This window comes from Bradyrhizobium huanghuaihaiense, assembly GCF_007830635.1.
In the GTDB taxonomy this organism is placed as follows: Bacteria; Pseudomonadota; Alphaproteobacteria; order Rhizobiales; family Xanthobacteraceae; genus Bradyrhizobium; species Bradyrhizobium huanghuaihaiense.
In genome coordinates this window covers 95868-211210 of sequence record NZ_VLLA01000001.1, presented here as the reverse complement: position 1 = coordinate 211210, position 115343 = coordinate 95868, and the positions used below count along the sequence as shown (strand labels likewise).

Here is a 115343-nt window from a genome sequence, read left to right as displayed (position 1 = left end):
GGGCGCGCAACCTCGGCAATCTCATGATGAGCCCCTTGAAGCCCATCGAGTTTCTGCTGTCGCTGACGGTCATGAGCCTGATCCGGCTCGCCATCGGCATCGTCCCGATGACGCTGCTCGCGCTGTTCCTGTTTCACTTCAACGTTTATGCGCTCGGCCTGCCGCTGATCGCCTTCTTCTGCAATCTGATCTTCACCAGCTGGTCGGTCGGCATCTTCGTCTCGGGGCTGGTGCTGCGGCACGGCCTGGGTGCCGAGAGCATCGTCTGGACCTTGATGTTCGCGATCATGCCGCTCGCCTGCATCTACTATCCCGTCAGCGTGCTGCCGGTCTGGCTGCAGTATGTCGCCTGGGCGCTGCCGCCGACCTATGTGTTCGAGGGGATGCGCGCGCTGCTGATCGAGAACACCTTCAGGATCGATCTGATGCTGGAGGCGTTGGTCATCAATGCTGTACTTCTGGTTGCTTCTTTTGGGGCATTCCTTGCCCTTTTGCGCAGCGCCAAAAAGCACGGCTCGCTGCTCTCGGGCGGTGAATAACGTCACTTTCTCGTGGATTCAGGCTGATTTAGCCGTCTGCGCTCCGTAGATGTACGGAACCATGCATTGACGCAATATTACGCATTCGGCAGTATGCTGCGATGCGAAGAGGATAATAGCGATGCCTATTGGTGAGTTTGGCGGCGCCCCGCCCCTGGCTGCAGAAGGCAGTCCGGTCCTGACGACGCCGATGTACTGGATGTACGAGATGGCCCACGCCTCTCTCAATCCGGCCCGTGCAGTCACCGACGCGACCAAGCTGCTGTTTCAGAATCCCCTCAATCCCTGGGCCCGTACCGAGGTCGGCAAGTCGGTCGCCGCGGCCTGCGAATTGTTCGAGCGCACCACGCGCCGCTACGGCAAGCCGGAATGGGGCCTCGACGACACCGAGGTCAACGGCATCCGCGTCCCCGTCGAGATCCGTTCGGTCTGGGAAAAGCCGTTCTGCCGACTGCTCTACTTCGATCGCAAGTTCACCCGCCCGCTGCGCAGCCCGCAGCCGCGCGTGCTGATCGTGGCGCCGATGTCCGGCCATTATGCGACGCTGCTGCGCGGCACGGTCGAAGCCTTCCTGCCGGCGCATGAGGTCTACATCACCGACTGGGCCGATGCCCGCATGGTGCCGCTCAGCGAAGGGCGCTTCGATCTCGACGACTACATCGACTACATCATCGAGATGCTGCACGTCCTCGGCGGCAACACCCATGTCATGGCGGTGTGCCAGCCCTCAGTGCCCGTCGTCGCCGCCGTCTCGATCATGGAAGCCCGCCGCGATCCGTTCGTGCCGACCTCGATGACGCTGATGGGCGGCCCGATCGATACGCGCCGTAATCCGACCGGGGTGAACGACCTGGCCCAGCAGCGCGGCATCGACTGGTTCCGCAACCACGTCATCACCAAGGTGCCGTTCCCGCATCCGGGCATGATGCGCGACGTCTATCCGGGATTCCTGCAGCTCAACGGCTTCATCAGCATGAATCTCGACCGGCACATGGACGCTCACAAGCAGCTGTTCGCCAATCTGGTGAAGGGCGACGGCGACCTCGTCGACAAGCATCGCGACTTCTACGACGAATATCTCGCGGTGATGGACCTCTCGGCCGAATATTACCTGCAGACGGTCGACACCGTGTTCGTGAAGCACTCGCTGCCGAAGGGCGAGATGACCCATCGCGGAACTCTTGTCGATCCCTCCAAGGTCACGCGCGTGGCGTTGATGACGGTCGAAGGCGAGAACGACGACATCTCAGGTCTCGGTCAGACCGAAGCGACGCACGGTCTGTGCAGCTCGATCCCCGATCATCGCCGCGTTCATTACGTCCAAAAGGGCGTCGGACATTACGGCGTGTTCAACGGATCGCGTTTCAAGTCGGAGATCGTGCCGCGGATTCACGACTTCATGGTCTCCGCTGCGAATCCGAGCTCGTTGCAGGCTCTCGCGGCCGAATAATCCTGAATTTCGGCTTTCCCGTCGAAATTTCCGTCCCTGCCGGAGCCTCCGGCAGGGGTAAGTTCCCTCCAGATTCGCGGTATTTAGGTAGCGTCATAGGAGTGAGTCACCCCTCACCCCTTGGGGATGTCGCATGCGTCCAGCGGGGGCGAAAAAAGCCGGTTCCAACCCCAGTCTGTAGGGTCTCCCGGACTGAAGAACCCCTGTATATTGGGCAAATGATTTGTTTTTGCGCCGAGCGCTTTCCCTGGCGGTGGTTATGGCAGAATCCGGGCGAACTCCTGCCCCCCGGACTCACAGACATGGCCACTCGCGCACTCCTCTATCGGCGGCCCCACGAACCGAAGACCCTCGTCATCACCCATGGATCGCAGTTTTTTGCGATCCGGCTGCGCCGGCACAGACGCGCGCGCCGCTACACGCTCAGAATTCATCCGAGTGATCGCGAAGCCATCCTCACCATGCCGCCGCGCGGCACGCTGGCCGAAGCAAAAGACTTCGCGACGCGTCACGGCGCGTGGATCGCGGCACGTCTCGGCCGTCTGCCGAAGGCTGCACCGTTCCAGCCTGGCACAGTGATACCGCTTCGCGGCACGCCCCATCGCATCGTTCATCGCGCAGGCACCCGTGGCACGGTGTGGACCGAGACGCGCGACAGCGGTGAAAAGATTCTCTGCGTGGCCGGCGGTCTCGAACATGCCGACCGTCGCGTCCATGACTTCCTCAAGCGCGAGGCGCGCCGCGATCTTCAGCGCTCGGCGGAGGCCTATGCCGCCGAGCTCGGTGTCAGGGTCAAGCGGCTCTCGATCCGCGATCAGTCCAGCCGCTGGGGTTCCTGCACCTCGGCGGGCTCGCTGTCATTCTCCTGGCGCCTGATCCTCGCGCCACCCTTCGTGCTCGACTATCTCGCCGCCCACGAGGTCGCCCATCTCGTCGAGATGAACCACTCGGCGCGGTTCTGGCGCGTGTGCGGAAAAGTCTGCCCGTCGATGGAGCGCGCCAAGAAGTGGCTCGACACGCACGGCAATGACCTGCACCGGTACGGGGTCGAGGATTAGGGCGCGCTTCTGACCACCCACGGTGTCGTCCCGGCGAAAGCCGGGACCCATACCGCGTGATCTATCGGTCGCAGAAGGACGCAGTACCGAACGACGAGTCTTCGCCAAACTTCTCCCTATGGCTATGGGTCCCGGCGTTCGCCGGGACGACACCGTAGGTGGAGCAAGAGATCGTCTCTTCACTCACGCACTGAGATCCGCACTCGTCCCCGCCTGCGCGCGTGACGCCAGATAGCGCGCTTGCTGCTGCGCGGTCGCCCTTTGCCCCTCCGCCAGCATCGCCTGGAACGCCGCGTCGAGTTGCTCGCGGCTATAGGTCGTGGACCTGCCCTCACGCGGTGTCCATTGCGATTGGGTGATCGCGGTCGGTGCCTTCTCGACGGTGCCGCCAAGCCGCTCGGCGTATTGGTCGGCCCGCCACTGCGCCAGATCCGGTCCGCTCAGGCCGGGAGGATCCTCGAGCTTGCCGATCTCTGAGGCCGCTGCGTTGGTCATGGTCGAGGAGCCGCCATTGTACAGCGTCGCCACCACCTTGCCGTCAACTTTCACCTGGGCGTAAATGTTTTCGGGTGCGTCGTCCGAGACGCCGGGTTGAGCTGCACCCGTGTCGTGGGCCATCAGCCAGTGCATCGCCATCAAGTCGTGCAGGAAGGGATCATCCGCAGCCGATATCAGCTTGGCGCCTGTCAGCGGCTTGACCTGGGAGCCGTCAATCCGGAAGCCGCCGGTCGCAGCTTGGGTCGTATCCTCAACGACCGGCTGGAGACCCGATGTCGCATTTGAAGTGGACGTTGATGCGGGCCGCAGATGAGGCAACACCGCGCTGGATACACCCGAAATCATGGAACGCTCTCCGGTTATTCACTCAACCTATGGGAGCAAATCCCGGGCCGCTGACGGAAGCCTGAAGAGATTGATGTTTTTACGCCCAGCGAGCCGCCGGCCCCGGTCGATCTTGCCGCGCTAGGCAGGACTTGCCGAAGCGGTGGCGGGAGTTGCGCGGGTGACCCAGTCCAGCAAATGCTGTCATCGCCCGCGCAGGCGGGCGATCCAGTATTCCAGAGGCAGCAGTTATAGAGCCGAGAGGCCGCGGCGTACTGGATTCCCCGCTTTCGCGGGGAATGACAGCGGAGGACGAGGCAACATCGGCGCGTCTCGCGCGATTCTCGCCACGCTTCGCGACGATTGCGCCGATCGCCTGATTAACCCCGCCGCATCAAACGCTTCGAACGATCCACCCAGCGTCACGCCGGATGTCACGTTCTACTGTGCATGGGGTTGTTTTCGCAGTTTTTGTTTTGAGGCCATTGCGGCCCCAGCCCGCAGCTAGCGATTGCCGCCGAACAGCCGGTCCATCAGCCAGCCATCGAGCCCGGCCGCGGCTTCCGGCCGCACATTGGCGCGCGTGGGCGGCGGCGGGCGATAGCCGCCGGCGCTCGCCGGTGCCGGTCCCGGCGCGGCTGCCGTCGGCGGCGACACTTGCGAGGCCGCCTGCGCGAGGTTCGACAGGCCCCAGCCGCCTGGTGAGCTCGGCAAGTTCGCGACGGGCACGCCCTCGTGCGCCGTCTTCATGAAGCGCGACCAGACCTCGACGGGCAGGCCGCCGCCGGTGGCCTTCTTGGTCGGCGAGTTGTCGTCATTGCCGAGCCAGACGCCGGTGACGAGGTTGGCGGTGTAGCCAATGAACCAGGCGTCGCGATAATCCTGGCTGGTGCCGGTCTTGCCGGCCGCGGGCCAGCCGGGAATCTCCGCCTTCTTGGCAGTGCCTGATATCAGCGTCTCGCGCATCATCGCATTCATCATGCCGACATTGCGGGGATCTATCACCTGGTTCCGCTCGTCGGGCTGGCGCATGTAGAGCAGCTTGCCGCTGAGCGTCCTGATTCTCGTGACGACATGCGGCGCCACCGCGAAGCCGCCATTGGCGAAGGGCGCGTAGGCGCCGACCAGCTCGACCACCGAAACCTCGGAGGTGCCGAGGGCGATCGAGGCATTGGGCTCGAGTTTTGACGAGATGCCGAGCCGGTGCGCGGTGCGCACCACGTTCTTCGGCCCGACCTCGAGGCCGAGGCGGATGGCGACGGTGTTGAGCGACATCGCCAGCGCCTGCGTCAGCGTCACCGCGCCGAAATATTCGTGGGTGTAGTTCTCGGGCTTCCAGCCCTTGACCTCGATCGGCGCGTCCTGGCGCACGGTATCCGGCGTCAGCCCCTGCTCGAGCGCGGTCAGGTACACGAACGGCTTGAACGAGGAGCCTGGCTGACGCCTGGCGGTGACCGCGCGGTTGTACTGGCTCTCGGAATAGTTCCGCCCGCCGACCATGGCGCGTACGGCGCCATCAGGCGTCATCGCCACCAGCGCGCCCTGGCTGACATTGAACTTCACGCTCTTGGCCGCGAGCTCGTCGATGATGGCGGCTTCCGCCACGCTCTGCAGCTTCGGGTCGATCGTGGTCTCGACCTTGATGCTCTCATCGATCTGGCCGACCAGATCGTCCAGCACTTCGCCGATCCAGTCGGCGACGTAATTGACCGTGCCGGCGCCGGCCGGCTTCACATTGTAGGAAGGATGGCCGATCGTGGCCTGCGCCTGTGCCTCGGTGATGAATTTCGCATCCGCCATCGCCGTGAGCACGATCTGCGCGCGCGCTTCGGCGCCTTCGGGGTTGCGGTTCGGGGCAAGGCGCGACGGCGATTTGACCAGGCCGGCCAGCATCGCGGCTTCGGCGACGGTGACGTTCCTCGCCGACTTGCCAAAATACTTCTGCGCGGCGGCTTCGACGCCGTAGGCGCCGGAGCCGAAATAGACGCGGTTGAGATAGAGCTCCAGAATCTCGTCCTTGGAGTGCTTGCGCTCGAGCCAGATCGCCAGCTCCGCCTCCTGCAGCTTGCGCTGCATGGTGCGCTCCTGGGTCAGGAACAGGTTTTTGGCAAGCTGCTGCGTCAAGGTCGAGCCGCCCTGCGACACGCCGCGATGGAGCACGTTGGTGACGAGCGCGCGCAGGATGCCGATGGGGTCGATGCCGAAATGCGAATAGTAGCGGCGGTCCTCGATGGCGATGAAAGCCTTCGGCAAGTAAGGGGGCAGGTCCTTCAGCGCGACATTGGCCCCGGCCATCTCGCCGCGCTGCGCCAGCATGCTGCCGTCGATGCCGACGATCTGGATCGTCGGCGGACGCTTGGGGATTTCCAGCGACTGGATCGGCGGCAGATGGGCGCCGACATAGATCACGACGCCGATCACGGCGATGACGCCCCACAGGCTCAGCACCGCGCCCCAATAGACCAGGCGGCCGAGGCCGGCACCGAACCGCGACTTCGATCGGCGCTTGGCACCGCTGCGGCTGGCCGGTGCCTTGCGCTCGCGCGGCGGCTCGTCGCCGGCATCCTCGCTCTTGCGCTTGGCGGATGATTTCGCTGATTTCTTCGGCTTGTCCTCGCCGCCGGGAATGCGGTCCGCAGCCGTCAGGCGCAGATCGGCGAGCGCCGCGGGCAAGCCGAACAGCGGCTCCTTCCGCCCACCCTTTTTCTTTCCCCACGCCATACGCAAATACGCCCGGTCAGCCCGCCCCGCCGCACGCTAGCGGTCGCTGTTTAAGGCCGGGTTACCCCGGCGTTAACGCGCGATTAGGAGGTGCGGCATTCGCCCGCCGCAGTTCCGCTTCCAGGGCGGCAAGGCTAGGATTGCCGCCTTAAAACAAACGAAGGGAGCAAGCATGGGCCACATCGATCCGACCAAGGAGATCTTCGCGCAATTCCGGGAGAACGATCGCCCGGGCCCGATCCACATGCTCAACCTGGTGCGCTTGCGGAAAGAAGCGGCCTACCCCGACGGCCGCAAGGCCAGCGGCGCGGAAGCCTACGCCGCCTATGGCCGCGAGAGCGGCCCGGTGTTCGAACGCCTCGGCGGCCGCATCGTCTGGCAAGGCAGGTTCGAGCTGATGCTGATCGGCCCGCAAGAGGAACGCTGGGACCGTTGCTTCATCGCCGAATACCCGAGCGTTGCCGCCTTCGTCGAGATGATCCGCGATCCCGTCTATCGCGAGGCGGTGAAGCATCGCCAGGCGGCGGTGGAGGATTCGCGGTTGATCCGGCACGCTGTGCTGCCGGTGGGGAAGAACTTTGGGGAGATACCAGCGTAGGCGCAATCGGCGATCTCTCCCCGTCATCCTGAGGCGCGAGTGGCGCGATGCAAAGCATCGCGCCGGGAGCCTCGAAGGATGCACGGCCCCGATGCTTCCGCGCCGCCACCAGCGGGGCCGTCGCCCTTCGAGGGTCGCCGAAGAGGCGGCCGCCTCAGGGTGACGGTGGTAGATCGGGCGAAGCCCCCCAAAAAAATCGGCGGCCAGATGGCCGCCGATCGCCGTTCAGAGTTGAACAACCACTAACCCGCCGGACCCGCATCCTCCAGGATCGGGCCGAACAGTTCCCAGCGCTCGCCGTTGAACTTCATCATCTGAAGCTGCTTGTTGACGCGATAGTCGGTCGCCGAGGTGTTGGCCTTGATGCCGGGCAGGGCGATGTCGTTGGTGACGTCCTTCAGCGATGCCGCCTGCTTCATGACGTTCTCGCGCGTCAGATCGTCACCGCACTGCTTCAGCACGTGGACCAGGAGCTGGGCGGTGCCGTAGCCATAGGTGTTGAAGTTCGAGTCCTTGTCGCCGTCCGGATAGTACTTCGCCATGAAGTCGAAATACTTCTTCAGGCCGGCGTCGTCCTTCCAGGTCGGATCGAGCGGTTCCTTGCCGTAGTTGACGCTGATCAGGCCCTTGGCAGCCTCAAGGCCTGCCGGCTTCAACACCGCACCGACCGAGGTGGCGTTGATGTCGACGATCTGGACCGGATGCCAGCCCATTTCGGCGATCTTCTTGATCGCCTGCGCGGCCTGCTTCGGGGTTGTCGCGCTGAAGAACAGATCGGTGCCGGCGTCCTTGATCTTGAGGATCTGCGAGTCGACCGTGGGATCGGAGACTTCGTAGGACGCTTCGGTCACGACCATCTTGGCGGCCTTGTCGCCGAGGCCGGCCTTGAGGCCGTTCAGATAGTCCTTGCCGAGGTCGTCGTTCTGATAGAGCACGCCGATCTTGGCGTCCGGATGCGCCTTCAGAATGTATTGGCCGTAGATTCGGCCTTCGACGAAGTAGTTGGGATTGTAGCCCATGGTCCACGGAAAGTTCTTCGGATCGGTGAACCTCGAGGCGCCGGTCGCTGCGAACAGCTGCGGCACCTTCTTGGAATTGAGATATTTCTGCACGGCCGCGTTCACGGGCGTGCCGATGATCTGGAAGGTCAGCAGCACCTCGTCGCTCTCGACCAGCTTGCGGATCTGCTCCACGGCTTTCGGCGGCGAATAGGCGTCGTCATACTGGATCAGATTGATCTTGCGGCCGTTGATGCCGCCCTGGTCGTTGATCATCTTGAAATAGGCGGCCTGGGTCTTGCCGATCGACGAATAAGCCGACGCGGGTCCCGAAAACGGCATGGTCTGTCCGACCTTGATCTCGGTGTCGCTGGCGCCCGGATCATATTTTTTCTGGGCATTGGCCGCAGAGATCGACAGCGCCAGGGTCAGCGCCGTTGCCGTGGCCAGATGCAGCATTCCATTCCTCATTCGCAATTCCCTCAGTTTGTTATTGCAAGTGATCTGACCGGCGCGCGCTTGCGCGTCGGACGTCACCGCTGAGGGCGAGTGTGGAGGAGGCGTTGCTGCGACGCAAGGTGGGAAGAGACACGCAGTTCGTAGGGTGGGTTAGACGGCGTCTGCGCGTAGCGCGGGCGCCGGCGTAACCCACCACTTCTGTCACCGCGGAGATTAGAGAGGTGGGTTACGCTCAGCGGTTTGCGCTTCGCGTAATCCGCTGCGCTAACCCACCCTACGATCCGTTCCCGAAACTAACCCGACGGGCCCGTGTCTTCGATGATCGGCCCGAACAGCTCCCAGCGTTCGCCGTTGAACTTCATCATCTGCATCTGCTTGTTGACGCGGAAGTCGTTCGGCCCGGTGTTGATCTTGATGCCGGGCAGCGCGAGGCTCGGCGTATAGCCCTTGATGTTGGCGACCTGCTTCATGACGTTCTCGCGCGTGAGGTCGTCGCCGCATTGCTTCAGCACCTGCGTCAGCAATTCGGCCACCGAATAGGCATAGGTGTTGACGGTGTTGAGCTTGTCGCCCTCAGGGAAATACTTGTCCATGAAGGCGAAGAAGGCCTTCACGCCCGGATCGTCCTTCCACTGCGGATCGCCCGGCTCCTTGCCGTATTGGGTCGAGATGATGCCCTTGGAGATGTCGAGGCCGGCCGGCTTCAGCGTCGCCGAGATCGGGCTCGCATTGATGTCGAGGATGTGCACCGGCGTCCAGCCGAGGTCGGCGAGCTTCTTGATCGCCTGCGCCGCGAACTTCGGCGTCGAGGCATCGTAGAACACGTCGACGCCCATCGACTTCAGCTTGACCACCTGCGAGTCGACGGTGGGATCGGTGACCTCGTAGGAGACCTCGCCGACGATCATGCTGGCGGCCTTGTCGCCGAGACCGCTCTTGAGGCCCGCGAGATAGTCGCGGCCCATGTCGTCATTCTGGTAGAGCACGCCGATTTTGGCGTTCGGATGCTCCTTGAGAATGTATTTGGCGTAGATGCGCCCCTCGGACACGTAGTTGGGATTATAGGCGATGGTCCAGGGATAGTTCTGCGGATCGTTGAACCGTGCGGCTCCGGTGGAGGCCAGAAGCTGCGGCACCTTCTTGCCGTTGAGATATTTCTGCACGGCGGCGTTGGCCGCGGTGCCGATCAGCTGGAACGTGAACAGCACCTCGTCGCCTTCGACCAACTTGCGCACCTGCTCCACCGTCTTCGGCGGCGAATAGGCGTCGTCATACTGGATCAAATTGATCTTGCGGCCGTTGATGCCGCCCTGATCGTTGATCATCTTGAAGTAGGCGGCCTGCGTCTTGCCGATATTGGCGTAGACGGAGTAGGGCCCCGAGAACGGAACGGTCTGGCCGATCTTGATCTCGGTGTCGCTCGCGCCGGTGTCGTATTTCTTCTGGGCGAGGGCTTGGCTGGCGGAGAATGCGAAGGCGAGCGCTGTCGTGGCAGCTAGGAAAGCTCTGCGATTGGTCATGTTGGGTTGTTCCTCCTGACGGAATTTTCGGCCGATGGTCTTTTTCCGTTGTTGCAACGGTCGCCATCGCTGCCGGAGATTGTGGAGGAAGGGCAGGCGCCGCGCAAGGATCGCGGCGCTGCGCCGAAGCGTCTCAGGCGAGAAACAATGCAACCAGCGCGACCGCCGCCGGCACCGCCTGCACGATCAGGATCCGCGTGCTGACGGTCGCCGCGCCATAGGCGCCGGCCACGATCACGCAGAGCAGGAAGAACACCTTGATCTGGAACGCGAAGGCCGGATTGCCGTGGACGAGGCCCCAGATCAGGCCGGCGACCAGGAAGCCGTTATAGAGCCCCTGATTGGCGGCCAGCACCTTCGTGATTGCGGCCTTCTCCGGCGTGTTGCGAAACACCTTCAGGCCCTGTGGCTTGTCCCACAGGAACATTTCCAGGATCAGGAAGTAGGCGTGCAGTGCGGCGACCAGCGCCACCAGGACATTGGCGATCAAGTTCAAGTTGAGCTCCCCCAAAAGCGTCAGCTTTCGGGTGGACGTTAGCACGGCTGCCATGGCAAGTGCGATGGGTGTGTTTCGATTGCCTGGTGCTGCAATGCCCGTTCGATCAACCAAGACGCCTGAACGTTTCGGCCTCGATCGCATGGCGACGCCGATCGGGATCGCGCTGCTGGTCACCGATGCCGAGGGCAATCTGCGTGCGCTCGACTGGGAAGACTATGAGCACCGCATGCGCGAGCTGTTGCGCCTGCATTACGGCGCGGTGGAGCTGAGTGATCAGCCCGCGCCGACGGCGATGCGCATTGCGCTGTCGGGTTATTTCGACGGCGATCACGATCAGCTCTCAGGGATTGCATGGCGTATCGCAGGGACGCCATTCCAGCAAAAGGTCTGGACCGCGCTTGCCAAAATCCCTGTTGGCACCACGCTGAGCTACGGCGCGCTCGCGGCAAGGATCGATACGCCAAAAGCCATTCGCGCCGTCGGCCATGCCAACGGCTCCAACCCGATCAGCGTCGTGCTGCCCTGCCATCGCTTGATCGGCGCGGATGGCTCGCTGGTGAAATACGGCGGCGGCCTCGAGCGCAAGCGCTGGCTGCTGCGGCACGAGGGGGTGGAGGTTTGAAGGCGCCGTCGTTCCGGGGCGATGCGAAGCATCGAACCCGGAACCTCGAGATTCTCAGGTGCGCGATTGCGCACCATAGCTCGCCGCTTGCGCGGCGCCCGGGAATGACAAGGGAGGATCACGCCGCCGGCTGAACCGCCTTGTCGCCGGCCATCACATGGGTCAGCGCGCTCTTGATCGCGGACTGCCGCGTCGGCGCGTTGATCTGCGCGCCCAGCAGGTCGGTGACGTAGAACACGTCGCGGGCACGCTCGCCGAAGGTCGCGACATGGGCCGAGGCGATGTTGAGGTTGAGCTTCGAGATCGCGGTGGTCAGCTCGTAGAGCAGGCCGGGGCGGTCGAGGCCGGACACCTCGATCACGGTGTAGCGGTCGGACCATTGGTTGTTGATGGTCACTTCCGGCTCGATCACGAAGGGCTTTGCTTTGCTGCGCACGGTGCGCCGCGCCACCACTTCGGGCAGGCGCAGCTTGCCTTCGAGCACGTCCTCGATCATCTCGCCGATGCGTGTGGCTCGGCGGCCCTCGTCCTCGTCGCGGTCGTATTCCCTGGAGATCGAGATGGTGTCGAGCGCACGGCCGTCGGTCGTGGTGTAGATCTGCGCGTCGACGATGTTGGCGCCGGCCGAGGCGCAGGCGCCGGCGATGATCGACAGCAGCCAGGGATGGTCGGCGGCGAAGATCGTGAGCTCAGTGACCCCGCGCACCTCGTCGAAGCCGACATTGATCGCGAGCTTGTGGCCGGCCTGCTCGCTTGAACGCACGAAGCGGGCGTGGCGGATCTTGCGCGGCAGTTCGACCTTGAGCCAGTAGGCCGGATAGTGCCGGCCGATATAGGCATCGAGCTCGTCCTTCGGCCATTCGGCGAAGGCCATGCGGAACTCGGCATGCGCGGCCGCGAGGCGCTTGCCGCGGTCGACTTCCGAGAAACCGCCGGTAAGCACCGGCTCGGTCTCGTAGTACAGCGAGCGCAAGAGCTGCGCCTTCCAGCCGTTCCACACGCCGGGACCGACGCCGCGGATGTCGGCGGTGGTGAGGATCGTCAGCAGCTTCATCTGCTCGACCGATTGCACCACGGCGGCAAAGTTCTCGATGGTCTTGCGATCGGAGAGGTCGCGCGACTGCGCGACCGTGGACATCGTCAGATGTTCCTCGATCAGCCAGGCCACGAGTTCGGTATCAGCCGGGCTGAAGCCGAGCCGCGGGCAGAGCCGCCGTGCCACCTTGGCGCCGGCGATGGAGTGGTCTTCCGGCCGGCCCTTGGCGACGTCGTGCAGGAGCGTTGCGATGTAGATCACCGCGCGGTGCTCGGGTCTCGTTTTGCGCATCAGGTCGCTGGCGAGAGCGAACTCCTCGATGCCGCCGCGCTCGATGTCCTGCAGGAAGCCGATGCAGCGGATCAGATGCTCGTCGACGGTGTAGTGATGATACATGTTGAACTGCATCATCGAGACGATCTTGCCGAAGGCGCGGATGAAATGGCCGAGCACGCCGGTCTCGTTCATCCGCCGCAGCACGATCTCGGCATTATCGGAGGTCAGGATCTCCATGAACAGCCGGTTCGCTTCCGGATTCTCGCGCAGCTGCGCGTTGATCAGGCCGAGCGAGCGCGTCACGTCGCGCATCGCATCCGGATGGAAGGCGAGGTTGTTCTTTTGCGCCAGGCGGAAGATGCGGATCAGATTGACCGGATCGTGCTTGAACACGTCGGGCGCGGCGACGTTGATGCGGTTGTTGTCGACGATGAAGTCGTCGCTGTCAGGGACCCGCCGCTTCACCGCCGTCGGGCGCAGCCGCGCCATCATCCGGCTCAGGACCGGCGCGGGCTTGGCCTGCTGGTCCTCGAGCTTGGCGCAGAGGATGGCGGTGAGGTTGCCGACCTCCTTGGCGACCAGGAAGTAGTGCTTCATGAAGCGCTCGACGTCCTGCATGCCGGGATGCGAGGTGTAGCCGAGCCGGACCGCGATCTCGCGCTGCAGGTCGAAGGACAGGCGCTCCTCGGCGCGGCCAGAGTAGAAATGCAGATTGCAGCGCACCGACCAGAGGAAGTCGGCGCAGCGGCGGAAGCTGCGGTATTCCTGCGCGTCGAATACGCCGCGCTCGACCAGCTCGTCGGTGTCGCGGACGCGGTAGACGTACTTTGCGATCCAGAACAGCGTGTGCAGGTCGCGCAGCGCCCCCTTGCCGTCCTTGACGTTGGGCTCGACCAGATAGCGGGACTGGCCGCCGCGGCGATGCCGTTCCTCGCGCTCGGCGAGCTTGGCCGTGACGAATTCGGATGCGGTGCCCTGCACCACTTCCTTGTCGAAGCGCTCGACCAGCTCGTCGTAGAGCGGCTGGTCGCCGGTGAGGAAGCGCGTTTCCAGGATCGCGGTGCGGATGGTCATGTCGCCGCGCGCCTGCCGGATCGATTCGTCGACCGAGCGCGTGGCGTGACCGACTTTCAGCCCCATGTCCCAGAGGCAATAGAGGATGGCTTCGGCGACCTGCTCGCCCCAGGCGGTCTGCTTGTAGGGCAGGATGAAGAGGAGATCGATGTCGGACTCGGGGGCCATCAGGCCGCGGCCATAGCCGCCGGTCGCGACCACCGCCATGCGCTCGGCGCCGCTCGGGATCGGCGAGCGATAGAGATGGCGGGTCGCGGCCGAATAGAGGATGCGGATGATCTCGTCCTGCACGTGGCACAGCCGCTCGGCGCAGCGGCGGCCGTGACGGTCCTTCAGCAGGATGGCCTGCGCCGCGGCGCGCGCCGCGATCAGCTCGGCCTTGAGCAATTGCGCCATGGCGGTGCGGAACGCGTCCTCGCGTCCCTCGTGCTTCTCGGCAAGCGCATCGACCGCGGCGGTGATCCGCGCGGTGTCGAAGCGATCGTCCACCTGTGGCTTCTGCTCAGTTGCGACGCTGTCCATGTCTCACCGGATATAAGAGGTGACAGGCGCTGTCACCCGTCATTCGCTGGCAATAGTCGTTCCGTGCTGGAAAAGGCTGGCTTCGGGCAAATCTGTTCTCGGCGGGCGCCCTTTCAAGGGTCGGATTTTCTCGTTGACCTCTAGATATAACTCATTGAAAAACAATGAAGTTTTGGAGGAGGCCGGGCATGACTGGGATTACACGACGCATTCTGCTGGCGGGCGCAATGACGCTTGCTTTGATCCCTGCGGCGCAGGCCGCCGATCCACTCAAGGAAATCCGCATCGACTGGGCGACCTACAACCCGGTGTCGATGGTGCTGAAGCAGAAGGGGCTGCTGGAGAAGGAGTTCGCCAAGGACGGCATCACCATCACCTGGGTGCAGTCGGCCGGCTCGAACAAGGCGCTGGAATTCCTCAACGCCGGCTCGATCGATTTCGGCTCGACCGCGGGCTCGGCGGCGCTGGTGGCGAAGATCAACGGCAACCCGATCAGGTCGATCTATGTCTATTCGCGTCCCGAATGGACCGCGCTGGTGACGGGCAAGGACTCCAAGATCGCTGATGTCGCCGACCTCAAGGGCAAGCGCGTCGCGGTGACGCGCGGCACCGATCCGCACATCTTCCTGGTGCGCGCGCTGCTGGGCGCGGGCCTGACTGAAAAGGACATCACGCCGGTGCTGCTCCAGCATGCCGACGGCAAGACCGCTTTGATCCGCGGCGACGTCGATGCCTGGGCCGGTCTCGATCCCATGATGGCGCAGGCCGAGGTCGAGGAGGGCGCAAAGCTGTTCTATCGCAAGGCCGATGCCAACACCTGGGGCATCCTCAATGTACGCGAGCAGTTCTTGAAGGATTATCCGGATGCCGCCCGCCGCGTGCTCGCGGTGTACGAGGAGGCGCGCAAATATTCGCTGGCGAATTACGACGAGCTGAAGAAGACCTTCATCGCGGTGACGAAGCTGCCCGAGGCGGTCGTCGACAAGCAGCTCAAGGAGCGCACCGAGCTCACCCACAGCCGCATCGGCGCGCCGCAGCGCGAGTCGATCCTCGCCGCGGGCCTCGCCCTGCAACAGGCCGGTGTCGTCGATGCCAAGGTCGACGTGAAGGCGACGCTCGATGCCCTGATCGACGACCAGGTCCCGCTGCCGACGAATTAGTCGGCAGGGAAGAGGCAAGCGCACGCACCACACTCCGCCGTCGTCCCGGGGCGCGAAGCGAACCCGGGACGACGGCTGAGGACGCGGCAAGAGTAGTGTTGCATTCCCTCGTCAGACGCGCTTCCTACCGGCCATGATCTCCGACGCGCCAGTGCTGCAACAATCATCGGAACCAGCCGAGAGCGCCGCCGCGGCTTCGCGGCTGTCGCGCTATGCGCGGCCGGTGCTGGGGCTGCTGCTGCCGGTGACGCTCGCACTCGGGTGGGAGCTCGTGGTCTGGTCCGGCTGGTCCAACGGGCGCCTGGTGCCGCCGCCCTCTCGCATCTTCACCACCATCACCGAGCTCGCCCGTTCCGGCGAACTGGTGCGTCACATCACTGCGACGCTGTGGCGTGTCGGCCTCGGCTTCGCCTTCGGCGTGGTTGCGGGGACGCTGCTTGGTGCGATCTCCGGCTACTGGTCGCTGGCGCGCCGGCTGCTCGATCCGACCGTGCAGGCGCTGCGCGCGATCCCGTCGCTTGCCTGGGTGCCGCTGTTCATCCTGTGGCTCGGCATTTTCGAGACCTCGAAGATCGCGCTGATCGCGGTCGGCGTGTTCTTCCCGGTCTATCTCGGGGTGATGGGCGCGATCCTCTCGGTCGATCGCAAGATCGTCGAGGTCGGCCGCACCTTCCGTCTCTCCGGCTTTGCGATGATCCGCCGCATCCTGCTGCCTGCTGTGCTGCCGGCTTACGTCGTGTCGTTGCGCGTCGGTCTTGGCCTCGGCTGGATGTTCGTTGTCGCGGCCGAGCTGATCGGCGCCTCCGAAGGCCTCGGCTATCTCCTGCTCGACGGCCAGCAACTCGGCAAACCCGCGCAGATCCTTGCCGCCATCGTGATCTTCGCCATCCTCGGCAAGCTCACCGACTGGCTGATCGAAGTCGCCTCCGCGCCGTTCCTGCGCTGGCAGGACGCCTTTGGTCGCGCGAAGGGAGCTTGAGGCGATGCTGGCGCTCGACCGGGTCAGCAAGACCTATCCCAACGGCGTCGAGGCGCTGGCGCGCTTCTCCGCCGAGATCAAACAGGGCGAGATCATCGCCATCATCGGCGGCTCCGGCTGCGGCAAGTCGACATTGCTCCGTGCCATCGCCGGCCTCGATCGCGCCAGCTCCGGTACGGTGACGCTCGATGACGAGGCGATCGCTTCGCCGCATGCCAAGATCGGCATCATCTTCCAGGAGCCGCGGCTGCTGCCCTGGCTCAGCGTCGCCGACAATATCGGCTTCGGCCTCGCCGATCTGCCCGCGGCCGAGCGGCGCGCGAAGGTGGCTCGCGCGCTGGAGCGCGTCGGGCTTGGCGACAAGGCACAGGCCTGGCCGCGCGAGCTTTCGGGCGGGCAGGCGCAGCGCGTCGCGATTGCGCGGGCGCTGGTGCCACAGCCCGAGGTGCTGCTGCTCGACGAGCCGTTCTCCGCGCTCGACGCGTTCACGCGCAGGGATCTGCAGGATCATCTGCTCGACCTCTGGGCCGACACCCGCCCGACCTTGATCCTCGTCACACATGACGTCGACGAGGCCGTGGTGCTGGCTGATCGCGTACTGGTGATGCGGCCGCGGCCGGGCCGGCTGTTCGACCAGATCGAGATCAATCTCGGCCGGCCGCGCGACCGCAATTCGCCGCTGTTCGAGAATTTCAAGCGAAGTGTGCTGACCTCACTCGACCGTTCGCTCGACCGCAGCGTGCCCGACCGGGACGCAACCCAGGGTCCCGGCCAGGCCATGTGGTGGTGACAATGTCTCTCTGAGCCGGTACATCGAGGAGCGATTTTTCCGGGAGAGAACAATGGACGCCGCTGAACTGCGCCAGATGCAGGCCCCGATCAAGGAGCGCTACAAGACCGATCCCAAGGCCGCGCTGATCACGTTGAAGGCCAAGGGTTCCACCGACAGCGAAGGTATCGCGTGCAAGGTCGAGACCGGCCGCGCCATCGCGATGGCCGGCCTGCATCCCGCCACCGGCGGCTCCGGCCTCGAGCTCTGCTCCGGCGACATGCTGCTGGAAGCGCTGGTGGCTTGCGCCGGCGTCACGCTGAAATCGGTCGCGACCGCGATCGAGGTGCCGCTCAAGGCCGGCAACGTCTATGCCGAGGGCGATCTCGATTTCCGCGGCACGCTCGGCGTCGACAAGGAGACCCCGGTCGGCTTCGCCGAGATCCGCCTCCGCTTCGAGGTCGATACACCGGCGCCGCAGGACAAGCTCGATCTGCTGCTCAAGCTCACCGAGCGCTATTGCGTCGTCTACCAGACCATCAAGAACGGCCCGAAGGTCTCGGTGTCGATGCAAAGGATGTGAGATGAGGACCGCAGCCTGACAATCGGTGTCGTCCTGGCGAAAGCCAGGACCCATTACCCCAAGCGCCGATTGTCTCGCGGTACCGGCAACTACGACCGTCCAACACAGCGAAGCCTGTGGTTATGGGTCCTGGATCTGCGCTTCGCTTGTCCAGGACGACGAATGAAAAATGCCCCTCGACCTCCACTTCATCCTTTTCCTGCTCCTGCGCATGGCGATCGCGGCGGCGTTCGTGGTGACGGCGTCTGTTATCACCGAGCGCTCGGGGCCGGTGATCGGCGCGTTGATCGCGACCCTGCCGGTGTCGGCAGGTCCGTCCTACGTCTTCCTTGCGATCGATCATGACGCCGCCTTCATCGCGCAGGGCGCGCTGGCGAGCCTGCCGGTGAACGCGGCGACGATCTTCATGTGCCTCACCTATGTCGTGCTGTCGCAGCGGCGCGGCCTCGTTGTGAGTTGCGGAAGCGCCATCGCGGTGTGGATCGTGCTTGCATCGATCATCCGCCAGTTCGAGTGGTCGCTCACCGCGGGCCTTGCCGCCAATCTGATCGCATTCGGTATCTGCATTCCGCTGCTTGCAGGCTATCGCCACGCGAAAATGCCGCTGGTGACGCGCCGCTGGTATGACGTCCCGATGCGGGCTGCGCTGGTCGCGACCCTTGTCGCCATCGTGGTCTCGACCTCCGGCTGGGTCGGTCCCCGCATCAGCGGCATCATCGCGCTGTATCCGGTGGTGTTCTCCAGCATCATGCTGATCCTGCATCCGCGCATCGGCGGTCCGCCGACGGCCGCCGTCCTCGCCAACTCCGCGTGGGGCCTGCTCGGATTCGGTATGGCGATTGCCGTCATGCACGTCGCGGTGGTGCAATTCGGCTCGGCTGTCGGTTTGACTCTCGCACTCGGCACCTGCGTCACCTGGAATCTGACGCTGTGGGGGATCGGCCGGCGCGCGATGCGCAAGGCGCGACAGCAGCCGTGAGACTACGGACAAACACGACATAGCGTCGCGCGAATACGTTATGCCAAGCTCAATTCGCGCCGATGAGATGATGCGGCATCTCCTCAAGCCGTTGAATGAGAAGCCTCATTTCAAGTTCTGCCGTTCTTTCCCGGCCTGAACGCCTCTGTCCATCGCGCGGACATGCCGATCCATCGGCCGCCGAATTCCGACATTTCTATTAGAACTTTGTTCGAGCTTTTCCCGTACGAATCGGATCGCACACCAGCTTCCGATCCCGTCCGCGCAAATTGGCGCGGCTCTCTTTTTCAAGCGAACGGCCCACGGGAGCCGCAGACTGAGATACGGCGACGCTGCCGCGCGGTCACATCCCTGGTTCCGACGGGCGCGTCCCCATCGGTGGTTTTTCGAGATGGAGATTGTTTGATGTTTGGTCGCAAGTCCCGCAGTGATTCGGACGCACAACTCGCCGCCATCGGCCGCTCGCAGGCGATGATCGAATTCAACCTTGATGGGACGATCATCACGGCCAATAAGAATTTTCTCGATGCCCTCGGCTATCGGCTCGACGAAATCCAGGGCAAGCATCACTCCATGTTCGTGCCGGCCGACCAGCGCGACAACGCCGAGTACAAGGCATTCTGGGCCGCACTGAACCGTGGCGAGTATCAGGCGCGCGAGTTCAAGCGGATCGCGAAGGGCGGCCGCGAGGTCTGGATCGAAGCATCCTACAATCCAGTGCTCGACGGCAACGGCAAGGCGGTGATGGTCGCCAAGATTGCGACCGACATCACCCAGAAGAAGATCCGGAGCATGACGGACGCCTCGAAGATCGCCGCCAGCAGCCGTGCCCAGGCCGTGATCGAGTTCAAGCTCGACGGCACCATCGTGACCGCCAACGAGAATTTCTGCAAGGCGCTCGGCTACTCGCTGGCCGAGATCGAGGGCAAGCATCACAGCATGTTCGTCGAGGTCGCCGAGCGTGACGGCGCCGCCTATCGTCAGTTCTGGGCTGCGCTCAACCGCGGCGAATATCAGGCCGGCGAGTTCAAGCGCATCGGCAAGGGGGGCCGCGAGGTCTGGATCCTCGCCTCCTACAATCCGCTGCTCGACGAGAAAGGCAAGCCGTTCGGCGTCGCCAAGTTCGCAACCGAAATCACCGCGGAGAAGCTGAAGAACGCCGATCTCGCCGGTCAGATCGCGGCGATCGACAAAGCCCAGGCCGTGATCGAGTTCAACATGGACGGCACGATCATCACCGCCAATACCAACTTCCTCGCCACGCTCGGCTATTCGCTGGCCGAGATCAAGGGCAGGCATCACAGCATGTTCGTCGAACCCAGCGAGCGCGACGGCGCGGCCTATCGCGAGTTCTGGGCCGCGCTCAACCGCGGCCAGTACCAGGCGGCCGAGTACAAGCGCATCGGCAAGGGCGGCAAGGAGGTCTACATCCAGGCCTCCTACAATCCGATCCTCGATCTCAACGGCAAGCCGTTCAAGGTCGTGAAATATGCCACCGACACCACGCGGCAGGTGCTGGTCCGCATGGGCAACGAGCGCGTCCGCGGCATGATGGAATCGGTCGCCGCCGGCTCCGAGGAGTTGAATGCCTCGGTGCGGGAGATTTCCGAGGCGATGACCAAGTCGCGCGAGACCGCGATGAGCGCGGTGGATCAAGTTGCCGCCGCCGACGCCCAGGCGCAGCGCCTCACCGAGGCCGCGCAGGCGATGAGCGGCATCGTCGAGATGATCAACAACATCACCGGTCAGATCAACCTGCTCGCGCTCAACGCCACGATCGAATCCGCCCGCGCCGGCGAAGCCGGCCGCGGCTTCGCGGTGGTCGCCTCCGAAGTGAAGAGCCTCGCCAACCAGGCCAAGCAGGCGACCGACAAGATCGGCCAGGAGATCGGCAGCCTCAACGGCATCTCCGGCGACGTCGTCAGCGCGCTCGGCTCGATCAAGCAGGCGATCAACAATGTCAGCGAATACGTGACCTCGACCGCCGCCGCCGTCGAGGAGCAGAGCACGGTCACGAACGAGATGTCGACCAGCATGCAGCGCGCCGCCGCGGAAGCCGCGGCGATCGCGGCGCGGGCGTAAGGCTGGAATCGTAGGGTGGGTAAAGGCGCGCGCACTTCGCGCGCCGTGCCCACCATCTTTCTGCGAATTCGTCGTTGCATGGTGGGCACGCTGCGCTTTGCCCACCCTACGGCACTTCCTCTCGGCGCAGAAAGTATCGCGGCCCGCATGAGCGAAGCGACATGCGGGAACAGTCGTCCCGGATGTCGCTGCGCTCATCCGGGCTACGGCACCGCTACTGCTTCGGCAGCTTGGCCTTCAACGCATACAATGCATCGAGCGCCTCGCGCGGGGACATCTCGTCGGGGTGCAGCGCTTTCACCGCGTCCATCAACAACTCGGCTTCGCTCGGCGGCGCGGCTTCGGCGGCAGCGCGCGAGGGCACGGCGAACAGCGGCAGATCGTCTACCAAGGCTCGTGCCGTCTGGCCGCGGTCCTGCGCCTCCAGCTTGGAGAGCACGGATTTGGCGCGCGTGATCACGGCCGGCGGCAGGCCGGCGAGTTTCGCCACCTGGATGCCGTAGGAGCGGTCGGCCGAGCCCGGCAGCACCTCGTGCAGGAATACGACGTTGCCCTGCCATTCCTTCACGCGCACGGTGGCGTTGAACATGCGCGGCAGTTTTGCCGAGAGCGCGGTCAGCTCGTGATAATGCGTCGCGAACAGCGTGCGGCAGCGGTTGCTCTCGTGAAGATGCTCGATCGCGGCCCAGGCGATCGAGAGGCCGTCGAAGGTCGCGGTGCCGCGGCCGATCTCATCCAGGATCACGAGCGAGCGCTCGCCGGCCTGGTTCAGGATCGCCGCGGTCTCGACCATCTCCACCATGAAGGTGGAGCGGCCGCGGGCGAGATCGTCGGCGGCGCCGACGCGCGAGAACAGGCGGTCGATGATGCCGATCCGCGCGCGTGTCGCCGGCACGAAGCTGCCGATCTGCGCCAGCAGTGCAATCAGCGCGTTCTGGCGCAGGAAGGTCGATTTACCGGCCATGTTGGGACCGGTCAGCAGCCAGAGCTGGCCGGATTTTTGCGCTGGGCTCGGCGAGAGATCACAGGCATTGGCGATGAACGGCTCGCCGTTGCGCTTCAGGGCCTGCTCGACCACGGGATGGCGGCCGGCCTCGATCGCGAAGGCGAGGGAGCCGTCGACCTCAGGCCGCACATAGTTCTCGTCGATCGCGAGCTTGGCGAGCGACGTCGCGACGTCGAGCAGCGCAAAGCCTTGCGCCGCCGCGCGCAGATCGTCGCTGATCTCGAGGGCCTTGGCGCAGAGCTTCTCGAAGATTTCGAGCTCGAGGCCGAGCGCGCGGTCGCCGGCATTGGCGATCTTGGCTTCGATCTCGCCGAGCTCGGCAGTGGTGAACCGCACCTGGCCCGCCAGCGTCTGGCGGTGGATGAAGGTCGCATTCAGCGGCGCCGACATCAGCTTGTCGCCGTGCTGCGCGGTCACTTCGACGAAATAGCCGAGCACGTTGTTGTGGCGGATCTTGAGACCCTTGACGGAGGTCGCGTCGGCGTAGCGGGCCTGCATGGAGGCGACCACGAGGCGCGAGGCGTCGCGCAGGTTTCGCGCTTCGTCGAGCGCGGGCTCATAGCCCTGGCGGACGAAGCCGCCATCGCGCTTGATCAGCGGCAGCTGCTCGTCGAGCGCCGTCGCAAACTCGGCAGCGAGCTCGCGCGACGGCCGCTTCAGCGCCGCCATCACGGCTGCGATCTCCTGCGGCGGCTGGTCGAGCTCGGAAAGCCGCGTCAGCACCTGGTCGGCGGCGATGATGCCGTCGCGGATGCCGGCGAGGTCGCGCGGTCCGCCGCGGCCGACCGAGAGACGGGCCAGCGCGCGCGACATGTCGGGCGCGCCGCGCAAAATGCTGCGGATGTCCTCGCGCGCGGCAGAATCGGCAACGAAGGTGCCGACCGCATCGAGCCGCCGCGCGATCGCCGGCGCATCGGTCAGCGGTGCGGCGAGGCGTTGCGCCAGCAGGCGCGAGCCGGCCGAGGTCACGGTGCAGTCGATCGCATCGAGCAGCGAGCCGCGGCGCTCGCCGGCCAGCGTCCGCGTCAGCTCGAGATTGGCGCGCGTCGCCGGATCGATCGCCATGGTCGCGCCGGAAGCTTCGCGCGCGGGCGGTGACAGCGGGGGATGCTTGCCGACCTGGGTGCGGTCGACATAGGTGACGGCAGCCGCCGCAGCCGTGGCTTCCAGACGCGTCAGTTGCGCAAGGCCGTCCATCGTCGCGACCGCAAAATAGTCGCAGAGGCGCTTCTCGGCGGTGGCGCCGTCGAAGACGTCGCGGGTCAGCGGCGTCACCGCCGGCAGCTCGCGCAGGGTCTGGCCGAGCTCGCTGTCGTTGTAGAGCGCGTCGGTGACGATGGCCTCGTTCGGGTTGATGCGCGCCAGCGTCGCGGCGAGCTCGCCGCCCGAAACCTCGGTCACCATGAATTCGGCGGTCGAGATGTCGATCCAGGCGAGGCCGAAGCGGTCGCCGCCGGCGGACGAACGCGCGCGCGCGATCGCCAGCAGATAATTGTTGGCACGCGCATCGAGCAGCGTGTCCTCGGTCAGGGTGCCAGGCGTGACGAGCCGCACCACGCCGCGGCGCACGACGCTCTTGTTGCCGCGCGCTTTCGCCGCCGCAGGATCCTCGGTCTGCTCGCATACCGCGACCCGGTGGCCGGCCGAGATCAGGCGGTGCAGATAATCCTCGGAGCGCTCGACCGGAACGCCGCACATCGGGATGTCGGCGCCCTGATGCTTGCCGCGCTTGGTCAGGACGATGCCGAGCGTCCTGGAGGCGATCTCGGCGTCCTCGAAGAACAGCTCGTAGAAGTCGCCCATCCGATAGAACAGCAAGAGGCCCTGATGGGCTGCCTTGATCTCGAGGTACTGTTCCATCATCGGCGTCACGCGCGCTGTGGCTTCCGCCTGCGGCGCGGGCGCTTCGTCGGGCGGCGGTACGGGTATCGGCTGTTGCATGGTCATGGGCGGCGCAACCTACAAAATTTCGGCACCTGCTCCTATCGGTTTGGCCGGGAAGGAGAGGTTTTCCACGTTGTCCGCACGATGGGATAATGAGCGCAACATATTCCGTCGTCATTCCGGGATGCGCCGGAACGGCGCAGGCCCGGAATCCATAACCCCGGCTCGTGGTTATGGATTCTCAGGTGCGCAATTGCGCACCATAGCTCGCCCTCCGGGCGCCCCGGAATCACGGAGAGTTTGAATACGCCGCACGCGAAACCGTCAATTGACCTGCCGCGGGCGCCCTCCTAAAACTCCGCCGACATTGAAGAATTTGGCCGGATCGCGGCATTCAGGGAGAACAACGATGCGTGACGTCTTTATCTGCGATGCCGTGCGGACCCCGATCGGCCGTTTCGGCGGCTCACTCGCCAAGGTGCGTGCCGACGATCTCGCCGCAGCCCCGATCAAGGCGCTGATGGCCAAGCATCCCAAGCTCGACTGGGCGCAGGTCGACGAGGTCTTCTTCGGCTGCGCCAACCAGGCCGGCGAGGACAACCGCAACGTCGCGCGCATGGCGCTGCTGCTGGCAGGCCTGCCGGATTCGGTTCCCGGCCAGACCCTGAACCGGCTCTGCGCCTCCGGCCTCGACGCGGTCGGCGCCGCGGGCCGTGCCATCCGCTCCGGTGAGATCGAGCTTGCGATTGCCGGCGGCGTCGAATCCATGACCCGCGCACCCTTCGTGATGGGCAAGGCGCAGGAAGCGTTCTCGCGCTCGGCCGAAATCTTCGACACCACCATCGGCTGGCGCTTCATCAATCCGCTGCTCAAGGCGCAGTACGGCGTCGACGCGATGCCGGAGACCGGCGAGAACGTCGCCGAGGAATTCCAGGTCTCGCGCGCCGACCAGGACGCCTTCGCGATCCGCTCGCAGCAGCGTGCGGGCGCTGCGATCGCGGCGGGTTATTTCGCCGAGGAAATCACCCCGATCACCATTCCCGGCGGCAAGGCCGGCCCCATCACGGTCGACAAGGACGAGCATCCGCGCCCTGAGACCACGCTGGAAGGCTTGGCAAAACTGAAGCCGATCGTGCGCAATCCCGGCACGGTCACCGCCGGCAACGCCTCCGGCGTCAATGACGGTGCCGCCGCGATGATCCTCGCGTCCGAAGCGGCCGTGAAGAAGCACGGCCTGACGCCGCGCGCGCGCATCCTCGGCCTCGCCTCGGCCGGCGTGCCGCCGCGCATCATGGGCATCGGCCCGGTGCCGGCAACCCGCAAGCTGATGGAGCGTCTGGGCAAGAAGATCAGCGATTTCGACCTGATCGAGCTCAACGAGGCCTTCGCCTCGCAGGGCATCGCCTGCATGCGCCAGCTCGGCGTCGCCGACGATGCCGATTTCGTCAATCCGCATGGCGGCGCCATCGCGCTCGGCCATCCCCTCGGCATGAGCGGCGCGCGCCTCGTGCTCACCGCCGTGCACGGCATGGAGAAGCGCAGCGGCAAGCTGGCGCTGGCCACCATGTGCGTCGGCGTCGGCCAGGGCGTCGCCGTTGCGATCGAGAAGCTGAACTGACGGTCCACCCAGTGGACCGTCATCCCGGGGCAGCCCGAGAGGGCTGAACCCGGGATCTCGAGATTCCGGGTTCGATGCTTCGCATCGCCCCGGAATGACGGCGTTTGTTGTCGCTTCAGGGACCGTCCCATGATCATCGAGCGCGAGCAGGACGTCACGGCCGCGGCACTGGCGGTGATGGAGCGGACGTCGGATCCGCGGCTGCGCCAGATCATGGTCTCCCTGGTCAAGCACCTGCACGCCTTCGTGCGCGACGTTCGGCTGACCGAGAAGGAATTCCGCGACGCCACTGCGATCGTGGCCGAGCTCGGCAAGCTGACCACCGACACGCACAACGAAGTCGTGCTGATGGCGGGCTCGCTCGGCGTCTCGCCGCTGGTGTGCCTGCTCAACAATGGCGATCAGGGCAACACTGAAACCGACCAGTCGCTGCTCGGGCCGTTCTGGCGGCTGAACTCGCCGCGAGTCGAGAATGGCGGATCGATCGTGCGCTCGGAGACGCCGGGTGCGCCGCTGTTCGTCAGCGGCCGCGTCGTCGACAGGGACGGCCGTCCCGTCGCCGGCGCCGAGGTTGATGTCTGGCACGCCTCTCCGGTTGGTCTTTACGAGAACCAGGATCCTGAGCAGGCCGACATGAACCTGCGCGGCAAGTTCACGACCGACCAGGATGGACGCTTCGCCTTCCGCTCGGTGATGATGGTCGGCTATCCCATTCCGACCGACGGCGTGGTCGGCCGGCTGCTCGAGGCGCAGGGTCGGCACCCCTACCGACCCGCGCATCTGCACGCCCTGATCTTCAAGCCCGGATTCAAGGTCCTGATCTCGCAGGTCTACGACCCCAACGATCCCCATATCGACAGCGACGTGCAGTTCGGCGTGACGCAGGCGCTGATCGGCAAGTTCCAGCGCCACGATACGCCGCATCCGACCGCGCCCGACGTCGCGACGCCCTGGTACTCGCTCGACCACACCTACCGGCTCGAGGCTGGGGAAGCCGTGCTGCCGCGTCCGCCGATCAAATAGCATTGGAGCAGGAGGCTTAAACCCGCTTCCCCAAATTAGTTATATCCTATAATGATTGGCGGAAGCGTTGACCGGCTGGACCTAAAATGGCCGGGGAGGAGTTCGCCAATGACATTCATCTATCCCGTCGATAGCAACAAGGCGCATCCGCTGCCGCTGTCGCCTGACTACAAGAGCTCGATCAAGCGCGCGCCGAACAAGCCCTTGATCCCGATGTGCCACACGCTGTCGGAGCTGACCGGCCCGGTCTACGGCCACGAGACTGTGCGCGAGGGCGACAACGATCTCACCACCCAGCACAGTGGCGAGCCGATCGGCGAGCGCATCATCGTGCACGGCCATGTGCGCGATGAGGACGGCCGCGGCGTGCCGAACTCGCTGGTCGAGATCTGGCAGGCCAATTCCTGCGGCCGCTATGTTCATGTCCGCGACCAGCATCCGGCGCCGCTCGATCCGAATTTCACCGGCGCCGGCCGCACCGTGAGCGATGCCGCCGGCTACTACCGTTTTGTGACGATCAAGCCCGGCGCCTATCCGTGGGGCAATCACCACAACGCCTGGCGCCCGGCGCATATCCATCTCTCGGTGTTCGGCCATTCCTTCGTCACGCGGCTGGTGACGCAGATGTACTTCCCGGCTGACCCGTTGTTTCCGTTCGACCCGATCTTCAACTCGGTGCCGGACGAGAAGGCGCGGGCGCGGATGGTCTCGTCGTTCGACTTGGAGAACACCCAGCCCGAATGGGCGCTGTGCTATCGCTTTGACATCGTGCTGCGCGGCAAGAACGCCACGCCCATGGAGAACCACTAACGTGCAAGATTCTGTGAAGCCTGACGGGATCACCCCATCGCAGACCGTCGGTCCGTTCTTCAAATACGGACTGACGCCGACCGGCGACTATGCGTGGAATGACGCGTTCACCAACTCGACGCTGACGCCCGATGTCACTGGCGACCGTGTCCGCATCGAGGGCCGCGTGTTCGACGGCGACGGCGTCGTCGTGCCGGATTGCATGCTGGAGATCTGGCAGGCGGATGCGCAAGGACGCTTCGCCGACCCGCAGGACAAGCGCGCGCTGCCCAATGCCAGCTTCCGCGGCTTCGCCCGCTGCGGCACCGATAAGGACGGCAATTATTCCTTCGACACCATCAAGCCTGGCGTGGTGCCCGATCCCGACGGCAAGCCGCAGGCGCCGCACATCCTGCTCGCCGTCTTTGGCCGCGGCATGCTCAGGCATCTCTACACCCGCATCTATTTCAGCGACGAGGCCGGCAACGCCGCCGACCCCGTGCTGGCGCTGGTGCCCGCTGAGCGCCGCGCCACGCTGACCGCGGTGCGCGAGGCCGGCAAGCCGGTCTATCGCCTCGACCTGCATTTGCAGGGCGACGCCGAGACGGTGTTCTTCGACGTCTGAGGCAATGCGTCGCGGCGACTCCGGGGCGCCGCGACGCGCTTCTCATTCAGCGCAATTGCAGCCGGTGCTGCACGTTTGAGCGTCAGTCTCACTGACCCAAAACCGATTGACCGATCCCAATCCCGTAGTTCTGCGGAGCTTTTCCGCCTACAACCTGTCCGCGAAGAAAGTCCGTATTTACCGTAACGATCTAGGCTCAGTGCGGATTTGATTCGCGCCTGGATTGCCATATGAAAATTCGTCTGTCGTTGTCTTCCGCGATCATTGCGTTCGGCATCGTGCTTGCCATCGGCTTCACCGCGGTCGTTTCCACCAGCCTCTATGCGCTACGCGAGCTCAAGGTCGGCGGTCCCCTCTATTCCGACATCAAGCTCGGCAATGACCTGATCGCCGACATCCTGCCGCCGCCGGAATACGTCATCGAGGCCTATCTCGAAGCCACGCTCGCGATGCGCGAGCCGGACCAGCTGGCGGCCCATGCCGAGCGCCTGGTCCAGCTTCGCAAGGACTACGACGAGCGAAAGGCTTACTGGGTCGCCTCCAGCCTCTCGGCCGACCTGAAGACCGCCCTGGTGTCGAAATCCGACGCCGAGGTGCAGAAATTCTGGAAGGCGTCCGACCAGCTCCTGCCAGCCCTCAAGGCCAAGGACATGGCTGCCGCCGAGCGCACCTATGCGCAGCTCAAGGACGCCTACACCGCGCATCGCGCCGTCATCGACAGCATCGTCGAGAACGCCAACAAGCAGAATGCCGACATGGAGAAGCTGGCAGCCGACCGCGACAGCTCGATCCTCTATATCCTGCTCGGTGTCTCCGCCGCGGTTCTGGCTTTCATTGCCGCCGGCCTGCTCGGCGTTGCCGTTGGCGTGGTCCGTCCGATCGTGCGCATGACCGGCACGATGCAGAAGCTCGCGACCGGCGATCTCGCCGCCGACATCCCCTTCGCGCATCGGCAGGACGAGATCGGTTCGATGGCGGGCGCCCTCGAGGTGTTCAAGCAGGGCGCGATCGAGAATTCCCGCTTGCGCGAGGAGCAATTGCAGAACGAGCAGGAGGCCACACGCGCCAAGCGTTCCGCCCTGCATCAGATGGCCGAGACGGTGGAGCGCGAAACCGGTCGTTCGGTCGATACCGCGAGCGCCGCGAGCCAGGGCGTGGAACGGGTCGCTTCCAGCCTGTCCGAGATCGCTCGCTCGCTTTCCACGGAATCACAGGCCGTGGCTGCAGCCTCGACGCAGGCGCTGGGCAGCTCGCAGACGGTTTCGGCCGCGGCCGAGGAGCTGAGTGCCTCGATCCGGGAGATCGCGACCCAGGTTGCACGCACCTCGACCGTCACGAAGTCGGCGGTCGCGGGCCGCGAGCAGGCGCGTTCGACCATCCAGGCGCTGGCCGGATCGGTGAAGAAGATTGCCGAAGTCTCCGACCTCATCGGCGGCATCGCCGGTCAGACCAACCTTCTGGCGCTCAACGCCACCATCGAGGCGGCGCGCGCCGGCGAGGCCGGCCGCGGCTTCGCGGTGGTCGCGGCCGAGGTCAAATCCCTGTCCGACCAGACCGCCAAATCCACCGAGGAGATCGGGCGCCTGATCGCCGAGATCCAGGCCTCGACGCAGGCGGCCGTGGACGCCGTCGAGACCATGGGCGGCCACATCGTCGAGATCGACGGCGTTGCGAACTCGGTTGCCGCGGCGATGGAAGAGCAGGACGCGGCGACACGGGAGATTGCGCGATCGATCTCCGAATCGGCGTCCGCCGCCAAGGACGTCTCGGCCAAGATCGGCAATGTCAGCCGCGACGCGGCTTCCGTGAACGAGCGCGCCGCGGAGGTCAGGCAGGCGATCGCGGGAATGGCGGCCAATCTCGAGCAGCTGCGGTCGGTCGTGGTCCGGACCGTGCGGGACTCCACCGCCGCAGCTTGATCCCGCATCAGGTCGGCCGCTGGTGCCCGGGGTCGTGATCGTGCAGTATGGCGCGGGACAGGGGCATCGTGGTTCATGACACCTCCACAATTGCCGGCGGTCGTTGAGCCCGCCCGACTGACGGCTGCGCTGCGCCGGGGCGGCGTGCTTGATGCTGGCGCGGTGCGCGAAGTGAAGGTGCTGCATCAGCGTGACACCGTCGTGTCACATATCGTCAGGCTCGGGCTGCGCTATGTCGGCGAATCCACCGGCGCCCCGCAGTCGCTGATCCTCAAGACTCCCAATTCCGCTTTCGCCGAGAGCCTCGCCAATGGCGGCCGGCGCGAGGTGGACTACTACACGCAGCTCGTGCCGAAGATGCCGCCGGGACTCGTGCCGCGCTGTTTTGACGGGCATTTCGACGAGGGCGGCCCCACCTGGCATCTGTTGCTCGAGGACCTCACCGACAGCCACGACATCGCGATGGCCTGGCCGGTGCCGCCCTCGCGCGAGCAGACGTTCGCCATCGTCACCACGCTCGCACGCTGGCATGCAGCCTGGTGGGACCATCCGAGCCTCGGCGACACAGTCGGCACCTTCGCCAGCATGGAGGACAGCGCGCAACGCATGGAGACGTTTGCCGGCCATTATGACCGCTTCGCCGACCTGCTGGGCAATCGCCTGAGCGAGGAGCGGCGCACCCTCTACCGTCGTCTGATCGACCAGTCGGAACGGCTGTCCCAGCGCTACCATTCGCGCCGTCATCTCAGCATCACGCATGGCGACGCCCATACCTGGAATTTCATGCTGCCGCGCGCGGGCGTCTCTGACACCGTGCGCATCTTCGATTTCGATCTCTGGAGCATCAACGTTCCGACCCACGACCTCGCCTACATGATGGCCATGCATTGGTATCCGGAACGCCGCCAGGCGCTCGAACGCCCGCTGCTCAATCTCTACCACGACACGCTGATCGAGAGCGGCATCACCGGCTACACGCGCGGCGCACTCGATCGTGACTATCGCTGGGCGGTGCTCTGGCAGATCACGCGGCCGGTCTGGCAGTGGAGCATCAACATCCCGCCGCTGATCTGGTGGAACAATCTGGAGCGCGTGATGATCGCGGTCGAGGATTTGGGGTGTGAGGAGTTGTTGGGGTAGGGGCGCGAGGCGCGGTGACGGCTCAACAGATTCGCTGTCGTCCCCGCGAACGCGGGGACCCATAACCACGGAGAGATGTCGTAACGCGAGCCGACAACTCCGAGTCCTCGCAAAACCACTCCCTGTGGTTATGGGTCCCGGATCTGCGCTGCGCTTGTCCGGGACGACAACAACTACTCCATCACCGCATGTTCCGGCCCTGCCGCCTGCTTGCGCAGGGTGGCCTTGGTCGAGCCGATCATCAGCGCGAGCGGGATGGTGCAGAGGATGAAGACCATCACCAGCATGTAGTCGTGGGCGAAGGCGATGATCTGCGCCTGCACGCCGACCATCCGGTCGGCCATGGCGCGGCCGGCGTCGGTGGAGAGGTTGATGATGCCGCGTACGTCCGGCATTTGCAGGGCGTGGTTGAATGGGTTGATGTGCTCGGAGAGGATCGCATAGGTCCGCCGCGTGCCCTGCGTCAGCTCGGCGATGACGACCGAAATGCCGACCGAACTCGCGACATTGCGCATCAGGGTCAGCATCGCGGTGCCGTCGGTGCGCAGATGGTTCGGCAGGGTCAGGAACGCCACCGTCGAGAGCGGCACGAAGACGAGACCGAAGCCAAAGCCCTGGATGATGCTGACGGTCACGATCTCCGGCACCTGGGTGAGGTCGGTCCAGCCGGTCATCTGGAACAGCGAGCCCGCGGTCAGAGTGAGGCCGGCGATGATCAGCGTGCGGGCCTCGAAATAGCGCATCATGCGGCCGACCAGCATCATGGCGAAGAAGGTGCCGAAACCGCGGCTCGCCAGCAGCAGGCCGGCCGTGATGATGGGATATCCGATCACGTTCTGCATGTAGGGTGAGGCCAGCGCCATGGTGGAGAACAGCACGAGGCCCATCACGACCATGAACACGCAGCCGGTGACGAAGTTGCGGTCCCGGAATAGCGCAAAGCGGATGAACGGCGTCGAGGTCGTGAAGGAGTGCGCGAGGAAGAAGTAGAATGCGACCGCCGAGACGATGAACTCCGCGATGATCTCGTTGGATTCCAGCCAGCCGAGCTGCTCGCCGCGGTCGAGCGCGAGCTGGAGCGAGCCGATCGCGATCGCCAGCGCAGCGAAACCGAGCCAGTCGAATTTGAGGCTGAGATCCTTCTTGGTCTCGTCCATGAAGACGATCAGCCCGAGCACGGTGATCGCGCCGAACGGCAAATTGACGAAGAACACCCAGTGCCAGGAATAGGTCTCGGTCAGCCAGGCGCCGAGGGAGGGGCCCATGATCGGGCCCATCATCACGCCCATGCCCCAGATCGACATCGCCTTGGCGCGCTCCTGGAGCGTGTAATAGTCGAGCATGACCGACTGCGACAGCGGCACCAGCGCCGCGCCGAATACCCCTTGCAGCAGGCGGAACAGCACCATCTGGTTGATGTCCTGCGCGAGGCCGCACAGCACCGAGGCGAACGTGAAGCCGGCCGAGCAGATGATGAAGATGCGCTTGCGGCCGAAGCGGTTGGCGATCCAGCCCACCGGCGCGGTCATGATCGCTGCGGCGACGATATAGGAGGTCAGCACCCAGTTGATCTGGTCCTGCGAGGCCGACAGCGTGCCCTGCATGTAGGGCAGCGCGACGTTGGCGATCGTGGTGTCCAGCGCCTGCATGATGGTCGCGGTCATGGCGCAGATCGTCACCATGTTCCGGCGCAGGCCGGGGACCATCAGGCTGGCATTGGGGCCGGACATCGCGTCAGTCCTTGTCTTGATCTTTGAGTCTTACTCTTTGTCCTGGCCCGCGGTCGCCGACAGGCCGAGCAGGCCGGCGAGCGAACGCTTGTGGCCGGTGTCGATGGTGGCATAGACGCTCATGCCGGCCTTCAGCTTCCGGACGTATTTGTCGGTCTCGTCGAAATAGATCCTGACAGGCACGCGCTGCACCACCTTGACGAAATTGCCGGTGGCGTTCTGCGGCGGCAGGATCGCGAACTGCGCACCGGTGCCGGGCGAGAGCGAGCCGATCTTGCCCTTGAAGACGTGGTTGGGAAACGCGTCGACCTCCAGCGTGACCGGCTGACCTTCGGTGACATAGGTGAGGTCGCTCTCCTTCGGATTGGCGTCGACCCAGGGATGGGCGATGTCGACGATGGAGAACACCGCCGTGCCGGCGGCAACGAAGCGCCCGAGCTGGATCTGCTCGACCTGCGTGGCGACGCCGTCCATCGGCGCGCGCAGCACGGTGTGGTCGAGATTGCGCTGGGCGTCGTCGAGCTTTGCCTTGGCCTGCGCATAGGGCGGGAACTGCTCGAGCGGCAGGTTGGAATCGCCGAGCAATTGCGTCTTTGCGTTGGACAGCTGCTGCTTGACGAACTGCGTCTGTGCGCCGGCGGTCACCAGCGCGTTGGCGGCGTTGTCGAGATCGAGCTGGGAGCCGTAATTGTTCTTCACCAGCGCCTGCTTGCGCTCGACGTCGCGCTGCTTCAGGTCGACGCCCTGCTGGGCGAGGTTGAGCATGTCGCCGTAGATCTTGATGTTGGCGACGAGATTGTCGTAGGTCGTGCGGGTCTGGGCGAGCTGTGCCTTGGCTTCATCCACCGCATGGCGGAACGGAACGGGGTCGATCTCGAACAGCTCGTCGCCTTGCTTGACGGACTGCCCTTCTTTCACGAGGACCTTCTGGATCTTGCCGGAGATGTCGGGCGTCACCAGCACCTTCTGCGCGCCGACATAGGCATCGTCGGTGCCGACATAGCGTCCGCCGTTGAGATAGAAGGTGACGCCGCCGATGGCGGCGATCACGGGCAGCACGACCATCAGCAGGAAGCGCCGATAGCGGCGCAGGCCGGCCAGCAGGCGGCGGCGCGGATCGGTGCCGGCCTTCTTGGTGGGCTTGCCGCTGTCGTTCTTCTGCTCGGGCTGGAACTTGAGAACCTGATCAGCCATAGCGCTGCTCCTTACGCACTTGTTCCGCGCCGGATGTCTGGGCCGCGTTACGCACGTTTTCCTTGATAGTTTCGAGTTGGGTGAGGAGACGGTGGGCGTCCGCCGGGCTGATGCCGTCGAGCGCGTTCGCCGTGAGCTCCGACTTCAGGCCGCTCATCCGTCCCAGCAATTGCCGTCCGGCCTTCTTGAGATAGAGGCGCTTGACGCGGCGGTCCGAAGGATCGCTGCGGCGCTCGATCCAGTCATTGTCGCAGAGCTTGTCGATCAGGCGCGTCAGCGTGATCGGCTGCACCTCGAGCAGTTCGGCGAGTTCGGACTGCTTCATGCCCTCGCTGCGCTCGACCTTGGCCAGCACCGCCCATTGTGCGCGGGTGATGCCGAAGCGCGAAGCCTCCTTGTCGGCATAGACGCGGAGCAGGCGGTAAAGCTCGCCGAGCGTAAACAGGAAGTTCTGGTCCACGGACCCGCGGCTCATAAGCTTGGTCTCCAATAAGCTTGGGATAATATAAGCAAGCTTATGATTATTGTGTGGCGGATTATCGGGACGCAGTCCCGCGGGATGAGCATGGCTGGCAGCCGCCGGGCCGGTGATGCTTTGGGTTCCATCGCCGAAATGCTAGAAGGCTGGCCGCATGACCCTCGCAAAGCCGGCCTTTCCCGCGCCTGACCATGATCACGGCCGCTGCACCGCGGACGCGCTGGCGCATGCCGAGGAGGTTTGCGAGCAGCGCGCGCAGAAATTCACGCCGATCCGCCGCCAGGTGCTGGGAGCCTTGCTTTCCAGCCATCGCCCGCTCGGCGCCTATGAGGTGATCGACGAGCTGGCAAAATCGATGGCGCGGCCGGCGCCGATCACGGTCTATCGTGCTCTCGATTTCCTGATGGCCAACGGCCTCGTGCGCCGCATCGAGAGCCGCAACGCCTATCTGGCCTGTGCCGCCCATGACCATGACGCGACCTCGGCGGTGGCGTTCCTGATCTGCGAGCGCTGTGGCCTCGTCGGTGAGATCCAGTCGGGGTCCTTTGCCGGGGATCTCAACGCCGCCGCACGCAGCTCGGGCTTCGCACCAAAGCTGTCTGTGGTGGAGATCACGGGCGTCTGCGCCCATTGTCAGAAAATGTCTTGAAGCAACAACGGCGCAAAGCCGGATCTCAGGAAGAAATGTCCGTAACCCAAGCCAACCCGTCTGCCGGCCGTCCTCTCAGCACCGGTGCCATCGCCCTGATGCTCATGCTGTGCCTGACCTGGGGGTTCAACCAGATCGCGGTGAAGCTGGTGCTGCCGGACATCCCGCCGATGCTCCAGGCGATGATCCGTTCGATGGGCGCGCTGCCGGTGCTGTTCATCATCGGCACCCTGCGCGGCGTGAAATTCTTCGAGCGTGACGGGACATGGAGGGCCGGCCTGATCGCAGGGCTGATGTTCGGCATCGAGTTCGTGCTGATTTTCCAGGGCCTGCGCCTCACCTCCGCCTCTCGCGCGGTCGTGTTCCTCTACACCGCCCCGTTCTTCGTCGCGCTCGGCTCCTACCAGGTACTCGGTGAGCGGCTTGGCGCCTCGCAATGGCTGGGTCTTGCCATCAGCTTTGCCGGTGTCGCGCTTGCGATCGGCGTGCCGCAGCCCAATGTCGATTCGCATGTCCTGCTCGGCGACCTCCTGATCGTTGGCGGCGCCGGGCTCTGGGCGGCAACCACGCTGGTCGCCAAGGGCACACGGCTGCGCTTCGCCGCGCCCGAGAAGGCGCTGGGCTATCAGGTCGCGACCTCGATCCCGATCCTCGGGCTGGCGGCCTGGCTGTTCGGCGAATCCATCACCCACACGCCGGCGCCGCTGTCCCTCGGCCTGATGGCCTTCCAGGCGATCTGGGTGGTGGGAACCACGTTCACGCTTTGGTTCGCGCTGGTGAAGGCCTATTCGGCCAGCAAATTGTCCGCTTTTACCTTCATCACCCCTTTGTTTGGCGTGGTGGGTAGCTATTTCATCATGCACGACACCCTGAGCCTGACATTCGGGGCCGCCGCGGTCCTTGTAATTGCTGGGCTTTTTCTGGTTAACCGTCCCAGCCAAACGGCTGCGGCGCCGCGCGATGCATTGCTGAACGTCACCAAAACCTGATATTTGGACGCCATGAACAAGCTCGAAAACACCATCGATTCCGACATCGCGGGCCCCGCGCCCCGGCATCGCACCACCCAGGTCAAGGTCGGCGACGTCACTGTGGGCGGCGGCGCGCCGATCGTCGTGCAGTCGATGACCAACACCGACACCGCCGATATCGACGGCACCATCGCCCAGGTCGCAGCGCTCGCGCGCGCCGGCTCCGAAATGGTCCGCATCACCGTGGACCGCGAGGAGGCTGCTGCCGCCGTTCCGCACATCCGCGATGGCCTCGCCAAGCGCGGCATCACCACGCCGTTGATCGGCGACTTCCACTATATCGGCCACAAGCTGCTTGCGGCCTATCCGGCCTGCGCCGAGGCGCTCGCCAAGTACCGCATCAATCCCGGCAATGTCGGCTTCAAGGACAAGCGCGACACCCAGTTCGCCGACATCATCGAGATCGCGAACAAGAACAGCAAGCCGGTGCGCATCGGCGCCAATTGGGGCTCGCTCGACCAGGAACTGCTCACCAAGCTGATGGACGAGAACGCCGCCTCGCCGAATCCGCGCGACGTGCGCGCGGTGACGCGCGAGGCCATGGTGCAGTCGGCGCTGCTCTCGGCCGCGCGTGCCGAAGAGCTCGGCATGCCCAAGGACCGCATCATCCTCTCCGCCAAGGTCTCGGCGGTACAGGATCTGATCGCGGTCTATCAGGATCTCGCGTCGCGTTCCGATTACGCCATCCATCTCGGCCTCACTGAGGCCGGCATGGGTTCGAAGGGCATCGTGGCGTCCTCGGCCGCGCTCGGCATTCTCCTGCAGCAGGGCATCGGCGACACCATCCGCATCTCGCTGACGCCGGAGCCCGGTGGCGACCGCACCCGCGAGGTGCAGGTCGGCCAGGAACTGCTGCAGACCATGGGCTTCCGCACCTTCGTGCCGCTGGTTGCGGCCTGCCCCGGCTGCGGCCGCACCACCTCGACCACGTTCCAGGAGCTGGCGCGCTCGATCCAGGATTTCATCCGCGACGAGATGCCGACCTGGAAGACCAAGTATCCCGGCGTCGAAGAGCTGAACGTTGCGGTGATGGGCTGCATCGTCAACGGCCCCGGCGAATCCAAGCACGCCAATATCGGCATCTCGCTCCCGGGGACCGGTGAAGCGCCGGCCGCGCCCGTGTTCGTTGACGGCAAGAAGTTCCGTACGCTGCGCGGCCCGACCATCTCCGCCGACTTCAAGGCGCTGGTGATCGACTACATCGACCAGCGCTACGGCCAGGGCGCCAAGGTGCCGGCGCCTGCGGCGGAGTGATTTAACTCCGCTAGCGCCTCATACTCCGCCGTCGTCCCCGCGAAGGCGGGGACCCATAACCACAGGCCGTGGTTATGGTGCGGGGTCGTAGTTACCAACTTTCGCAAAACTAAATCCTGTGGTTATGGGTCCCGGGCTCGCGCTACGCGCGCCCCGGGACAACGGCTGTGTTTGCGTTGCAGATTGCGTATCTGTCACCGCGCGTTACGATGACTCCCAACCAAGAACGATCGGGAGACGCATCCATGAGCTCACTCGCCGGCAAGCAAGGTCCGCGCTATCGCCACACCGCCGAAGACGGTGCGGCTTACGAGACCATCGCGGTCGAAAAGCTCACCCCCATCATCGGCGCGGAAATCTCCGGCGTCGACATCGGCAAGCTCGTCTCCGATGACGCCCGCTCCAACCGGCAGATGGACGAGATCCACCGCGCGCTCGCCGAGAACCTCGTCATCTTCTTCCGCGACCAGCACATCACGCCGCAGCAGCACCTTGCCTTCGGCCGCAAGTTCGGCGAGCTGCATTTTCATCCGGCCGCGCCGCACGAGGATGAAGACCCGGCCTTGATGAAGATCTACGCCGACAAGAACTCGCCGCGCGCCAATGGCGAGGGCTGGCACTCCGACGTCTCCTGCGACCTCGAGCCGCCGATGGGCTCGATCCTCTACATCAAGCAATGCCCGCCGCGCGGCGGCGACACGCTGTTCGCCAACATGTATGCGGCCTACGAGGCGCTGTCGGACCGCATGAAGGCCTATCTCGACGGGCTCACCGCGCTGCACGACGGCGAACCGATCTATCGCGGTCTCTATGCGAACTATGGCGTCGCCGACAGGCCGAGCTACCCGCACGCGGAGCATCCCGTCGTGCGCACGCATCCGGTCACGGGCAGAAAGGCGCTCTACGTCAACCGCGGCTTCACCCGCCACATCAACGGCATCCCGCGCGACGAGAGCGACGCGATGCTGGCCTATCTCTACCAGCACGCCGAGAACCCGCTGTTCCAGTGCCGCTTCCGCTGGACCGAGAACGCCATCGCCTTCTGGGACAACCGCTGCACCCAGCACCGCGCGATGTGGGATTACTGGCCGCACACGCGCTCCGGCACGCGCGTGACGGTGAAGGGGGAGAGGCCGGTTTAGGCGGCGGTGCCGTAGGGTGGGCAAAGCGGAGCGTGCCCACCATCTCGCCATGATGCAGCCGGACGGTGGGCACGGCGCGCGAAGAGCGCGCCTTTGCCCACCCTACGAGAGCCGTTCTTGCGTTGACGTCTTCCCACGTCCGCGCCAATCTTCCCAAAAAACAAATCGGGAGGATTTCCATGCTCCGCGCAGAGGACAATAAATTCCTGACCGAGTCCGGCTCTGGTACGGGCATGGGCGAATTGTTGCGCCGTTTCTGGATTCCCGTCCTCCTCTCGGAAGAGCTGCCCGAATCCGACGGCGAGCCGAAGAAGATCATCGTCCTCGGCGAGGAGCTGCTCGCCTTCCGTGACACGCGCGGTGTCGTCGGTGTCATCGACCAATACTGCCCGCATCGCGGCACCAATCTCTGGCTTGGGCGCAACGAGGAATGCGGCATCCGCTGCGTCTATCATGGCTGGAAGTTCGATACCGACGGCCGCTGCGTGGACATGCCGACCTCCTATCCCGATCTCAACGCCAAGGATCTCATCCGCATCAAATCCTATCCGGCGCGCGAATGGGGCGAGATCATCTGGGCCTATATGGGGCCGGCGGAGGCGATGCCCGAGCTGCCCGATCTCGAGATGGCGCTGCTGCCGGCCTCGCACCGCTACGTCAGCAAGAAATGGCAGGACTGCAACTGGGTGCAGGCGCTGGAAGGCTCGATCGACACCGCGCATTTCACTTTTGCTCATCTCTCCTTCGACAAGGAGGAGAACGAGATCCTGGACATCAAGAAGCATTTCGTGAATCCGCTGGTGCGCATGAACAACGACCACATGCGCTGGATCGCCGAGGACCCGCGCCCCGTGATCAAGGTCGCCCCGCACGAGGCGGGGCTGACGATCGCCGGCGGCCGCCTCACCGGGAGCGACAACATCTACTGGCGCATCGCGCAGTTCCTGATGCCGTTCCACGCCTATGCGCCGAGTGCGATGCCGGGCGAGAACATCTTTGGCCAGACCTTCGTGCCCGTCACCGACACCAATTGCTGGATCTATACTTACGCCTGGAATCCGGAGCGGCCGCTGACGCAGGCCGAGCGCGACGCCTACGATCGCGGCAATGGCGTGATCGCAGAGGTCGACGACAATTACGTACCGCTGCGCCACAAGGGCAACGACTACCTGATCGATCGCAGGTTTCAGAAGACCCGGAGCTATACTGGCATCAAGGGCGTCTCCGAGCAGGACGCTGCCGTGCAGGACAGCCAGGGCCCGATCGCCGATCGCACCCGCGAGCATCTCGGCCCGACCGATCTCGGCATCATGCATTTCCGCAAAGTCGTCATGGAGCTGGCGCGCGCGCTCCAGCAGGGCGAGCCGCCGCCGCAGGCCGCGCATCAGGACCGCTACGCGGTGCGCTCCGGTGCCTGCGTCACCAGCAAGGCCAAGGACCTGCCCGCGGTGATGCTGGAACGTTTTGGCGATGTCGCCGGCTTCGTCGGCCGTCCCAGGATTGCGGCAGCGGAGTAGCGCGTGAGACAATCGCGCAGCATCATCGCAGCTCTTCTTGCGCCGCTGGTCGCGTCGATCCTGCTGACGTCGTTCGCTGCTGGTCCCGCCGCTGCCACGCGAAAAATTGCGAAATCCAGGCCGCCGCCATCACCGGTCAAATGCGAGATGCCGAAATTCCGGATCGTCGTGGATGTCGGTCACACCCCGGACGCCTACGGCGCCTTGAGTGCGCGCAACGATCCGGAGTTCGGCTTCAACTTCCGGCTCGCAAGTCTCATCACGACGAAGCTCAAGTCCGAGGGCTTTGCCGCAACCCGCCTGCTCGTCACGGACGGCAAGGCGCGGCCGAGCCTGTTCAAGCGCGTCGGTGCCGCCAATGACGGCCGCGCCGATCTCTTCCTGTCGGTTCATCACGATTCGGTGCCGGACAAGCTGCTCGACACCTGGGAATTCGACGGCGCGAAGAGCTATTTCAGCGATCGATTTTCGGGCCACTCGCTGTTCGTCTCCGAGCGCAATCCGCAATTCACCACCAGCCTGAAATTGGCGCGGATGATCGGCCGGCAGTTGAAGGAGCAGGGCCTGCACTATGCGAGCCAATACACCTTGCCGGTGATGGGCCGCTACCGGCGCCAGCTGCTCGACAAGGATGTCGGCGTCTACCGCTATGACGGGCTCATCGTGCTGTCGCGAACGAGAAGCGCCGCCGTGCTGCTCGAAGCCGGCTCCATCATCAACCGCGACGAGGAGATGGAGATGAACTCGGCCGAGCGGCAGGAGCTGATTGCAGGGGCGGTGGCGGCGGCGGTAGGGGAATTTTGCGAGAGGCGGTAGATCGCCTAGGTGTTTCAGCCCGTCATTGCGAGCGCAGCGAAGCAATCCAGAGTCTTTCCGCGGCAGCAGTCTGGATTGCTTCGCTGCGCTCGCAATGACGAGAGGGCTATAGCGGCCCGCCCCGATACTCCCGATTGGCCAAACTCGCCTCCTCCAGATCGAGGTCCCGCTCGATCCGGCGCCTTGTCTCGTCGGTGATCTGGCCGTCGCGCAAGAGGTCGTGGATGAATTTGCGCTCGGCGTCGATCAGGTTGCGGGTCAGTGCGGTGCCAGCGGCGGAGACGTCGTGATGGGCGGGATCGAGTGAATCGGGCAGTTGGTTGACGCGGATCTCGTGGCGGGCGCGCAGCAGCCGCATCACCTCGTCGGAGATTTCCTTTTCCGCCGTCAACGCATCGAGCGACTTCAGCGCGGCGTCGAGCGCCTGGCGTCGCGCCGCGATCTCGGCCTCGTGCTCGCTGACATGCTCATGGCGGCCCGCTTCGGCGACGCCGAGCCAGCGCACCACGGGCGGCAGCGTCAGGCCGACGCCGATCAGCGTCACGAAGATGACGCCGAAGGCGACGAACAGGATCAGGTCGCGATAAGGAAAGGCCTCGCCGCCGGGCAGCGTGAACGGCAGCGCAAGCGCGGCCGCCAGCGACACCGCGCCGCGCACGCCGGTGAAGGCGAGCACGAACGGCCATTGCCATGGCGGCGACGGATCGCGCTCGCGCAGCGATTTGGAGAGGATCCGCGGCAGATAGGTCGCGGGATAGAGCCAGGCGAAGCGCGCGGTCACGATGATCGTCAGAACGACGGCGGTTGCGATCAGGATGTCGTCGAGCGGGAATGCCTTCGACTTCTCGTAGAGCGCGCGCATCTGAAAGCCGGTGAGCAGGAACAGCAGGCCCTCGATCAGGTAGATGATGAGGTCCCAGAAGAAGATGCCCTGCAGGCGCGTCGCGGACGAAATCAGGAGCGGGCCGTTCCAGCTGACATAGAGGCCGCAGGCGACGGTCGCGATCACGCCGGAGCCGCCGACATGCTCGGGCAGCCAGTAGGAGACGTAAGGCGTGATCAGCGACAGCGTCAGCTCGACCTGGGAATCCCTCGACCATTTGCGGAAGCGCAGGGAGAGCCAGCCGACGCCGATACCGAAGGCGATCTCGCTGGCCACGATCAGCAGGAACTCGCCGGCCGCGAGCGGCAGCGAGAAATGTCCGACCATGATGGCGGCGAGCGCGAAGCGATAGAGGATCAGTGCGGTGGCGTCGTTGGCGAGCCCTTCGCCTTCGAGGATGACCAGGAGCCGGCGCGGCATATTGAGGCGGCGCGCGATCGCGAGCGGGGCCACCACGTCGGGCGGCGCGACGATCGCCCCGAGCAGGAAGCCCACGGTCAAGGGCAGGCCGATCAGATAATGCGTGGCGGCCGCCACCAGCGCCGCGGTGAAGATCACCGCGCCGACCGCGAGCAGCACGATCGGCCGCAGATTGTTCCTGAACTCGCGCCAGCTCATGGCGACGCTCGCCGAATAGATCAGCGGCGGCAGCACCATCAGCAGCACCAGTTCCGGCGGCAGCTCGACCGGCGGCATGCCCGGCACGAAGGCGAGGCCGACGCCGGAGAGCATCAGCAGGATCGCAGGCGCGATGTTGAAACGGCGGGCGACCAGCGCGGTGCCCGCCAGCACCGCGAGCAGGATCAGGAAGGTCTGGAATTTCGCTGCGATCATGGCCTGTCTTGGCCCGGAAGCGGCCAAGAGGTCAATGCGGCGGTCAATGCGGCGGCCTTACGCCAGCCGCTCCGCCACCATGCGTCCGATGCGGGCGAACACGGCCGCGATCTGCGCAGCATTCGGCGTGCCGCCCTGGGTATAGGCCGCGATCAGGATCGGCGCATCCGGCTTGTTGTCGAGCTTGGGCCAGACCACCGCGATATCGCCCGACGCATCCTTGCCGTTGTTGCCGGTCTTGTCGCCGATGGTCCAATCCGCCGGCAGGCCGCCGCGCAGCCGGTTTGCGCCGGTCTTGCAGTTCACCATCCAGTCGGTGAGCTGGGCACGTGACGCCGCTGACAGCGCCTCGCCCGTCACCAGCCGGCGCAAATTGCCCGCCATTGCGGCCGGCGTCGTGGTGTCCTGGGGATTGCCGGGCGGCGAGCGGTTGAGCTCGGGCTCATTGTGGTCGAGCCGCGAGGTGGTGTCGCCGAGCGATCGCCAGAATGCGGTGAGCGTGGCCGGCCCGCCGATGCGCGCCAGCAGCAGATTGGCACAGGTGTTGTCGCTGAGCTCGACGATCGCCTTGCACATCTCGGCGACCGACATCTTGCCGGCCGCGAGATTGTGCTTGGCAACCGGCGCGTAGTCGAGCAGGTCGGCCTGGCTGTAAGCGATCATGGCCGCAAGCTGCTCCTCGCCGCGGTCGACCCGCGCCAGCACGCAGGCCGCAAGCGAAGCCTTGAAGGTCGAGCACATGACGAAGCGCTCGTCGGCCCGCCAGGCGAGCTTCTTGCCGGTTGCGAGATTCTCCGCATAGAGCCCGATCCGCCCGCCGCTGTCGCGCTCATAGGTTTCGAGCTCTGGCGGCGCCTCTGCCGCAAGCGCGGGAGAAGCGGCCATCCAGGCGAGCGAGGCGAGCAGGGAACGGCGGTCGAAAAGCATGGGGGACTTTCAGGTGAGTGGAGGCGGGAAGTTTGGCGGATGATGCATCCGCCTCGTCATTGCGAGCGCAGCGAAGCAATCCAGTCTGTCTCCGCGGAGGGATTCTGGATTGCTTCGCTACGCTCGCAATGACGGAGAATGGGGAGCGAGTGCGCCCGATTTCGGGCAGCGGAAGGCTTTGCCCCTCACTCCCTCAGGTCATACCTGTACGATTTCGACACGATCTGCCAGCCATCTGCGAGCTTCATCGCCACCAGGTAGTCGGTGAAATAGCGCGGCGGCAGCTGGCAGCGGACCTTGATGAAGGCGGTCTTCTCGTCCGAGCGGTCGATGGTGACGATGAAATCCTCGCGCGGCTTGCCTTCGGCCTTGCCGGAGGCGCGCTTGCGCACGCGGTCGAGCCAGTCCGGCACGGTCAGGACCTGAAGCTCGCCCTTCTCGACCCAGCGCAGATCGGCGGAGGGATGGAAGATGGCGCCGAGCTTTTCGGCGTCGCCCTCATAGAGCCCGTCAAAGTAGGATTGCACGACGGCTTCGACGCTCGAACGGTTCTGGCTCATGGGTCATCCCTTTGCATGATGGCTTGGGCGGAACTTAGTCGTACGCATCATAATGCGCTATGGGTGTGTCAGCTATTTGCGCGAAGGCCTCGCCATGACCGGATCAGAAAATTCGAACGCTCGTATCCTGACCGGCGAATGCTATTGCCGCACGGTGCGCTTTGAAGTGGCGGACGCGTTCTCCTATGCGATGAACTGCCATTGTTCGAACTGCCGCCGCACCACCGGTTCGGCCTTCAAGCCGTTCGCCGGCATCGCGCAGGAGAAGCTCCGCATCGTCCAGGGCGGCGACCAGCGGCTCATTTTCGGGGACGACACCACCCATGACGCCCACTGCGCCCGCTGCGGCTCGCTGCTCTATTCCAGGGTACGTGAGGGAAAATGGGTCCTGTCGCTATGGGAACCCTGGTCGATGCCCCCTCGATCCGGCCGAGCGCCCATATTTTCGTAGGCTCGAAGGCGTCCTGGCACGAGATTACGGACGATCTGCCGCAGTATCGGGGACATATCGGGGATTCCTAGGGGAACTGGTCCGCGCCGCGCGTGTCGCCGAACCCCGACCGCGCTGGCGCGACAAACATAGAGGGTCTTTCGGCCTGTCGTCGATGCCGCCTTCGTGACCTCCATCACAAGCGCCGGCGATTGGTCCTGCTAGAGCGATCCCAAAGGGGCCCGGATGGCCCCGAACTTCGGAAGCCGTGTCATGCGCAACCTGCTCAGACTTTGCCCGCTTCTCCTCGTTGCCACGCTGCTGCTCGGCGCCGAGCCCGCCTTTGCCGGAAAGCGCGTGGCGCTGGTGCTCGCCAACTCGGCCTACCAGCACGCCCCCTCGCTGGCCAACCCCGTCAATGACGGTGCGGTAATGGCGAAGACGCTGAAGGAGGCCGGTTTCGACGTGGTCGAGTCCCGGCACGATCTGTCGGCCCAGGACACGCGGCGCGTGCTGCGCGACTTCGCCGACGCGACCCGCACTGCCGACATTGCCGTGGTCTACTATGCCGGTCACGGCATCGAGGTCGAAGGCTCCAACTATCTGATCCCCGTCGATGCCAGGCTCGAGCGTGACACCGACGTCTACGACGAAGCGCTGTCGCTCGACCGCGTCCTGGTCGCGGTCGAGCCCGCCAAGCAGCTCCGCCTGGTGATCCTGGATGCCTGCCGCGACAATCCGTTCGGCAAGACCATGAAGCGCACGATCGCCTCGCGCGGCATCGGCCGCGGTCTCGCCCAGGTCGAGCCGACCAGCCCCAACACGCTGATCGCCTATTCGGCCAAGGCCGGCTTCACGGCGCAGGACGGTGACGGCGCCAACAGCCCGTTTACGGTTGCGCTGTCGAAGCATCTGACGACGCCGGGCCTCGACGTCCGCCGCGCCTTCGGCTTCGTGCGCGACGACGTGCTGAAGTCGACCGGCAACAAGCAGGAGCCGTTCGTCTATGGCTCGCTCGGCGGCGACGATGTCCCGCTGGTGCCGGTCAAGGCGGTGGCTGCAGCGCCTGCGGCGAATCCGCAGGCCGACATGCGCCGCGACTACGAGCTCGCGCTCCAGGTCGGCAACAAGCCGGCGTGGGAAGCCTTCCTGGCCCAGCACCCTGACGGCTTCTATGCGAACCTCGCCAAGCTGCAGATCGACAAGTTCCAGGCCGAGCAGGCCCATGCGGCGGCGATCGAGAAGGCGAAGCAGGCCGAGGCCGAGCGCGATCGTCTTGCCGCTCTCGGCGCGCAGAAGGATGCGCAGGCCAAAGCTGCGGCCGATGCAAAGGCCGCCGAGCAGGCCCAGCTCGCCGCGCAGAAGGCGAAGGAGCAGGCGCAGCAGCAGGCGGCCGCCGCCGAGCAGCAGCGCGTCAATCTCGCCGCCTCGGCGCCGAGCACTGCGCCGGCCAGCACCGCGAGCCCGGCCGGCACCAACGTTGCCTCGCTGACGCCGGCGACCAATCCGGCCGATCTCAGCCGCTCGGTGCAGACCGAGCTCGGCCGGGTCGGCTGCTTCTCCGGTCAGGCCGACGGCAACTGGACCACGTCCTCGCAGCGCTCGCTGTCGCAGTTCAACCGTTACGCCGGCACCAAGCTCGACGTGAAGGTCGCGAGCACTGACGCGCTCGATACGGTCAAGTCGAAGCCGTCACGCGTCTGCCCGCTGGTTTGCGAGCACGGCTTCAAGGCCGACGGCGACAAGTGCATGAAGATCGTTTGCCGCGAAGGCTATGCGGTCAACGACGACAATGAGTGCGCGAAGCAGCGCGCCGCCAAGCCGGCCAAGCCTGCAACCGCCAAGCGCTACGACGGCGACGAGCGTCCGGCACGGCAGCGCCGTCAGGCCGGCGGTGCGGCGGCCGAAGCGGCAGGCGGCTACGGTGCAGCCGCCGGCATCGCTGCCGCCGGCCGTCGTTCGGGTGGCGGCCAGGTCTTCTGCAACAGCAGCGGTTGCCGTCCGGTCAGCCGCGGCTGCCATCTCGAATATCGCGGCGGTGGCGGCCCCGGCAACGATGCCAATGCCGAGGTGTGCAACTGAGTGCAGAATCTCGCAGATCGTCGTCCTGGCGAAAGCCAGGACCCATAACCACCGGCATTCGTTTTGCGAAGACTCGTGGTTGGCGATCGGGCGTTACGACTACTCCCTGGGGTAATGGGTCCTGGCTTTCGCCAGGACGACCCCGGAGAGGCAGATCAGTTTGAAATCGCGCTCGCCGCGATGTTCACCGTCAGCGCCAGCAAGGCCGTGTTGTAGATGAAGGACACGATGCCGTGGGCGGTGGCGGTGCGGCGGATGGTCTTGTCGGTGATGCCGACGTCGGAGACCTGCGCGGTCATGCCGATCACGAACGAGAAGTAGACGAAGTCCCAATAGTCGGCGTGGTCTTCCTTGTCGCCGCTCGGAAACTGCAGGCCGCCCGGCTTGGCGTTCCTGTAGTAATCATGGGCGTAGTGCAGCGCGAAGGTGGTGTGCACGGCGGCCCATGATAGCGCGATCGTGGTGATCGCGATAGTCAGCTCCAGCGCCCCGCGATGCGGCGTGCCGAGCTCGGAAACGATCGCCGCGATGCTGGCGAAGGCGCCGATTGCCGTCACCAGCAGGATGACGAAGCGGCCGTCATCCTGCATCGCGGCGGCGCGGCGGATGTGCTGGTGGTCGTTGCACAGCATCATCGCATAGACCAGCACGAGATAGACGGCGATCAGCGCGTCCCAGCCGAACAGGAGCCGCGTCACCAGCCGGTGCGAGCCCGGCAGCAGCAAGCTGACCAGGATGCCGGCCGCGAGCGCGATGAAGGTCCGCGGCCGTGCATAGATCAGCCGCACCGGCCGCGACATCTTGCGGAAGCGGACGAGGACGGGGTCTTCCTTGTCGGTGGCCATAACGGTGACGGCTCCCTCGCTCAACTCTCGTTGTCGCCGCATCGCAGGTGCGCTCCCTCCCCCGCTTGCGGGGGAGGGGTGGGGAGAGGGTGTCTCCACATTCGAGAACCCCCAAGAGGAGGGAACCCTCACCCGGCGCTTCGCCATAGCCGGCGCTTCGCCTCGGCGTTCTTAAGAACGGCCGCCCGGAGTTGCTAGCTCTTCCGCTCGGCGACGAAGTGCGCGGCGGCCTGCAGCACGGCGGCGCGGTCGCCGAAGATCGAGACGGCGCTGTCGGCGCGCGCGAGCAGGTCGCGCACGCGCTGCTTGGCGCCTGCGATGCCGAGCTGGGTCACGAAGGTGGTCTTGCCGAGCGCGGCATCGGCGCCGGCCGGCTTGCCGAGCGCGGCCACATCGCCTTCGACGTCGAGCAGATCGTCTGCGATCTGGAAGGCTTCGCCGAGCGCACGGCCGTAATCGTCGAGCGCCTGATATTCCTTCTGCGAGGCCTGGCCGAGGATCGCGCCGGCGATGCAGCCGTAGCGCAAGAGCGCACCGGTCTTCATCTGCTGAATGCGGGCGACATCGATCGGTTCGTTGCCGCCGAATCGGCCTTCGCCGGCGAGGTCGAGGATCTGGCCGCCGACCATGCCGCCGATGCCGGCGCAGCGCGCCAGCGCGCGCGTCAGCAAGAGCCGCACATTGGCGTCGCGATGGATCTCGTCGCGGGTGACGATGTCGAAGGCGAGCGTCAAGAGGCCGTCGCCGGCGAGGATCGCAGTGGCGTCGTCGGTCTGCTTGTGCAGGGTGGGGCGGCCGCGGCGCAGGTCGGAATTGTCCATCGCCGGCAGATCGTCATGGATCAGCGAGTAGCAGTGGATGCATTCGAGCGCGGCGCCGACGAGCAGGGCCGCATCGCGCGGCACGCCGAACACCGCGGCGCTCTCGACCACCAGGAACGGCCGCAGGCGCTTGCCGCCGTTCAGGCTCGAATAGCGCATTGCGTCCATCAGTCGCTTGGGCCGGGCGATCTCATCGTGCAGGATGTCGTCCGACAGCAGGCGCCCGAGCAGGGCTTCGGTGTCATCAGCGGTCTTGTCCAGACGTTTGGCGAAATCGGACGGGGACGTGCCGGTCATCAAGAAAGGCTCCAGAACTAAAATTCGGCGGGACAATCCTTTATGCGCCCGCCCCAGTCAATCGTTTGGAAGGCCTAAAAAGTGCTGGAAAAGGCCCGAATTATCACAGACTTAATGGTCCAGCCCGTGGCCGCGGTTCAGTTTGCGCCGGAAAGGTCGATTTGCGCATCGTCAAGATCCTGCTGGTGGTGCTCGCGGTCGTGGTCCTCGCGCCCTATGTGATCGCGCCGTTCTACCGCGCCGGCCACCCCGTTTCGACGCTGATGGCCTGGCGCAGCTTACGCGGCGCGCCGATGCAGCGGGAGTGGATCGATCTGGCTGACATGTCGCCCTATCTGCCGCGCGCGGTGGTGGCAGCCGAGGATGCTCATTTCTGCAAGCATCATGGCATCGACTGGGGCGCGCTGCGCGAGGCGATCGACGATGCGAAGGAGGACGGCACCCCATTCCGGGGCGCCTCCACCATCACCCAGCAGGTCGCAAAAAACCTGTTTCTCTGGCAGGGGCGCGATTTCATCCGCAAGGCGCTGGAATTCCCGCTGGCGTTGTGGATCGACCTGGTGCTACCCAAGGCCCGGATTCTAGAAATTTACCTCAACATCGCCGAGCTTGGCCCCCAGGGCCAGTTTGGGGTGGAGGCGGCCAGTGCCTATGCCTTCGGCAAATCGGCCGAAAACCTCTCGCCCCGGGAGGCCGCGCTTCTGACCTCGATCCTGCCAAATCCGGTCAAACGCAGCGCCCGGACCCCGGGACCGGGCGTCCGGCGGCTGGCGGCCACCTATATGGCGCGGGCCCAGGCGAGCTCACTTGTGACCTGCTGGCGGGAAAATCGCTGATTCCGGGCCCTTTTCGGACGTATTTTCCGGTCCAAAAGCCTAGCTTTACGGCCAGCCTTCCTCTATAAGCCCGGCCTTGATCGGCATTCAGCTCGCCTCGTATTGCGGGTGCTGAGCCGTCCCCTCCCGGACGATGCCCCGATAACACCAATCCCTAGAGGATATTGAAATGGCCGTTCCGAGAAGAAAAACCTCGCCGTCGCGCCGTGGCATGCGCCGCTCGGCAGACGCCATCAAGAAGCCGACCTATGTGGAAGACAAGGACTCCGGCGAGCTCCGTCGTCCGCACCATCTCGACCTCAAGACCGGCATGTACAAGGGCCGTCAGGTCCTGAAGAAGAAAGAGTCCTGAGTTCAGGACCTTATCTTTGGGCAGGATGATTAAGCCTGCCTGATGTCGGCCAACCCATGAGATATGGCAGTGACGGCGGCGGAGCCAATGCTTCGCCGCCGCATTGTCCTGTCTGGATATCTTGATCGAGAAGGCATCTCGCCGATGGTCGGTTTCCCGCTGCTTCTGATTCCGCTCGCGGTCTACAACATCATCGCCTTCCTGATGCCCAGCGTGTCCTTTTCGGACGTGCTGTTCAAGGTGCCGATGATCACCGGCGAGACCTGGCCGGTCACGCTCGCCGATCTCCTGCTCGCGCTCGGCGTGGTGCTGTTGCTGCTCGAGGTGGTCAAGGGCGCGCGGCCCGGCTCGAAATTCCTGATGGATCATCTGCTGTCGCTGATCATATTCGGCGCGGCCGCCGCCGAATTCGTGATGTGGCCCAAATTCGGCAACTCCACCTTTTTCCTGCTGGTGCTGCTCGCGATGGCCGATTTCCTCGGCGGCATCGCCCAGCGCACGCGCCGCCGCGTCACCTATGTCGCCGAGACGACGGTGCCCGCGCCGCGCAAGGCCAAGCGTCGGGCCGAACCGCCGGCCGATGAAGCCGCCGCCGAGCCCAAGTTCGAGCCGGTGCCGGCGCAGCAGCCAGCGCCGGTGGTCCCACCCGCGCCCTCCGCGCAGTCGGTCGCCGAATCCGTGCTGATGGATCATCCCGCGCCGAAGCCGGTGATCCCACCCTCGCCGGAAATCCCCTCGCCGCATCTGCAGCCGGGCAACGGCACGCCGTCCTCGCCCGATACGCCGCGCTGATCAGCCTCAAGCCACCTGCCGCGTGCGCGCGGTGACGCTTCCGAGCGGGCGCTTGGTGCCATAGGCCATCCGCGCGTCCTCGGACGAGGCGCGGCGGAGCCGGCTGGTCTGGGGCAGGTGCTCAGCATTGGCGATCAGCTGGGTGACGAAGCTTGAATCGGGGCGGGGCAGCGGCACCTTGTGGAGCCATTGCACAGTCGGGATCAGCGGCACCAGGGCCGTGCCCATGCTGCCTGCCGCCTCATCCGATCGATCAGTACTCAACATCGCGATCACCGTTGATCCGGCGGACATTGTCGCGTTTCGGGACGCGCGCGCCGGTGCGTGTCAGTACTCGCAAGGCCTATGCCGGACGGGCCGGTTTAGTTCCCCCTTCGCTTCACAACGTGGTTTCCAAATTGTTTATCAACTTTGCCTAGGGTCGAAGCCGAATCTGGCTCTATCCTGTGCCGGCTCAGGACTCCCCGCTGTCCCGAAATGAGGCGATTTTGACCCCCGCATTGCCGCAAGCCTCCGACATCCTGGCCGCCCTCGGCCAGGCCGTGTTCGCCTGGGACATCGCCAGCGACGCCATTGTCTGGGGCGAGCAGGTCGGTGCCGTCTTCCCCGGCATCCCCGCCGAGCGGCTCGCGACCGGCGCCGAATTCGCCAAGCTGATCGAGCCGGCGCAGTCGCTGCGGACCGCCGCGCTGGCGCAGACCTCCCCCGTGCACGGTGCCGACGGCACGCCCTACCGCGTCGAGTATGGCGTGCGCATGAGCGCCTCCGATCCCGTGGTCTGGATCGAGGAGACCGGCCGCTGGTTCGCCGGCCCCGATAGCCGGCCCACGCGCGCGATCGGCTCGGTTCGCATCAACAATGAGCGCCACGCCCGCGACGAGGAATTGTCCAAGCTGGCCCGGCTCGATCCACTGACCGGCGAACTCAACCGCGCCCATCTGATCGCGGCGCTGGCCGAGGCGATCGAGGAGACGACCCGCTTCCGCTCGACCGCTGCCTTCATGCTGGTCGGCATCGATCACCTCGCCCGCGTCAACGATGCGTTCGGCTTCGACGTCGCCGATGCCGTGATCCTCGACATCGCCAAGCGCATCCGCGCGCGCCTGCGCGGCGGCGACGTGCTCGGGCGCTTCTCCGGCAACAAGTTCGGCCTGATCCTGAAGAACTGCACCATCGACGATATGAACGTCGCCGCCGAGCGTTTCCTCGCTGGCATCCGCGACGAGGTGGTGCCGACGAAATCCGGTCCGGTCTCGGTCACCGCCTCGATCGGCGCGGTCAGCCTGCCGCGCTATGCCCGCAACACCGACGAGGCTGTGAACCGCGCCCATGAGACGCTCGACGCCGCCAAGCGCCGGCGGGCCGGCTCGTTTGCGGCGTGGCGTCCGGATGCCACGCGCGATGCGCAGCGCCGCGTCAACATCCGTGTCACCGACGAGATCGTCACGGCGCTGAACGAGCGCCGCATCAAGCTCGCCTATGAGCCGGTGGTCGCAGCCGTCTCGCGCCAGCGCGCATTCCACGAATGCCTGGTGCGGATGGACCAGGGCGACGGCCAGGTCCTGCTCGCGCCCGACATCGTGCCGGTCGCCGAGCGGCTCGGTCTCATCCGCCTGGTCGATCACCGCGTGCTCGAGCTCGTGGTCGCCGAGCTCGCGGCTGCGCCCGATGTCAGTCTCAGCCTCAATATCTCGCCCGACACCACCATGGATCCGGACTGGTGGGCGGGAATCGAGTCGCTGATGCTGGCCCATCCCGGCGTCGCCGAGCGGTTGATCGTCGAGATCACCGAGACGGTCGCGATCCAGGACATCGACGACGTCCGCGGCTTCGTCACGCGGCTGAAGAATTTCGGCAGCCGCATCGCCATCGACGATTTCGGCGCCGGCTACACCTCGTTCCGAAACCTGCGCAAGCTCGGCGTCGACATCGTCAAGATCGACGGCGCCTTCGTGCAGAACATCACGCACTCCGCCGACGACCGCGCCTTCGTGCAGACCCTGATCGACCTCGCCCGCCGCCTCGACATCAAGACCGTCGCCGAATGGGTGCAGGACGAGGAGGCGGCCAACATGCTGCGCGACTGGGGCTGCGACTACATTCAGGGCCGCCTGATCGGCCTCGCCTCAGCCGAGCGCCCGTGGAGTGTGGCGACGGAGAATGCGCTGCCTGCGGCAAGCTGAGATGCCGTAGGGTGGGTTAGCCGAAGGCGTAACCCACCACTGTTCATATCCGCAGAAACAGAAGAGGTGGATGACGCCTTCGGCTAATCCACCCGACGCCAAGCCACGTAGATCTCGTAGGGTGGGCAAAGCGAAGCGTGCCCACGACTTCTGTTGTAGTCGTGGCGAGATGGTGGGCACGGCGCAAGTGCGCCTTTGCCCACCCTACGATAGTGTGCGTGGGGCAACTCTCTTCCCGTCATTGCGAGCGCAGCTACGCCACACAAATCCCCGGGACTGCGACCTTCTGAAACAGATGCGGACTTGCGACGGCCGACGCCGGGTAGTCCGCGATCTTCGCGCGGAACTCCGGATGGGTGAATGCCGCGCGGAAATGCGCATTGGACTCCCAGACCGCGTAGTTGAGATAGGTCGGATTGTCGCCGAGCGCGCGGTGGAGCTGGGTCGAGATGAAACCCGGCTGCCGCTTCATGAAAGCGGCATCGTCCTGCCAGCTCGCCAGGAAGGTCGGTTCATCCGCGGCATCGAGCGTGAACAGGTTGACCAGCACCACGGGGCCGGCCTCGAGCGCGATCTGGCGGTCGATCGGGAAAGTCGGGTCGAGCGGACGCATATGGGGCATGGCATCACTCCGGTTAAGTTGGTATCATCATGTCAATTCGACAGTATGTGACATAGATATTTGACATGATGATGTCAAGATAGGATGATCATTGCAAATGACGAGGACCAAGCGGACCCCGGCGGGCGAGGCCCTGACCGGCTTCATTCTCGAGCTGTTCCGGGCCAACGGCCTGCTCCTGACCGCCGGTGACCGGTTGGTCGCCTCGCTCGGCCTCACCAGCGCGCGCTGGCAGATTTTGGGGGCGATCGTCGATGCCGAGCGTCCGGAGCCCGTGGCCTGGCTGGCGCGCAATCTCGGCGCCAACCGCCAGAACGTGCAGCGGATCGTCAACGATCTCGAGCGCGATGGCCTCGTTGCCTTTGAGACCAATCCGCATCACCGCCGGGCCCAGCTCGTGGTGCTCACCGACAAGGGCAGGCAGGTCTTTGACGCCGCCGGCCGCTTGCAGGCCCCTTGGGTCAACGGCCTGGCGGAAGGTCTGTCAGTGAAGGAGATCGAGACGGCTCATCGCGTGATTGGCGCTCTGCGCGATCGGCTGGAAGGAAGCGGCGAGGGGTGATTGCATCTTGCCTCTTGCGTAGATGCCGTAGGGTGGGCAAAGCGAAGCGTGCCCACCACCTCTCTCCAACTCTGGCAGATCGTGGGCACGGCGCATGCGCGCCTTTGCCCACCCTACGAAGTTTGAGCGGAGCGACGAGGGGCGCGGCGCCTCACGCCCCCTCATCCAGCGCCACCAGCTCGCGCTTCTTGCGCAGCGCGGGCAGCAGCGGCGCGATCAGCAGCACCAGCGCCAGCGTCAGGCACGCCGCCGAGATCGGCCGCTGCACAAAGGTCCAGAGATCGCCCTGCGACAGGATCAGCGACTTGCGCAGATTGTTCTCCAGCATCGGCCCGAGCACGAAGGCCAGCACCAGCGGCGCCGGCTCGTAGCCGAGCTTGCGCATGAAGTAGCCGATGATGCCGAACGCGATCATCACATAGACGTCGAACACGTTGTTGCTCGAGCAGTAGACGCCGAGGATCGTGAACAGGATGATCAGGGGGAACAGGATGTTGTAGGGCAGCTTCAGGAGCTGCACCCACATGCCGATCATCGGCAGGTTGAGGATCAGCAGCATGACGTTGCCGATATACATGCTGGCGACGATGCCCCAGAACAGGCCGGGGTTTTGCGTGATCAGCAGCGGGCCCGGTTGCAGGCCGTGGATGACGAAGGCCCCGAGCAGCAGCGCCATCACCACGTTCGGCGGAATGCCCAAGGTCATCAGCGGAATGAACGCACCGCCGGCCGCCGCGTTGTTCGCAGACTCCGGTCCCGCAACGCCCTCGATTGCGCCATGGCCGAACCGCTCCGGTGATTTCGACAGCCGCTTCTCCAGTGCATAGGACGCAAACGAGGCCACCACCGCGCCGCCGCCGGGCAGGATGCCGAGCAGGAAGCCGAGCAGCGTGCCGCGTGCCACGGGGCCCGCGCTCGCCTGCCAGTCCTCCTTGTTGGGCAGGAGCTGGGTGATCTTGGCGTTGATGATGTCGCGCTTGATCGCCTGCTCGGTGTTGAGCAGCACCTCGGCGACGCCGAACAGGCCCATGACCACGGGCACGAGGCCGATGCCGTCGATCAGCTCCATGCGGCCGAAGGTCAGGCGCGGCTGCGCCGTGATGCTGTCGAGCCCGATCAGGCCGAGCACGACGCCGATGCAGGCCATCAGCAGCGCCTTCGGCATCGAGCCCTGGGTGAGGAAGGTGAGCACGACGAGGCCGAGCACCATCAGGCTGAAATACTCGGCCGGGCCGAACGCGATGGCGATGCTGGCAAGTTTTGGGGCCACCAGCATCAGGGCGACCAGCGCGAACGTGCCGGCGATGAAGGAGCCGAAGGCGGAGATGCCGAGCGCAGGACCGGCGCGGCCCTGCTTCGCCATCTGGTGGCCGTCGATGCAGGTGACGACGGAGGCGGCCTCGCCGGGGATGTTGACCAGGATCGAGGTGGTCGAGCCGCCATACATCGAGCCGTAATAGATGCCGGCCATCATGATGATGCCGGATTCCGGCGTGCCCGACAGCGTCACGGGCAGCAGCAGCGACATCGCCGAGATCGGCCCGATCCCCGGCAGCACCCCGACCAGCGTGCCGATGAAGACGCCGATGAAGCAATAGAGCAGGTTGATCCCGGTCAGCGCGACACCGAACCCATGCGCGACATTGGCGAGCGTGTCCATGCGGTCAACCGATCCCGAACAGGCCAGAGGGCAGCTGGATCAACAGCAGGCGCTTGAGCACCCACCACATCCCTGATGGCGCCAGCACGGCGATCGGGATCGCCAGCGTCCAGCGCACCGGGTCGATCAGCCGCAGCAACAGCAGCATCAGCGGGATCGACGACAGCAAAAATCCCAGCGGCTCGAGCGCGAAGGAGAATGCGATGAGGCAGACGATGACGAGCAGCGGCTTGCTCCAGCGCACGTTCTCCCAGCGCGAGGCCAGCGTCGGCCCGCCCTCGGTGATCGCCGAGACGATGATGGAGCCCGCGAACACGCACATCAGGATGCCCGTGTAGAACAGCACATAGCCGGAGCCGGGATCGTTGATGGTGCCGAGCTTGAGCTTCAGCCCCGACCAGATCACGAAGCCGCCGAGTCCGAGCCCGATCAGCCCGCCCCAGAGCTCGGAGTTGGAGAGACGGAGTTTGACGTTGGTTGGGTCGTTCATATGAAGAACCTTTAGATCACCGTCACCCTGAGGTGGCGGAGCGCAGCGAAGCCCTCGAAGGGCGACGGTGCCCCGATCCATCCTTCGAGGCGAGCCGCAAGTGCGGCTCGCACCTCAGGATGACGCCAGCGTGCGTGGCAGCGCGATGTTACTTCTTCGCGAGCCCAAGCGTGTCGATCACCTTGCGCTCGGACTCCGTGACCTCGACGACGAACTTCTTGTAGTCCTCGGTGTTCTTGTAGTTCGGCACCATGTCATATTTGGCGAGCGTGGCGATCACCGCGGGATCCTCGACCGCCTTCTTGAAGGCGTCGTGCAGCTTGGCGACGATCTCTGGATCCATGCCCTTCGGCCCCGCGATGCCGAACGGGGAGTCATAGACCATGGGATAGCCGAGCTCCTTCAGCGTCGGCACATCAGGATAGTTCGGCGACCGCGCGCCGGTCCACACCATCAGCAGCTTCAGCTTGCCGGCGTCGACCAGCGGCCGCCAGCCCGTCGAATCCGCCTGGAGCATCGTGTGCTGTCCCAGCACGGCCGCGTTGGTCTCGGCGCCGCCCTTGAACGGCACCTGCGTGAGCTTGATGCCGGACATCGCCGCGATCTGCTCCATGCCGATATGCAGCGAGGTTCCGGTGCCCGGCGTCGCATAAGTCACCTTGCCCGGGTTGGCCTTGGCGAAGTCGACCACGTCCTTCCAGGACTTGAACTGCGATTCCGCGCTGGTGGTCACGCCGAACGTGTAGCCGGTGAGGTGGATGATATAGGTGAAGTCCTTCGCCGGATCCCATGACACCTCCTGCATCAGGGGCAGGCGGAACACGGTGATCGGAATCTGCGAGATGGTATAGCCGTCCGGCTTCGCAGCCGCGGCCATGGTCGCCGGGCCCACCGTGCCGCCGCCGCCGGCCTTGTTGTCGATCACGATCGGCTGCCCCAGCACCTTCGAGGCGCTGTCGGCGATGGCGCGCATCGAGATGTCGGTCGAGCCGCCGGCCGGCCACGGCACGATCAGCGTGACCGGCTTGGTGGGATAGTCCTGCGCACTGGCAGCGGTCGCGAGCAATGCGCCCACAACATGCATGGCGGCAAAGGCAATCGTCTTCAGCCCGTATCGCGACATCGAAACACCTCCCTCGCAGCGGTCTCGGTGGACCGCCGTTTCTCATTGTTATGACGGGATTGTCCCCGAAATCATGGGAGAAGAAAAGCGCATTGAGCGGATCGCCCGCATGGGCGTGGCAGTGCCCCCGCGCAAAACGAGACGTGCGACAATTGGTCGTTTGGAAGTGTGCCGAGACGCGGAATTTGAGGGGGCCTGAAGCCCTTACGCCACGCGCCGGACCGCGTTCAGCGTCTCGATGGTGCGGCCGACCTCGGCCGCCGGGCACGGCTTGCCGAAATAATAGCCCTGCACCGCGGTGCAGCCGCATTCGCGCACGAAGTCGAGTTGCTCCGCGGTCTCCACACCCTCTGCCGTGGTCTCGACGCCGAGAACGGAGCCGAGGCTGGCGATGGTGCGGACGATGGCAACGCTCTCCGGGCTTTCACCGAGCGTGCCGACGAAGGAGCGGTCGATCTTGATGCGATCGAACGGAAACTTGCGCAAATAGCTGAGCGAGGAATAGCCGACGCCGAAATCGTCGAGGCTGACGCGCACGCCGAGTGCGCGGAGTTGGTGCAGGATCTCGATCGTTGCCTCGCTGTCGTCGAGCAGCGCCGTCTCGGTGACCTCGAGCTCGAGCCGCTGCGGCGGCAGGCCGGCTTCCGCGAGCGCACTCGTGACCATCGTCGCCAGTCCGCGCGAGCGGAATTGCACCGGTGACAGGTTCACCGCGACGGTGACATCGGGCCAGGACGCTGCAGTGGCACAGGCCGTGCGCAGCACCCATTCGCCGATCGGAACGATCAGCCCGTTCTCCTCAGCGATCGGGATGAACTCGGCGGGCGAGACCAGGCCGCGCGAGGGATGTTTCCAGCGCAGCAGCGCCTCGAAGCCGGTGAGCTCGGTCGAATCCAGCCGCATCTGCGGCTGGAACACCAGATGGAACTGGTTGGACTCCAGCGCGCCGCGCAGATCGTGCTCCAGCGCGTGCCGGCGGCGCGCCTCTTCCTCCATCTCGGGCTCGAACAGCTGGTAGGCGCCGCGCCCCTTGGCCTTGGCCTGGTACAGCGCGAGGTCGGCGCATTTCATCAGCTCGTCGGCGTCCAAGCCGTGATCGGGCGCGATCGCGATGCCGACGGAGACGCCGACATGGATCGCCTGGCTTTCCAGTTGCGGCGGGTGGCCGATGATCTCTACCAGGCGTCGGGCGAGCTGTTCGGCCGATTGTGGCTGCGGGCCGCGCTGGAGCACGGCGAACTCGTCGCCGCCGAGCCGCGCGACCGTGTCGTGCTCGCCGACATTCTCCTTCAGGCGGGCCGCGACCCAGCGCAACAACCGGTCGCCGGCGGCATGGCCGAGACGGTCGTTGACGGTCTTGAAATTATCGAGATCGAAGCACAGCACCGCCATTGCACCGCCGGCAATCGCGACGTGGTTCAAGCCCTCGCCCATCTTCTCGCGGAACAGGGTGCGGTTTGGCAAGTCAGTCAGGGAGTCGTGCCGCGCCATATGCGCCACGCGGGCCTGGGCCTTGTGGCGCTCGGTGACGTCCTCATAGGTGACCACCCAACCGCCGTGCTCCATCCGCTTGTGATTGAGCTTGATGATGCGGCCGTCGCTCAAATGGCGGTGCAGCGTGTGCTCGCCCTCGCGCAGCCGCTCGACATAATCGGCATAGAGCTTGGCGCCGGACATGTTCGGATGAATGCCGAGCGCGCAACTGTGCTCCATGATCTCGCGCATCGAGACGCCCGGCTTCACCATGTCGGGCGCGAGACCGTACATCTCGATATAGCGTCGGTTGCAGACGATCACGCGCAGGCTCGAATCGAGCATGCACAGGCCCTGGCTCATGTTGTTCAGGGCCGCATCAAAGCGCCGATACTGCTCGCTCAGCTCCTCGACCGCGTGCTCGCGCTCGGTGATGTCTTCATAGGTGGCGACGAAGCCGCCTTCGGCCAGCGCGCAATAGCGGACCGAGATCACGGTATCGTTCGACATGCGCCGGCGCGTCGGCGAGGAATCGCGGTTCGCGATCCGCGCGCGGGCGGCTTCCAGGATCTGTTGAGGGGTGTATTCCGAGGCGAACGCGCCGTTCGCCATCGATCGCTCGATCAGCTCGCCGAGATGCGTGCCGGGCCTCGTCTCCTCCGGCGAGAGCAGGTAGATCTTGCGGTAGGTGGTGTTGCAGACGCGCAGGCGCATGTCGCTGTCGTAGAAGGCGAGTCCGTGCGCCATGTTCTCCAGCGCCGCGTCGAGAATGAAGTTCTGCCGCCGCAGCGTCTCCTCGTATTGCAGCCGTTCGGTGACGTCTTCGTGCACCGTCACCCAGCCGCCGTCGGGAAGGAAGCGGGAGACCGCCTGCACCATCCGCCCGTCGTAGCGCATCACCAGCAGGGTCTTCGCCTTCCTGGCGCGCACGTCCTCGAGCCTGGTGTCGTGGAATTCCTCCGCCGCCATGCCCGCCACGTTACCGCGCGCGAGCCAGTGCTCGATGGCCGTGCTGTGTGCGACGCCGGGTTTTACGATGTCGGGGTCGAGATTGTAGAGCTTCAGGAAGCGCTCGTTGCACAGGACGACGCGGCTGTCTGCGCCATACATGATGAGGCCGTGCGACATGTTGGCGAGCGCATGCTGGCTGCGTTCGGTCTGCACGTGCAATTCCGCCTCGAGCCGGGAAAGGCGGCTGACGTCGTCGCAGATCGTCATCCAGCCGCCGCCCGGAAGTGGCTTCAGCTCGAGGGACATGACGAGGCCGCTTGCCAGCCGCTGCTCGGTCCGGAACGGCTTGCCGCCTGCGATCTCTGCGATCCGCGCCGAATACAGCGCGTCGAGCTCAATCTCCGGGAAGTTGCCGCGGCTCGCACTGTGCGCGAGTACCTCGCGGTAGCTCGTACCGATGCGCACGATTTCGGCGGACAGGTCGAAGAGCGAGAGGTAGCGCTGGTTGACCAGCACGATCCTGTTGTCGGCATCGTAAACGCAGACGCCTTGCTCCATGCGATCGAGCGCAAGCTGGCTCAGCGCGACCAGGGCCTCCGGGCCCTGCTCGCGGCGTGCACCAAGCTCGTTGTCGCGGGTCGACGTCATGGGGTCGGCATGATCTCGGCGGGCAATAGACTTAACGCAACGTAATTCCGCTGCCGAGGGTAGCGAAGAGGCGGGAAAATTCCCTTAAGCGCAGTAGTTTACGGAGGGTGACTCGCGATGGAGAGAACTTGTTTGGTCCGCGAGCATGCTGAGGCGCTCGCAAGCCAGAGTCGGCCGAGCGCGCAACAAATTCCGCTGTCGTCCCGGCGAAGGCCGGGACCCATAACCACAGGGAGAAGTTTGGCGAAGACTAGCAGTGAACAGGTCTTCCCGCGGTACCAGCACCCTGCGCTTATCGATAGATCACGCGGTATGGGTCCCGGCCTTCGCCGGGACGACACCGTGCCTACGGCCCGTACAGCACGAGCTCCGTATCCGTGAGGTCGGCGAGCTGCGGCCGGTGCGGGCCTTTGAAATATTTGCGGCCTCGCCGTTCGGTGTAGATGCCGGCGAGACCGGGAATCGGGCCGTTGGCATCGACCGCCACCGAGATCTTGCCGAGCCGCAGCAGCAGCCGGCCGATGCGGCCGGCGCATTCGGCGTACTCGGCGGCGCTGCGGCAGTAGATCAGCTTCATCGCGGGCGGCGCGATGAAGCCGCGGCGGATGCGCACCGGTTGCAGGATGAAGGGGAACGTTCCCTTCGGAGTGCGGCAGACGATGCTGAGGCAACTGTAACGCGCATGCCGTGTCAGGAGCTCGGTCTCGTCCTGGGAAAGCCCGTCGATCGCCTTGGCGTGCTGGGAGATCACCTCGATCTTGCTCCAGCGCGGGGCGCGCGCCAGCGCCGGCACCGAGAAGAAGATGCCGCGGCAGTAATTGCGAAAACCCTGGGCCTCGATGATCGGCCAGGTCCACGGCGCCGGGCTGATGTTGAGATAGGTGACGTCCTTGTGCCGCTGCGCGACCTTGGTCAGGAACGGAGCGTAGTTGCGGTAGGCCGGATCGACATACCAGCTCGACAAATTGCACTGGATGGCGGTCTCTTCGCCGTGCTTTCGCGTCGTGTAGATCAGCAGCAGCACGCCGACGGGCTCGCCGTCGTTGTCGAGCATGTAGCCGAAGCGCGGATAGCCTTCCGGCACGGGCCGGAAGGCTTGCCGGCGCAGGCCCTGCATCCAGTATTCGCGTGAGCGGCCGACGAAGCCGCGCGTCAGCAAGTCCGCGATCTTCTCGACGTCGGACTCGGTGATCTCGCGGCAACGGACCTTGGTATGGATCACGCTCGTCTTGCCCGTGGAAATGGTCGGCCTCGTTTGGTCTATCGTTTCAGCATGATCTTTTCGGGATTATGCTCTAGCGCCAGCCTTCGCCATGAGCTTCTGCCGCGGCTTGCGGCTGCAGGCCCAGCATGCCCCGCACCTTGGCGGGCCAGGCGGAGAGATCGGTGCCGTGGGTGTGGAACATGGCGACGGCCAGGCGGTCCATGCCGAAGGCGACGCAGCCAGTGTGCGCCGGCTCGCCATTGGCGTCCTGGATGCCCCAGGTCGTGCCGAAATGCTCGCGGTGATAGTTGAAGCTCATGCAGGCGGTCGGCTGCTCCTCCGAGCGCAGCGGGATCAGAAGCTCGAACTTGAGCTGCTGCTGCTTCTGGCTCACCGCCTTCATCTGACCGACGCGGCCGAAGAAGGGATCGCTGGCATAGTCGACGCGGAAGGTCAGGCCGAGATCGGTCGCGATTTTCTGCGCGCGCACCATCCAGCGCTCGCGGAAATCGGCGACGTCGTCGGGCGTGCCGATGCAGACATATTCACGCATCCGGAACGATTGCAGCCGGTCGAGATGCTTCGACGGCTCGCGGCGGAAGCAGTCGGCGGCAACGTCGAAGCGCAGGCCGCCCTTCGGCAACTGGCCGCGGCTCGCCGCGATCGGATAGACGGGATAGCAGGCCGCCGGCGACAGCACGAGGTCGGCGGGCGACAGTGACGTGGTCCAGTCGCCGCCGGCATCGAACCGGCTCACCGCCGCGTTGATCTCGCGCTCGGTGCCGTGTAGGCCGCAGACGCAGCCGAGCAGGTTCGGGAAGCTCTTGAGATAGCCGGATTTCTCCAGCTGCGCTCGGCTCATCACCGGCGGGAAGCGCAAGGCTTCGGTGCCGGCCTCGCGATGGCCAGTGATCAGCGCCGCGAGCTTCTCGACAATGCCCTCATAGAGCGCGGTGCGGGCGTAGACGCCGTCCGAGCCCATGCGGTGGAACAGCTTGTCGGCGAGATGATCGAGCGGATCGACGATTTGCGGCGCGGTTTCAGGCGAATTGGGGAGGACGGCAATATTCATGGGTCGATGTCCTGCTATCTCGAAATTGTTCTTGTTGATCTGGTCGGGAAGGCACGTCAGTCATGAAGGCTCGATGGCACGCCGCTCATCAGCGTCGAGGTCGCGGCGTTGGCCAGAATGCGGTCGTTGTTGATCATGATCGGCGACGACAGCACGTCGCGAAGGTGACGGCCCATGGTGAACTCGCCGTCGTTGCGGTAGCCGGACAGGCCCGCGGTGCGCATCGCATGCATCACGGTTTCGACCGCGAGCTCGGAGGCCTGCACCTTCAACAGCGTGATCGAGGACTGGAAATCGAGCGAGCCGAGCGCGCGTTCGTCATGCTCGGCGCGGGAAAAGGTGTCGATGTTGGCCGAAATTAGCGCGCGCAGTTTTGCGAGCGACATCTTTGCGGCGGTGAAATGCGCGGCCGCCGGCGGCATCTGGCCGCCGGACGCGCGGGCCGCCTTGCGGATGAAGGCCTGCGCGCGCGTCACCGCGGCTGCCGCAATGCCGGCCCAGGCCGACGCCCAGCACAGATGCGCAAAGGGCGTCATGGTCTGGGCGTGGATCTTGTCATAGGCTTCAGGGAAGACACGGTCGGCGGGACAATCGACCTTCAGCTCGAAACCGGTCGAGCAGGTGCCGCGCATGCCGAGTGTTTCCCACCCTTGCGTCTGCTTCAGCGAATAATCGTCCTTGGCGAGCGCCAGCAGGACTTGGTCGGAGGCGGCGGCCTCGGTGGCGCGGCGGGCGATGGTGACGAGGCCGTCGGCCTCGGCCCCGTAGGAGATCACGGTGGCGTCGCGCACCAGCGAGACGGTGTCGCCGGCGTGGTCGACGGCGGCGGCGCTGGCGCGGATGTTGCCGCCGTTCTGGCCTTCGGTAGTGGAGGAGGCGAGCAGCCACTGGTCACGCGCGACCCGGCGCATCATGGTTTCCATCCAGGGGATGCCGTGGCCGTGCCTGACGACGCAGGCGACCTTGGTCGTGTGCATCGCGTAGATCATTGCGGTCGAGGCGCAGGAACGCCCGAGCGTGTAGCAAACGTCGGTGACGTCATGGATCGAGGCGCCGTAGCCGCCGAACTCGACCGGGATCATGACGCCGAGCAGCTTCTGCTCGCGCGCGACGTCGAAGGCTTTATGCGGGAAGCGGGCATCGCGATCGACGCCGTCTGCATCGGCCGCGGCCGCCGCGGCGGTCCGGGCGGCGCGCTCGATCAGGGAGGGACCCTGCTCGAGGAAGCTAGCTTCCGTTTCGTCGACAGTGAGAACAGCTTCACGCACGTTCATACTCGTCCGCCTCCGGTTTGCCGTTCAGGATCGCCGGCATCATTCGCGATGCCGTGTAAAGCGATCCTCCGACCATCTTTGCTTGTGAGACGAGGCTACGGATTTAATTCAAATTCGTCGATGAAATAGAGGGTAAACGAACTCCAATTCCGAATGGACAGTTAAGGTCCGGTTTTTCGCATCCCCCGGATTTCCTCGATCGCGTTAGTGAACTGGAAGAGGCATGAATTTCGGACAATCTGAGTCATCGTTTACTAAGAAACGCGAAGTAATGGTGACGCCCATTGCGGGATCGGCCGTCCCTGCCCATCGTACCCGGCAGTCCGGCCCGACCTTTCATAGACAGATGGGAATTTATCGATGCAGGCCTTCGAACCCGAATTGCGCAATCGCATCATCAAGCTGGTGAAGGGCATCCTGGCGCAGAACGCACTGTCCGCCGACGTCGCCCCGTCGGCCAAGCTCGTCGACGTCGGCCTGACCTCGATGGACATGGTCAATCTCATGCTCGGCGTCGAAGCCGAGTTCGACTTCACCATCCCGCAGTCCGAGATCACACCGGAGAATTTCCAGTCGGTCGAGACGCTGGAGCGCATGGTCGCAACGCAGCTGCGGCTCGCGACCGCGGCGTAAGGTAAGGACGCAACTCCGCCCCCGGTGTCGTCCCTGCGAACGCAGGGACCCATACCGCGAAATCTATCGATTGTTGACGGTCGCAGTACCGAACGACTAGCCTTCGCCAAATCGCGGCCTGTGGCTATGGTCCCCGCGTTCGCGGGGACGACGCCGAGTGAGTGGCAAGCGCTCCCAGCCTCTCACGACGCCGCCATCCCCCGCCATCTCCCCACCACCCCCGTTCCAAAACCGCCGCAAAACTGGCATAGCTTTAACCATGTCGCACGTGGCGAACAGGGTGGAGCGGGTATGACGCAGGCGGTATTGGGCATCATCGGTGGCTCCGGCATTTACGATCTGCCGGGTCTCGAGGGCGCGCGCGAAGAGGTGATCGAGAGCCCCTGGGGCGAGCCGTCGGCGCCTTTAAGGCGCGGCTCCATCGCCGGGCTGCCGATCGTGTTCCTGCCGCGGCACGACAAGGGCCACCGGCTGTCGCCCTCCGACATCAATTACCGCGCCAATATCGACGTCCTCAAACGGGCCGGAGTCACCGACCTGATCTCGCTGTCAGCCTGCGGCTCTTTCAAGGAGGAACTGCCGCCCGGCACCTTCGTCCTCATCGACCAGTTCGTCGATCGCACCCACAAGCGCGAGAGCTCGTTCTTCGGCCGCGGCTGTGTCGCGCATGTGTCGATGGCGCACCCGGTCTCGCCGCGGCTGCGCATCCATCTTGCCGCGGCCGCTGAAGCGGAAGGTCTCGCGATTGCGCGCGGCGGCACCTATGTCTGCATGGAAGGGCCGCAATTCTCCACCTATGCGGAGAGCATGACCTACAAGACGCTGGGCTATTCGGTGATCGGCATGACCAACATGCCCGAAGCAAAACTCGCGCGCGAGGCCGAGATTTGCTACGCTACCGTCGCGATGGTGACGGATTTCGACTGCTGGCATCCCGATCATGATGCCGTCACCGTGCAGGACATCATCCGCGTCTTGACCTCGAACGCCGACAAGGCCAAGGCGCTGGTGGCGCGGCTGGCGAAGGATTTCCCGCGCGAGCACGAGCCGTGCCCGATCGGTTCGGACCGCGCGCTCGACACCGCGCTGATCACGGCGCCCGAGGCGCGCGATCCCGAGCTCCTGAAGAAGCTCGATGCGGTGGCCGGGCGCATCCTGCGGGCGTGATACGAAAGGCAGAATGCCATGAAGGTCGACGGCAAGCATTTCCGCAGCATCTGGCGCGAGCGCGACGGCTGGTCGGTCGGCGCGATCGACCAGCGCCGGCTGCCGCATGAATTCGTCATCGCGCGTCTGACGTCGTGCGAGGACGCGGCCGTCGCGATCCGCGACATGCTGGTGCGCGGCGCGCCGCTGATCGGTGCGACCGCGGCCTATGGCATGGCGCTCGCGATGCGCGAGGATGCCTCCGATGCCGGCCTGAAGCGGGCCTACGACACGCTCGTCGTGGCGCGGCCGACCGCGATCAATTTGAAATGGGCGCTGGACGAGATGCGCACGGCGCTCGCGCCGATCGATCCGCTGGAACGGGCAGAGGCCGCCTATGCGCGCGCCGACGAGATCGTCGAGCAGGACGTCGAGATCAACCGCGGCATTGCCGGCAACGGCCTTGCGCTGATCGAAGCGATCGCGGCGAAGAAGCCGGGCGAAGTGGTCAACGTGCTGACCCATTGCAACGCCGGCTGGCTCGCCACCGTCGACTGGGGCACGGCGACGGCACCGATCTATCTCGCGCATGAGCGCGGCATCAAGGTCCATGTCTGGGTCGACGAGACGCGGCCGCGCAACCAGGGCGCCTCGCTCACCGCCTGGGAGCTCGGCCATCACGGCGTGCCGCACACCGTGATCCCCGACAATACCGGCGGGCATCTGATGCAGCACGGCATGGTCGATCTCGCCATCGTCGGCACCGACCGCGTCGCCGCCAACGGCGATGTCTGCAACAAGATCGGTACGTATCTCAAGGCGCTCGCCGCGCACGACAACGGCGTGCCGTTCTACGTCGCGCTGCCGTCGCCGACGATCGATTTTGCCGTGAGTGACGGTATCAGGGACATTCCGATCGAGCAGCGCAGTGGAGCCGAGGTCACCGATATGACCGGCCGCACCGCCGATGGCCGATTGGAAACGGTGCGCATCGTGCCTGAGGGCTCACCGGTCGCGAACTATGCCTTCGACGTGACGCCGGCGCGGCTCGTCACCGGTCTCATCACCGAGCGCGGTGTGCTTAAGCCCGATCGTGCCGCGCTGGCCGCGGCGTTTCCGGAGCGGATCGCGGCTGCGGCGGAGTAGGCTCCCGTAGGGTGGGCAAAGGCGCGGAAGCGCCGTGCCCACCATCTGCTTATGGTGGGCACGCTCCGCTTTGCCCACCCTACGGCATTTGCAAACTAGGTTAGCTTCAATCCAGTCGCCGTCTCAAGCTCGGCAATCGCCTGCGCGCCACTCGTCACCTTGATCGTGGTCATGCCCATTTCGCGCGCGGGCTTCAAATTCACGCCGAGATCATCGAGATACACGCAATTCCTCGGATCGACCTTCAGCGTCTCCACCATCAGCCGATAGATGCGCGGGTCGGGCTTGCGCAGGCCGATCTTGGCGGATTCGATGACGTGGTCGAACAGCACCATCACCTCGGCGATGTAGAGCGAGCGTCCCGTCATGCTGCCGATGGCGTTGGCCGGCAGATTGTTGGTGATGCAGCCCGTCTTGAATTGCGCCTTGATGCGCTTCAAGGCCTCGACCATCTCGGGGCGCAGATCGCCCTGGAGCAGCGGCAGCACGTCGCGGCCGCGGACCTCGGCGCCGAGCGCGAGCGATTCCTCGGCGAACAAACGATCGAAGGTCTCGATATCGACCTCGGCCCGCTCGAATTTGGCCCAAGCATTTTCCAGATGGTTGGCCGCGTTGGTGCGCCGGATGATATCGGCGGGCAGGCCGCGCGCGGTCTCGAATCGCGTGAACGCCTCGAACGGCGAGCTCGTCAGCACGCCGCCAAAATCAAAGATCACCGCCTCGATCGCCACGATCCTACCCTCGTCAATTCCTTTCCAAGAGGGCTAGCATGCGCTATCGGCAAGAGCCAGTCCGAAGCAATCGTCCGCCTTCACCAATGCCGATGCGTGTTCCCATGAAGAAGCTTGCCACGTTCGTCGCAGCCTCGCTGCTGCTCGCAACACCCGCTCACGCCATCGTCGGCGGCGGCACGCCGCAGGCCGATGGCGTCGCGCGCGCGGTCGTCACCATCGTCGGCTCGCGCGGCAATTTCTGCACCGGCACGCTGATTGCCCCGAAGGTCGTGCTGACGGTGGCCCACTGTGTGCAGCCCGGCGCGGACTACAAGATCGTCGATCGCGGTGCCGACGGCGCGCCGCAATTGCTCAACGTCCGTACCGTCGCGATCCATCCGAACTTCAACATGCAGGCGATGCAGGCACATCGCGCCACCGCCGACGTTGCGCTGCTGCAACTGGAAATTCCACTGAAGGGAAAATCGACGGTGCCGGTCGGCATGCCGACTATTCCGATTCAGGTCGGCAGTCGCTTCGTCATCGCCGGTATCGGCGTCACTGTGCGTGGTGACGGCAAGAGCGGCGGCGCGACGCGCGTTGCCGGTCTCGTCGCCACGGGGCAGCCGGGCACGCTGCAGATCCGGCTGGTCGATCCCGTAACCAACGGAGTTCGCGATGGAATTGGCGCCTGCACCGGCGATTCCGGCGGTCCGGTGTTCGAGGACAAGCCGAGTGGCACGATGCTCGTCGGGCTCATCAGCTGGTCGACGGGACCGAACGGCGCCGCCGGCTGCGGCGGCCTGACCGGTGTCACGCCGCTCACGCTCTATCGCGACTGGATTTTGCAGACCGCGCGGAGCTGGGGTGCGGCGTTGTAGTTTGACCGCGACTTGATCTATGTCATTTTGAAGCGGAAGCGCGATGGGCGACCATGCCCGTCGCGGAGGAAACGCGTCGTCCGGTCAAGGACGGCCACAAAAACAAGCAAGGCATAGAAGCAACAATGAATGTCGCTGTTCGCAGTCACGCCACCACCAAGCAGGCCTCAGAGCATTTCGACGTGCTGATTGTCGGTGCCGGCATCTCCGGCATCGGCAGCGCCTACCATATTGAAAAGCAGCTGCCGGGTACGAGCTACGTCATCCTCGAAACGCAGGCGACGTTTGGCGGCACCTGGAGCACGCATCGCTATCCCGGCATCCGCTCGGACAGCGATCTCCACACCTTCGGCTACAGCTTCAAGCCCTGGGTCGGCCCGCCCATCGCGACCGCCGAGGAGATTCTCGCCTACATGAGCGAGGTGATCGACGACAACGATATTGCCCGGCACATCCGCTACAAGCACCAGATCAATTCCGCGAGCTGGTCGAGCGAGCAGAATCTCTGGACCATCGAGGCGACGACCACCGATACGGGCGAGGCTAAGACCTTTACCGCAAACTTCCTTTGGATGTGCCAGGGCTATTACCGCCATTCGGAAGGCTACACGCCGGAATGGAAGGGCATGGACCGCTTCAAGGGCCGCATCGTCCATCCGCAGACCTGGCCGGATGATATCGATCTCGCAGGCAAGAAAGTCGTCGTGATCGGCTCCGGTGCGACCGCAGCGACGCTGGTGCCGAACATCGCGGACAGTTGCGCGCATGTCACCATGCTGCAGCGTTCGCCGACCTATTTCCGTCTCGGCCGCAACGCCATCGAGATCGCCGAGGAGCTGCGCCGGCTTCAAGTCGAGGAGGCCTGGATTCACGAGATCGTCCGCCGCAAGATCCTGTTCGAGCAGGACGCGTTCACAAAACTCTGTCTGGCCAAGCCCGAGCATGTGAAGAAGGAGCTGATCGGCCAGATCAGTGCGGTGCTCGGTCCCGACTACGACGTCGAGACGCATTTCACGCCATCCTATCGGCCGTGGCGGCAGCGCATCGCCTTCGTGCCGGATGCCGACCTGTTCAAGGGCATCGCCAGCGGCAAGGCCTCCGTCGTCACCGACGAGATCGAATGCTTCGTCCAGAACGGCATCCAGCTCAAATCGGGCAAGCTGCTGGAGGCCGATGTTGTCGTCACCGCGACCGGCTTCAATCTCTCGGCACTCGGCGACATCGCCTTCGAGATCGACGGCAAGCCGCTCGCCTTCGGCGACACCGTCACCTATCGCGGCATGATGTTCACGGGCGTGCCGAACCTGGTCTGGGTGTTCGGCTATTTCCGCGCCAGCTGGACGCTGCGCGTCGATCTCGTCGCCGATTTCGTCTGTCGCCTGCTCGGCCACATGAAGGCCAAGGGCAAGAAGAAGGTCGAGGTGAGCTTGCGGCCCGAAGACCACAACATGCCGATCCTGCCCTGGATTGATCCGGAGAACTTCAATCCGGGCTACATCATGCGCAACATGAATCTGTTGCCCAAGCGCGGCGACAAGCCGGAATGGCAGCACAGCCAGGACTACTGGACCGAGAAGGACGAGATCCCGAGGACGGATCTGGATGACAAGGCGTTTGTTTATGGGTGAGGGGTGGTAAGCGTCACCACATACTCAGTGTCGTCCCGGCGCAGGCCGGGACCCATAACCACAGGGAGAAGTTGGGGGCGGGACTGGTAACTCCAAGTCTTCGTCAAATCACGTTCGGTGGTTATGGGTCCCGGCCTTCGCCGGGACGACACCGGTGGTTTGGCTGAACAGCATTGCCACTCACACGGTGTCGTCCTAGCGAAAGCCAGGACCCATTACCCCAGGGAGATGTTGTGGCGCGAACTGGTCACCACGGGTCTTCGCCAAACTTCTCCCTGTGGTTATGGGTCCCGGATCTGCGCTTCGCTTCGCTGCGCTTGTCCGGGACGACACCATTGGCTGGGCTAGCGGCGTTTCAACTCAGTCGCAGCACCGCTACGAATTCCTTCGCGTCGCATTTGCGGCAATCGCCGCCGCCGCCGTGCGGTTCTCCACGCCGAGCTTGGAATAGATCTGCTCCAGATGCTTGTCGACCGTGCGCGGGCTGAGGCCCAAAATCTGCGCGATGTCGCGGTTGGTCTTGCCTTTGCTGAGCCAGGCCAGCACCTCGCCTTCGCGGGTGGTGAGGCCGAGCTCGCTGGTGAATTCGGGCGGCAGCGCCGTGCCGGCTTCCTTGGACAGTCGCAGCAGGAATTCGTTCGGCGCGGTCTCGCCCATGTAGTAGAAGCGGAGCTGCGGGTTGTCGGGCAGGGAGGCGGCTTGCGACTTCGCGCTGCCCTTGCCCTTGACCTGCTCCAGCCATTGCAGCAGTGACGGCGGCAGGACGAAGTCGTCGGCCTGCGCACCGTGATGATCGGCCAGCAGCTTCTGGGCCTGCGGGGTTGCCCAGAGCAAATGGCCCTGCCGGTTGACCGCGAACAGGAAGCGTCCGGAGACGTCGAGCGCGGCGCGCGCGCTCTGGGTCAGCCGCGCATTGCCGAGATGAACGCGGATGCGCGCCAGCATCTCCTCGATCACGATCGGCTTGGTCACGTAGTCGACGCCGCCGGCGTCCAGTCCGCGCACGATGTGCTCGGTTTCGGCAAGGCCGGTCATGAAGATCACGGGGACGTTGGCAAGGCCCGCATCGCGCTTGAGGCGGCGGCAGGTCTCGAAGCCGTCGATGCCGGGCATCACGGCATCCAGCAGCACGATGTCGGGCGTGATCTGATCGACGATGCGCATCGCGGCCGCGCCGTCGAGCGCCACCATGACCGTCATGCCGGCGCCGTCGAGCGCATCGGTGAGCAGCCGCAGCGTCTCGGGAGAATCGTCCACAACGAGCGCGACGTCGCGCTTCTTTGGTTCAATGCTCATAAGCATGCAACGTCTTCAATGTGGCCATGTACTGGTCGAGATCGAAGCGGTCGACCAGCGACCGCATCTGCGCAACGAAGTCGGCATGCTCCGGATGCTCGCTGCCGATCTCGTCCAGCTTGAGCTGGATGCCCTTGACGTAGCCGATCTGGCCGAGCCCGATCAACGCCTCGATGTGTCGCGCCGGCGGCCGTGAGCCGCTCTCGGGCCGCCAGAACGGCACCGCGATCTCGTCCGAACCGTACTGCCATTCGATCTTGAGGAGCTGGCGGATCGTCTCCAGCAGCCGCGGAATGTCGATCGGCTTCATCAGATAGCCGTCATGGAAGGGCTGCGCCAGCGGCGTGCCGTGAGCCTCCAGCGCGCTTGCGGACACCATCAGGATGCGCGCCTGGTGATGACCGCTGGCGCGCAAGGCTTCCGCGACGGCCCAGCCGTCCATGGCCGGCATGGAGATGTCGAGCAGGAACAGATCGGGACGGCAATGTTGCGCCAGCGCCAGGCAGCCCGCGCCGTCGGGCGCGCTGAGCAGGATGAAGCCGAGCGGTGTGAGCACCTCGCGCAAGAGATCGCGATGCACGGGGTCGTCGTCGGTGATCAGGATGGTCTTGCGCGCGCCGTGATAGCCGGAAACCGGCGCCTCCACCGGCGCGATGCGCTGGGGATTGGTGACCTCCGACAGCAGGATCTTGACCTTGAACGTTGAGCCGGTGCCGACCGTGCTGGAGACCTTGATGTCGCCGCCCATGACGCCGGCCAGCAGCCGGCTGATCGTCAGCCCGAGGCCGGTTCCGGTCTGCGGCTGCGCGACACCGAGCGCGCCGCGTTCGAACGGCGCGAAGATGCGCTCGAGATCGTCGCCCTGGATACCGGGGCCGGTGTCGATCACCTCGAACTCGGCAACGGGGCTGCGATAGTGCACGACGAACTGCACGCTGCCGGTCTGGGTGAATTTTATGGCGTTGGAGAGCAAATTGATCAGCACCTGGCGCAGCCGCTTCTCGTCGGCATAGACCACGACCGGCAGATGCGCGGGACGTCTGAACACGAAGTCGATGCCCTTGGCGGCGGCCTGGAGACGGAACATGCCGACGAGTTGGTCGAGGAATTCGCTCAGGCGCACCTCGTCGCGGGACAGATACAGCCGCCCCGCCTCGATCTTGGAGATGTCCAGGATGCCGTCGATCAGCCCGGAGAGGTGATCGGCGCTGCGGCGGACGACGCGGACCTGGTCGCGCGGCTTGGTGTTGAGCGTTGCATCCTGCTCGAGCAGCTGCGCATAGCCGCTGATCGCATTCAGCGGCGAGCGCAGCTCGTGGCTGAGGCCGACGACATAGCGGCTCTTGGCGAGGTTGGCTGATTCGGCGACCTCCTTGGCGCGCTGCAGCTCGGCGTCGGTGCGCTTGTGCGCGTCGATCTCCTGGATCAGGAGCGTGGTCTGCCGCCGCGTCTCCGCTTCCGCCGCGCGGCGGCTCTGCTGCGCCAGCACGAACAGCCAGGCGACCACGCCGATGATGATGCTGAGCGAGAAGAACACCTTCCACAGCACGTTCGAGACCAGCAGGTTCTCGCCGTGCACGCTCGCCGAGGTCTGCAGATAGATCAGCCCCAGCACCAGCGCGACGAGACCGGCGGAGACCACGAACACGCCGACGTAATGGCCGAACTGCGAGTTGATCCGCTGATAGATCGGTCGCGGCAGGATCTTGCTGAGCGCCTCGGAGAACTGCACTTGCGCACGTCCATGCGGCTTGCAGAGGTCGTGGCAGCGGGCGTCGAGCGAGCAGCACAGCGAGCAGATCGGGCCGGCATAGGCGGGGCAGGAGGTGGTGTCCTCCGGCTCAAAACTGTGCTCGCAGATACAGCACTGGATCGCCTCGATATTGGCCCAGCTCCGCTTCGGCTTGCGCGCGATGTAGAATTTTCCGTCCGTCAGCCAGGCGATCACAGGCGCGGTGACGAAGGCGACCGTCAGCGCGACGAAGGCGGCCAGCGCCTTCATGGTCGGGCCGAACAGGCCGTAGAACGCCGCGATCGAGACGATGATCGCGAGCGTCATGGCGCCGACGCCGACCGGGTTGATGTCGTAGAGATGCGCGCGCTTGAACTCCATCTGCGGCGGACGCAGGCCGAGCGGCTTGTTGACGACGAGGTCGGACACCAGCGCGCCGACCCATGCGATGGCGACGTTGGAGTAGAGCGCCAGCGTCTGCTCCAGCGCCTTGTAGACGCCGATCTCCATCAGCAGCAGCGCCACCATCACGTTGAACACCAGCCAGACCACGCGGCCGGGATGGCTATGGGTCAGGCGCGAGAAGAAATTCGACCACGCGATCGAGCCGGCATAGGCGTTGGTGACGTTGATCTTGATCTGCGACAGCACCACGAAGATGCCGGTCAGGGCCAACGCGAGGTCCGGCTCGGACAGCACGTACCGAAACGCCACGAGATACATATGCGCGGGCTCGGCGGCCTCTTCGGGCGGCACGCCGTGGCTCAGCGCAAAGAACGCCAGGAACGAGCCGGCCAGCAGCTTCAGCGCGCCGAGCACGATCCAGCCCGGCCCCGCGCTCATCAGCGCGATCCACCACGATGCCCTGGAGGCGCGGCGATCGCGCGGCAGGAATCGGAGGAAGTCGACCTGCTCGCCGATCTGAGCCACCAGCGAGAACACCACGGACGACGCCACGCCGAACAGCAGCAGATCGAAATGGCCGTTGAGGTCGCCGTGCTCGCCGGAGAATTTGCGCCACTCCGTGAAGGAGTGGGGATTGGCCCAGGCGATCGCGACAAAGGGCAGGATGTGCAGGACGACCCAGACCGGCTGCGTCCAGAGCTGGAAGCGGCTGATCAGCGTGATGCCGTAGGTCACAAGCGGGATGATCGCGACCGCGCTGATGAGATAGCCGATCGGGCGGGGAATCCCCAAGCACATCTCCAGCGCGGTCGCCAGGATCACCGCCTCGACCGCGAAGAAGATGAAGGTGAAGGAGGCGTAGATCAGCGACGTCACGGTCGAGCCGATATAGCCGAAGCCGGCACCTCGGGTCAGGAGGTCGATGTCGATGCCGCATTTGGCGGCATGATAGGCAATCGGCACGCCGCAGCAGAAGATGATGGCGGAGACGACGAGGATCGCGGCCGCGGCGTTGGTGACGCCGTAATTGAGGGTGATGGTGCCGCCGATCGCCTCGAGCACCAGGAAGGAGATCGCGCCGATCGCGGTGTTGGCGACACGGGCGGCGGACCATCGCCGCGCGCTCTTGGCGGTGAAGCGCAGCGCGTAGTCTTCCAGCGTCTGGTTGGCAACCCATTGGTTGTACTGGCGCCTGACGCGGTCTATTCGCTGCCGCCCTGCCACTCTTTACCCCACTCCCGATACGGACCCGGAGCCCTCGCAAATCCCGTACCAAAAGCCTACGTCGGTATTTTGCGGTGCAGTATACGCGATCTTGCGTATGCTTGCGCTGCACAAATTCGAGCCATCCTCACGGCACCAATCGCGTGTCCTCGAACAAAAGTGGGGTGCTCATGTCAGACGAAGCAAACAAGGGCCTGTTGTCGCCGCTCCGGCGTAAACTATTGATGGGAATGGCGGCCGTGCCGGCCATCACGATGCTGCCGCGGGCGTCTTTCGCGCAGGCCCCGGCGACCTCGGCGGTCAACACCACGGGTCTCGCCGTCACCGACACCGAGGTCACGGTCGGCATCCTGCATTCGGCCACCGGCACCATGGCCATTTCCGAGACCGGCTCGATCGAAGCCGAGAAGCTCGCCATCGAGCAGATCAACGCCATGGGCGGCGTGCTCGGCCGCAAGATCAAATTCATCCAGGAAGACGGCGCCTCCGATTGGCCGACCTTCGCCGAAAAGGCCAAGAAGCTGCTGGTCAACGACAAGGTCGCGGCGATCATGGGCTGCTGGACCTCGGCCTCGCGCAAGGCCGTGCTGCCGGTCATGGAGCAGTACAATGGCATGCTCTACTACCCGACCTTCTATGAAGGTCTCGAGCAGTCCAAGAACGTGATCTACACCGGCCAGGAGGCGACCCAGCAGATCCTCGCCGGCCTGAACTGGATCGCCAAGGAAAAGGGCGCCAAGACCTTCTTCTTCATCGGCTCCGACTACATCTGGCCGCGCACCTCGAACAAGATCGCGCGCAAGCACGTCGAGAACGTGCTGAAGGGCAAGGTCGTCGGCGAGGAGTACTACGCGCTGGGCTCGACCCAGTTCAACTCGGTCATCAACAAGATCAAGCTGACCAAGCCCGACGTGATCTTCACCGACGTCGTCGGCGGCTCCAACGTCGCCTTCTACAAACAGCTCAAGGCCGCCGGCATCGACCTCGCCAAGCAGCCGCTGCTGACGATCTCGGTCACCGAGGACGAGATCGACGGCATCGGCGGCGAGAACATCGCAGGCGCCTATGCCTGCATGAAGTACTTCCAGTCGCTCGACAATCCCAACAACAAGGCCTTCGTGCCGGCGTTCAAGAAGGCGTGGGGCGAGAAGACCGTGATCGGAGACGTCACCCAGGCTGCCTATCTCGGCCCATGGCTGTGGAAGTTGACGGTCGAGAAGGCCGGCTCCTTCGACGTCGACAAGATCGCGGCGGCTTCGCCGGGCGTCGAGTTCAAGGGCGCGCCGGAAGGCTATGTGCGCATTCACGAGAACCATCACCTCTGGTCGAAGACCCGCGTGGGCCGCGCCAAGCTCGATGGCCAGTTCGAGCTGATCTACGAGACCGCCGATCTCGTCGAGCCGGATCCGTTCCCCAAGGGCTACCAGTAAGTCTCGGCGCCCGTCGCCGTTTCCCCTCAAGGCAAAACCGCTCCCTGGTGTGGATCGCAAGTCCATGCCCAAGACCCCCGCGTCGCGAGTCTGCATCGCGACGCGGGACCCTTTCCCCGACGGAGGACATCGATGTTCGGCGACTACTCGCTTGGTGACCTTGGCTCCATCTTCGTCATGCAGGGCTTTGCAGGACTGATCCTGTTCTCGGTCTACGTCCTGATGGCGCTCGGTCTTGCGATCATCTTCGGCCAGATGGGCGTCATCAACATGGCCCATGGCGAGTTCATGATCCTCGGGGCCTACGTCACCTGGATGACCTCCAATCTGTTTCAGACCTACATGCCGAGCCTTTTCGGCGGCTACTTCTTCCTTGCGATGATCCTTGCCTTCCTCGCCTCCGGTGCGCTGGGCATGCTGGTGGAATGGGTGCTGATACGGCACCTCTACAAGCGCCCGCTCGATACGCTGCTGGCGACCTGGGGCCTCAGCCTGATGCTGCAGCAGGCCTATCGCTCCGTGTTCGGCGCGCGCGAGGTCGGCGTCGAGCTGCCGCAATGGATGCTCGGATCGCTGCACGTCACCGACAGCATCGAAGTGCCGATCAACGGCGTCTTCGTGATGTGCCTCACCGTCCTGATCACCGTCGGCGTCGCCTATGTGATGTACAAGTCGCGCTGGGGCCGCCAGGTCCGCGCCGTCGTGCAGAACCGCATCATGGCCGGCGCCGTCGGCATCAACACCGAAAAAGTTGATCGCTACACCTACGGCCTCGGCTGCGGGATCGCCGGCATTGCCGGCAGCGCCTTCACCATGATCGGCTCGACCGGGCCGACCTCCGGCCAGCTCTACATCGTCGATACCTTCCTCGTGGTCGTGTTCGGCGGCGCCGCCAGCCTGCTCGGCACCATCGCCTCGGCCTTCTCGATCTCGCAGACGCAATCGACCCTCGAGTTCTTCATGTCGGGCTCGATGGCCAAGGTGCTGACGCTGCTCGCCGTTGTCGGAATCCTGATGCTGCGGCCGCAGGGGCTGTTCGCCCTCAAGGTCCGCAAGTGAGAAAATGGGGCTGATGTTATGACCGACAATCGGTTCTTCAATCGATCGGAGCTGATCGGAATTCTCGTGCTCGCGGTGTTCCTCGTGGTGGTGCTGCCGCTCACGTTGGATGTCTTCAGGCTCAACCTCGTCGCAAAATATCTGACCTACGCCTTCGTCGCGCTGGGGCTGGTGATCTGCTGGGGCTATGGCGGCATCCTGAGCCTCGGCCAGGGCGTGTTCTTCGGGCTCGGCGGCTACTGCATGGCCATGTTCCTCAAGCTCGAGGCGTCGAGCGTAGAGAACACCAAGATCCAATCCACGCCCGGCATCCCCGACTTCATGGACTGGAATCAGATCACGGCGCTGCCGTTCTTCTGGAAGCCCTTCAACAGCCTCACCTTCACCATCGCCGCCATCATCCTCGTGCCCGGCATCTTTGCCTGGATCATCGGCACCGCGATGTTCAAGCGCCGCGTCGGCGGCACCTATTTCGCCATCATCACCCAGGCGGTCGCCGCCATTCTGACGATCCTGATCGTGGGCCAGCAGGGCTACACCGGCGGCATCAACGGCATGACCGATCTGCGCACGCTGAAGGGATGGGACATCCGGCCCGACCACGCCAAGATCGTGCTGTACTTCTTCGAGGTCGGCTGCCTGTTCGTCTGCATCATGATCGCGCAGTTCGTCCGCCACTCCAAGCTCGGGCGCATCCTGGTCGCGATGCGGGAGAAGGAGGACCGCGTCCGCTTCTCCGGCTACAGCGTCGCGAACTTCAAGATATTCGCCTTCTGCATCGCCGCCGTGTTCGCCGCGATCGGCGGCGCCATGTTCGCGCTCAATGTCGGCTTCATGTCACCGTCCTTCGTCGGCATCGTGCCGTCGATCGAGATGGTGATCTACACCGCGGTCGGCGGCCGGCTGTCGATCCTGGGCGCGATCTACGGCACGCTGCTGGTCAACTTCGCCAAGACCAGCCTGTCGGAAACCTTCCCTGAATTGTGGCTGTTCGGCCTCGGCGGCCTGTTCATCGCCGTGGTGCTGGCCTTCCCGAACGGTCTTGCCGGGATCTGGGGCGACTATGTGCAGCCGCGCATCGATCGCCTGATCGCCTCGCGCAAATCGAAACCCGACGGCTGGACCGACAGCTCGGTCGCCGACGGCGCCCCGGCGGAGTGAGGAGATCGTCATGCTCGTAGGTCATCACGATGCCGATGCCACGCTGGCAGTGAGGAGATAGGTCATGCTCGTCGGTCATCACGATGCCGATGCCACGCTGGCAGTGAGGAGATAGGTCATGCTCGTCGGTCATCACGATGCCGATGCCACGCCGGCAGTGAGGAGATAGGTCATGCTCGTCGGTCATCACGATGCCGATGCCACGCCGGCAGTGAGGAGATAGGTCATGCTCGTCGGTCATCAGCCCAAGGAATTCCTGCTCGCCGTCGAAGCGCTCACCGTCTCGTTCGACGGGTTCAAGGCGGTCAACGATCTCTCCTTCTACGTCGACGAGAACGAGATCCGCGTCATCATCGGCCCCAACGGCGCCGGCAAGACCACCGTGCTCGACCTGATCTGCGGCAAGACCAAAGCCACGTCTGGCTCGATCCAGTTTCGCGGCAAGGAGCTGACGCGGATGAGAGAGAACGAGATCGTCAAGACCGGGGTCGGGCGCAAGTTCCAGAACCCGTCGATCTACGACGATCTCACCGTGTTCGAGAATCTCGAGATCTCCTATCCGCGCGGCCGCTCCGTGTTCGGCGCGCTGACCTTCACCCGCGATGCCGCCGTGCGCGACCGGGTGCACGAGGTCGCCGAGATGATCTTCCTGAAGGACCGGCTGCACATGAATGCCGACCTGCTCAGCCACGGCCAGAAGCAATGGCTCGAGATCGGCATGCTGCTGATCCAGGACCCGGACCTCCTGATGCTGGACGAGCCTGTCGCCGGCATGAGCGTGTCCGAACGCGCCAAGACCGCCGAGCTGCTCAACCGCATCATCAAGAACCGCTCGGTGCTGGTGATCGAGCACGACATGAAGTTCGTCGAGGACATCGCGCACAAGGTCACCGTGCTCCACCAGGGCCAGATCCTCTCGGAAGGCACCATGGAGAAAGTCAAGAACGACCCCAAGGTCGTTGAAGTCTACCTCGGCCACTAAGGAGCGTGCTGATGCTGGCAATTTCCGATCTCCACGTCGCCTACGGCCAGAGCGAGGTGCTGCACGGGCTCAACGTCAAGGTCGCGCCGAACGAGATCGTCGCGATCATGGGCCGCAACGGCATGGGCAAGACCACGCTGATGAAATCGCTGATGGGCATCCTGCCGACCAAGAGCGGCTCGGTGACCATGGACGGTGCCGAGCTGGGTAGCCTGCCGAGCTACGAGCGCGTCGCCAAGGGCCTCGCCTATGTGCCGCAGGGCCGCATGATCTTCTCCACCATGACGGTGAAGGAGAACATCGAGACCGGTCTCGTCGTCTCCGGCGGATCCGAGGTGCCTGAAGACATCTACGAATTGTTTCCGGTGCTGCTGGAGATGAAGGGCCGCCGCGGCGGCAACCTCTCCGGCGGCCAGCAGCAGCAGCTCGCGATTGCGCGGGCGCTCGCGACCAAGCCCAAGGTGCTGCTGCTGGACGAGCCGACCGAAGGCATCCAGCCCTCGATCATCAAGGAGATGGCGCGCACCCTGAAGCGCATCCGCGACGAGAAGGGGCTCTCGATCGTCGTGTCCGAGCAGGTCCTGAGCTTCGCGCTCGATATCGCCGACCGTGTGCTGGTGATCGAGAACGGCGAGATCGTGCGCGACGATCCGCGCGACGCCGTCGATGCCGCACAGGTCTCGAAATATCTGTCCGTCTAACCAACCGTAGTAAAAGGGGAGCATCTCGATGCCAGAGACACTGATCAAGGTCGATCTCACCAAGTCGGCTTACGAAAATGACATGGTGCACAACCGCTGGCACCCCGATATCCCGATCGTGGCCTGGGTCAATCCCGGCGACGATTTCATCATCGAGACGTATGACTGGACCGGCGGCTTCATCAAGAACAACGATTCCGCCGACGACGTGCGCGACATCGACCTGTCGATCGTGCACTTCCTCTCCGGTCCGATCGGCGTCAAGGGCGCCGAGCCCGGCGATCTTCTCGTCGTGGACCTGCTCGACGTCGGCCCGCTCAAGGAGAGCCTGTGGGGCTTTAACGGCTTCTTCTCCAAGCAGAATGGCGGCGGCTTCCTCACCGACCATTTCCCGCTGGCGCAGAAGTCGATCTGGGACATCAAGGGCCTCTACACCTCGTCGCGCCACGTGCCCGGCGTGAATTTCGCCGGCCTGATCCATCCCGGCCTGATCGGCTGTCTGCCCGATCCGAAGATGCTGGAGACGTGGAACAAGCGCGAGGCCGAGCTGATCTCGACCAACCCGACCCGCGTGCCCGGCCTTGCCAACCCGCCGTTCGCGCCGACCGCCCATGGCGGTCGCGCCAAGGGCGATGCCAAGGCCAAGATCGGCGCGGAGGGCGCGCGCACCGTGCCGCCGCGCGAGCACGGCGGCAATTGCGACATCAAGGATCTCTCGCGCGGCTCGAAGATCTATTTCCCGGTCTACGTGCCGGGCGCTGGTCTCTCGATGGGCGATCTGCATTTCAGCCAGGGCGACGGCGAGATCACCTTCTGCGGCGCGATCGAAATGGCCGGCTGGCTGCACCTCAAGGTCGAGGTGATCAAGGACGGCATGTCGAAATACGGCATCAAGAACCCGATCTTCAAGCCGTCGCCGATCACGCCGAACTACAAGGACTATCTGATCTTCGAAGGCATCTCGGTCGATGAGGCCGGCAAGCAGCATTATCTCGACGTCCACATCGCCTATCGCCAGGCCTGTCTCAATGCCATCGAGTATCTGAAGAAGTTCGGCTACTCCGGCGCCCAGGCCTATTCGATCCTCGGCACGGCGCCGTGCCAGGGCCACATCTCCGGTGTCGTGGACGTACCCAATGCCTGCGCCACGCTGTGGCTGCCAACGGAGATCTTCGACTTCGACGTGATGCCGTCGGCGGCCGGTCCCATCAAGCACATCACCGGCGATATCCAGATGCCGATCTCGCCGGACAAGTGACGCTGCGCTCCCTCTCCCCGTTCTCACGGGGAGAGGGGCTGTCGCCGCATGGGCGGTAGCAGTGAGCTGTGTTGAACACGCGTTGGGGATGATGCGATGCCGGTCTACGAATATCTCTGTGACGACTGTGGTCCCTTCAAGGATCTGCGCCCGATGGCGGAATGCGACGATCCGCAGAGCTGCCCGCACTGCGAGACCATGGCGCCGCGGGTGATCCTGACCGCGCCGAATTTCTTCTGCATGCCGGCGGAGAAGCGCAAGGCGCACGCCGTCAACGAGCGCAGCTCGCACGCGCCGCAGACGCTGGCGCAATACAAGGCCTCGCATGGCCCCGGCTGCGGTTGCTGTTCCTCGGGCAAGACGGTCAAAGACAAGAGCTCGGCGGACAGGAAAAAGCCGGCGCGGCTGATGACCAAGACCAAAAGCGGCGCCAAGGGCTTTCCGACAGCGCGGCCCTGGATGATCAGCCACTAACGCCACACGCCAACATCAAACAAATAAAGTACAGGAGCGCTCAACATGCTTCACGGTGACATCTCCAGCAGCAACGACACGGTCGGCGTCGCAGTGGTGAACTACAAGATGCCCCGCCTGCATACCAAGGCCGAGGTGCTCGATAACGCCCGCAAGATCGCCGACATGATCGTCGGCATGAAAGTCGGCCTGCCCGGCATGGACCTCGTGATCTTCCCGGAATATTCCACGCAAGGGATCATGTACGACTCCAAGGAGATGTACGAGACCGCGTCCGTGGTGCCGGGCGAGGAAACGGCGATCTTCGCGGAGGCCTGCCGCAAGGCGAAAGTGTGGGGCGTGTTCTCGCTCACCGGCGAACGCCATGAGGAGCATCCGCACAAGGCGCCCTACAACACCCTGATTCTGATGAACGACAAGGGTGAGATCGTGCAGAAGTATCGCAAGATCATGCCGTGGGTGCCGATCGAAGGCTGGTATCCCGGCAATTGCACCTATGTCTCCGAAGGCCCGAAGGGCCTCAAGGTCAGCCTGATCATCTGCGACGACGGCAATTATCCGGAGATCTGGCGCGACTGCGCCATGAAGGGCGCCGAGCTGATTGTGCGTTGCCAGGGCTACATGTATCCGGCCAAGGAGCAGCAGGTCATGATCTCCAAGGCCATGGCCTGGGCCAACAACGTCTATGTCGCCGTCGCCAACGCCGCCGGCTTCGATGGCGTCTATTCCTATTTCGGCCACTCCGCGATCATCGGCTTCGATGGTCGCACCCTCGGCGAGTGCGGCGAAGAGGATTACGGCATCCAGTACGCGCAGCTGTCGAAACATCTGATCCGCGACGCGCGCCGCAACGGCCAGTCGCAGAACCATCTCTACAAGCTGGTTCACCGCGGCTACACCGGCATGATCAACTCCGGCGACAGCCCGCGTGGCGTCGCGGCCTGCCCATATGATTTCTACAAGAACTGGATCAAGGATCCCGAAGGCACGCGCGACATGGTCGAGGCGATGACCCGCTCGACGCCGGGCACCGACGAGTGCCCGATTGACGGCATCCCCAATGAGGCGGCGGCCAGCAATTACTGAGCCGTCGCGGATGCGCGCCCAGTCATGCGCAGAATGAGACGATTGGCCGCGCAAAACCGTGGCGCGGTTGCAACATGACGCTCAGATTCTGCTTCGGTTGTGTGCCAAACGGACGCATTCCGGCGTCGCCGTAGTTCTACGGAGCCTCGCTATGGCCTAAGTTCCCGGCGGAATTGCTGGGAATGGGGGTGTGGCGTGCAAGGCGAGGGGCCAGGGAGGCGGCAGGATCGACTGCGCCGATCCGTCACTGGTCGCTCATAGGCGTATCGGCGGTCTTCGTCGGCCTCAGCCTTTGCGCGACGCCCGCCAACGCGCTCTGCGCGCCCGATCCCGCCACCAGCGGCCAGACTGTCACTTGCAGCGGCACGGATACGGACGGTTTTCAGGCCGGAGCCGGCGTCGACAGCCTCAATGTCAACGTGCTCTCCGGCGCGACCGTAAACGACAACGGCGCGCTCTCGATCGGCGTCAACAATTCGAGCACCGTCACCAATAACGGGACGCTGTCGGCAGGCTCGGGTCTGACCGGTATCGCTGCCGGAAACACCAACACCGTGACCAACAACGGCACCATCACGGTGCTCGACAACGGCCTCGGCATCCAGGTGATCGACCACAACATCGTCGCCAATGCCGGAACGATCACGACAGGTGATAACGGCGCAGCGATCTCGGTCGGCGACAGCAACACCGTCACCAACACCGGGGCGCTGTCGATCGGTGCGTCGGGCGTAGGTGTCTTCGCCGGCCAGATCAACAGCACTAACACCATTACGAACACCGCGACGGGCACGATCACCGGCGTCGACGATTCGATCGGGATCTTTGCGTTCGGCAGCGTGACCGTGACCAATGCCGGCGCGATCACGGTCGGCGATTCCAGCGGCTTCTCCGGCGGCATTCTGGCGATCAGCAACAACAACACGATCACGAACACGGCCACCGGCAGGATCGCGGTCGGGCAGAACGCCGCCGGCATCTTCATGCAAGGCGATTTCCAGACCGCCAGCAATTTCGGCTCGATCACGGCCGGCGATTTGGGCGTCGGTATTGCCGTGTTGGGTGATGACTCGAAGATCATCAATGGCGGCACGATCACGGTGGGGGACAACGGAACGGCCGGCATTTCGATCCAGGGGGACAGGGCCACGATCAGCCAAAGCGGCACGATCACTGTCGGCCAGGTCGGCTGGGGCATCCTCTATAACGGCTCGTCCTCTACGATCACAAACAGCGGGCGGATTACGGGCGGCGATTCGACCGAAGGCATCTTCGCGGTCGGTGACTCCAACACCATCACCAATAGCGGCACGATTACTGTCGGCACGTTCGGCATCGGCATCGACGTCAGCTCTTTCAGCACGACCAACCAGATCGTGAATACCGGTACCATCACCGTCGGGGCCAGCGGTGTCGGCATCAGCGTCGGTGGCGCCGGAACCGTCTTCAACTCGGGCACCATCAATGCCGCGACCGGCTTGGCCGCGATCGAGTTCTGCAGCTGCGGCCCGAACACGCTGACGCTCGGCCCCGGGAGCGTCATCAACGGCCAAGTGATTGCATCCGGCACCGACACGTTCCAACTCGGCGGCACCGGCAAGGATACATTCAATCTCGACCTGATCGGCACTGGCCTGCAATACAGCGGCTTTTCGACCTTCAACAAGGTCGACAGCTCGACCTGGACCGTGACCGGCACCGGCAATCAGGACTGGAATGTGCTCGGCGGCACGCTTTTGCTCGCCGGCACCATCAACGGCACCGTGACCGTTGCGAGCGGCGGCACGCTCAGTGGCGTCGGTATGGTCGGCACGACCACCGTCAATGGTGGCACGCTGGCGCCGGGCAATCCGACCGGCACGCTCACCGTGTCCGGCGACCTCTCGTTCACATCGGCGTCGAGCTACATGGTGCAGGTCTCGGGCGCCAGCAACGGCCTTGCGGTCGTGACGGGAACGGCGACGCTCGGCGGCGCCACCGTCGTCGTCGTCCCGACCGGCTCGATCGCGAAGCACTACACGATCCTGAATGCGACAACGCTCCCCGATGCGTTCAACCCGGTCGTTGCGGGGCTCTCGTCGAATCTGCATGCGACGCTCAGCTACGATCTTCACAACGTCTACCTCGACCTCGCGCTGGGCTATGGCGGCGGCCTCAACATCAATCAGCAGAACGTCGCCAACGTGCTGACGAATTATTTCAACAGCACCGGTAGCCTTCCGGTCGCGCTCGCCAACCTCTCGCCGGCCGGCCTCACACAGGCCTCCGGAGAATCGGGCACGGGATCGCAGCAGACGACTTTCAATGCGATGAACCTGTTCATCAATCTGCTGACCGACGTGTTCGGCTCGGGGCGCAGCGGTGCGCCTGATGCGACGCCGTATGCGGATGACGCGAGCGCTTATGCGGCGGCCGGCAAAGGCACGCGTGAGAAGAACGCGCGTGACGCCTTCGCCTCGATCTACCGCAAGGCGCCGGCTGCGACGTTCGCGCAGCGCTGGGACGTGTGGGCAGCCGGTTACGGTGGGTCGCAGACCACCGACGGCAACACCGCCCTCGGCTCCAACACCACCGGCAGCAGCGTCTATGGCACGGCAGTCGGTCTCGACTACCGCTTCTCGCCGTCGACGATCGCCGGTTTCGCGCTGGCCGGCGGCGGCACCGGCTTCAACGTCAACGGGCTCGGCTGGGGCCGCTCCGACCTGTTCCAGGCCGGCGCCTTCGTGCGGCACACGGTGGGACCGGCCTATATCACCGCTGCGCTCGCCTATGGCTGGCAGGACGTCACGACGAACCGCATCGTCACCGCCGCAGGCGTCGATCAATTGCGGGCGCAGTTCAATGCCAACGCCGTCTCGGGCCGGATCGAGGGTGGTTACCGCTATGCCACGCAGTGGATCGGCCTGACGCCCTATGCCGCGGCCCAGGCCACCCTGTTCAGCCTGCCGAACTATTCGGAATTCGCAGTGGTCGGCAACAACACCTTTGCGCTCAATTACGCCGCCAAGGACGTCACCAGCACCCGCACCGAGCTCGGCCTGCGTGCGGACAAGTCGTTTGCGGCGGCCGGCGGCCTGATGACCCTGCGCGGCCGGCTCGCCTGGGCGCATGACTACAATCCGGACCGCACCGTCGGTGCGGTGTTCCAGACGCTGCCGGGCGCGGCCTTCGTCGTGAACGGCGCTCCTCAGGCGCGCGATTCCGCACTGACCACGGCGTCGGTGCAGATGAACTGGATGAACGGCTGGTCCGCGTCGGCAACGTTCGAAGGCGAGTTCTCGAACGTCACCCGTTCCTACGCCGGCAAGGGCGTCGTCCGCTTCGCGTGGTGAGATGCGGCCTATAGGCCACAGCGGGATTGCCATCCTCCCCTGGAGGGGGAGGATCGGTTCGCATGGAGCGTAGCGCAATGCGGACCGAGGTGGGGTGACAGTCTATCCGCGTTTCGCACTGTTCGAGTGGAGAGATCACCCCACCCCGCTCGCGCTACGCGCGATCGACCCTCCCCCTCCAGGGGAGGGTAAGAAGGTGCGCTACTGCTTCTTCTGCGGAGGCTTGCGTGGCGGGCGCGGGACGGCAGCGGGCACAGGCGTGCCGGCCATCTTGTTGGCGGTCTCACTGACGTCGAGCAGCGAGCGGCGGATGTCCTCGATATAGCTCGCCGACTTTTTCCTCATCATGTCCGCGAGCTCGTGCAGCCCCTGCACCTTTTCGAACAGCTCGTCGGCCTTGCCGTCGACGAAGCCGGGCACCACGCCCTCGATCTTGGTGACGGCCTTGTCGAATCCCGCAAAGGCGCTGTCGACCTTGGCCATCACGGCATCGATCTCGCCGCCCTTGCTCCTGAGATCGGCGGTATAGGTCTCGAACGTGCGCAGGCCCTCCTTGATCGCGGGGGCGTTGCTCACGATGGTGCGGTCGACGCTGTGCAGGGTGTCGACGATGGATTCGACATCGCTGAGATCGGCGGTGAGCACGGGAATGCCGTCCGAATCCAGCGGTACCGGCGGCGCGGAGGGCGCTCCGCCGATCAAGGAGACCGCGGCGACGCCGGTGAGACCCTGGAACTCGATACCGGCCACGGTGTCCTTGCGGATCGGCGCGGAGTTGTCGAGCATCACCAGCGCCACGACCTTGCGGGGATTGTCCAGCTTGATCGACAGGATCTGGCCCGCGAGCACGCCGTCGAAATTGACCGGGCCGCCGCGGCGCAGGCCGCTGGCGGAGCCGCCCTCGAACACCACGCGCAACTGGCTGCGGCTCTGGATGGTCCGCCATTTCTGCACGCCGAGCAGGCCGCCGAACGCCACGGCGATCACCGCCAGCGTCACTGTTCCGATCACAAGATTGCTCGCGCGTGCCATGAGGCTGAGTCTACGGCCAAAGCGGGGAAGTTGGAAGAAGGCCGCGATGGTACATCGGGCGGGTTAACGACTTGTCCGCCGAAGCTCGCAGAGCGAAGGCGGAAGCGTAACCCACCGTTTCTGTTCGCCCGCCACGTGAGTTGGTGGATTACGCGGAGCCTGTCATCGGGCCGCGCATAGCGCGGACCCGGTGGCTAATCCACCCTATGGTACTACGCGACATCAATGTCCGGCCGCACGCTTTGCCGCAGCGTTGTTCAGAACGATCAGGGCGTCGACGGCCACACCTGCCCTGGCATTGATCAGGAACGGATTGATGTCGATCGATGCGATCCGGTCGCCGGCATCCGCGATCAGATTGGACAGGCCGACCAGCGCCTTCACCGCGGAGGCCTCGTGCAGGGCGGGTTTGCCGCGATAGCCGCGCATCTTGATGCCGGCCTTGGTGCGGCCGATCAGCAGCCGCGCCTCGGCCTCGTCCAGCGGCGCGCCGGCGAGCGCGACGTCCTTCATCAGCTCGATGTCGATGCCGCCGGTGCCGAACAGCACGACCGGACCCATCTCGGCGTCGAGCGAGGCGCCGACCACGAGCTCGAGATCGGCCTTGACCTGCTGCGCGATCAAAATGCCGTCGAGCTTCGGCTTGCCCTTGAGCTTCGCCACGCGCGCGGTGATGTCGGTGAACGCCTTTTTCACCTCGGCCGCGCTGTTGAGGTTCAGCACCACGCCGCCGATGTCGGACTTGTGCAGGATCTCGGCGCTGACGACCTTTGCGACGACGGGGAAACCGATCTGCCTGGCGATCTTCACTGCCTCCGCCGCCGTCTGCGCGATCGCTTCCTTCGAGATCGGGATGCCATAGGCTTTCAGCAGCTTCTTCGAGGCGACCTCGTCGAGCGCGGCGCCGTTCGCCGAGTTCAGCACCTTCTCCAGCACGGCGCGCGCGGCGGGCTTCGAGCTCGAGACGATATCGGGCACCTCCTTGCGCAGCTTCGCATAGGCGAGCAGCGACTTGATCGCGGTCACCGCGCGGTCCATGCCCTGCATCACCGCGAGATGGGGGAGTGATTTGCGCAAGCCCTTGGTGAAGTCGGTGAAGCCGATCGACATCGCGCTGATATAGATCACGGGCTTGCCGGCCCCGCTCGCCATGTCGTCGACGATACGCAAGTTCCGCTCCCGCACCTCGTGCGGCGCCTTCGGCAGCTCGGCGTCGATGATGACGATGTCGATGTCGGGATCGTCGATCATCAGCTTGATCGACTTCATGTAGACGGAGGGATCGACCACCGCGGCAAAGCCGGCGTCGAGCGGATTGCCGACGATCGAGCCCGGCCCGAGCATCTTCGCCAGTTCGGACCCGACGTGCGGGCTCATCGGCGCGAAGTTGAGGCCTTCTGCATAGAAGGCGTCAAGCAGCATGCCGCGCTTGCCGCCGGACAGCGTCACGGCGGCGAGCCGGTCGCCTCTGGGCACGGCAGAATGAACGAAGCATTCGGTGGTCTCGATCAGCTCGTCGAGGCCGCCGACGCGAATGACGCCTTCGCGCGTGGCGATGGCGTCGAAGGTCTCGATCGATCCTGCCAGCGCCCCGGTATGCGCCATCGCCGCGGCGCGGCCGCCCTCGGATGCGCCGAGTTTGAGCGCGATCACCGGCTTGCTGGCGGCGCGTGCCGCCTTGCAGGCATCGCGAAACGCCTTGGTGTTGCGCACGCCTTCGAGATAGACGACGATCACTTTGATGCTCGGATCTTCGGCGAAATAGCGCATCAGGTCCGGCGTCTCGAGCCCGGCCTCATTGCCTGTCGTCACCATGTAGCCGACACCGACGCCGCGATCCTCCAGCGCCTGGCGGATCGCCATGACGATGGCGCCGGATTGGCCGGCGATCGCCACCGCGCCCTGTTCCATGGTGACGATGCGGTCGTCGATATTGGTGAAGAGTTTTTCGCCCGCGCTTAGGTTGCCGAGGCAATTCGGGCCGGTGACGGCGAGACCCGTCTCGCGCACCGCCGCCTGCAATTCGGCGGCGAGCCTCTGGCTCTCGTCATCCTGCAGCTCGCTGAAGCCCGACGTGACGATGGTGGCCGAGCGCGCGCCGGCCGCAGCAGCATCGCGGATCACCTGCACGGCGAAACGCGCCGGCACCAGCACCAGCACGTGATCGGGCTTTTCGGGAAGGCTGGCGAAATCCTTGTAGCAGGTGACGCCCCAGATGCTCTCGCGCTTGGCGTTGACTGGATAGAGCCCGCCCTCGAAACCGTATTTGACCAGATTGTTCCAGATGCGCTCGGCATAATTGCCGGGCTTGTCGGTCGCGCCCACCAGCACGATGTTGTGCGGGTGCAGCATGGCGTGGATTCCCTTGACGATGTCGCTGGCATCGGGTGGCGGAGACCATGGACGGGACGCGGACGCTGCAGACACACGGGCTTCCATGGCGTGACCTCACCTGTTGTTCTTATTTGGTGGCGCGTCACTCTCTTCTATGGCGAGTCCTTCGGAGTGGCAACCGTGTGGCTGGTATGCCGTGTGGTGGAATGAAGTGCGCGTCGATGCGTGTCATTCCGATCGGCGATCTATCTGTCGGCTCCCAATCAATGTTGCATGCAGGATGTAGCGCTCGGGGCCGGATGTGACGGCATCGAATGGCCAGCAGGTCGCGAGGACAAGCTCGAATCCCCCTTCCGTGGCGTCGATACCTGATTCATCGAAGCGAACCACGGCCGAGGAATCTGCGCGATAGCGAAAATGTTGGCCGTCGCTGCGTGTGACATCGATGATGTCACCCATGACAACATTGCGCAGGAAGCGGAAATGAGTATCGCGATGCGCGGCATAGACGGCAATCCCGCGTTCGCCCGCATCGGCCGTGTGCTGGATATGGCCGGGTCCGAAAGCGAGCGCCTGTCCGCTCGCGCCTTCCAGCACGATGGCGCTGGCGCCGATCCGCTTCACCTCGATCCGCGCGACCGGCCAGGTGTCGGCCCAGGACCACGGCTTGACCGCCTGTCCCATCGCAATGCTTCGGTCGAACGCCCGTTCCAGCAGCACCTGCGCCAGCCACGCCTTGGCGTGGATGTAGGCGCCATCGCCGAACAGGATGAGGCCGATCAGCGCCAAGACCGGGGGAGAGATGAGGCGGGGCATTGTGCTTCGTCTCCCGTCATTGCGAGCGAAGCGAAGCAATCCAGACTGTCTCCGCGGCGGCAGTCTGGATTGCTTCGTCGCTTCGCTCCTCGCAATGACGATCAATAAAAAGGCGCGCGCGGCCGTTGTACGGGACGGGCAGCCGCGCGCGCTAACAGAGGAGTTCGGGGATGCTCCTCTCTCAAGCGGCGTCAGTGAGCAAGGGCTGACGCCGGTTGAACACGAACAGGACCAGGGCGAGCACGATCAGGATGAAGCCTGCGATCATCTTCAGCTCGGCCGAGGTTGCGGTCTTGGGCAAACGGATCGCATCGGGTGCGGCGGGCGCCGGCCGTCGCGTCGCCGGCTGATTGCGCGCATCGGCATGGCGCTCGCGCAGCTGCGTCGGCGTCAGATGCGGCCGTTCGCCGAACACTTTCTCGAAATCCCAGCCGGCCGGCAGATTGATCGGCAGGTCGCTGAGCTTGAGCGGTTCGCCCTCGGGCCGGCTCGGGGTCTTGTCGACCGCGACGAGGCTGGTGAGCCGCGTAACGAGCTGATGGTCGAGCGCCAGCGCCAGGATCGCCTTGTCGGAGTCATCTGGCGTCATCTCGCGCAAGGTGCGTGCCACCTCGGCATCGCCGATCTTGCGCCGAGCCCAGAGCTTTGACAGGCCCTTGCCTTCGGCGGCGTTCTGCAGCGGCAGCGTCACCGACCAGGGGCGGTCGCCGACGCGTCCCTTGATCTCAAGCGAGCCGGCGAGCTTGTCGAGCCTCGCCGCCAGCACCAGCGGCTCGTCGCGATAGACGTCCGGAATGATCGCCGGCGTGACGTCGGCCTTGGCGTCGGAGAATTTTGCGGTGAGGCCGGTCACCGCCGGGTTTTCCAGCTTGGCGAACAGGCCGCGCATGCGCTCCTCGACCTGCTCGACCGAGCCGATATGGGTGAAGGCCCCGCGGCCGAGCTCGGCGGCGCGCGTCATCAGATAGGTGTTGGGCGCAGACCCGATGCCGACCATGAACACGCGCGAGCGGCCGCGCATCGCCGTGATGGTCTCGAACAATTGCTGCTCGTTGCCGATCGCACCGTCGGTCAGGAACACAACCTGGCGAACCATGCTCGTGTCGCTGATCTTGTCGGTCAGCGCGGCGCGCATCGCCGGCACCATCTCGGTGCCGCCGCGCGCCTGCAACGCGCTGACGAACGCATTCGCTTCGCCGACATGGGCGGCGTCCGCCGGCACGGAGGCCGGGAACAGCACGTCCATGGTGTCGTCGAAACGGATCACGTTGAACCGGTCATTGGGCTGCAGGCGGCCGAGGGCATAGAGCAGGCTCGCCTTGGCCTGGACGATGGAGGTGCCGCCCATCGAACCGGAATTGTCGATCACGAACACGACCTCGCGCGGCAGCGGCTTCTGCGTTGCCTGTTCGGCGCTGGGCGGCGTCACGAAGGCGAGCAAATAGTCGGCATCGCCGACATGCTCGCGGAACAGGCCGACCGACGGGGCCTTCTCGGCAGCTGGTTTCCAGGTCAGCTCGAAATCGCGGTCCGCGGGGACGGCGCCGTCAGCGAGCGAGACGACATGCGTCGTGTTATCAGGGCTTTCGATCTTGACGTTGTGGTGGTGACTCCTGACCTCGCCGAGCGCAAAGCCGGCCTTCAGGCGCACCGCGATGCTGGTCGGATTGACCGGTACGTTCTTCGCGGGATCCAGCACAGGCGGCGAGATACGATCGCGATCCGGCACCGGGTTCGACGTCGTCGCGCCCCAGCCGGAGCCGTCCTGGCGGAAGTCGACGCTCTGCACGATCGGCGCCGGATTGTAGCGCGGGGCGACCACCAGCGGCAGGCGCATCGAATATTCATTACCGGATTGGTGCACCGGCTCCTGGTATTCGATCTGCACCAGCACGGTTTCGCCGGGGCCGATATTGGCGACCGAGTTTGTGAAGATGTTGGGCCGCTCCTGCTCGGTCAGCGCGGCCTTCTGGCCGGCGCTGCGCGCCTGCTCGTAGATCACGCGGGCCTGCTGCCGCTCCTTGACGTCGCCGACGATGACGCGGTCGCCGACCACCATCTTCAGTGCGTCGACGGCACCATTGGTTGCGAGCGGATAGACATAGGTGGCCTCGACCCAGTCCTTGGTCGGATTGCGAAACACCTGGGTGACGCGGGCGCGTAGCGTCGGGCCCGATACCGTGATGTCGATGTCGGTGCCGAGGCGGATCGCCTCGGTATAGGCTCCGTCCTCCTTCAGCAGCAGGCTGCCCGACCGTGCCTCGCCGGGCTGAAGCAGGCTGGCCTGTTCCGTCGTTGCCGACCAACCCGTCCCGAAGCTCACCAGCAGCGCCACGAAGGCGACCAGCATCACCGCGATGCACTGCGCGAGGAGAAACAATCCGACCTTGATCAGCCGGCCGAGCAGGGGGTGTTCGTCGTCCTCGGCGGTGTCGTAGGTACTCATTTGGCCTGCTCCCGAAGGGTGTTTGCTGGCCTTCAGCATCCGCCGGGAGGGCCTGATTTCGCGAGCAGAATGATCGGCAATGTTCCGCCGCCGCCAGCCGGACGGGCCCGCCGCCGGGGCGGCCATGTGCGGTTTTGTGCTGGTTTGTCCGCCCTGCTAGGATGGCACTCCCAGGGCAGGGTTGACGATGCAGACGCAGGCCGACAAGCGGCTTTCAGACGAGCAGAGCCGCGAGATCGCGGAGACCATTCGCGAGGAGCTGGCCAGACGCCGGATCTCCCGGCAGGCGCTGGCCGAGCAGGCCAAGCTTAGTCTGTCGACGCTGGAGAAGGTTTTAGGCGGCCGCCGGCCGTTCACCTTGGCGACGACGGTCCGGCTCGAGCAGGCGCTGGGTGTGTCCCTGCGCAAGAGCGCCGCCGTGGTGACGCCTCCCGCCGCAAACGACGTCGCGCCCGACAGCCTCGGCTCCTATGCGCATCGCGCGGTGACCTGGCTCGAGGACGTCTACATCACGCTGCGGCCGTCCTTCGGCGACAAGGATGCGATCTTCGCCTACCGCACCGAGATCGTCTGGGAGCCGAAGGTCTCATCGCTGGTGTTCCGCGAGGGCGAGCGGACCGATACCGCCTATGAGCACACCGGCGAGGTCGCCGTTCCCCATCAGTCCGGCTTCATCTATCTCGTCATCATCAAGCATGGTCAGCACCGTGTGATCACGGTGTCGCGGCCGACGGTCGCCGGCGAGATGTACGGCATCATCTCGACGCTCCGCGCCGGCCCCGGCTCGCAGCTGACGCCGATCGCCGCGCCCATCGCCTATGTGCCGATCAGGAACATTCCAAAACCGTCTTTGGGACGCGTCGCGCCCGGCGATGCCAACTATGAGCTGTACCGAAAGCACCTGCGTCGCACGGTGGAAGAGCCGTTCGCGCTGTTCCTGCCGGCCTAGGTTCACCCGCGGATAAAGAGATGGCGGCCTCGCGGCCGCCATCTTTCGTGCGCGGACCATGCGTCGCGAGCTAGCCGCTCGGGTCGGCGCTGATGATGTCGCCGAACAGCTCCCACTGGCCCTTCTTGAACCGCCACATCTTGAGCTGCTCGATCGGCGCGAAGTCCGTGGACGAGGTGTTGATCTTGATGCCGGGGATCAGCGTGTCGGGGACGAAGTCCTTCAGGCTGGCAGCCTGCTTCATCACGTTCTCACGGGTCAGATTGTCGCCGGACTGCTTCAGCACCTGCACCATCGTCTGGGCCGCAGCATAGGCGTAAACCAGATTGGCGTCGGAGATGTTTGCGCCGGGCATGTACTTGTCGATGAAGGTCATAAACTTCTTCATGCCCTCGTCGTCCTTCCACTGCGGATCCGAGGCATCCTTCAGATAACCGGCCGACAGCACGCCTTCGGATGCCTCGAGGCCGGCCGGCTTCATCACCGCGCCGATCGACACCGAAACGTCGGTCATCAGGTGCATCGGCTTCCACTCGAGCTCCGCGATCTTCTTGATGGCTTGAGCTGCGAATTTAGGAGTCGCGATGTTGACGAAGACATCGGCGCCGGTGCCCTTGAGCTTGACGATATGGGCGTCGATCGAGGGCTCCGAGGTCTCGTAGCTCTCCTCGGCGACGATCAGCTTCGAGGCCTTGTCACCGAACACGTCCTTGATGCCGGCGAGGTAGTCCTTGCCGAAATCGTCGTTGGCATAAAAGATCGCGACCTTCGCGTCCGGCTTCTCCTTCAGAATGTATTTTGCGAAGATCTGGGCCTCGACCCGGTAGCTGGGCTGGAAGCCCATGGTCCATGGAAAATTCTTCGGGTCGTTCCACTTGCTGGCGCCGGTCGCGAGGAACAGCTGCGGTACCTTCTTGGTGTTGTGATATTTCTGCACGGCGGTCTGGGTCGGTGTGCCCAGCGCGTTGAACACCAGGAACACCTCGTCGCTCTCGATCAGCTTGCGGACCTGCTCCACGGTCTTCGGCGGCGAATAGCCGTCGTCATAGGAAATCCAGTTGATCTTGCGACCGTTGATGCCGCCCTGGTCGTTGATCATCTTGAAGTAGGCTTCCTCGGTCTTGCCGATGATGCCGTAGGCGGACGCAGGCCCCGAATAGGCCTCGACATTGCCGATCTTGATCTCGGTGTCGGTGACGCCGGTGTCGTATTTCTTCTGCGCCTGGGCGCCCTGGACCGAGAGCAATGTCATGGCGGCAGCCGCGGCGAGCAGGGAGAGTTTCTTGTTCTTCATGGAAATTCCTTGGGGTTTCTTGTTGGCTGGGGTAGGCACTTCAAAAAAGAAAAAGCGCCCGCAAGGGGCGCTTCGATCAGGCGTTGGCGACTTTCCTGTCGACCTCCGAGACGACGGAGAATTCCTTGCGCAAGGTCGGCTTGTGAATTTTGCCGGTAGCGTTGCGCGGTAGCGCATCGACGAAGCGGATCTGGCGCGGACATTTGAAGCGGGCCAGATTGGCCGCGCAATGCGCGAACACATCCGCCTCGGTCAGCCGCTGGCCCTGTTTGACGGCGACGATGGCAAGGCCGACCTCGCCCCATTGCGGATCGGAAATGCCGATCACGGCGGCTTCCGCGATCGCGGTGAGCTGGTGCAGGACGTTCTCGACCTCGGCTGGATAGACGTTCTCGCCGCCGGAAATGTACATGTCCTTCCAGCGGTCGACGATGTAGTAGAAGCCCTCTTCGTCGACGCGCGTCGCATCGCCCGTATGCAGCCAGCCGCCGGTGAAGGCGGTCTTGTTCGCCTCCGGCCTGTTCCAGTAGCCCGGCGTGATGTTCGGCCCGCGAACCCAGAGTTCGCCCAGCTCGCCGACATCGGCATCGCTGCCGTCGGGCCGCACGATGCGCACCTCCGTGTGCAGCACGGGCTTGCCGGCGGAGCCGGCTTTCCGTGCCGCATCCTCGCGGTCGAGCACCAGCACGGCCGGCGAGGTCTCGGTCATGCCGTAGCCCTGCTGCAGCGCGACGCCGCGCGCCTCCCACACCTTCAAGAGCGGCACCGGCATCGGCGCGCCGCCGACACCGCCGACGATCAGCCGGGACAGATCGGTGGTCGCGAAGGCCGGATGCTGTGCCATGAACTGGTAGATTGCGGGTACGCCGAAGAACACGTTGATGCCCTGCGCGGGATCGTTGATCAGGCCGAGCGCCGTGCCGGGATCGAAGGCGCGCATGATCATGACCGTGCCGCCGGCATGCAGCACGGGATTGGTGTAGCAATTCAGCCCACCGGTGTGGAACAGCGGCAGCACGGTGAGCAGCACCGAGGCCGGCCCGATGCAGGCGGGGCCGCCGAGATTGACGCAATTCCAGAAGGTCATGCCATGGGTGATGGTCGCGCCCTTCGGATGCCCCGTCGTGCCAGAGGTGTACATGATGGTCGAGACGTCATCGAGCGTGACCTCCTCGATACGGTCCAGCGGCTTTGCGGCAGCGATACCGGCCTCGTAGGTCCCGCCCGGGCCAAGCAACAGGTTGGTCGCGACGTTGCAGAGCTTTGCGACGCTGAGCGCGGTCTCGGCCAGATCGGTATCGTGGATCATCACCTTCGGTGCGCAGTCGGCGGTGATGAACTGGAGTTCGGGGACGGTGAGGCGGGTGTTCAGCGGCACGAAGATGGCGCCTAACCGGCCGCAGGCGAACTGCACCTCCAGCGTATCGGTCGTGTTCAGTGCCAGCACGGCGACGCGGTCGCCGCGCGAGACCTTCAACCCGTGACGCAGGAACGAGGCAAGGCGCGAGACGCGGGCGTCGAGCTGCGAATAGCTGAAGCGGCGTTCGCTCGCGAGATCGATGAGCGCGACCTTGCCGGGCGTGCGGCGGCCATGGTGGGCGATCCAGTCGTAGTAACGAACGGCCAAAAATCCCTCCCTCGGCGGATTTGTGCCGCCTGGTATCCTCTTGCCGGGCACCATGCCCGGCGTGGCCGCGAGGGCCAGCCGGAGTTTGTGCACCACGTCTTTTTTTGATTTGGAGTTGGCCTGCGAGGGATGAAAATCGTCTTGCGTTGAGTTGCTAGGTCGCAGGCTGCGGTGAAGCGGTTCCCCAGTCAGCCACTCTGCGCAAGTGAACGGCAAATGTTCCAGCCATGGTGGACGCGACGAATCCGCCAACAGGGCGAGACCACGATGAAGAGCCCGTTCTATACCGCCGAGCACGACGCCTTCCGCAACGTCATGCGCCGCTTCGTCGAGAAGGAGATCGCCCCGTTCGCCCATGAATGGGACGAAGCCGGCGAATTTCCGCGCGAGCTCTATCGCAAGGCCGCCGAAATCGGCCTTCTGGGACTTGGATTCCCCGAGGAATACGGCGGCATCGCCGCCGACCAGTTCATGAAGATCGTCGCCAGCCAGGAACTGGCGCGGGCCGGCGCCGGCGGCGTCAGCGCCAGCCTGATGAGCCACACCATCGGCTCGCCGCCGATCGCGCGCGCGGCGCGGGCCGAGGTGAAGGCACGCGTGCTGCCGCAGGTGCTGTCGGGCGAGAAGATCTCCGCGCTCGCGATCACCGAGCCGGGCGGCGGCTCCGATGTCGCGAACCTCCGTACCAGGGCACGGCGCGACGGCGATCACTACGTCGTGACCGGCGAAAAGACCTTCATCACCTCGGGCGTGCGCGCCGATTACCTGACCGTTGCGGTGCGCACCGGCGGCGAGGGCGCCGGCGGTGTCAGCCTGCTCCTGATCGAGGGCGATACGCCCGGCCTGTCGCGAACGAAGCTGAAGAAGATGGGCTGGTGGGCCTCCGATACCGCGACGCTGCATTTCGACGACTGCCGCGTGCCGGCCGAGAATTTGATCGGCGAGGAGGGCCAGGGCTTCAAGATCATCATGCGGAACTTCAACAGCGAGCGGATGGGCATGGCGGCGAGCTGCACGGCCTTCGCCCGCGTCTGCCTCGACGAGGCGATCGCCTACGCGAAGGAACGCAAGACCTTCGGCAAGCCGCTCGTCCAGCACCAGGTCATCCGCCACAAGATCGTCGACATGGCACAGAAGGTCGCGGCCAGTCAGGCGATGCTGGAGATGCTGGCCTGGCGGCTGGAGCAGGGCGAAAGCCCGGTCGCCGAGATCTGCATGATGAAGAACCAGGCGACGCAGACCATGGCGTTCTGCGCCTCGGAAGCCGTGCAGATTTTCGGTGGCGCCGGCTTCATGCGCGGCATCAAGGCCGAGCGCATCTACCGCGAGGTCAAGGTCAACGCCATCGGCGGCGGCACCGAGGAGATCATGAAGGATCTGGCGTCAAGGCAGATGGGGTTGTGACAACCGTCGTCCCGGGGCGCGCGAAGCGCGAACCCGGGACCTCGAGATGAGTCCAATAATATCGAGATTCCGGGTTCACCCGCGTTGCGGGTGCCCCGGAATGACGAAGGGGATAAAATGCTATTCACCGCCGACCACGACGACATCCGCCGCTCCCTGCAGAAATTCATCGCGAATGAGATCAATCCTCACGTCGATGAATGGGAGAAGGCCGACATCTTCCCGGCGCATGAGCTGTTCAAGAAGATGGGCAGCCTCGGCTTTCTCGGCCTGAACAAGCCGGTTGAGTTCGGCGGCTCGGGTCTCGACTACTCCTACGCGCTGATGATGGCTGAGGAGCTGGGCGCCATCACCTGCGGCGGCGTGCCGATGGCGATCGGGGTGCAGACCGACATGGCGACGCCGGCGCTGGCGCGGTTCGGCTCGGACGAGGTGCGGCGTGAGTTTCTGGCGCCCTCGATCTCCGGCGATTACGTCGCCTGCATCGGCGTCTCCGAGCCCGGCGCCGGCTCGGATGTCGCCTCGATCAAGACCGCTGCGCGCGCCGACGGCGACGATTACGTCATCAATGGCGGCAAGATGTGGATCACCAACGGAACCCAGGCCGACTGGATCTGCCTGCTCGCCAACACCGGCGAGGGGCCCGTCCACCGCAACAAGTCGCTGATCTGCGTGCCCATGAAGAGCAAGGGCGTCACCGTCGCACGCAAGCTCGACAAGTTGGGCATGCGCTCGTCCGACACCGCGCAGATTTTCTTCGACAATGTCCGCGTGCCCAAGCGCAACCGGATCGGCGAGGAAGGCAAGGGTTTCACCTACCAGATGATCCAGTTCCAGGAGGAGCGGCTCTGGGGCGCGGCGGCCTGTTTGAAGGCGCACGAATACATCATCGACCAGACCATCGAGTACACCCGCAACCGCAAGGCTTTCGGCCACAGCATCCTCGACAACCAGGTCGTGCACTTCAAGCTCGCGGAGATGCAGACCGAGGTCGAGCTGTTGCGCGCGCTGATCTATCGCGCCGGCGAGCAGCTGGTCGCCGGCGAGGACGTGACGCGGCTTGCGACCATGGCCAAGCTCAAGGCCGGCCGGCTCGGCCGCGAGCTCACCGACGCCTGCTTGCAATATTGGGGCGGAATGGGCTTTACCAACGAGACGCCGGTCAGCCGTGCCTATCGCGACAGCCGCCTGACCTCGATCGGAGGTGGCGCCGACGAGGTCATGCTGATGGTCCTGTGCAAGATGATGGGTACGCTGCCCGGCAGCCATAAAGTTTGAGCATGATCTTGTCGGAAAACCGCTTCACACTTTTCCGGATCATGCTCTAGGGGGAATGCATCATGATCACGCTCTATCACTGCGACGCCGCGCGCTCGTTCCGTCCGCTCTGGATGCTGGAGGAGATGGGGCTGCCGTACGAGTTGAAGATGCTGCCGTTCCCGCCGCGCGTCTTCGCCAAGGATTATCTTGCGCTCAATCCGCTCGGCACCATTCCCTTCATGATCGACGGCGAGACCAGGATGACCGAGTCGTCCGGCATCTGCCACTATCTCGGCATCAAATACGGCCCGACGCCTCTGATGGTCGGGCCTGAGGATCCCGCCTATGGCGCGTTCCTGAACTGGATGTATTTTTCCGATGCCACGTTAACCTTCCCGCAGACGCTGGTGCTCAGATACACCCAACTCGAGCCGGAGGAGCGCCGCAATCCGCAGGTCGCGACCGATTACGCAAAATGGTTCCTGGGGCGGCTGCGCGCCGTTGAGGCAGCGACCGCGAATGCTGAAACCTTGTGCGCCGGCCGCTTCACCGCCGCTGACATTGTCATTGGTTATGCGCTGCGCCTCGCCGACAGTATCGGCCTCGCCAAGGACTTCGGGCCAAATGTCGCAGCCTATTGGGCCCGCCTGCAGCAGCGCGACGGCTTCAAGCGCGCCGTTGTTGCGGAGCAAAAGGCCGGCAAGGAACAGAATATTGCGCCGAGGGTGAGGGCGTAACCCCAGCCGTCGTCCTGGCGAAAGCCAGGACCCATTACCCCGGTCATCGTTTGGAGTGGGAGGTGCAGCCGCCGATCTTCGTCAAATTCCTTCCTGTGGTAATGGGTCCTGGATCTGCGCTTCGCTTCGCTGCGCTTGTCCAGGACGACGATGCTGGCGAGAGTTCCGGCCACGGCTCACCGCCCTCCCGGAACTCTAATCTTTTGCGCGTCCATGACAGCGCTATCCCGTCGTGACAGCGCCCAAATTTCCGCTAAGGTGACCTCCGTCCGCAGCGGCCAGAGAGCCGCGCGAGGAGGAGCCCAATGGAATATAACGGTCGCGAATCCGACCATCTGATGCTGATCACGCCGGAGCGGGTGTTTTATGCGGGCCTGCTCGGTCGCCCCCGCAAGCGGACGCCCGGCTGTTGCCATGTCTACGTGGCGGTGAAGGGTAATCTGCACCTGACCATCGACGACGCCCTCGCCACCGGCGAGCTGTTCGTCACCTTGCCGAACCAGCGGCATTCCATCGCCAGCGACTACCGCACTGCGATCAGCGTGACGCTCGAGCCCGAGAGCATGCCGGATGGCGTGATCGAGGCCCTGGCCGAGCGGCTGACCGGACCCGATCGCGCGGTCTACGCCCGCAAGATTCTCGCCGCCTACGCGCTGTTGCGCCAGCGTCGCTATGGCGACATCACCACCGCCGAGTTCGACGAGATGTGCTTTGGCGAGGCGCTGCCGCGCCGCGTGCTCGACCCGCGCGTGATGCGCGCGGTGGCCCGCATCGAGCGCTTCTCCGGCGAGCCTGTCACGGCGGACACCTGCGCCACTGAGGCGGGCCTGTCCGCCTCGCGCTTCTTGCACCTGTTCAAGGAAGAGACCGGCATCTCGTTCCGCTCCTTCCGGGCCTGGAAGCGCGCGCGGCATCTGCTGCACTTCGCCAACCAGGACCTCAACCTCGCCCATCTCGCGCAGGACATCGGCTATCCCGATTCCACGCATTTCAGCCACTCGATCCGCCGCTTCTACGGCCTGAAGCCGCGCGCGATCTTCGTCGGCTCGCGCGATCTTGCGATTTATCGCAGCACCGAGACGGTGCGGCTGGCAGAGGCGAGCTAGCTCCGCTCTCGTAGGGTGGGTTAGCCGAAGGCGTAACCCACCACTTATGCATGCGCGGTAAGAGACGTTGGTGGGTTACGCTGCGCTAAACCACCCTACGATTCGTCGTTTTTCCCAGCTTCTCCGCGCAAGAAGCCGCATGCCGCGCATCACATGATCGCAAGCGTTGAATTCTCAACTTGCGAGACATTTTTGGCATGAGCGACAAGGCCGTCATCACCTGCGCGCTGAACGGCGTGCTCACCGACCCAAAGCAGCACAACGTGCCCGTGACGCCCGAGCAGATGGCGCGCGAGGCCAGGGCTGCGTTCGATGCCGGCGCGTCCATCATGCACATCCACCTGCGGCAGCAGGCGGCGGGCAAGGGGCACCTGCCGTCCTGGGAGGTCGCGGTCAGCAAAGAGATCCAGCAGGCGATCCGCGAAGCCTGCCCCGGCGTCATCATCAATCACACCTCGGGCGTGTCGGGGCCGAACTACTCTGGCGCGCTCGACTGCATCCGCGAGACCAGGCCGGAGATCGCCGCCTGCAACGCCGGTTCGCTGAATTACCTGAAGGTGAAGGCCGACAACAATTGGGCCTGGCCGCCGATGATGTTCGACAACGCGGTCGAGAAGGTGAAGGACTATCTCGACGTCATGAACGCGGTCGGCACCATCCCCGAATTCGAATGTTTCGACGTTGGCATCGTCCGCTGCGTCGGCATGTACCACCAGGTCGGCATGTACAAGGGGCCGCTCGAGTATAATTTCGTGATGGGCGTCGCCTCCGGCATGCCTGCCGATCCCGAGCTGCTGCCGATCCTGATCAAGCTGAAACGGCCCGAGGCGCACTTCCAGGTCACCGCCATCGGCCGCGAAGAGATCTGGCCGCTGCATCAGCGCTGCGCCGAGCTCGGCGGGCATTTGCGCACCGGTCTCGAGGACACCTTCTATCTCGCCGACGGCAAGAAGGTGACCTCGAACGGCCAGCTCATCGAAGCCGTCGCCGCTTGCGCAAGACGCGCCGGCCGCGAGATCGCCTCGCCGGCCGAAGCGCGGAAGATCTTTGGGACGAATCGCTGAATGTAGCCCCAGCCGTCATTGCGAGCGAAGCGAAGCAATCCAGAGTGCATCCGCGGAAACAGACTGGATTGCTTCGTCGCTTCGCTCCTCGCAATGACGGGTAGGATAGAGTCATGTCCATTCTCGAAAACACCATCTCCCCCGGTAGCGCCGGCTACCACGCCAACCGCGACGGCATGCTCGCGCTGATCGACCGCATGCGCGCGCTGGAAGAGCGCACGCGTGCGGCATCCGCCGCGGCGAAGGATCGCTTCCACAAGCGCGGGCAGCTACTGCCGCGCGAGCGCGTCGCGCTGGTGCTCGATCCCGGTGCGCCCTTCATCGAGCTGTCGACGCTCGCCGGTTACATGTTCGATGTGCCCGATGCGGACAAGAGCGTGCCGGGCGGCGGCGTCATCGCCGGCATCGGCTTCGTCTCGGGCATCCGCTGCATGGTCAGCGCCAGTGATTCCGGCATCGATGCCGGCGCGCTGCAGCCTTATGGCCTCGACAAGACGCTGCGGGTGCAGGAGCTCGCGCTGGAGAACAAGCTGCCTTATGTCCAGCTCGTCGAAAGCGCCGGCGCCAATCTCCTGCGCTACCGCGTCGAGGATTTTGTCCGTGGCGGCAACATCTTCCGCAATCTCGCGCGGCTCTCGGCGGCGGGGCTGCCGGTCGTCACCGTCACGCATGGTTCGTCCACCGCCGGCGGCGCCTACCAGACTGGTCTCTCCGACTACATCGTCATGGTCCGCGGCCGCACCCGCGCGTTCCTCGCAGGCCCGCCTCTGCTGAAGGCCGCGACCGGTGAGGTCGCGACCGAGGAAGAGCTCGGCGGCGCCGAGATGCACACGCAGATCTCCGGCCTTGGCGATTATCTCGCCGAGGACGATCGCGACGCATTGCGCATCGCGCGCGAGATCATGGCGGCGATGGAATGGGAGCGGCCGGGCCGGGCGGCTCCAGAGTTCAAGCCGCCGCGCTACGACCAGGACGAGCTGCTCGGCATCATGCCGATGGACCACAAGCGCCCCGTCGACATGAAGCAGGTGATCGCCCGCATCGTCGACGATTCCGACTTCACCGAGATGGCGCCGAATTACGGTCCGGCCACGGTCTGCGGCCATGCCCGCATCGAGGGCCAGGCCATCGGCATCATCACCAACAACGGCCCGCTCGATCCCGCCGGCGCCAACAAGGCCACGCATTTCATCCAGGCCTGCTGCCAGACCCGCACGCCGATCCTCTATCTCAACAACACCACCGGCTACATGGTCGGCAAGGCCTATGAGGAAGCCGGCATGATCAAGCACGGCTCGAAGATGATCCAGGCGGTGACCTCGGCGACGGTGCCGCAGATCACCATCTATTGCGGCGCCTCGTTCGGCGCCGGCAATTACGGCATGTGCGGCCGCGGTTTCCATCCGCGCTTCTGCTTCTCCTGGCCCAACGCCAAGACCGCCGTGATGGGCGGCGAGCAGGCCGCCGAGACCATGGCGATCGTGACGGAGGCCGCCGCGGCCCGCCGTGGCAAGCCGATCGAGAAGGACAGGCTGGACGCCATGAAGGCTGAGATCATCGGCGTGTTCGACGGCCAGATGGATGTGTTTTCGACCAGCGCGCGCGTGCTCGACGACGGCGTGATCGATCCGCGCGACACACGCGCGGTTCTCTCCGAAGTGCTCGCGATCTGCCGTGAGGGCGATGCACGGGCGCCTCAGCGTATGCAGTTCTCGGTGGCCCGCCCATGAGGAACGGATCAGTGCAGCACCGGCCGTTCTTTAGGGTTCTGGTTGCCAATCGCGGCGAGATCGCATTGCGCGTGATGCGCAGCGCGCGGCGGCTCGGCATGGGCGTCGTCGCGGTCTATTCGGATGCGGATCGCGATGCGCTTCACGTGAAGCAAGCCGACCAGGCCGTACGCATCGGCGAAGCTTTGCCGGCCCAATCCTATCTCAACATCCCCGCGATCATCGCCGCGGCCAAGGCGAGCGGCGCCGATGCGGTGCATCCCGGCTATGGCTTCCTCGCCGAGAACGAAGACTTTGCGCAAGCCTGCAAGGATGCCGGTCTCGTCTTCATCGGTCCGTCGGCGCAGGCGATCGAGGCGATGGGCAACAAGGCCGGCGCCAAGGAGATCATGAAGAAGGCCGGCGTGCCCTGCGTGCCCGGCTATCAAGGCGCCGATCAGGGCGACGAAGTCATGCTCGCGGAAGCCCAGAAGATCGGCTTCCCCGTGATGATCAAGGCGGTTGCCGGTGGCGGCGGGCGTGGCATGCGGCTCGTCGCCGATGCGGCGTCGTTCCCCGAGGCGCTGCGCAGCGCGCGGTCGGAAGCGAAGGCAGCGTTCGGCGATCCCACGGTCATCCTCGAACGCGCCATCCAGAATCCCCGTCACATCGAGATCCAGGTGTTCGGCGACAGCCACGGCAACGCCATCCATCTCGGCGAACGCGACTGCTCGGTGCAGCGACGCCACCAGAAGCTGATCGAGGAGGCGCCGTCCCCCGCGGTCACGCCCGAGCTGCGCGCGAAGATGGGGGAGGTCGCGGTCGCGGCGGTGAAGGCGCTGCGCTATGAGGGGGCGGGGACGCTGGAGTTCCTGCTAGACGAAAGCGGCGAGTTCTACTTCATGGAGATGAACACCCGTCTCCAGGTCGAGCATCCCGTGACCGAGGCGATCACCGGGCTCGATCTCGTCGAGCTGCAGCTGCGTATTGCGCGCGGCGAGCCGTTGCCGGTGAAGCAGCAGGACATCCGCTTCACAGGCCATGCCATCGAGGTGCGGCTCTGCTCGGAAGACGCCGCGCAGGATTTCATGCCGCAGTCCGGCCGCATGGCGCGCTGGCAGGTGCCTGACAGCATTCGCGTCGAGCACGCGCTGCAATCGGGCTCGGAGATCCCGCCGTTCTACGATTCCATGATCGCCAAGGTGATCAGCCATGGCGCGAATCGCGAGGAGGCGAGGGGACGGCTGATCGTCGGCCTCGAGCAACTCACCGCGTTCGGGGTCACCACCAACCAGGCGTTCCTGATGTCCTGCCTGCGCCATCCCGGCTTCGCCAGGGGCGAGGCGACGACGGCCTTCATCGGCGCGCACCGCGACGAGCTGCTGGCACCGCGCGCGAACGCCGCATTCGACATGGCGCTGGCGGGCCTGCTGCTCTACGTCACCAACCCGCGCGCGCCGTCATGGCAAAGCGGGCGGAGCCTCGCCGCCGCCTTTCCGCTTCCGGCGAAGATCGAAATCGCCGGCCACGCGCACGAGCTCGACGTCACGCGCGAGCGTGATGGCAGCTACACCGTCGCCACCGACGGCCGGCAAGACAAGTTCGAGATTGACCAGCTCGATCCCGACGCGATCCGCTTCCGCCACGACGGTGTCATGGACAGTGCCAAATTCCTGCGCGACGGCGACCGGCTCCATCTCCAGCACCGCGGCATTCCGCTCGCCGTCACCGATCTCACCCTCGCCGCGCCGAAAGCGGCGGCAGCGAATGGCGGCGACGGCAAGGTCCGCGCCGCCATGAACGGCCGCGTCGTCGCTGTCCTCGTCAAGCCGGGCGACCGCGTCACCGCCGGCCAGCCGGTGCTGACGCTGGAAGCGATGAAGATGGAGCACGTCCACAAGGCCGGCATCGATGGCGTGATCGCCGCGGTCGACGTTGCCGAGGGCGAGCAGGTCACGACGGGCCGGATCGTCGCGGAGATCGGGGCCGGGTAAGCGCGGCGCAAATGCGGTATCGTAGGGTGGGCAAAGGCGCAAAGCGCCGTGCCCACGAAAGGCCAGCGATCCTATGCGCGGGACCGTGGGCACGCTCCGCTTTGCCCACCCTACGGCACCTCCCTCGGTCGCGAGATCCGGAATTCAAATGATTTCAATGAGGTACATCTCGCGAAGTGTCAGTCGCGGCCTCTATTGAACAATGTTCATTTACATGATAGTAATGAACTATGTTCAATTTAGCTGGAGCCGAGTATGTTGCGCGCAAATGATCCCGCCCTAGCGACCGATGCCATACACCGCCCGGTGTCCCGCCGTTTCTCGCTGGGCGCCCCGCAGCTCCGCGAAAAATACCTGACGGCCGCTCTCTTCGTCCTCGCAATGGCGGCGCTTCTCGCGCCCGCGATGCCTGCCGCCGCGTGGCACATCCCGCATTTCGTCGATACCCGCGGCTGGCTCGGCGTGCCCAATGCCGGCGACGTGCTGAGCAATCTCGCCTTTCTCGCGATGGGCGTCTGGGGCTCGGAGCGGCTGCGCGGCCGCAAAGATGCGCCGGTGGGCGCAAGCTGGTTTTTCGTCGGACTGATCCTCACCTGCCTGGGCTCAGGCTTCTATCATCTCGATCCCGACGCGCCGCAGCGGCTCGTGGCCGACCGTCTCGGCATGGCGGTGGCGTTCGCGGGATTTCTGGGCATCGCGGCCAGCGAGCGCATCAGCATGCGCGCAGGCGAGGCGGTGCTGGTGCTGATGATGGTTGCCGGGCTGCTCGCGGCCTGGGTGGCGCGCGAGAATCTCACGCCATGGGTGGTCGTGCAGTTCGGCGGCATGGCACTCGCCGTGGGACTGGCGTTGACGCGCCCCCGGCCTGGTGCGCTTGGCGTGCCGCTCGGTGGCGTGATTGTCTTCTACGTGCTGGCCAAGCTTTTCGAGCTCGGTGACGCGACCATCTTCGAAGCGACGGGGCACATCGTCTCGGGCCATACGCTCAAGCATCTCTCCGCTGCGCTGGCGGCCTGGCCGGTGATCCGGGCGTTGCGCGATCGTAGGGTGGGTTAGCCGGTGGCCGCGCGAAGCGCGGTCCGCTGGCGTAACCCACCACTTCCGTCACCGCGGAGACCAAAGAGGTGGGTTACGCCCCGCGAACTGCGCGATGCGCAGTCCGCAGAGCTAACCCGCCCTACGCAGTCGCGTTGCTCCGCCCCGTCCCGTCATTGAGCAGACACGCTACCTGATGCCCGTCGCCCGCATCCATCAGCGCCGGCCGCTCCGTCCTGCATCGCTCCATCGCGAACCGGCAGCGGGTGTGGAATGCGCAGCCTGACGGCGGATTGACCGGGCTCGGCACGTCGCCATCGACCAGCGGCGCGAGCTTCTTCGCGAGCGGGTTGGCGATCGGCACCGAGGCGAGCAGGGCCTGCGTGTAGGGATGCCTGGGATTGCGGAACAGCTCGTCCTTGTCGGCGATCTCGACGATGCGGCCGAGATACATCACGGCGACGCGGTGGCTGATATGGGCGACCACGGCGAGGTCGTGGGCGATGAAGAGATAGGAGAAACCATGCTGGCGCTGCAGGTCGATCAACAGGTTGATGACCTGCGCCTGGATCGAGACGTCGAGCGCGGACACCGGCTCGTCGCAGACGATCAGGCGCGGCTCGAGCGCGAGCGCGCGTGCGATGCAGATACGCTGGCGCTGGCCACCCGAAAACTGATGCGGGAAATTTTGCATCTGGTCGGGCCGCAGGCCCACTTGCTCGAACAGCCTTGCGACGCGCGCCTCCAGCTCCTTGCCGCTTGCAAGCCCGTGCACGACCAGCGGCTCGCCGACGACGTCGCCCGCGGTCATGCGCGGATTGAGCGAGGCAAACGGGTCCTGGAACACGATCTGCATCGAGCGGCGATGCGGCCGCAGCGCCGTCTTGGACAGATGGGTGATGTCCTCGCCGTCGAGACGAATTTCTCCGGAGGTCGGCTCGACCAGCCGCAGCACGCTGCGCGCCACCGTCGATTTGCCGCAACCGGACTCGCCGACGAGGCCCAGCGTCTCGCCGGCACCAAGCGAGAACGAGACGCCATCCACCGCATGCACGGTGCCGACCTGCCGGCGCAGCACGCCGGCGCGCACCGGGTAGTGCTTTTTGAGCTCGGTGACTTCGAGCAATGCTGCGCTCATGCCACCTCCGCGACTTCTTCCGCGCGCCAGCACGCCGCGAGATGGCCGCCGCCCCAATCGGCCAGCGGTGGATATTCGGCCTCGCAACGCTTGATCGCGAGCTTGCAGCGCGGCGCGAAGGCGCAGCCCTTCGGCAGCCGCACCAGCGAGGGCACGGTGCCCGGAATTTCGTTGAGCCGCGCTTGCGCGGGAACGCCGGAGGCCGGCACGGCGGGGATCGAGGCCATCAGGCCGCGCGTATAGGGATGCTTTGGTGCTGCGAACAACGCTTCGACGCTGGCTTCCTCGACTTTACGCCCCGCATACATCACGATCACGCGCTGCGCGGTCTGCGCGACCACGCCGAGATCGTGCGTGATCAGCACGAGCCCGGTGCCGAGCTCCTTCTGGAGGTCGAGGATCAGCGCCAGGATCTGCGCCTGTATGGTGACGTCGAGCGCAGTGGTCGGCTCGTCCGCGATCAGCAGCGCCGGCCGGCACGCCAGCGCCATCGCGATCATGGCGCGCTGGCGCATGCCGCCGGAGAGCTGGTGCGGATATTCGCGCGCGCGCCGCGCCGGCTCGGGGATGCGCACCAGCCGCAGCATCTCCACGGCGATATTCTGCGCTTCCTTCGACGAGATGTTCCGGTGCAGCCGCACGGCCTCGACGATCTGGTCGCCGATCCGCATCACCGGATTGAGCGAGGTCATCGGCTCCTGGAAGATCATGGAGATGCGATTGCCCCTGACGGCCCGCATCTCCGTTTCATCCAGCGCCAGCAGGTCGGTGCCTTCGAGCGTCACGGAGCCGCCGACAATGCGGCCGGGCGGATCGGGCACCAGCCGCATCAGGGACAGCGCAGTGACGCTCTTGCCGCAGCCGGACTCGCCGACGATTGCCAGCGTCTCGCCGCGCTTCACGGTGAAGGAGACGTCGTCCACCGCCTTGAACAGGCCGGAGTTGGTGAAGAACACGGTCTTCAGGTTCTTCACCTCGAGCACGATGTCGGATTTCTGTGCCATCAGCCGCGCTGCCGGGGATCGAGGATGTCGCGCAGGGCGTCACCGAACAGATTGGCGCCGAACACGGCGAGGCTGATCGCGATGCCGGGGAAGATCACCAGCCACGGCGCGGTGCGGACGTATTCGGCGGCGGATTCGGACAGCATGCGGCCCCATGACGGATAAGGCTCGGGAATGCCGAGGCCGAGGAAGGAGAGCGAGGCCTCGGTGAGGATGGTCGAGCCGAGCTGGGCGGTGGCGAGCACGATCAGCGGCGCCAGCGTGTTCGGCAGCACGTGGCGGAGCGCGATGCGCATATCGCTCATGCCGATCGACTTGGCGGCTTCGACGAAGGGCTGCTCGCGCAGCGCCAGCGTGTTGGCCCGGATGACGCGCGACACCGTCGGGATCAGCGGAATGGCGATGGCGATGATGACATTCGGCAGTGTCGGGCCGAGGGCCGCTGTCATGATCAGGGCAAGCACCAGCAGCGGCAGCGCCTGCAGCACGTCGGAGACGCGCTGGAACACCAGATCGACCCAGCCGGAGAGATAACCGGAGGTGAGCCCGACGATGACGCCGATCGTGCCGCCGAGCGCGGTCGAGCCGATGCCGACGGCCAGCGAAATGCGCGCGCCGTGGATGATGCGGCTGAATACGTCGCGGCCGAAGGAATCCGTCCCCATCCAGTGCGCGAGGCTCGGGCGCGCCAGCGCGCGGGCGGAATCGACCGTGAGGGGATCATAGCGCGCGATGAAGTCGGCGAAGATGGCCGTGAGCACGAACACCGTCATGATCACGAGCCCGGCCGCGCCCAGCACATGCCGCTGCGCCATGAACAGCACGCGCCGCCACCCGCCGGTCGCATGCGCCCCGGCCCGCCTCAGTTCAACCTCGAAGTCGATCGCGGCCAAGCTGGTCTCCTAATCCGTGTACCTGATGCGCGGATCGAACACCGCGTAGAGCATGTCGACGGTGAAATTCGCGAACACCACCACGACGGCGATGAACATCACGAGGTTCTGCACGATCGGATAGTCGCGCCAGCGGATCGCCTCGACCAGGAAGCGCGCGACGCCGGGGATGTTGAATACGGTCTCGGTGACGATCAGGCCGCCGATCAGGAACGCTGCCTCGATGCCGATCACGGTGATGACGGGCAGGATCGCGTTCTTCAGCGCGTGGTGATAGTTCACGGCGGCATCGGAGGCGCCCTTGGCGCGCGCGGTGCGGATATAGTCCTGCCGCAGCACCTCCAGCATCGAGGATCGCGTGATGCGCATGGTCAGCGCCGCGCTGCGGAAGCCGACGGCGGCGGCCGGCACCGCGTAGGTCGCGAACGCTTCGAGCCAGGTCTTGGGATTGGGATTGAAGATCGGTATCTGGCCGAACATCGCCACCGCCGCGGTGAGGATGAGCAGGCCGAGCCAGAACGAGGGCAGCGACAATCCGCTGAGGCTGACGACGCGCAGCGCGTAGTCCAGCCGCGTGCCCTGCTTCACGGCACTGATGACGCCTAGGGGAATGCCGATAGATGCCGAGAACAACAGCGCCAGCCCCGCGAGCCGCGCCGTGATCGGAATCCGCGGCAAAATCTCCTGGAGCGCAGGCTTCTCCGACACATAGGAGTAGCCGAAATCACCGCGCAGAAAACCGCTGATCCAGTGCCAATATTGCACGATCAGCGGTCGGTCGATGCCGAGCTCCTTCTCCAGGTTGGCCTTGTCGGCGGGATCGACATAGCCGGCGGCGGCAAACAGGATGTCGACGATGTTGCCGGGCACGATGCGCAGCAGGAAGAAGATGACGACCGAGATCCCGAACAGGGTCACGAGCATCAGGAACAGGCGCCGCACCAGATAGGCAAACATCCTTCGCCTCCTGCCGAATCCGTCAGCCGCCTGCGCTACTTGTCCATCCAGACATCCTCGTAGCGGTAGCCATTATACGAGCTGTTCGACATCACGGTCACGCCCTTGACGTAGGGCTGCCAGCAGGTGCCGGTGCGGGCGTGGAAGATGATCGGGCGTGCCACGTCCTCCTGCAACTTCTTGTCGATGTCCCACACCAGTTTCTTGCGCTTGGCGATATCGGTCTCCTGCGACTGCCCGTCGAACAGCTTCTCGATCTCCTTGTTGCAGTAGTTGGTGTAGTTGCGCTCGGAGCCGCAGGAATAGTTCTCGTAGAAGGACTGGTCGGGATCGTCGACGGCGTTGCCGGTCAGGTTGAGCCCGAGCATGTAGTCCTTGCGCGCGATCTTCGGGAACCAGTTCGCGGTCTCGACCACGTCGAGCTCACCGTCGATGTAGATGCTCTTGAGCTGGTCGATCAGGATCACCGCGGGATCGCGATAGACCGGGATGTTGCGGGTCGAGATCTTGACGGCGAGATGCTTGTCCGGCCCGTACCCGGCCTTCTGCATCAGCTTCTTGGCCTGCTCGCGGTTGGCGTTCACGTCGGGGCCGTAGCCCGGAATGGTCTCGAGCATCTCCTTCGGCATGCCCCACAGCCCGTTCGGCGGCGGCAGCAGCGTGCCGCCGACATCGCCCTGACCCTCGAACATGATCGAGATGAACGCCTTGCGATCGAGCGCCAGCGCCATGGCGCGGCGGATGTCGATGTTGTCGAACGGCGGCGCGCTCGAATTGACGATGATGTTGGTGGCGACATTGTTGGGCTCGACCACGCAGACCGCGTTCGGCGCCTGCGACTTCACGTCCTTCAGAAGCGGAATGCTCACCTCGGTCGGGAACGTCATGTCGAACTTGCCGGCGACGAAGGCGAGGATCGCGGTCGAGCGGTTCGGGATGATGGTGAACTCGATGCCGTCGAGATAGGGCCGGCCCTCGCGCCAGTAATCCGTGTTGCGCGTCAGCTTGATCGATTCATTGGCCTTGAACTCGACGAATTTGAACGGGCCGGTGCCGATCGGGTGCGTGCGCATGTCGCCCGGCGAGACGTGGCAGGGATAGACTGGCGTATAGCCGGAGGCGAGCAGCGCCAGCAGCGAGGGCTGCGGCCGCTTCAGGTTGAACGAGACCTCGAAATCGCCATTGGTCGAGATGTCGTTGACCTGCTCGTACCAGGTCTTGCGCGGGTTCTGCCGGAACTTCTGCTGCGCTTTGCCCATCAGCATGTCGAAGGTGCATTTGACGTCGGCCGAGGTGAACGGCTTGCCGTCGTGCCATTTGACGCCCTGGCGCAGCTTGAAGGTCAGGGTCTTGTTGTCGCCCGCCCAGGCCCAGCTCTCGGCGAGTTCCGGAAGGATGTTGTCCATCCTGTTCTGCGCCTCGTCCTGCTTGTAGATGACGAGGTTGTTGAACACGGGCATGAAGGGAACATTGAGCGAGTAGGTCGCGCCTTCATGGATCGAGGCATTGCCCGGGCTGTCGCGATGATACATCCGCAGGATACCGCCCTGCTTGGGCCCGCCGGCGAATGCAATGGTCGAAAACGCCAGCAAAGATAGCGCCGCCGTCGCGGCGAGCGCCCGCACGCTCCGCATCCTCGTCCTCCCTGGACATTAGTCTCTTGGGCCTTTTCCGGCCTGTTTGTCAGGACGATAGCGAGGCAGGTGCAGCGAGGCAACGGGCAAGGCCAGCCGCGCTCTCGGCAATTCGGATGACGTAAGGCCGCGGGTTTCACTCTCTCACAATGTGAGAGTGCAGTGCGAAGGGGACGGTTCCTGGGTGGACGCTGCCAAGCTGTGTCGACAAACACAGCTGTCGGGATTGGCAGCGCCCACGCCCGATAGTTCACGCGGTAAGGGTCCCGGCCTGCGCCGGGACGACACTGAGTGTTGTCGCGCCAGCCTGCGTCACCTCACACAATCCGCGACGTCTTGTTCCCCCAATACCGATCCCGAAGCAGCCGCTTGTACAGCTTGCCGGTCGGCAGCCGCGGCAGTTCCTTCTCGAAGTCCACCGAGCGCGGCACCTTCTGCCGCGACAGCGACTGGCCGCAGAACGCGATCAGCTCCTCGGCGAGCGCCTCTCCCGGCACCACGCCGGCCATCGGCTGCACCACCGCCTTCACCTCTTCGCCGAGATCGGGATTGGGCACGCCGAACACGGCGGCGTCGGCGACCTTCGGGTGGGTGATCAGCAAATTCTCGCATTCCTGCGGATAGATGTTCACCCCGCCGGAGATGATCATGAAGGTGGCGCGGTCGGTCAGATACAGGAAGCGGTCGGCGTCGACATAGCCGACGTCGCCGACCGTGCTCATGCTGCCATCGGCCGAGCGCGCCTCCTTGGTCTTCTCCGGATCGTTGAAATATTCGAACGGCGATCCCGTCTTGAACCACACTTGCCCGGGCGTCCCGGTCGGGCACGGATTCATGTTCTCATCGAGGATATGGAGGTCGCCGAGCAGCACCTTGCCGACGGTGCCGCGATGCGCCAGCCATTCCTCGCTGTTGCAGGCGGTGAAACCGAGACCTTCGGTTGCACCGTAATATTCGTGGATGATCGGCCCCCACCATTTGATGATGTCGTCCTTGACCAGGGCCGGGCAGGGCGCCGCGGCATGGATCGCGATCTCGAGCGAGGACAAATCGTAGCGTTTCCGCACCTCCTCCGGCAGCTTCAGCATGCGCGAGAACATCGTCGGCACCAGCTGGGTGTGGGTGATGCCCCATTGCTCGACGAGCTGCAGATAGCGCTCCGGATCGAAGCTCTCCATGATGATCACGGTGCCGCCCATGCGAATCGTGAGGTTCACGGCTGCCTGCGGCGCCGAGTGATAGAGCGGCGCCGGCGACAGATAGACCATGCCCTCGCGGTAGTGCCAAAGTTTTGTGAGGAAATCGAACAGCGGCAGGTTGTGCTTTGGCGGCTCCTCAGGCAGCGGCCGCAGAATGCCCTTCGGCCGGCCCGTCGTGCCCGATGAATAGAGCATTGCCGTGCCGAGCCATTCGTCCGCAATCGGCGTCTTCGGCAGATCGGCAGTGACATCCGCGAGACCGACGATGCGCTCGCTCTCTCCTGGACCATCGGCGACGATGCAGAGCTTGACCTCGGGGCAGGCCTTGATCGCCTCGCGCGCGATGTCGAGCTTCGCCACCGACGTGATCAGAATCTTCGACTGGCTGTTGACGAGGAGATAGGCGAGCTCGCCCGGCGTCAGGAAGGAGTTGATGCAGGTGTAGTACAGCCCGGACCGCTCGCCCGCGCCGCAGGCCTCGAGATAGCGGTCATTGTTCTCCATGAAGATCGAGTAGTGGTCGAGCCGCTTCAGGCAATGCTTGCGGAACAGATGCGCGAGGCGATTACTGCGTGCTTCCAGCTCGCGATAGGTGACGGCCTCACCGGTCGCCGCCATGATGAAGGCAGGCTGCAGCGGGCGCAGGCGGGCATGGTGACCAGTGTACATCTATCCTCCGGCTTGGATCATGCGGCGAGAAACAGGATTTCCTTGATGTCGGCGGGGCCGTCGATCTTGCGCGGGTTGCGCGGAATCCAGTTCGTGCGCATGGCCTGCTCGGCGATCGTGTCGAAATGCTCCGGCGACACGTGCACGTCCGCGAGGCTGCGCGGCATGCCGAGGGAGCGGATGAAGGCATCGAGCACGTCGGCGGCATTGTGGCCGGGAAAGCCCATCGCGGCCGCAACGATCATCTGCCGCTCGGCATTGTCGCGCGCATTCCAGCGCATCACCGCCGGCAGCATGACGCAGGAGGTGTGGCCGTGCGGCACGCCGAAGGCCGCGCCCAGCACGTAGCCGATGCCGTGGCTTGCGCCCATAGGCACGCCGGCGGCGAGCGCGCCCATCGACAGCCAGGTTCCGATCTGCGCATCCATCCGCGCGTCGAGATCGGACGGGTCCGCCTTCACCCGCGGCAACGAATCGGCAAGCATGGCAAGGCCCTTGACAGATTGCGCATCGGCATAAGGATGCGTCTCGCGCGAGCAGATCGCCTCGACGCAATGGTCGACGGCGCGGATGCCGGTGGAGAGGAACAGCCATTCCGGCGTGTGCACGGTGATCGCGGGGTCGAGGATGGTCGCGCGCGGCACCGTGAGCGGATGCCGCAGCATCTGTTTCACGTTGGTGCTGCGGTCGGTGACACCGGCAATCGATGAGAACTCGCCGCCGGCAATCGTGGTCGGCACGCTGACCTGGCGTACTGTCGGCGCATTCATCTCGGGTGCGACACCCTTGTGCACGCGGATGCGCTCGATGCCGTCGATCGTGTCGATGCCGTTGGCAAGGCAAAGCTGCACCGCCTTGGCCCCATCAGTGATCGACCCGCCGCCGACGGTGACGATCAGATCGGCGCCCACCTCGCGCGCCGCGCGAGTGGCTGCGATCACCGCCTCGCGCGGCGTGTGCGCCGGCATCGCGTCGAACAGGCCGGCGCAGCGGGAACCCAAAGCTTGCTTGATCTTCTCGATTTCGTCGGTCTGCCGGTTCAGCGTCCCCGAGACCATCAGGAAGGCTCGGTGCGTCCCCAACCGGTCCATCTGCGCCACGATCGCGCCGGCCGCCGGGTGGCCGAACACGACCTCCTCGATCGCGCCGTAAACGACACGTCCCTGGTACACGCCTGTCCTCCCCCGACAATTCGTCTTGTTTTGTAAGGAGAAGTCTAGCCGAGCGCCCGCCGCCCGTCATGCGCGAAGACGCTGGCCGCTCTCTTACCCTC

92 protein-coding genes and 1 pseudogene (1 of these 93 only partly in view) are annotated in these 115343 nt (G+C 64.8%); 53 read left to right on the top strand and 40 right to left on the bottom strand.

Going from position 1 to position 115343, the window contains the following annotated elements; genetic code table 11:
• The 3 genes from IQ16_RS00935 to IQ16_RS00925 all read left to right on the top strand — a co-directional run.
• Positions 1-539, top strand: the 3' portion of a protein-coding gene (locus IQ16_RS00935; protein ID WP_018644329.1) for an ABC transporter permease. It extends 280 nt beyond the left edge of the window; the window shows 539 of its 819 coding nt (coding positions 281-819); the start codon falls outside the window, past its left edge; its stop codon occupies positions 537-539.
• Positions 540-660: 121 nt separating this feature from the next.
• Positions 661-1989, top strand: a complete 1329-nt coding sequence (locus IQ16_RS00930) for a polyhydroxyalkanoate depolymerase (RefSeq protein WP_018644330.1) — start codon at positions 661-663, stop codon at positions 1987-1989.
• Positions 1990-2207: 218 nt separating this feature from the next.
• A complete protein-coding gene (locus IQ16_RS00925) occupies positions 2208-3047 on the top strand; it encodes a M48 family metallopeptidase (RefSeq protein ID WP_018644331.1) in 840 nt (279 codons plus the stop codon).
• A 183-nt stretch (positions 3048-3230) separates the two neighbouring features.
• On the opposite strand, the gene IQ16_RS00915 is transcribed toward IQ16_RS00925, so the two are convergent.
• Both IQ16_RS00915 and IQ16_RS00910 read right to left on the bottom strand, forming a co-directional pair.
• Entirely contained in the window at positions 3231-3890 is a 660-nt protein-coding gene (locus tag IQ16_RS00915; protein WP_018644332.1) for a hypothetical protein, read from the bottom strand.
• Positions 3891-4373: 483 nt separating this feature from the next.
• Positions 4374-6590 (bottom strand): transglycosylase domain-containing protein, encoded by a 2217-nt coding sequence (locus tag IQ16_RS00910; RefSeq protein WP_018644333.1) that lies wholly within the window; start codon positions 6588-6590, stop codon positions 4374-4376.
• Between the two features lie 172 nt (positions 6591-6762).
• On the opposite strand from IQ16_RS00910, the gene IQ16_RS00905 reads away from it, so the two are divergent.
• Positions 6763-7188 carry a DUF1330 domain-containing protein gene (locus IQ16_RS00905; RefSeq protein ID WP_018644334.1) on the top strand — a complete coding sequence of 142 codons (426 nt, stop codon included), beginning with the start codon at positions 6763-6765 and terminating at the stop codon, positions 7186-7188.
• Positions 7189-7430: 242 nt separating this feature from the next.
• On the opposite strand, the gene IQ16_RS00895 is transcribed toward IQ16_RS00905, so the two are convergent.
• The 3 genes from IQ16_RS00895 to IQ16_RS00885 all read right to left on the bottom strand — a co-directional run bounded on the left by IQ16_RS00895 (position 7431) and on the right by IQ16_RS00885 (position 10715).
• Positions 7431-8657: an ABC transporter substrate-binding protein gene (locus tag IQ16_RS00895; RefSeq protein ID WP_026312190.1), complete on the bottom strand. Its 1227-nt coding sequence runs from the start codon at positions 8655-8657 to the stop codon at positions 7431-7433.
• Between the two features lie 281 nt (positions 8658-8938).
• The gene (locus IQ16_RS00890; RefSeq protein ID WP_018644336.1) at positions 8939-10165 is read right to left on the bottom strand and encodes an ABC transporter substrate-binding protein; all 1227 of its coding nucleotides are present in this window, start codon (positions 10163-10165) and stop codon (positions 8939-8941) included.
• Positions 10166-10298: 133 nt separating this feature from the next.
• Positions 10299-10715: a DUF1304 domain-containing protein gene (locus IQ16_RS00885; protein WP_080648090.1), complete on the bottom strand. Its 417-nt coding sequence runs from the start codon at positions 10713-10715 to the stop codon at positions 10299-10301.
• Positions 10716-10755: 40 nt separating this feature from the next.
• Here IQ16_RS00885 and IQ16_RS00880 point away from each other — a divergent pair, with 40 nt between their 5' ends.
• Positions 10756-11286: a methylated-DNA--[protein]-cysteine S-methyltransferase gene (locus tag IQ16_RS00880; protein WP_018644338.1), complete on the top strand. Its 531-nt coding sequence runs from the start codon at positions 10756-10758 to the stop codon at positions 11284-11286.
• 118 nt (positions 11287-11404) lie between these two features.
• On the opposite strand, the gene IQ16_RS00875 is transcribed toward IQ16_RS00880, so the two are convergent.
• Complete coding sequence (locus IQ16_RS00875) at positions 11405-14194, bottom strand: [protein-PII] uridylyltransferase (RefSeq protein WP_018644339.1); 2790 nt, start codon at positions 14192-14194, stop codon at positions 11405-11407.
• A gap of 188 nt (positions 14195-14382) precedes the next feature.
• Here IQ16_RS00875 and IQ16_RS00870 point away from each other — a divergent pair, with 188 nt between their 5' ends.
• The 6 genes from IQ16_RS00870 to IQ16_RS00845 all read left to right on the top strand — a co-directional run bounded on the left by IQ16_RS00870 (position 14383) and on the right by IQ16_RS00845 (position 20746).
• Entirely contained in the window at positions 14383-15354 is a 972-nt protein-coding gene (locus IQ16_RS00870; RefSeq protein ID WP_018644340.1) for an aliphatic sulfonate ABC transporter substrate-binding protein, read from the top strand.
• A 133-nt stretch (positions 15355-15487) separates the two neighbouring features.
• On the top strand, positions 15488-16333 hold the full coding sequence (locus tag IQ16_RS00865; protein WP_018644341.1) for an ABC transporter permease: 846 nt from the start codon (positions 15488-15490) through the stop codon (positions 16331-16333).
• A gap of 4 nt (positions 16334-16337) precedes the next feature.
• Complete coding sequence (locus IQ16_RS00860) at positions 16338-17123, top strand: ABC transporter ATP-binding protein (protein WP_018644342.1); 786 nt, start codon at positions 16338-16340, stop codon at positions 17121-17123.
• 52 nt (positions 17124-17175) lie between these two features.
• The gene (locus IQ16_RS00855) at positions 17176-17685 is read left to right on the top strand and encodes an OsmC family protein (RefSeq protein ID WP_018644343.1); all 510 of its coding nucleotides are present in this window, start codon (positions 17176-17178) and stop codon (positions 17683-17685) included.
• 169 nt (positions 17686-17854) lie between these two features.
• A complete protein-coding gene (locus IQ16_RS00850) occupies positions 17855-18664 on the top strand; it encodes a hypothetical protein (protein ID WP_018644344.1) in 810 nt (269 codons plus the stop codon).
• 405 nt (positions 18665-19069) lie between these two features.
• The gene (locus tag IQ16_RS00845; protein WP_026312191.1) at positions 19070-20746 is read left to right on the top strand and encodes a methyl-accepting chemotaxis protein; all 1677 of its coding nucleotides are present in this window, start codon (positions 19070-19072) and stop codon (positions 20744-20746) included.
• 214 nt (positions 20747-20960) lie between these two features.
• On the opposite strand, the gene mutS is transcribed toward IQ16_RS00845, so the two are convergent.
• The gene (gene mutS / locus IQ16_RS00840; protein ID WP_018644346.1) at positions 20961-23699 is read right to left on the bottom strand and encodes a DNA mismatch repair protein MutS; all 2739 of its coding nucleotides are present in this window, start codon (positions 23697-23699) and stop codon (positions 20961-20963) included.
• Between the two features lie 346 nt (positions 23700-24045).
• Between mutS and pcaF the strand changes: the two genes are divergently transcribed.
• The 6 genes from pcaF (at position 24046) to IQ16_RS00810 (ending at position 30750) form a co-directional block, all read left to right on the top strand.
• The gene (gene pcaF / locus IQ16_RS00835; RefSeq protein ID WP_018644347.1) at positions 24046-25254 is read left to right on the top strand and encodes a 3-oxoadipyl-CoA thiolase; all 1209 of its coding nucleotides are present in this window, start codon (positions 24046-24048) and stop codon (positions 25252-25254) included.
• A 129-nt stretch (positions 25255-25383) separates the two neighbouring features.
• Positions 25384-26277 (top strand): dioxygenase family protein, encoded by an 894-nt coding sequence (locus IQ16_RS00830; protein ID WP_018644348.1) that lies wholly within the window; start codon positions 25384-25386, stop codon positions 26275-26277.
• Positions 26278-26385: 108 nt separating this feature from the next.
• Positions 26386-27087 carry a protocatechuate 3,4-dioxygenase subunit beta gene (gene pcaH, locus IQ16_RS00825; protein WP_026312192.1) on the top strand — a complete coding sequence of 234 codons (702 nt, stop codon included), beginning with the start codon at positions 26386-26388 and terminating at the stop codon, positions 27085-27087.
• Position 27088: 1 nt separating this feature from the next.
• On the top strand, positions 27089-27691 hold the full coding sequence (pcaG, locus tag IQ16_RS00820) for a protocatechuate 3,4-dioxygenase subunit alpha (protein ID WP_018644350.1): 603 nt from the start codon (positions 27089-27091) through the stop codon (positions 27689-27691).
• A gap of 230 nt (positions 27692-27921) precedes the next feature.
• On the top strand, positions 27922-29610 hold the full coding sequence (locus IQ16_RS00815) for a methyl-accepting chemotaxis protein (RefSeq protein WP_018644351.1): 1689 nt from the start codon (positions 27922-27924) through the stop codon (positions 29608-29610).
• A gap of 75 nt (positions 29611-29685) precedes the next feature.
• Complete coding sequence (locus IQ16_RS00810) at positions 29686-30750, top strand: phosphotransferase (protein WP_026312193.1); 1065 nt, start codon at positions 29686-29688, stop codon at positions 30748-30750.
• Between the two features lie 173 nt (positions 30751-30923).
• Here the strand turns inward: IQ16_RS00810 and IQ16_RS00805 are convergent, their stop codons facing one another.
• From IQ16_RS00805 to IQ16_RS00795, 3 genes are read right to left on the bottom strand one after another with little or no spacing between them, the layout of a single operon-like run.
• Positions 30924-32480 (bottom strand): MDR family MFS transporter, encoded by a 1557-nt coding sequence (locus tag IQ16_RS00805; RefSeq protein WP_018644352.1) that lies wholly within the window; start codon positions 32478-32480, stop codon positions 30924-30926.
• 30 nt (positions 32481-32510) lie between these two features.
• Positions 32511-33674, bottom strand: coding sequence for an HlyD family secretion protein (locus tag IQ16_RS00800; RefSeq protein WP_018644353.1), 1164 nt, complete (start codon positions 33672-33674; stop codon positions 32511-32513).
• Positions 33667-34149: a MarR family winged helix-turn-helix transcriptional regulator gene (locus tag IQ16_RS00795; protein ID WP_018644354.1), complete on the bottom strand. Its 483-nt coding sequence runs from the start codon at positions 34147-34149 to the stop codon at positions 33667-33669. Before IQ16_RS00795 ends, IQ16_RS00800 begins: the two co-directional genes overlap by 8 nt.
• A gap of 157 nt (positions 34150-34306) precedes the next feature.
• Between IQ16_RS00795 and IQ16_RS00790 the strand changes: the two genes are divergently transcribed.
• The 6 genes from IQ16_RS00790 to IQ16_RS00765 all read left to right on the top strand — a co-directional run bounded on the left by IQ16_RS00790 (position 34307) and on the right by IQ16_RS00765 (position 40561).
• Positions 34307-34801: a Fur family transcriptional regulator gene (locus IQ16_RS00790; protein WP_018644355.1), complete on the top strand. Its 495-nt coding sequence runs from the start codon at positions 34307-34309 to the stop codon at positions 34799-34801.
• A gap of 35 nt (positions 34802-34836) precedes the next feature.
• Positions 34837-35790, top strand: coding sequence for a DMT family transporter (locus IQ16_RS00785; RefSeq protein ID WP_018644356.1), 954 nt, complete (start codon positions 34837-34839; stop codon positions 35788-35790).
• Positions 35791-35802: 12 nt separating this feature from the next.
• The gene (ispG, locus tag IQ16_RS00780) at positions 35803-37086 is read left to right on the top strand and encodes a flavodoxin-dependent (E)-4-hydroxy-3-methylbut-2-enyl-diphosphate synthase (protein WP_018644357.1); all 1284 of its coding nucleotides are present in this window, start codon (positions 35803-35805) and stop codon (positions 37084-37086) included.
• A 245-nt stretch (positions 37087-37331) separates the two neighbouring features.
• Positions 37332-38228, top strand: coding sequence for a TauD/TfdA dioxygenase family protein (locus IQ16_RS00775; RefSeq protein ID WP_026312194.1), 897 nt, complete (start codon positions 37332-37334; stop codon positions 38226-38228).
• A 179-nt stretch (positions 38229-38407) separates the two neighbouring features.
• Entirely contained in the window at positions 38408-39745 is a 1338-nt protein-coding gene (locus IQ16_RS00770; RefSeq protein WP_018644359.1) for a Rieske 2Fe-2S domain-containing protein, read from the top strand.
• Positions 39746-39748: 3 nt separating this feature from the next.
• A complete protein-coding gene (locus IQ16_RS00765) occupies positions 39749-40561 on the top strand; it encodes an N-acetylmuramoyl-L-alanine amidase (protein ID WP_018644360.1) in 813 nt (270 codons plus the stop codon).
• Positions 40562-40667: 106 nt separating this feature from the next.
• On the opposite strand, the gene IQ16_RS00760 is transcribed toward IQ16_RS00765, so the two are convergent.
• The 3 genes from IQ16_RS00760 to IQ16_RS00750 all read right to left on the bottom strand — a co-directional run bounded on the left by IQ16_RS00760 (position 40668) and on the right by IQ16_RS00750 (position 43765).
• Positions 40668-42278, bottom strand: a complete 1611-nt coding sequence (locus IQ16_RS00760; RefSeq protein ID WP_018644361.1) for a Na+/H+ antiporter — start codon at positions 42276-42278, stop codon at positions 40668-40670.
• A 57-nt stretch (positions 42279-42335) separates the two neighbouring features.
• Positions 42336-43205 (bottom strand): class A beta-lactamase, encoded by an 870-nt coding sequence (bla, locus tag IQ16_RS00755; protein WP_018644362.1) that lies wholly within the window; start codon positions 43203-43205, stop codon positions 42336-42338.
• Positions 43206-43390: 185 nt separating this feature from the next.
• Positions 43391-43765, bottom strand: a complete 375-nt coding sequence (locus IQ16_RS00750; RefSeq protein WP_018644363.1) for a nuclear transport factor 2 family protein — start codon at positions 43763-43765, stop codon at positions 43391-43393.
• A 94-nt stretch (positions 43766-43859) separates the two neighbouring features.
• Here IQ16_RS00750 and IQ16_RS00745 point away from each other — a divergent pair.
• Both IQ16_RS00745 and IQ16_RS00740 read left to right on the top strand, forming a co-directional pair.
• Positions 43860-44287 (top strand): annotated as a pseudogene (locus IQ16_RS00745) (GFA family protein).
• Between the two features lie 181 nt (positions 44288-44468).
• The gene (locus IQ16_RS00740) at positions 44469-46277 is read left to right on the top strand and encodes a caspase family protein (RefSeq protein WP_026312196.1); all 1809 of its coding nucleotides are present in this window, start codon (positions 44469-44471) and stop codon (positions 46275-46277) included.
• Positions 46278-46432: 155 nt separating this feature from the next.
• Here the strand turns inward: IQ16_RS00740 and IQ16_RS00735 are convergent, their stop codons facing one another.
• Both IQ16_RS00735 and IQ16_RS00725 read right to left on the bottom strand, forming a co-directional pair.
• Entirely contained in the window at positions 46433-47122 is a 690-nt protein-coding gene (locus IQ16_RS00735) for a DUF1345 domain-containing protein (protein WP_018644365.1), read from the bottom strand.
• A gap of 194 nt (positions 47123-47316) precedes the next feature.
• Entirely contained in the window at positions 47317-48240 is a 924-nt protein-coding gene (locus IQ16_RS00725; protein WP_018644366.1) for a polyprenyl synthetase family protein, read from the bottom strand.
• Between the two features lie 161 nt (positions 48241-48401).
• On the opposite strand from IQ16_RS00725, the gene mtgA reads away from it, so the two are divergent.
• The 3 genes from mtgA to IQ16_RS00710 all read left to right on the top strand — a co-directional run bounded on the left by mtgA (position 48402) and on the right by IQ16_RS00710 (position 50220).
• Positions 48402-49076, top strand: a complete 675-nt coding sequence (mtgA, locus tag IQ16_RS00720; protein WP_018644367.1) for a monofunctional biosynthetic peptidoglycan transglycosylase — start codon at positions 48402-48404, stop codon at positions 49074-49076.
• A gap of 169 nt (positions 49077-49245) precedes the next feature.
• On the top strand, positions 49246-49428 hold the full coding sequence (rpmF, locus tag IQ16_RS00715) for a 50S ribosomal protein L32 (RefSeq protein ID WP_007598106.1): 183 nt from the start codon (positions 49246-49248) through the stop codon (positions 49426-49428).
• A gap of 144 nt (positions 49429-49572) precedes the next feature.
• Positions 49573-50220: a hypothetical protein gene (locus tag IQ16_RS00710; protein WP_026312197.1), complete on the top strand. Its 648-nt coding sequence runs from the start codon at positions 49573-49575 to the stop codon at positions 50218-50220.
• A gap of 6 nt (positions 50221-50226) precedes the next feature.
• Here the strand turns inward: IQ16_RS00710 and IQ16_RS00705 are convergent, their stop codons facing one another.
• A complete protein-coding gene (locus IQ16_RS00705) occupies positions 50227-50487 on the bottom strand; it encodes a hypothetical protein (protein WP_026312198.1) in 261 nt (86 codons plus the stop codon).
• A 221-nt stretch (positions 50488-50708) separates the two neighbouring features.
• Here IQ16_RS00705 and IQ16_RS00700 point away from each other — a divergent pair, with 221 nt between their 5' ends.
• The gene (locus IQ16_RS00700; protein WP_026312199.1) at positions 50709-52403 is read left to right on the top strand and encodes a bifunctional diguanylate cyclase/phosphodiesterase; all 1695 of its coding nucleotides are present in this window, start codon (positions 50709-50711) and stop codon (positions 52401-52403) included.
• Positions 52404-52656: 253 nt separating this feature from the next.
• Here the strand turns inward: IQ16_RS00700 and IQ16_RS00695 are convergent, their stop codons facing one another.
• Positions 52657-53025 (bottom strand): antibiotic biosynthesis monooxygenase family protein, encoded by a 369-nt coding sequence (locus tag IQ16_RS00695; protein ID WP_018644371.1) that lies wholly within the window; start codon positions 53023-53025, stop codon positions 52657-52659.
• A 97-nt stretch (positions 53026-53122) separates the two neighbouring features.
• Here IQ16_RS00695 and IQ16_RS00690 point away from each other — a divergent pair, with 97 nt between their 5' ends.
• The gene (locus IQ16_RS00690) at positions 53123-53587 is read left to right on the top strand and encodes a MarR family winged helix-turn-helix transcriptional regulator (RefSeq protein ID WP_018644372.1); all 465 of its coding nucleotides are present in this window, start codon (positions 53123-53125) and stop codon (positions 53585-53587) included.
• A 151-nt stretch (positions 53588-53738) separates the two neighbouring features.
• On the opposite strand, the gene IQ16_RS00685 is transcribed toward IQ16_RS00690, so the two are convergent.
• From IQ16_RS00685 to IQ16_RS00655, 7 genes are all read right to left on the bottom strand, one after another.
• Complete coding sequence (locus IQ16_RS00685) at positions 53739-55247, bottom strand: tripartite tricarboxylate transporter permease (RefSeq protein ID WP_018644373.1); 1509 nt, start codon at positions 55245-55247, stop codon at positions 53739-53741.
• Between the two features lie 4 nt (positions 55248-55251).
• Positions 55252-55737: a tripartite tricarboxylate transporter TctB family protein gene (locus IQ16_RS00680; protein WP_026312200.1), complete on the bottom strand. Its 486-nt coding sequence runs from the start codon at positions 55735-55737 to the stop codon at positions 55252-55254.
• Between the two features lie 148 nt (positions 55738-55885).
• Positions 55886-56860 carry a Bug family tripartite tricarboxylate transporter substrate binding protein gene (locus IQ16_RS00675; RefSeq protein ID WP_018644375.1) on the bottom strand — a complete coding sequence of 325 codons (975 nt, stop codon included), beginning with the start codon at positions 56858-56860 and terminating at the stop codon, positions 55886-55888.
• A gap of 204 nt (positions 56861-57064) precedes the next feature.
• Complete coding sequence (locus IQ16_RS00670) at positions 57065-59932, bottom strand: PAS-domain containing protein (RefSeq protein ID WP_018644376.1); 2868 nt, start codon at positions 59930-59932, stop codon at positions 57065-57067.
• 346 nt (positions 59933-60278) lie between these two features.
• Positions 60279-61154 (bottom strand): acyl-CoA N-acyltransferase, encoded by an 876-nt coding sequence (locus IQ16_RS00665; RefSeq protein ID WP_018644377.1) that lies wholly within the window; start codon positions 61152-61154, stop codon positions 60279-60281.
• 73 nt (positions 61155-61227) lie between these two features.
• Positions 61228-62208, bottom strand: coding sequence for an amino acid--[acyl-carrier-protein] ligase (locus tag IQ16_RS00660; RefSeq protein ID WP_018644378.1), 981 nt, complete (start codon positions 62206-62208; stop codon positions 61228-61230).
• Positions 62209-62264: 56 nt separating this feature from the next.
• A complete protein-coding gene (locus IQ16_RS00655; protein ID WP_018644379.1) occupies positions 62265-63482 on the bottom strand; it encodes an acyl-CoA dehydrogenase family protein in 1218 nt (405 codons plus the stop codon).
• 360 nt (positions 63483-63842) lie between these two features.
• On the opposite strand from IQ16_RS00655, the gene IQ16_RS00650 reads away from it, so the two are divergent.
• The 3 genes from IQ16_RS00650 (at position 63843) to mtnA (ending at position 66407) form a co-directional block, all read left to right on the top strand.
• Complete coding sequence (locus IQ16_RS00650; protein WP_018644380.1) at positions 63843-64115, top strand: phosphopantetheine-binding protein; 273 nt, start codon at positions 63843-63845, stop codon at positions 64113-64115.
• Between the two features lie 291 nt (positions 64116-64406).
• Positions 64407-65282, top strand: coding sequence for an S-methyl-5'-thioadenosine phosphorylase (locus IQ16_RS00645; protein WP_018644381.1), 876 nt, complete (start codon positions 64407-64409; stop codon positions 65280-65282).
• Positions 65283-65300: 18 nt separating this feature from the next.
• Positions 65301-66407, top strand: coding sequence for an S-methyl-5-thioribose-1-phosphate isomerase (mtnA, locus tag IQ16_RS00640; RefSeq protein WP_018644382.1), 1107 nt, complete (start codon positions 65301-65303; stop codon positions 66405-66407).
• 95 nt (positions 66408-66502) lie between these two features.
• Here the strand turns inward: mtnA and IQ16_RS00635 are convergent, their stop codons facing one another.
• Positions 66503-67138 (bottom strand): HAD-IA family hydrolase, encoded by a 636-nt coding sequence (locus IQ16_RS00635; RefSeq protein ID WP_018644383.1) that lies wholly within the window; start codon positions 67136-67138, stop codon positions 66503-66505.
• Between the two features lie 104 nt (positions 67139-67242).
• Between IQ16_RS00635 and IQ16_RS00630 the strand changes: the two genes are divergently transcribed.
• Complete coding sequence (locus tag IQ16_RS00630) at positions 67243-68001, top strand: S1 family peptidase (protein WP_018644384.1); 759 nt, start codon at positions 67243-67245, stop codon at positions 67999-68001.
• A 125-nt stretch (positions 68002-68126) separates the two neighbouring features.
• The gene (locus IQ16_RS00625) at positions 68127-69629 is read left to right on the top strand and encodes a flavin-containing monooxygenase (protein WP_026312201.1); all 1503 of its coding nucleotides are present in this window, start codon (positions 68127-68129) and stop codon (positions 69627-69629) included.
• Between the two features lie 375 nt (positions 69630-70004).
• Here the strand turns inward: IQ16_RS00625 and IQ16_RS00620 are convergent, their stop codons facing one another.
• Positions 70005-70931: a response regulator gene (locus IQ16_RS00620; protein ID WP_018644386.1), complete on the bottom strand. Its 927-nt coding sequence runs from the start codon at positions 70929-70931 to the stop codon at positions 70005-70007.
• Positions 70915-74286, bottom strand: coding sequence for a hybrid sensor histidine kinase/response regulator (locus tag IQ16_RS00615; protein ID WP_018644387.1), 3372 nt, complete (start codon positions 74284-74286; stop codon positions 70915-70917). Before IQ16_RS00615 ends, IQ16_RS00620 begins: the two co-directional genes overlap by 17 nt.
• A gap of 170 nt (positions 74287-74456) precedes the next feature.
• Here IQ16_RS00615 and urtA point away from each other — a divergent pair, with 170 nt between their 5' ends.
• The 9 genes from urtA (at position 74457) to IQ16_RS00570 (ending at position 85769) form a co-directional block, all read left to right on the top strand.
• Complete coding sequence (gene urtA / locus IQ16_RS00610) at positions 74457-75716, top strand: urea ABC transporter substrate-binding protein (RefSeq protein ID WP_026312203.1); 1260 nt, start codon at positions 74457-74459, stop codon at positions 75714-75716.
• A gap of 132 nt (positions 75717-75848) precedes the next feature.
• Complete coding sequence (gene urtB, locus IQ16_RS00605; RefSeq protein ID WP_018644389.1) at positions 75849-76775, top strand: urea ABC transporter permease subunit UrtB; 927 nt, start codon at positions 75849-75851, stop codon at positions 76773-76775.
• An 18-nt stretch (positions 76776-76793) separates the two neighbouring features.
• Entirely contained in the window at positions 76794-77936 is a 1143-nt protein-coding gene (gene urtC / locus IQ16_RS00600; protein WP_018644390.1) for an urea ABC transporter permease subunit UrtC, read from the top strand.
• Positions 77937-78162: 226 nt separating this feature from the next.
• Positions 78163-78918, top strand: coding sequence for an urea ABC transporter ATP-binding protein UrtD (gene urtD, locus IQ16_RS00595; protein ID WP_018644391.1), 756 nt, complete (start codon positions 78163-78165; stop codon positions 78916-78918).
• 11 nt (positions 78919-78929) lie between these two features.
• Entirely contained in the window at positions 78930-79619 is a 690-nt protein-coding gene (urtE, locus tag IQ16_RS00590) for an urea ABC transporter ATP-binding subunit UrtE (protein WP_018644392.1), read from the top strand.
• A gap of 28 nt (positions 79620-79647) precedes the next feature.
• Positions 79648-80877 carry a formamidase gene (fmdA, locus tag IQ16_RS00585; protein WP_018644393.1) on the top strand — a complete coding sequence of 410 codons (1230 nt, stop codon included), beginning with the start codon at positions 79648-79650 and terminating at the stop codon, positions 80875-80877.
• 96 nt (positions 80878-80973) lie between these two features.
• A complete protein-coding gene (locus tag IQ16_RS00580; protein ID WP_018644394.1) occupies positions 80974-81351 on the top strand; it encodes an FmdB family zinc ribbon protein in 378 nt (125 codons plus the stop codon).
• 45 nt (positions 81352-81396) lie between these two features.
• Entirely contained in the window at positions 81397-82437 is a 1041-nt protein-coding gene (locus tag IQ16_RS00575; RefSeq protein ID WP_018644395.1) for an aliphatic amidase, read from the top strand.
• A gap of 182 nt (positions 82438-82619) precedes the next feature.
• A complete protein-coding gene (locus tag IQ16_RS00570; protein WP_018644396.1) occupies positions 82620-85769 on the top strand; it encodes an autotransporter outer membrane beta-barrel domain-containing protein in 3150 nt (1049 codons plus the stop codon).
• Between the two features lie 201 nt (positions 85770-85970).
• Here the strand turns inward: IQ16_RS00570 and IQ16_RS00565 are convergent, their stop codons facing one another.
• From IQ16_RS00565 to IQ16_RS00550, 4 genes are all read right to left on the bottom strand, one after another.
• Positions 85971-86801, bottom strand: coding sequence for an MlaD family protein (locus IQ16_RS00565; RefSeq protein ID WP_018644397.1), 831 nt, complete (start codon positions 86799-86801; stop codon positions 85971-85973).
• Positions 86802-87023: 222 nt separating this feature from the next.
• On the bottom strand, positions 87024-89240 hold the full coding sequence (locus IQ16_RS00560; RefSeq protein WP_018644398.1) for an acetate--CoA ligase family protein: 2217 nt from the start codon (positions 89238-89240) through the stop codon (positions 87024-87026).
• Positions 89241-89363: 123 nt separating this feature from the next.
• Positions 89364-89951 carry a class GN sortase gene (locus tag IQ16_RS00555; RefSeq protein WP_026312204.1) on the bottom strand — a complete coding sequence of 196 codons (588 nt, stop codon included), beginning with the start codon at positions 89949-89951 and terminating at the stop codon, positions 89364-89366.
• A 181-nt stretch (positions 89952-90132) separates the two neighbouring features.
• Entirely contained in the window at positions 90133-92397 is a 2265-nt protein-coding gene (locus IQ16_RS00550; RefSeq protein WP_145831145.1) for a marine proteobacterial sortase target protein, read from the bottom strand.
• A 187-nt stretch (positions 92398-92584) separates the two neighbouring features.
• Here IQ16_RS00550 and IQ16_RS00545 point away from each other — a divergent pair, with 187 nt between their 5' ends.
• A complete protein-coding gene (locus IQ16_RS00545) occupies positions 92585-93346 on the top strand; it encodes a helix-turn-helix transcriptional regulator (protein WP_026312205.1) in 762 nt (253 codons plus the stop codon).
• A gap of 70 nt (positions 93347-93416) precedes the next feature.
• Here IQ16_RS00545 and IQ16_RS00540 read toward each other — a convergent pair whose 3' ends face one another.
• Together IQ16_RS00540 and IQ16_RS00535 are read right to left on the bottom strand one after the other, a co-directional pair.
• Positions 93417-94640: an ABC transporter substrate-binding protein gene (locus tag IQ16_RS00540; RefSeq protein ID WP_018644402.1), complete on the bottom strand. Its 1224-nt coding sequence runs from the start codon at positions 94638-94640 to the stop codon at positions 93417-93419.
• A 76-nt stretch (positions 94641-94716) separates the two neighbouring features.
• Positions 94717-96267: an acyl-CoA synthetase gene (locus IQ16_RS00535; RefSeq protein ID WP_020607953.1), complete on the bottom strand. Its 1551-nt coding sequence runs from the start codon at positions 96265-96267 to the stop codon at positions 94717-94719.
• Positions 96268-96534: 267 nt separating this feature from the next.
• Here IQ16_RS00535 and IQ16_RS00530 point away from each other — a divergent pair, with 267 nt between their 5' ends.
• From IQ16_RS00530 to IQ16_RS00495, 8 genes are all read left to right on the top strand, one after another.
• Positions 96535-97671 (top strand): acyl-CoA dehydrogenase family protein, encoded by a 1137-nt coding sequence (locus tag IQ16_RS00530; RefSeq protein ID WP_018644404.1) that lies wholly within the window; start codon positions 96535-96537, stop codon positions 97669-97671.
• A gap of 117 nt (positions 97672-97788) precedes the next feature.
• A complete protein-coding gene (locus IQ16_RS00525) occupies positions 97789-98949 on the top strand; it encodes an acyl-CoA dehydrogenase family protein (protein ID WP_018644405.1) in 1161 nt (386 codons plus the stop codon).
• Positions 98950-99011: 62 nt separating this feature from the next.
• Positions 99012-99668 carry a glutathione S-transferase family protein gene (locus IQ16_RS00520; RefSeq protein WP_018644406.1) on the top strand — a complete coding sequence of 219 codons (657 nt, stop codon included), beginning with the start codon at positions 99012-99014 and terminating at the stop codon, positions 99666-99668.
• Positions 99669-99973: 305 nt separating this feature from the next.
• Complete coding sequence (locus IQ16_RS00515) at positions 99974-100774, top strand: helix-turn-helix domain-containing protein (RefSeq protein ID WP_018644407.1); 801 nt, start codon at positions 99974-99976, stop codon at positions 100772-100774.
• Positions 100775-100971: 197 nt separating this feature from the next.
• On the top strand, positions 100972-101838 hold the full coding sequence (locus tag IQ16_RS00510; protein WP_018644408.1) for a beta-keto acid cleavage family enzyme: 867 nt from the start codon (positions 100972-100974) through the stop codon (positions 101836-101838).
• Positions 101839-101951: 113 nt separating this feature from the next.
• Positions 101952-103568, top strand: a complete 1617-nt coding sequence (locus IQ16_RS00505) for an acyl-CoA carboxylase subunit beta (RefSeq protein WP_018644409.1) — start codon at positions 101952-101954, stop codon at positions 103566-103568.
• The gene (locus IQ16_RS00500; protein WP_026312206.1) at positions 103565-105541 is read left to right on the top strand and encodes an acetyl/propionyl/methylcrotonyl-CoA carboxylase subunit alpha; all 1977 of its coding nucleotides are present in this window, start codon (positions 103565-103567) and stop codon (positions 105539-105541) included. Before IQ16_RS00505 ends, IQ16_RS00500 begins: the two co-directional genes overlap by 4 nt.
• Before the next feature lie 255 nt (positions 105542-105796).
• On the top strand, positions 105797-106597 hold the full coding sequence (locus IQ16_RS00495; protein WP_026312207.1) for a hypothetical protein: 801 nt from the start codon (positions 105797-105799) through the stop codon (positions 106595-106597).
• Positions 106598-106718: 121 nt separating this feature from the next.
• Here IQ16_RS00495 and IQ16_RS00490 read toward each other — a convergent pair whose 3' ends face one another.
• The 7 genes from IQ16_RS00490 to IQ16_RS00460 form a co-directional block, all read right to left on the bottom strand.
• Positions 106719-107714 carry an ABC transporter ATP-binding protein gene (locus IQ16_RS00490; RefSeq protein ID WP_018644412.1) on the bottom strand — a complete coding sequence of 332 codons (996 nt, stop codon included), beginning with the start codon at positions 107712-107714 and terminating at the stop codon, positions 106719-106721.
• Positions 107711-108718, bottom strand: a complete 1008-nt coding sequence (locus IQ16_RS00485) for an ABC transporter ATP-binding protein (RefSeq protein ID WP_018644413.1) — start codon at positions 108716-108718, stop codon at positions 107711-107713. The genes IQ16_RS00490 and IQ16_RS00485 overlap by 4 nt, the downstream gene beginning before the upstream one ends.
• Complete coding sequence (locus IQ16_RS00480; protein WP_018644414.1) at positions 108718-109611, bottom strand: ABC transporter permease; 894 nt, start codon at positions 109609-109611, stop codon at positions 108718-108720. The genes IQ16_RS00485 and IQ16_RS00480 overlap by 1 nt, the downstream gene beginning before the upstream one ends.
• A 9-nt stretch (positions 109612-109620) precedes the next feature.
• Positions 109621-110568: an ABC transporter permease gene (locus IQ16_RS00475; RefSeq protein ID WP_018644415.1), complete on the bottom strand. Its 948-nt coding sequence runs from the start codon at positions 110566-110568 to the stop codon at positions 109621-109623.
• A 35-nt stretch (positions 110569-110603) separates the two neighbouring features.
• Positions 110604-112202, bottom strand: coding sequence for an ABC transporter substrate-binding protein (locus IQ16_RS00470; protein WP_018644416.1), 1599 nt, complete (start codon positions 112200-112202; stop codon positions 110604-110606).
• A gap of 317 nt (positions 112203-112519) precedes the next feature.
• Complete coding sequence (locus IQ16_RS00465; RefSeq protein ID WP_018644417.1) at positions 112520-114070, bottom strand: AMP-binding protein; 1551 nt, start codon at positions 114068-114070, stop codon at positions 112520-112522.
• 17 nt (positions 114071-114087) lie between these two features.
• Complete coding sequence (locus IQ16_RS00460) at positions 114088-115242, bottom strand: iron-containing alcohol dehydrogenase (RefSeq protein ID WP_018644418.1); 1155 nt, start codon at positions 115240-115242, stop codon at positions 114088-114090.
• Between the last annotated feature and the right edge of the window lie 101 nt (positions 115243-115343).

Coding starts and splice junctions, on each gene's coding strand:
- IQ16_RS00930 (WP_018644330.1), top strand. CDS start 661: ATGCCTATTGGTGAGTTTGGCGGCGCCCCGCCCCTGGCTGCAGAAGGC.
- IQ16_RS00925 (WP_018644331.1), top strand. CDS start 2,208: ATGATTTGTTTTTGCGCCGAGCGCTTTCCCTGGCGGTGGTTATGGCAG.
- IQ16_RS00915 (WP_018644332.1), bottom strand. CDS start 3,890: ATGATTTCGGGTGTATCCAGCGCGGTGTTGCCTCATCTGCGGCCCGCA.
- IQ16_RS00910 (WP_018644333.1), bottom strand. CDS start 6,590: ATGGCGTGGGGAAAGAAAAAGGGTGGGCGGAAGGAGCCGCTGTTCGGC.
- IQ16_RS00905 (WP_018644334.1), top strand. CDS start 6,763: ATGGGCCACATCGATCCGACCAAGGAGATCTTCGCGCAATTCCGGGAG.
- IQ16_RS00895 (WP_026312190.1), bottom strand. CDS start 8,657: ATGAGGAATGGAATGCTGCATCTGGCCACGGCAACGGCGCTGACCCTG.
- IQ16_RS00890 (WP_018644336.1), bottom strand. CDS start 10,165: ATGACCAATCGCAGAGCTTTCCTAGCTGCCACGACAGCGCTCGCCTTC.
- IQ16_RS00885 (WP_080648090.1), bottom strand. CDS start 10,715: ATGGCAGCCGTGCTAACGTCCACCCGAAAGCTGACGCTTTTGGGGGAG.
- IQ16_RS00880 (WP_018644338.1), top strand. CDS start 10,756: ATGCCCGTTCGATCAACCAAGACGCCTGAACGTTTCGGCCTCGATCGC.
- IQ16_RS00875 (WP_018644339.1), bottom strand. CDS start 14,194: ATGGACAGCGTCGCAACTGAGCAGAAGCCACAGGTGGACGATCGCTTC.
- IQ16_RS00870 (WP_018644340.1), top strand. CDS start 14,383: ATGACTGGGATTACACGACGCATTCTGCTGGCGGGCGCAATGACGCTT.
- IQ16_RS00865 (WP_018644341.1), top strand. CDS start 15,488: ATGATCTCCGACGCGCCAGTGCTGCAACAATCATCGGAACCAGCCGAG.
- IQ16_RS00860 (WP_018644342.1), top strand. CDS start 16,338: ATGCTGGCGCTCGACCGGGTCAGCAAGACCTATCCCAACGGCGTCGAG.
- IQ16_RS00855 (WP_018644343.1), top strand. CDS start 17,176: ATGGACGCCGCTGAACTGCGCCAGATGCAGGCCCCGATCAAGGAGCGC.
- IQ16_RS00850 (WP_018644344.1), top strand. CDS start 17,855: ATGCCCCTCGACCTCCACTTCATCCTTTTCCTGCTCCTGCGCATGGCG.
- IQ16_RS00845 (WP_026312191.1), top strand. CDS start 19,070: ATGTTTGGTCGCAAGTCCCGCAGTGATTCGGACGCACAACTCGCCGCC.
- mutS (WP_018644346.1), bottom strand. CDS start 23,699: ATGACCATGCAACAGCCGATACCCGTACCGCCGCCCGACGAAGCGCCC.
- pcaF (WP_018644347.1), top strand. CDS start 24,046: ATGCGTGACGTCTTTATCTGCGATGCCGTGCGGACCCCGATCGGCCGT.
- IQ16_RS00830 (WP_018644348.1), top strand. CDS start 25,384: ATGATCATCGAGCGCGAGCAGGACGTCACGGCCGCGGCACTGGCGGTG.
- pcaH (WP_026312192.1), top strand. CDS start 26,386: ATGACATTCATCTATCCCGTCGATAGCAACAAGGCGCATCCGCTGCCG.
- IQ16_RS00815 (WP_018644351.1), top strand. CDS start 27,922: ATGAAAATTCGTCTGTCGTTGTCTTCCGCGATCATTGCGTTCGGCATC.
- IQ16_RS00810 (WP_026312193.1), top strand. CDS start 29,686: ATGACACCTCCACAATTGCCGGCGGTCGTTGAGCCCGCCCGACTGACG.
- IQ16_RS00805 (WP_018644352.1), bottom strand. CDS start 32,480: ATGTCCGGCCCCAATGCCAGCCTGATGGTCCCCGGCCTGCGCCGGAAC.
- IQ16_RS00800 (WP_018644353.1), bottom strand. CDS start 33,674: ATGGCTGATCAGGTTCTCAAGTTCCAGCCCGAGCAGAAGAACGACAGC.
- IQ16_RS00795 (WP_018644354.1), bottom strand. CDS start 34,149: ATGAGCCGCGGGTCCGTGGACCAGAACTTCCTGTTTACGCTCGGCGAG.
- IQ16_RS00790 (WP_018644355.1), top strand. CDS start 34,307: ATGACCCTCGCAAAGCCGGCCTTTCCCGCGCCTGACCATGATCACGGC.
- IQ16_RS00785 (WP_018644356.1), top strand. CDS start 34,837: ATGTCCGTAACCCAAGCCAACCCGTCTGCCGGCCGTCCTCTCAGCACC.
- ispG (WP_018644357.1), top strand. CDS start 35,803: ATGAACAAGCTCGAAAACACCATCGATTCCGACATCGCGGGCCCCGCG.
- IQ16_RS00775 (WP_026312194.1), top strand. CDS start 37,332: ATGAGCTCACTCGCCGGCAAGCAAGGTCCGCGCTATCGCCACACCGCC.
- IQ16_RS00770 (WP_018644359.1), top strand. CDS start 38,408: ATGCTCCGCGCAGAGGACAATAAATTCCTGACCGAGTCCGGCTCTGGT.
- IQ16_RS00760 (WP_018644361.1), bottom strand. CDS start 42,278: ATGATCGCAGCGAAATTCCAGACCTTCCTGATCCTGCTCGCGGTGCTG.
- bla (WP_018644362.1), bottom strand. CDS start 43,205: ATGCTTTTCGACCGCCGTTCCCTGCTCGCCTCGCTCGCCTGGATGGCC.
- IQ16_RS00750 (WP_018644363.1), bottom strand. CDS start 43,765: ATGAGCCAGAACCGTTCGAGCGTCGAAGCCGTCGTGCAATCCTACTTT.
- IQ16_RS00740 (WP_026312196.1), top strand. CDS start 44,469: ATGCGCAACCTGCTCAGACTTTGCCCGCTTCTCCTCGTTGCCACGCTG.
- IQ16_RS00735 (WP_018644365.1), bottom strand. CDS start 47,122: ATGGCCACCGACAAGGAAGACCCCGTCCTCGTCCGCTTCCGCAAGATG.
- IQ16_RS00725 (WP_018644366.1), bottom strand. CDS start 48,240: ATGACCGGCACGTCCCCGTCCGATTTCGCCAAACGTCTGGACAAGACC.
- rpmF (WP_007598106.1), top strand. CDS start 49,246: ATGGCCGTTCCGAGAAGAAAAACCTCGCCGTCGCGCCGTGGCATGCGC.
- IQ16_RS00710 (WP_026312197.1), top strand. CDS start 49,573: ATGGTCGGTTTCCCGCTGCTTCTGATTCCGCTCGCGGTCTACAACATC.
- IQ16_RS00705 (WP_026312198.1), bottom strand. CDS start 50,487: ATGTTGAGTACTGATCGATCGGATGAGGCGGCAGGCAGCATGGGCACG.
- IQ16_RS00695 (WP_018644371.1), bottom strand. CDS start 53,025: ATGCCCCATATGCGTCCGCTCGACCCGACTTTCCCGATCGACCGCCAG.
- IQ16_RS00690 (WP_018644372.1), top strand. CDS start 53,123: ATGACGAGGACCAAGCGGACCCCGGCGGGCGAGGCCCTGACCGGCTTC.
- IQ16_RS00685 (WP_018644373.1), bottom strand. CDS start 55,247: ATGGACACGCTCGCCAATGTCGCGCATGGGTTCGGTGTCGCGCTGACC.
- IQ16_RS00680 (WP_026312200.1), bottom strand. CDS start 55,737: ATGAACGACCCAACCAACGTCAAACTCCGTCTCTCCAACTCCGAGCTC.
- IQ16_RS00675 (WP_018644375.1), bottom strand. CDS start 56,860: ATGTCGCGATACGGGCTGAAGACGATTGCCTTTGCCGCCATGCATGTT.
- IQ16_RS00670 (WP_018644376.1), bottom strand. CDS start 59,932: ATGACGTCGACCCGCGACAACGAGCTTGGTGCACGCCGCGAGCAGGGC.
- IQ16_RS00660 (WP_018644378.1), bottom strand. CDS start 62,208: ATGAATATTGCCGTCCTCCCCAATTCGCCTGAAACCGCGCCGCAAATC.
- IQ16_RS00655 (WP_018644379.1), bottom strand. CDS start 63,482: ATGAACGTGCGTGAAGCTGTTCTCACTGTCGACGAAACGGAAGCTAGC.
- IQ16_RS00650 (WP_018644380.1), top strand. CDS start 63,843: ATGCAGGCCTTCGAACCCGAATTGCGCAATCGCATCATCAAGCTGGTG.
- IQ16_RS00645 (WP_018644381.1), top strand. CDS start 64,407: ATGACGCAGGCGGTATTGGGCATCATCGGTGGCTCCGGCATTTACGAT.
- mtnA (WP_018644382.1), top strand. CDS start 65,301: ATGAAGGTCGACGGCAAGCATTTCCGCAGCATCTGGCGCGAGCGCGAC.
- IQ16_RS00630 (WP_018644384.1), top strand. CDS start 67,243: ATGAAGAAGCTTGCCACGTTCGTCGCAGCCTCGCTGCTGCTCGCAACA.
- IQ16_RS00625 (WP_026312201.1), top strand. CDS start 68,127: ATGAATGTCGCTGTTCGCAGTCACGCCACCACCAAGCAGGCCTCAGAG.
- IQ16_RS00620 (WP_018644386.1), bottom strand. CDS start 70,931: ATGCTTATGAGCATTGAACCAAAGAAGCGCGACGTCGCGCTCGTTGTG.
- urtA (WP_026312203.1), top strand. CDS start 74,457: ATGTCAGACGAAGCAAACAAGGGCCTGTTGTCGCCGCTCCGGCGTAAA.
- urtB (WP_018644389.1), top strand. CDS start 75,849: ATGTTCGGCGACTACTCGCTTGGTGACCTTGGCTCCATCTTCGTCATG.
- urtC (WP_018644390.1), top strand. CDS start 76,794: ATGACCGACAATCGGTTCTTCAATCGATCGGAGCTGATCGGAATTCTC.
- urtD (WP_018644391.1), top strand. CDS start 78,163: ATGCTCGTCGGTCATCAGCCCAAGGAATTCCTGCTCGCCGTCGAAGCG.
- urtE (WP_018644392.1), top strand. CDS start 78,930: ATGCTGGCAATTTCCGATCTCCACGTCGCCTACGGCCAGAGCGAGGTG.
- fmdA (WP_018644393.1), top strand. CDS start 79,648: ATGCCAGAGACACTGATCAAGGTCGATCTCACCAAGTCGGCTTACGAA.
- IQ16_RS00580 (WP_018644394.1), top strand. CDS start 80,974: ATGCCGGTCTACGAATATCTCTGTGACGACTGTGGTCCCTTCAAGGAT.
- IQ16_RS00575 (WP_018644395.1), top strand. CDS start 81,397: ATGCTTCACGGTGACATCTCCAGCAGCAACGACACGGTCGGCGTCGCA.
- IQ16_RS00570 (WP_018644396.1), top strand. CDS start 82,620: ATGGGGGTGTGGCGTGCAAGGCGAGGGGCCAGGGAGGCGGCAGGATCG.
- IQ16_RS00565 (WP_018644397.1), bottom strand. CDS start 86,801: ATGGCACGCGCGAGCAATCTTGTGATCGGAACAGTGACGCTGGCGGTG.
- IQ16_RS00560 (WP_018644398.1), bottom strand. CDS start 89,240: ATGGAAGCCCGTGTGTCTGCAGCGTCCGCGTCCCGTCCATGGTCTCCG.
- IQ16_RS00555 (WP_026312204.1), bottom strand. CDS start 89,951: ATGCCCCGCCTCATCTCTCCCCCGGTCTTGGCGCTGATCGGCCTCATC.
- IQ16_RS00550 (WP_145831145.1), bottom strand. CDS start 92,397: ATGAGTACCTACGACACCGCCGAGGACGACGAACACCCCCTGCTCGGC.
- IQ16_RS00545 (WP_026312205.1), top strand. CDS start 92,585: ATGCAGACGCAGGCCGACAAGCGGCTTTCAGACGAGCAGAGCCGCGAG.
- IQ16_RS00540 (WP_018644402.1), bottom strand. CDS start 94,640: ATGAAGAACAAGAAACTCTCCCTGCTCGCCGCGGCTGCCGCCATGACA.
- IQ16_RS00530 (WP_018644404.1), top strand. CDS start 96,535: ATGAAGAGCCCGTTCTATACCGCCGAGCACGACGCCTTCCGCAACGTC.
- IQ16_RS00525 (WP_018644405.1), top strand. CDS start 97,789: ATGCTATTCACCGCCGACCACGACGACATCCGCCGCTCCCTGCAGAAA.
- IQ16_RS00520 (WP_018644406.1), top strand. CDS start 99,012: ATGATCACGCTCTATCACTGCGACGCCGCGCGCTCGTTCCGTCCGCTC.
- IQ16_RS00515 (WP_018644407.1), top strand. CDS start 99,974: ATGGAATATAACGGTCGCGAATCCGACCATCTGATGCTGATCACGCCG.
- IQ16_RS00510 (WP_018644408.1), top strand. CDS start 100,972: ATGAGCGACAAGGCCGTCATCACCTGCGCGCTGAACGGCGTGCTCACC.
- IQ16_RS00505 (WP_018644409.1), top strand. CDS start 101,952: ATGTCCATTCTCGAAAACACCATCTCCCCCGGTAGCGCCGGCTACCAC.
- IQ16_RS00500 (WP_026312206.1), top strand. CDS start 103,565: ATGAGGAACGGATCAGTGCAGCACCGGCCGTTCTTTAGGGTTCTGGTT.
- IQ16_RS00495 (WP_026312207.1), top strand. CDS start 105,797: ATGTTGCGCGCAAATGATCCCGCCCTAGCGACCGATGCCATACACCGC.
- IQ16_RS00490 (WP_018644412.1), bottom strand. CDS start 107,714: ATGAGCGCAGCATTGCTCGAAGTCACCGAGCTCAAAAAGCACTACCCG.
- IQ16_RS00485 (WP_018644413.1), bottom strand. CDS start 108,718: ATGGCACAGAAATCCGACATCGTGCTCGAGGTGAAGAACCTGAAGACC.
- IQ16_RS00475 (WP_018644415.1), bottom strand. CDS start 110,568: ATGTTTGCCTATCTGGTGCGGCGCCTGTTCCTGATGCTCGTGACCCTG.
- IQ16_RS00470 (WP_018644416.1), bottom strand. CDS start 112,202: ATGCGGAGCGTGCGGGCGCTCGCCGCGACGGCGGCGCTATCTTTGCTG.
- IQ16_RS00465 (WP_018644417.1), bottom strand. CDS start 114,070: ATGTACACTGGTCACCATGCCCGCCTGCGCCCGCTGCAGCCTGCCTTC.